The following is an 86,311-nucleotide window of genomic DNA, read 5'->3' as shown; positions in this document are numbered from 1 at the left end:
AGACCCTCCGGAGCGACGGAAAGAATCGCTGAAGCGACGGAAGAAACCTTCGAAGTGACGGAAAGAATCACTGAAGCGACGGATAGTACCTTCAAAATGATGGATAGCCCCTCCGAATTAAAGGAATAGAACGCCAAAGTGTGTCAACAACTAAAACGCCGTAGAGCTAGATATTTACGGCGTTTTTTATGTAATCATAAGCATTCTTAGTTAACAAAGTAATCGTTACGATAATAAACAATACGCGGACAAAACCGCTACCTTTTTTAATCGCAACACGCGAGCCTACCATTGCACCGGCAATTTGAGCTATACCCATTAGTAAACCGTAGACATAATGAATTTGACCTAAGTAGGCGAACATTAAAAGACCAGCAAAATTACTTGCGAAGTTTAGAAATTTAGCATTTCCTGCAGCCTTTAAGAAATCGAAGCCGACTAATAAAAAGCTAAAAATTAAAAATGAGCCAGTTCCTGGACCAAGAAACCCATCATAAAACCCAATGCTAAATAACAACAGCATGAATAAAACTAAGTGTGTAAATTTTAAATTTTTGACCGCAGCTACTGAACCCCAATCTTTTTTAAAGATTGTATAGATTGCAACAGCAGCAAGCATTATGAGCATGAGTGGTTTTAGTAATTCAGGATTGATTAGATGTACTGTCCATGCCCCGAAAAGGGATCCTATAAACGCTAGCGGAAAGTATTTGAGTACCGAACGAATTTCTAGCTGACCGGAACGATAAAAGGAAATTGTTGATGTCAAAGATCCCATGGTGCCAGCAAGTTTATTGGTTGCTACGGCTGCTGCTGGATTTAACCCGGCAAACATAAGGGCAGGTAATGCAATTAAGCCACCACCACCAACGACCGCATCCACAAAGGCGGCTAAAAATCCAAAAGATATTAATAATATGACTACATTTAAATCTACTTCAAATAGCATGTTTACACCTCTTTAGATAGTTACTACTGAAATAGTAACTAAATTTTGCGTAGCTGTAAAGACTAATTTTTTTCGTTGGCTAATCTTCATGGCCTTCAACTATAATAGAGGAAATGGAGGGATTCGATGGAATTATTAATCGCCCAATTAAAAGAGCTAGGATTCACAGAATATGAAGCAAAGGCCTATACGGCACTCGTACAAAATAGTCATGTTAGTGCCTATCAAGTAAGTAAAAACTCCGGTATCCCACGTGCAAGAATATATGACATACTTAATGTACTTGTTGAAAAAGGGTTAGTACTGAAAGAAGAAACGGCAGATCAAACGACATACTCTTCCATTCCTGTCGCTGTATTTTTACAACAAATTCAGCAACGTTGGCAATCGAATTTCACGTCGATAAGTGATCAATTAGAAAAATTAGAGGTAAAAGAGCAGGAAACGGAGCATAAGGTTGTCACGTTAAAAGGAAAAGAGGCAATCGTCAATTATTGTCAGTCGTTATTAAAAAAAGCGGAGAAAAAAGTACTATTATCAATGTGGGTAGATATGTATGAAGAATTGCGAGAAGATATACATGCGGTCGCTCAGCACATTCCGGTTCATGGTATTACATTGTATGTGGATGAAAATGTTGCAACCATTGACCAGCATCGCGTTACTCAATATACGAGGACAGCTTCCACGCCCCATTGGTTTATTCTGTCTGTAGATGGTCAAGAGATGATTTATGGTCACTCACCGTCAAATCAAGAAACGGCTTTTATTACAAATGATCCTGTTCATATCTATTTATTAGAGGATTATATATGGCATGACGTGCTTGTTAATCGACTGTTAAAGCGCGATGAGATGGAGCTTGAGGAATGGATTACGAAAGAACGTAAAGCATTTTTTGTAGAGTAAAATATTAAAAAGAATCTGCTCGCCATCATGTACATTACAGGATGGCGAGCAGACTCTTATTTTTTGTTAAATAGTATTTTTTATCTTAATAAAAAACTTTATCAACATTGTATTTAGCGCGGAATGAATTGATCGCGTATGTTTCGTAAATTTCACGTTCCATTGGATCTTCCACTTCATACACTTCAATTTTGAAAATTTCATTACGATGATTTTTCATCGGTGACACATTGTCCTCAAAATGCTTCTTAATACGTTGACGAATTTTACGAGCTTTACCGACAAATAATAGTTCGTTCTCTTCATTGTAAAATAAGAAAATACCACCGTTTTCACGTGTGATTTTATGGAAATCAATAAAACCATGGTACGGTGTGATTGGTACATCACCTGGCTTTAAATCTTGTTCGCGTTGGCGAATTACTAAATCTGGTTTTGGAAATTCAATTTTAATCAAACTATTCACGTTCCTCTCTGTTACTAAAGGTATATGTTAACATAATTACAGCTTGTTTACCATAAAATATGTAGACATAGTTTCAAGATTAGTGTTAAACAAATTACATCATGACATGCATGGTTAATAACAAAATATTCTATGTATTATTGATATTCTTAATTGTTCGTGTTACAATTCTTTTTAATTAAATAATCTTATCATGAGAAGTTGAGGGATTTGGCCCGATGACGCTTCAGCAACCTCTAACAAAAGTTAGAAAGGTGCTAATTCCAGCAAAGGATTTGTCCTTTGAGAGATAAGAGTGAACGTGGAAAAATCCTTCTCATTCTATCTCAAATGGAATGAGGGGGATTTTTTAATTTCATCGAAAAAGAAGACTTAATGAGCTTTGAACAGGGCCTGTGCATGGAGACTAAGGCCCAATTGATTTTAACTAGAGAGGGGAATGCAAGATGCCAATTAATATTCCAAAAAACTTACCAGCTGGAGAACATTTACGTGAGGAAAAAATATTCGTTATGGAAGAGGACAGAGCGAAAACTCAACAAATTCGTCCATTAAATATCTTAATTTTTAATTTAATGCCGGAAAAAGAAAAAACAGAGCTGCAATTACTACGTTTATTAGGTAATACACCGTTACAGGTGAATATTACATTTTTAAATACGGCTACACATGAATCGAAAAATGTTAGTAAATCACATTTGCAATTATTTTATACGACGTTTAATCAAATTCGTCATCGTCGCTATGATGGCATGATTATTACGGGTGCACCAGTAGAAAAAATGGCATTTGAAGAAGTGAACTACTGGCAGGAAATTTCAGAAATTATGGATTGGTCCAAAACAAACGTAACATCAGTCTTACATATATGTTGGGGTGCTCAGGCAGCGTTATACCATCATTACGATATCGGTAAAATTGAGCTTCCTGCTAAATGCTCAGGTGTATACTCTCATGTCATTACGGATTTAACGGTGGATTTAGTACGTGGCTTTAGTGATTCATTTACGGCACCACATTCACGTTATACATCCGTATCAATTGATGAAGTACTTAACCATCCTGATTTACGATTACTATCTTATTCAGAAGATGCGGGTGTTTTCATTGTGCAATCTAAGGATAATAAAAACATTATGATTACTGGCCATCTTGAATATGATGCGACAACTTTAGCGGATGAATATAGTCGTGATGTTGCGAAAGGATTAGATATTGAGGTACCCGTGAATTACTTCCCAAATGATGATCCAGGAAATGAACCGATTAATACGTGGCGTGCCCATACACATTTATTATTCTCAAATTGGCTGAACTACTATGTTTACCAAGAAACACCATACGAATGGGATTTCGTTGATCAAATTGAATATCATATTTAACTTCTTTCAGCGGGTGTCCAAATATCCGTTGCTGCCGCTGTCGCTACGTTTCACTACGCTTTCGCACAGTCAACACACGTTGCTGACGCTGCGTTAGCACTCCGTACGCAATTATGCCGAGGCATAATTGATTAATGTTCAATAGCAATTAAAAATGATGACCTTGATATTTTAGGGTCATCATTTTTTACTTTACTATGTTCCCGACTGGGCGCTTTCCTGAGGCGTCCGATGAGCCGCTCCGCTTCGCTGCAGGGTCTTATCTGTGACGCGTGACGCTGGTCCCTGAAGAGTCGCCCAGTCTCCACTCTAATCAACAAATGTCACGCACAACTTTTGGTGATGAACCACATTGCTGTTAATTGTCTGGCGATTTTCCATTCTTATCACTATTTGGAGTATTGCCGGTATCGCTATCATTCTGTGTAGTATTACCGGTATCGTTGTCACTCATACTTTTAGGAGCATTTCCGCCATTGTTGCTATTTTCACTTTGTGTAGGCTTTTCGGCATTACTGCTACTTTCATTTTGAACAGCGTTTTCGTTATTGTTACTTTCACTTTGAGAAGCATTTCCGCTATTACTGCTATTTTGACTCTGAGAAGAATTTTGGCCATTGTTATTACTTTCATTTTGAGAAGCATTACCACCATTGCTGCTATGTTGACTCTGAGAAGAATTTTGGCCATTGTTACTACTTTCATTTTGAGAAGCATTACCACCATTGTTGCTATTTTGACTCTGAGAAGAATTTTGGTCATTGTTACTACTTTCATTTTGAGAAGCATTACCACCATTGCTGCTATTATGTTGACTCTGAGAAGAATTTTGGTCATTGTTACTACTTTCATTTTGAGAAGCATTACCACCATTACTGCAATTTTGACTCTGAGAAGAATTTTGGCTATTGCTACTACTGTCACTTTGTGTAGCATTTCCGTTATTACTACCATTTTCATTTTGTGTATTACTACTACATTGCGTAGTATTTCCTTGATTCCCATTAATTTTACGAATCATCGCGACAAGTAATAAAACTAATGGTAATAAAATCATGAAAACGAAGGAAAATATTGGCCATGTATCTCTATTGTAAATATCTGAATGAATGATATTAGGATGAACAATTTGTGAAATTCCAAGGATAATCATACCGAGTGGAAAAATGAGCGGTCGATGATTTTTAATTTTAAATATTTGTGCGATACCGATAACCGAAGCATAAAAATACATAAAAGTTCTAATATAAATTGAGATTATCCACATGGCGGCCATAATTACTTCAATACGCTGCAAAAAATTACCGATTGAAATTCTTTGAGCTAATGAATAGCTAGGAAATGTCCTAGCAGCTGTATTTTCGGGACCTAGGACAAGGATAGACAGTGCGATGATCAAAATTAAGGCAATTCCTCCAATAATTGTGCCAATGTAAAAACCTTTTTGTGCAGATTTTTGGACGTTAACTGCGGAAGGGAAAATCGTTAATAATACAACAAGCGGGAATGAAAAAAGACTTATAAATCGAATCATACTAAAGAATACTGATTTTTTTGGTGTTTCCATTATTGGCTGTAAATTTTCAATCTGGATGGATGGTGAAATGAAAATTACAAAGAAAATGAAAATTAGGGCAAATATTGGAAACAGTATTTCTGCAGAACGAGCAAAAACTTCAATTCCTAGAAATGCAGCATAAATAATGATAATACTGAACATAAATGCAAAGGCCATTGTAGGTGTTTCTGGCATTATTTCCGTTTTCATGAAAATTCCAATGAAATATAATAATTCACCGGCAGAAAGTAAGGATATAATTATAAAGCAAATTGCAGTAATTTTTCCGAAAAAACGACCTAATATCTTTTCATTAGCCTCTACAAATGTAAGGGTAGGTGTTCTATTTCCTAAAGCAACGAAAAGCTTTATTATGGGCAAACTTAAAACGACACCAATGATCGCTGCAATCCATGCATCTTGCTTTGCTTCGCTTGTTACACTTGCAGGGATAATTAAAATGGCTGTGCCAATTGAAAAGAGAAGGGTAATGATCATAAATTGTCTTGAACTAATTATTTCTTTTTCCATCATGAACGATACCCCTTTTCTTAACATAAAGTTGCCTTATTATTTTGTCAGGGAGACGATTAAATCTTTAATTGGTGAAAAAATAAAGGTAATTAAGTCTAGTGGGCTCGGAATTTTGAGCCTTAATGAGACCGCAATATTTAATGCAGCACCTAGCAATAAAAAAATCGAAAAAATAACGATCGTTTTCGTTTCTTTATTTTTTTTTAATGTTGGAATGAAGGCAAAGGCAATACTAGCAGAAATGATTAGAATGAATATCGTCATAATCATGGCTTATTCTCCCTTCGTCTTATTCACTAATGAGTTTTCCATCGTCCCTAATCCTTGTGTGTTCACATGTACTTCAACTTTAACTGGTAGCTCTTGAAATATAGTTAGCCAGTCTTTTTTTATTTTTTTCCACTCTTTAGGATTTGTGCGATGAAGTGCTGCACCAAATCCAAAAATATCGACCCGATAATTTTGCTGAACTGTACTGATTGTTTTTTCGATTCGTTTTTTAATAAGTTCTTCCGTTTTTTTATTGATGTTTAGAATCGATTTTTCTTTAGTAAGATCTATATTACATTCAACTTCTCCGACATTTTGGCTAACATCTATAGAAACATTGATTTTAGGAGCTCCTTTTTCAAATTTACCTTTTATTTTCGTCTTTGAGTGCGTAATTTCAGTTGATAACGTACCTCCCTTAGGGCAAGCAAGAATTTCAATGGTACTTTCTATTTTGTCCATTAAAAAACCGAGGCTTCTACTCTCATCTTCCGTTAAAAGCCCAATGAATTTATCTTCTTTAAATACAGCTAAGCCCGTATACCTCAATAGCACAGGAGATTTCGATCTTTTAACATTCGTTTGTTCCATTCCAACATTTTTATCCCCATGGATTTCAATGGCAGACATGACTACACTTTTTTCTTTGTTATTTAAAGTATTGATTAATTCATCAATTTTAATGGATTGAGTTGTACCCCAAGATTTCTCTGATGTTTTAAGAGATTTTAGCATTTTATTTGCTGGTACTTTTTCGATAGGTGTTAATACATTTAAAACTTCATCGGCAGTCGCGTCATGAGCAACGATGACATCGAAATCATTTCTGAATTCATGATCTCTTGAAATTAAATCTAATGGCTCGCTAATTCCTTCTTTTGCTAATTCATCACCGAGCACAACTATTTGTAGATGAGAAAAATAAAGTTTTCTAGCAGTTACTGTTGTCATTTTTCTAATGGCCTCAAATACCGTTTTACCTTTTGCCTGGTAAGTGATCACTGGTGATCGTCCTGAAGTAGGCTGTTTGGTGGAGATTTCACCAGTATCTACAACTTGAACAGTTATCTCAAATTCATGATCTACTTTATCTATTCCTAATGCAGCGACAATCGCTAATTCATTGAGTTCACGCTTACTCCAGCAACCACTTAAAAGTAAAGTAAGAATCATTAGTAAACATATTGCCTTACATTTTGCCATGGTGCATTCCTCGTTTACACATTTGATTGATTCCTTTTTTTCGTATTAAAATATTTATGACCTCTGACAGTATTTTTTTGACTAATTAAGCGTGGTCGAGTCAATAAAGCTCTACGCGGGAACAACACTAGTGCATCTTTTTGATCCTGTAAAACTAATGGACCGAACGGACTTAAATATGGAACACCGAAAGTTCGTAGGCTACATAAGTGCAGGATGATGATCATAAGTCCAAACATAAGACCAAACAATCCAACTATTGCTGATACAATCATTAATGGGAAACGAAGCGCACGAACTGTATTGGATAAGCCATAGGCAGGGAACAAGAAGCTACTAATGGCTGTTAGTGCCACAATAATGACCATTACGGCTGAAACAATTCCTGCTTCTACGGCTGCTTGACCGATCACTAATGTTCCAACAATGGATACTGCTGGTCCAATTGTTCTTGGCATTCGAAGACCTGCTTCTCTTAACACCTCAAAGGCAAGCTCCATAATGAGTGCCTCTACAACGGCAGGGAAGGGGACTCCTTCTCGTTGAGATGCAATACTTATTAGCATAGGAGTTGGTAGCATTTCTTGATGGAAGGTGGTGATCGCTATGTAAAGCGATGGTGCCACCAAGGCTAAGCTAATTCCAAAAAATCTCAAAATGCGGATAAGAGTACTAATCATCCAATGTTGATAATAATCTTCAGCAGACTGTAAAAAGGATGTAAATAGGGCCGGTACAATTAGGACAAACGGTGAACCATCCACTAAAATAGCAATTTTACCGTCTAATAGTTCACCAGCAATAACGTCAGGTCGTTCAGAATTATAAACTGTAGGGAATATAGTGGATTTAGAGTCTTGAATAAAATCTTCGATGTAGCCGCCTTCCAAAATACCATCAATATTAATACGATCTAATCGGGCAAGAACCTCTGCTACTATTTTGTCATTCGCAATGCCATTTATATACATAACGGCAACTTCCGTTTTTGTTACTTCACCGATAATACGGGACTTGATCCAAAGATTCGGACTTTTAATTTTTCGACGGATAAGGGCCGTGTTAGTTCGTAACGTTTCCGTAAAGGATTCCCTTGGACCTCTAATGACCGATTCTGTCGATGGCTCCATAATGGCTCTATCTTTTGCACCTTTTGTACTTGTTACGATACCCGTTGAAGATTCATCTAATAAGATGACCGTATCACCATTTAAAATAGAGTTGTACAGTGCTGAAAAATGGAAAATATCATTCACATCGCCGACTGTTAAACAAGAATCTTTTAAATATCGAATAATCTTTTCTATTTCTGAATCTTGATTATCTTCAATAGCAAGCATTAATTTATCAATCACAGCATTAGAAATGCTTATTTTATCGGATAAGCCATCTACATAGATGATCGCCATCGTATATTGTTCTGCTTTTCCAATGATCACTTCTCGTATGACAAGGTCATTACTATTCCCGAGTGTGTTTTTAATCATCTTCAAATTTTGAGAAAGAGAACTATACAGTTGGTCATTGTTTTGGGAGGTATCGGCAATTTTAGAAATAGACATGTTTTTTCCTCCTCAAGTTTTTACATAAATATAGAATGTGCAACTTTGAGAGAAGATAAACCAAAATTAGAAGTGAACTCATATAAAAAAGCAGTGTTCCCTTCGTCTAACGAAAGGAAACACTGCTTTATTTTTTATACTCATATTTTAATTCGTCATTTGTAGCATCCACATCTACATATAAATCGTGATCATTGAAAAACCATAAATCTTTTTCATCTATATAGTAGATAACATCGTCAATCACTGTCTTTACACCAATTTCGATTGGTTCTTCACGTGTCATACCAAGAGAAAAGCCTTCATGAAAAGGACTGGAACCACCATATCTAGCATAAAAACGAATAGTATCTCCGGATTCTACTTCCATCTCTTGTTTGAACCATTGTAGTGCTTCATCTGTTAGTACGATATTCATTAGAATGTTCCTCTCCTCGTTACAGCCATTTCACCTTTGGCTCGGTACCATTTTTAATGCGGGCAATATTTGCTCGGTGACGGTACATGATAAAAGTAAATAAACATGCTACTAAAATACCTAACGCAAAATCGCCTGTAACAAAATAATATACGATTGAATAAATAAGTGCTACTAAAGCGGCAATCATCGAAGTTAAACTTACAATTTTCGTTATTTTTAATGTTACAATAAAAGCAATAAATAATAAGACAAATAGAGGCCATGAATATCCTAAGAGAACGCCTGCTGATGTTGCCACCGCTTTCCCTCCGCGGAAACCTGCAAAGATAGGGAACATATGCCCAATAACGGCTACTAGTCCAAGAATTAGCGAGTGAATGGAGACTTCAGAGAATACAGGAAGAGCTACAAGTAATACGGCTGCTGTACCTTTTAAGACATCCATAATCGTTACGACGATTCCTGCTTTTTTTCCTAAAATACGAAATGTATTTGTCGCACCTAAATTACCGCTTCCGTGTTCACGAATATCCGTTTTATAAAAAATTTTGCCTACCCATAATCCAGAAGGTATAGAGCCGATTAGATAAGCACATAAAATAATAAGTCCATTTAGCATAGCTGGACTCCTTTCATCCATAGATTATTACTTGGTACTAATAATATGTAATAAATATTTTACACTTTTTCTCTACAATCTACAATGTCATGAAGGAGATTTCTTCGTGTATCTTGAATTCATTATAAAAGATAACTATTTTTCAAGGATTTTTATATGTAGTTTAATATATGTTAGGCTTTTTGACATGATTCATGTTGGTTGCAGGTTGCATGAAAGCCCTTTCTAAAAATATAGGTATAAAGGCAATTTTGTCAATCATCCATTCCTTTGGTAGAATAGAAGTCTATCTTTAATTTCTAGAGTAAGTTAGTATGAATTTTCTAATAGACAGAAGGAACCTATTAAGTACTGAATTGTATATTTTTCAGGGGATATTCAAATGCTTCTGTATGGAAGACCAAAACCTATAGCGATCGGTATCGTTTTGAAATGAGAGTAATGACCAGAAGATAGCCCTATGTTGTTTTATTTATGCAACTAATGTTTACGATCCTGCGTCAAGGGAATAGGATAGTTAGTAATACATATTAAAGCAACTATTGCAACTTTTTCTTTCAGTAAAAAGCTCAAAACGACAAAGCTGTGAGGAAATTTTAAAAATTTATTGGGTCTGTCACTAGCTATTGACAGGAAATGCTATTATTATTAGGAAGAGAACATAAATAGAACATGCGTTTTGTTTTTTGGAGGGGAATTTTTTGGCGAATAAACAGTCACCAAGCGTCTATAATGATGACGCCATTCAAGTATTAGAAGGATTAGAAGCGGTACGAAAACGACCCGGCATGTATATCGGTTCTACAGATGGCCGTGGACTTCATCACCTAGTATATGAAATCGTAGATAATGCGGTGGATGAAGCACTGGCTGGCTTTGGTTCTCATATCATTGTCCATATTCATAAAGATCAAAGTATCAGCGTTCGAGACTTCGGCCGTGGAATGCCAACAGGTATGCATAAGATGGGGAAACCCACTCCCGAAATTATCTTTACTGTCTTACATGCTGGTGGTAAATTCGGGCAAGGTGGCTATAAAACAAGCGGTGGCTTACATGGTGTAGGTTCTTCTGTTGTTAATGCTTTATCCACTTTTTTAGAAGTAACGATTCATCGGGACGGTAAAAAGTATCGTCAACGCTTTGAAAACGGTGGCCATCCTGTAACAACATTAGAAGAAATAGGACAAACAAAACAAACAGGAACACTTGTTCATTTTCTACCGGATGACACGATTTTCTCTGTAACAAAATACAATTATGATACGCTTGCAGAACGTTTACGAGAGTCAGCATTTTTATTAAAAGGCTTAAAAATTGAGTTAATCGATGAACGCGAGGAAGGCAAAGGTGATGTTTTCTTTTATGAGAACGGCATTGAAGCTTTCGTTGCTTATTTGAATGAGGAAAAGGATGTTCTTCATCCCGTTAAGTATGTGGAAGGGATTCAAGACGATATTGAAGTAGAATTCGCCTTCCAATTCAATGATGGCTACTCTGAAACAATCCTTTCATTTGTTAACAATGTACGTACACGGGACGGTGGAACACATGAAACAGGTGCCAAGTCAGCGTTAACGCGTGTTTTCAATGAATATGCACGAAAAATTGGTCTGTTAAAAGATAAAGATAAAAATCTTGAAGGGACAGACATTCGAGAGGGCTTAGCAGCGATTATTTCTGTTCGTATACCAGAGCATTTATTGCAATTCGAAGGTCAAACGAAGGGGAAACTCGGGACAAGTGAGGCACGCTCGGCAGTAGATAGTGTTGTTTCGGAGCAAATTTTATATGTGCTTGAGGAAAACGCTGAATTGTCTGCCTCTCTTGTGCGTAAAGCTATTCGTGCGCAGCAAGTACGTGAAGCGGCTCGTAAAGCACGTGAAGATGCACGAAACGGCAAGAAAAGCAAAAAAGGCAGTACGATTCTTTCCGGAAAATTAACACCTGCACAATCTCGAAATACGGCGAAAAACGAGCTGTATCTAGTCGAAGGTGACTCTGCTGGAGGATCTGCAAAACAAGGACGAGATCGTACGTTCCAAGCAATTTTACCATTGCGTGGTAAAGTTATTAATACAGAAAAAGCAAAGCTTCAGGATATTATGAAAAACGAGGAAATTTCAACGATTATCCATGCCATTGGTGCTGGCGTCGGAACAGATTTCTCTGTCGAGGATTCATCGTATGACAAAGTCGTGATTATGACCGATGCTGATACGGACGGAGCGCATATTCAAGTGCTGCTATTAACGTTCTTCTATCGCTATATGCGACCATTGATTGAAGCTGGAAAGGTATTTATCGCATTACCACCACTTTATAAAGTATCACGGGGTACTGGTAAAAAAGAAGTGATTGAATATGCTTGGACCGAAAAAGATTTACAAATGGCCATTAAAAAAGTTGGTAAGGGTTACATATTACAGCGCTATAAAGGTCTTGGTGAGATGAATGCTGACCAGCTGTGGGATACGACAATGAACCCTGAAACGCGTACATTAATTCGTGTAACGATTGAGGATGGCGCACGTGCTGAGAGACGTGTGACAACATTAATGGGCGATAAGGTAGAGCCGCGCCGTAAATGGATCGAAGCTAATGTAGACTTCGGTATGGAGGATGATTCAAATATTTTAGAAAATGAATTCATCCAACAAGAGGAGGACCAAGCATGAGTAGTACGGAAAAATTCCAAGATTTGCCTTTAGAAGAAGTGATGGGTGACCGCTTTGGTCGCTATAGTAAATATATTATACAAGACCGCGCGTTGCCTGATGCACGTGACGGTCTTAAGCCTGTGCAACGACGTATTTTATATGCGATGTTTACAGAGGGCAATACGAACGAAAAACCATTCCGTAAATCAGCCAAAACTGTCGGTAATGTTATCGGTAATTATCACCCACATGGTGACAGCTCCGTATATGAAGCGATGGTGCGCATGAGTCAGGATTGGAAGGCGCGCCATATGCTTATTGAAATGCATGGGAATAACGGCTCTGTTGATGGTGACCCACCGGCAGCGATGCGTTATACAGAGGCAAGGCTTTCTGCAATTGCAGCGGAAATGCTCCGTGATATTGGCAAGAAAACCGTTGAATTTGTACCGAACTTTGATGATCAGGATATGGAGCCGACTGTTTTACCAGCTCGTTTCCCGAACTTACTAGTCAATGGCTCAACGGGTATTTCGGCCGGTTATGCCACAGACATTCCTCCTCACGCACTTGATGAGGTGCTAGACGGTGTTCTCATGCGCTTAGATAAGCCGAACACTACTGTTGATGAATTAATGACTGTTATTAAAGGGCCTGATTTCCCAACAGGTGGGATCATTCAAGGTGTCGATGGTATTAAAAAGGCGTATGAGACTGGTCGCGGTAAAATTATCGTGCGCGCTCAAGCAGCCGTGGAGCCAATTAAAGGTGGCAAAGAACAAATCGTTATTACGGAATTACCGTATGATGTCAATAAAGCAAATCTTGTGAAGAAAATCGATGAGCAACGCGTAGATAAACGACTTGAAGGAATTGCAGAAATTCGCGATGAATCGGATCGTACCGGCCTACGTGTTGTCATTGAACTGAAAAAAGATGTTCCTGGACAAGGGATTTTACAATACTTGTTCAAAACAACTGATTTACAAGTAGCCTATAATTTTAATATGATCGCTATCCATAATCGTCGTCCGACAATGATGACATTGCCATTGTTACTGGATTCTTATATTGTCCATCAAAAGGAAGTTGTGACGAACCGCTCCATTTATGATTTACAAAGAGCTAAAGATCGTTCGCATATCGTTGATGGCTTGATAAAGGCGCTTTCTATTTTAGATGAAGTTATTGCAACGATTCGTTCGTCTAATGATAAACGAGATGCGAAAACGAATTTACAGGTGAAATTTGACTTTACAGAAGTGCAATCAGAGGCAATCGTTAGCTTGCAATTATACCGATTAACGAATACAGATATTACAGAGCTTCGCCATGAACAGGATGAACTAAATAAACTGATCGCCAAGCTTGAAGGTATTCTTAATAGTGAAGCAAAGCTTGTACGTGTTATTAAACAGGAACTACTTGACATTAAAAAGCGCTTTGCAGAGCCACGTCGTTCAAAAATCGAACAAGAAATTGAAGAAATCAAAATTACGTTAGATGTCCTTGTCCCAAGTGAAGAGGTCGTAGTGACTGTCACAAAGGATGGCTATATTAAGCGTACATCTACACGTTCACATGCAGCTTCGAATGGTCAGGATTTTGCGATGAAGGATTCCGATTATTTGTTATATGAAGAAAATTTAAATACGCAGCATCATCTATTGCTATTCACAAACCGAGGCAATTATATTTATCAGCCTGTCCATGAGCTACCAGATATTCGTTGGAAGGATCTTGGTCAGCATATTTCAAGTATTGTGCCGACCGGAGAAGATGAATCTATTATTGCTGTATACGGTTTTGAGACATTCGAACAGGCTAATACGTATATTTTAACGGCTACGAAAGATGGACAAATTAAACGCTCATCTGTAGCAGATTATGCTGTAACACGCTATTCGAAACCGATAAAAACGATGAATGTCAAGTCGGGAGATGAAATGATTTTTGCAGGTATCGTGACGGACGAGGTAGAACTAATGTTAACGACAGATACTGCCTATGCTATTCGTTTCCCAATGGAGGAATTACCAGTAACGGGTGTGAAAACGGGCGGCGTCAAAGGGATTACGCTGAAAGACGGAGAAGCATTAGTCGGTATCAATGTTTTACCGCCAAATGACACGGCCTATGTGGCGATTGTCACGCAGCGCGGTGCGGTGAAGAAAATGAATGTAGCCGAGGTAGAGCTGGCTAGTCGTGCAAAACGCGGCTTAAAAGTATTAACAGAGTTAAAAGCGAACCCACATCGTATCGTGGCTGTAGTTAAGGTAACTGGTGGGGAACAGCTAACGATCGAGACGGAAAAAGGCGTGCAAGAGATTCTTGACGTACAAGCATTAACGCGAGCAGATCGACACTCCAACGGCTCCTTTAAAGTAGATATAGCTGCTGACGGTGCCATTTCACATGTGTTCACGGTCAAAAAAGAAGAAAAGTAAAATTAGTTTTCTAGCCCAGCTCCTTTTGAGAGCTGGGCTTTTTTTAGTAAATTGAAACCAATCAGCTTTGTGCTTTGGTGTGGCTGTTTAATAATAATTCAGCGCTATCGGTAAACAGCCACTTGTCATTTCGTGATAGATATGGGTATAATAATCACGAAAAGTTCATATGGAAAGAATGTAGGGGGGCTGGTAGTTGCCAGCTGAGATTGTGTCCGATAGACGCTGACCCTTTGAACCTGATTTGGCTCGTACCAGCGTAGGGAACATCTATTCAAAAAAAGAAAGTTTTTGATACTGATTGTAAAACGTCTGGGAGGAATCCTGGGCGTTTTTTTATGTTTTCAGACTTTTGTTGCATGCACATACCTTACGTGTAAACAGACCGTGAACGGTTTCTGCTGGTAAAGACATTCATTCATGAACACTTTCACACTACTTACTTGGAGGATTCAACATGAAAAAATGGTTATTGATCCTGATGGCTGCACTTTTAACATTAGTGGGTTGTAGCGAAAAAGAGGCTAAAAAGGATGCTAAAGGGTTAACAAAAGTATCAGTCGTTCTTGATTGGACACCGAATACAAATCATACCGGTTTATATGTAGCGGAAAAGCTTGGCTACTTTAAGGATCAGGGCTTAGATGTTGATATTTTATTACCTGGCGAAACCGGTGCAGATCAGCTTGTGGCATCTGGGAAGGCTCAGTTTGGCGTAAGCTATCAGGAAGGAATTACACAGGCTCGTGTGCAGGATGTACCTTTAGTATCGATTGCAGCGATTATTCAACATAATACTTCTGGCTTCGCATCTATTGCATCGAAAGGGATTTCGTCACCAAAGGATTTTGAAGGTAAAACATACGGTGGCTGGGGTGCACCACTTGAAAAGGCTGTACTACAATCACTTATGCAAACAAAAAATGCGGATATTAATAAGTTAGATATCGTCAATGCTGGTGATTTAGATTTCTTCACAATGATGAAAAAAGATATTGATTTTGCGTGGATTTATTATGCATGGACAGGTATTGAAGCAGAACTTCGTGGCGAAAAGCTAAACATGCTTTATTTAACAGATTATAGCGAGCAGTTAGATTATTACACACCTGTACTTGCTACAAATGAAAAAATGATTAAGGATGATCCTGAGACGGTCAAAGCATTTGTCGCTGCTGCAGCAAAGGGCTATGAATATGCGATAAATCATCCAAATGAAGCAGCTGATATTTTACTAGAAGCGGTACCTGATTTAGATAAGAACCTTGTGCATAAAAGTCAGGAATGGCTAGCAGATAAGTATCAAGACGACGCTGCACAATGGGGCGAGCAAAAGCTAGCTGTCTGGGAAAATTACGCGAAATGGATGGCCGACAACAAAGTTTTAGAGGGCGAATTTAACGCAGAACAAGCATTTACAAACGACTTTTTACCGAAAAAGGAGACAAAGTAATATGGCAAACTCATTAATAAGTGTACAAATTATACCGAAAACTGAAAAATATGAGGATGTGATCCCATATGTCGATGCAGCGATTGCGGTTATCGACGCTTCAGGAGTTAAATATGAAGTTCACCCACTAGAAACGACAATGGAGGGTGAACTATCGATTTTGCTACAAATCATTGAAAAAATGAATGACAAGATGATTGAGCTGGGCGCGATCAATGTCATCACGCAAGTGAAAATTTTATATCAGCCATCTGGTATTACAATGGGTACATTGACGGAGAAATACCAGTGATGAAGCAAGCTTTCAAACAAGGAAGGACGATAATTTTTATCGCCTTCCTCTTATTCATATGGGAACTAATTGTCCGTTTTGCTGATACTCCACATTGGCTTTTGCCTGCACCGAGTGCCATTTTGAAAGAAGGTTTTCAATCGTATGAGACGTTTGTGCCACATGCTTTAGCGACTGTTCAATTAGCACTTCTAGGTCTTGCCATCGGGATATCATTTGGGCTAACGGTTGCTGTGCTATTACATCGTTTTACGTTTGTCAGGGAGCTATTTTATCCTATTCTCATTATGTCGCAGAATATCCCTATACTTGTCCTAGCACCGTTATTAATCATTTGGTTTGGCTTCGGTTTATTGCCAAAGCTCATTATTATTTGTCTTGTGTGCTTTTTCCCTATTGTTATTTCGGCAATGGATGGCTTTCGTCAAACTTCGCCTGAGCTGAAGCATTATTTTGAGATGATTGGTGCAACGAAAGCACAAACCTTTTGGAAGCTTGAATGGCCTTATGCGTATCCAGCGATTTTTTCAGGCATAAAGATTGCGGCAACCTATAGCGTCATGGGGGCTGTCATTGCGGAATGGCTAGGTGCGAAAATGGGGATTGGTGTTTATATGACATTAGCACAATCTTCATTTCGAACGGATCGAGTATTTGTAGCGATTTTTGCCATCGTATGTTTAAGTTTACTATTATTTAGTGCTATTCGACTTTTAGAAAAATTTGTTGTGAAGGGGAGAGGACGCCATGCTAAGTATTCAAAACATTGATAAATCCTTTGATGCTCTTCCTGTCATTTGTAATTTATCTTTTGAGGTGAAGGACGGGGAATTTGTGGCGATTATTGGTCCGTCAGGCAGTGGAAAAAGTACACTCTTTCAATTAATTGGCGGTGTTTCTTCTATTGATAAGGGTGCCATTTTATTGAACGATACAGATATCCAGCAAAAAAGAGGGACGATTGGCTATATGCCTCAGCAGCCGTGTTTATTACCATGGCGTACGATAGTAGAAAATGTCACGATGGTCGAGGAGCTTCATGGAAAACCAAACGTGAACTTGGCCAAGGAATGGTTAGACAAAGTAGGGCTTGCAGCGTTTGAAAATGCGTATCCCAATGAGCTGTCAGGGGGTATGCAACAGCGTGTATCTTTTATTCGTGCCATTGTTAGTGATAAGCCCATCTTATGCTTAGATGAGCCGTTTTCTGCACTTGATGAGTTTACAAGGCTTGAAATGCAGGCGTGGCTTTTATCGATATGGGAGGAATATCGAAAGTCAATATTATTCGTTACACATAGTATCGAGGAAGCTCTGTTTTTAGCTGATCGTATCATTGTACTCACGAAACGACCAGCGACAATGAAAAAGGAAATAATCGTACCTTTTGCAAGGCCACGCCAAGAAGAAATTCGTCATTCCGCTTCGTTTACGGCTTTGAAGCAACAGTTATTCACGTATTTAAAAGAAGAAAAGGATGGAGCGAATGTTGATTGATGCACATATTCATTTAGATCAGTATGAGGAAAATGACGTACCTACTTTGCTAGAGGAGGCTGAACATGTTATTGCCGTTAGCATGAATCTTCCATCGTGTGAGCAGACGTTGAAGCTGTCTAAAGCCTACGGAAAGGTAAAGGCAGCGTTTGGCTTTCATCCCGAACAACCGTTACTTAGTGATGTGGAGGAAGACGTTTTATTCGATTGGATACGCCAACACGCTCATGAAATGGTGGCAATTGGCGAGGTAGGCTTGCCTTATTATTTGAGGCAGGAGAAGGCGATTGATGATCGTCCGTATGTGGCATTGTTAGAACGGTTTATTGTATTGGCAAAGGAGTTAAATAAACCGATAGTGTTACATGCTGTTTATGAGGATGCGGCGATTGTTTGTGATTTGCTAGAAAAACATCATGTAACGAAAGCGCATTTTCATTGGTTTAAAGGCGATGAGGAAATAGTTGAACGGATGATTCATAATGGGTATTTCATTTCTGTGACGCCGGATTGTACGTATGAGGCTGATATTCAAGAACTGATCGAAAAATACCCCATCGAGCTGATAATGGTAGAAACAGATGGTCCATGGCCGTTCGAAGGTCCTTTTGACAATAAACGAACATCGCCTTGGATGATGAATCATTCCATAGAGGTTATTGCTTCGATAAAAGGGCTTACAACACAGGAAGCGGTGCACACCATTACAAGAAATACGACAACATTTTATAATTTATAACAAAAAACACAGCTGTTTCTTTTAAAAAGCAGCTGTGTTTTTTTATTTGACAGTATTTTCATTCTGCACTAATGTAAAATATGGAAAATAAAAAACTTTTTTTGTTTTCCTAGAAGTAGGTGAAAGTGTTGAAAGAAAGAATTTTAAAGGTATCCATAAGTGAAGCTGAACGAAAAGGATTCCGGTTTACGATGGGGGATTTAGCAAAGCAACTAGGTATGAGTACTAAAACATTGTATGGATACTATCCCTCAAAGGAAGAACTACTGAATGAAATGATTGATCTAGCAATTGAAGAGCTGAAAATGAAAGAGGAAGAAATTCTGCATGATTCAACGTTAAATCTTGTAGAAAAACTACAAAAAAGTCTTGTACTAATTCCGGCTGATTTTAAGTTTGCTCAGCTCAAATATTTAGAGGAACTTCAACGATATTATCCAAAGCAATGGGAAACTCTTGATGATTTTATTCATGAACAATGGGCAGGTATCTTTTCATTAATAGATGAAGGGATTGTCGCAAATCAAATACGTCCCTTTAATAAAGAGATCTTTATAGAAGTCTATATTGGCGGGCTTTATCGATTGATGGAACATGCATCCCAAAACAGAAATATGATTTCACTTCAGGATACAATGCAGGAAATGGTGGACATTCTTATGCTTGGTATTCTCAATGGTAACGTTAACGAAGAAAACTAAATGGGGGCTGTAAATGAGTAAAGCTTTAAGAATGCTATTTTTAGGTACAGATTTCTTTTTTATACTCTATTGGCTTGTCATTTTTTTCATTTGATTCCAGAAGAGTATTTATATCAGGATTATCAAAATGAATTATTAGTTATATGGAATTGGTCGTTTTTCCCGCTAGATATTTTAACTTCTTTCAGCGGGTGTTTGGACACCCGCTGAAAGAAGTTAAAGCCTCCGGCGGATGTCACGGAATCGGAAAGGAGTTCTTTGTGCAAGCACAAAGCCGATTCCAGACGCAATTATGCGAGGCATAATTGATTTTCAGTTACTGGTTTTATTAGTCTCTATCTATTTAAAATAAAAAATGAAAAGTGGAGAGCATTTGCCTTACTATCTCTGACACTAACATCTTGTTCTGGATTGCAGGCGATTGCTTTTTGGACAATAAAGCTTGATTTTGATCTTATGTGGTGGATACCTAACCTTTTTCTTTTACTGTATCCGTTGCACTTTATACCAAAACTGATTACTTCTAAACATCAAAATGTCTCATTACAAGCAAAACACAACCACTAATCATCTTCAGCGTGGTTGTGTTTTCTGTGCTTTGTAAAATTTTGTTCAATATTTTCTTTTTTCGTTTTCGTTACACGCTCATGTGTACTGAAAGGGGAAGATTGACGATTTTTTTCAACGTCCTTCCCTTTTGTGCGTTTTATATGCATGCGTTTCTTTTTTGCTTTTGAGTTTGTCATGTTACCTTACCTCCAACTATCATTTGTAAATATCGTACCGAATACGGAAGAAAAAGTAAAACCTCGTAAGTGTTAACTTACGAGGCGATTGTTCTATTATTAGTGTGATACGTCTTGTACAGAAATACCTGTGTTTGCTTTAACATCCACTTCACGATATTTCTTATCATCTGTTTCCTTAGAAAGCATTGTTCCGATGAAGCCTCCTAGGAAGCCAAGTGGAACAGAGATGATAGCTGGGTTCGTTAACATAATTAACGGATCACCAACGAAAATTGCTTTTCCTTCAACTGGATTCCAGATGTTTGGTGAAACTGCAACAAGAGCTAAAGCAGAGATTAAGCCTGTTAACATTGCCGTTATAGCACCAGCTGTATTAAAGCGTTTCCAGTAGATTGTATAGATGATTACAGGTAGGTTAGCTGAACCTGCAATACAGAATGCAAGGGATACTAAGAACGCTACGTTTAATGTTTGTGCACCAAGTGCTAAAAGGATTGAAATAACAGCGATTGTAATGGAACCGATACGAGCTGCAAGTACTTGCTCTTTCTCTGTAATTTTTCCCTTTTTAATAATTTGACCGTAAATATCATGTGATAGGGCAGATGCGCCAGAAAGTACAAGGCCAGCTACTACCGCTAAGATTGTTGCGAAAGCTACCGCACATACGAATGAGAATAAGATGTCCCCACCAAGTGCTTCCGCAAGAAGTGGAGCAGCCATATTACCAGCAGCGTTTGCAGCAATAATATCTTCTTTACCAACGAATTTAGCTGCACCGAAGCCTAAGAAGATTGTAAGAATGTAGAAGATACCTACAATCCAAGTAGCCCAGATAACTGAAGAACGAGCAGTTTTCGCATCTTTTACTGTAAAGAAGCGCATTAGGATATGTGGAAGACCAGCTGTACCTAATACTAAAGCGATTAACATTGAAATAGTATCAATACCATTTGTATATTTAAGACCTGGATTCAAATAAGCTGCACCGCTATCAGTTGCAGTTTCCATTTCTTTGAACATCGTTGCAATGCTAAAGCCGAACTCTTTTAATACTAAGAATGAAATAATAACTGTACCTAACATTAAAAGACAGGCTTTAATAATTTGTACCCAAGATGTTGCAGTCATACCACCGAATAGTACGTAAGTCGTCATCATAAAGCCTACGATTAAAACGGCAACCCAATAGTCGATTCCTAAAAGTAATTGAATAAGTGCTCCTGCACCAACTAGTTGTGCAATCATGTAGAATAAGACAATTGTAATAGTGCTTAAAGCTGCTGTACCACGAACTTTAGAGCTATCAAAACGCGCTGTGATCATGTCAGCTAATGTAAATTTACCAAGATTACGTAATGGCTCAGCGACGATGTATAGAACCACTAAGTAAGCTACTAAATAACCGATAGAGAAGAAGAATCCATCAAATCCAAATAATGCAACTGCTCCAGCGATCCCTAAGAAAGATGCTGCTGATAAGTAGTCACCAGCAATGGCTAGTCCATTTTGCCAGCCTGTTAATCCACCGCCTGCAGTGTAGAAATCACTTGCAGAAGAAGTTCTTTTAGATGCCCACCATGTAATAACTAATGTTAAACCAACAATGGATACGAAGAAGAATATGGCTGTAAAACTCATCCCGTTATTCATCGGCGGCCACCTCCGTTCTCGTATTCTGCGATAATCGCCTTTGCCTCTTTATCAAATCTATTCGCTTTCGCTACATATAAGTGACAAAAGCACCAAGTCATGATGAATAGCCCTGCTGCATATATCCACACCCAAGTAATTTCCCCGATTGCCTTTTGGTGTAGAACTTTCGTGAACGAAGTAAGAATTGGTAGCAACATATATGCTGCTAAGAAGATCGCAGTCATTGACCAAAGAAAAGAATTCTTTCTTCGCACAAGCGCTTTAAACGATTCTTGATTAGCAATCGCGTCATAGTCAATCACAACGCCCTTATTTGCTTGATTGTTCCCCATTAACATTCCCCATTTTGTGTTTATTTTTACTGCTTAAAGACTTGATTTTGCTAGTTTAGTGAATTCACATCTTCATTTTATGAGAGAGTTCACAAAATTGCAATACTTTTCAGAAAAAAATTATAAAAAAATAGTTTTTGGAAAAATAGTCTTAAAAGAGAATATACAAGACAAATGTAAGAAATAAAATGGTTTTGGGAAATTCTGATAAATAAATGAAGTTAGGTCAATTCTAGATTTCCGAGCGGAAAATATGGTTAAAATTTCAAAAGGGAAATGATTTTTTATAAAAAATAAACACTATTTAATCAGTGAAAATCGTTTTTTTTTGAAAGAGAATAGTATTGTTCGATAAATAAATTGGAAAATTTTTTATAATAAAAAGTTAAAAAACCCGATGAAAAATCGAGTTCTTTAACTTGATATTTTTATTAATATAGATAGGATGATTGATAGATATTTTTTCAATAATTTGGATGGTTAAAAGCGATCAATGAGAGATATCAGAAACGGATACACCAGTGTTTGCTTTAACGCGAATTTCCTTGTAAATACGTTCTGCTTCTTCCTGAGGTACTTTACTAGAAGATAGAACAGAGCCTAAATAACCTGCGATAAAGCCAAGTGGAATCGTAATAACCGCGGGAACTGCTAACGGTACGATAGGATTACCAACAAAAATAGCTGCACCTTCAACAGGACTCCATACATTCGGCCCCATAGCACCTAACACTAAACATGATACTAAACCAGTTACCATCGCAGTTATAGCACCTGTTGAATTGAATTTTTTCCAGTAAATTGTGTAGAGAATAACTGGTAAGTTTGCTGAAGCACCGATACAAAATGCAAAGGATACTAAGAATGATACATTCAAGTTTTGCGCAAATAACGCAAGGATAATGGATACGATGGCAATAGAAATCGAGCCAGTACGAGCTGCTACTACTTGTTGCTTTTCTGTTAATTTACCACCTTTAATGATTTCCCCATAAATATCATGGGAAATGGCAGAAGCTCCTGTTAAAACTAAGCCCGAAACAACGGCTAAAATGGTTGCGAATGCTACTGCACCGATAAATGCCATTAACACATCACCACCTAAGTAATTAGCAAGAAGTGGGGCTGCAGTGTTACCAGCTTTACTTTCAGCAAGAATTTTATCGATCCCTACAAAGTTTAATGCGCCAAAGCCTAAGAAAATAGTTAATGAGAAGAAAATAGCTGTAATCCAAGTTGTCCATGAAATAGAAGAACGAGCGGTTTTAGCATCTTTCACTGTGAAGAAACGCATTAAAATATGTGGTAACCCAGATGTACCTAATACAAGCGCCATCATCATTGAAACAGAATCAATTGTACTTGTATATTTCATCCCTGGTACAAGGAATTTCTCACCATGATCCACAGCGATCGTATCAAACATTTTCATAAGAGAGAAATCGAATTTCATTAATACTAATGTAGCTAATACGCCTGTCCCGAATAATAGAAGGCTAGCTTTAATAATTTGCACCCAAGAAGTAGCTGTCATTCCACCGAATAAAACATAAGTAGTCATCATGACACCTACGATTAAAACCGCAATCCAGTACTCAATACCAAATAATAGTTTAATAAGAGCACCTGCACCTACTAATTGTGCAATCATATAAAGGATGACGATGATAATTGTTCCTGACGCAGCAACGCCACGAATGCGTTTTTCATTAAAACGGGAAGTAAGCATATCTGCTAAAGTATATCGACCTAAGTTACGCATAGGTTCTGCAATTACATAAAGAAGAACTAAGTTAGCTACTACATAGCCTACAGAGAAGAAGAAGCCGTCGAAACCAGTTAATGCAATCGCACCTGACACCCCTAGAAATGCAGCTGCAGATAAATAGTCACCAGCGATCGCGAAGCCATTTTGCCAACCTTTAAGACCACCGCCCGCTGTATAGAAATCAGCCGCAGAAGACGTACGTTTCGCTGCGATATATGTTACTACAAGCGTTAAACCAACGATTGCTAAAAAGAAACCAACAGATACGAAGTTCATTTATTTTCCACCTTTCGCCTGATACTCAGCTAGTACTGCTGCGGCCGCTTTATCGAATGAAGCCGCTTTTTTCACATATACTGTACAAAGTACGATAGTCATAATGAATAATCCAGCTGAATAAACCCAAACACCCGTAATATTTCCGAAGATTTTTTGTTGTAGTACAGGTTGGAAAGCAAGGATTGGTAACAAAATATAAAGTGTTAAAAAGACTGCTGTGATCGAGAAAAGAAAGGTATTTTTCTTTTTTACGAACATGTTGAACGATTCCATAGCTTCAATTGCATTATAATCAATTGATTCTATATTGTTGTGGTCAGAAATGTTTGCCATTATTATTCCCCCTAAAGTGATATATTTCTGTTTTAGACGACATATTTCTTTTCTTTTCGTCGTTATATTCATTTATTTTATGGGGAAGATTCTTATAATGCAATACTAAATTTTGAGTTTTTATAATTTTTAATCATTTTCAGATTGCGAAAATAACATAGAAATAATAAGGATTTAGTAGAAATAAACCGTATAGAAGAGAACGGAATTGTCTATAAGAATAATATTCCTATAATAGTTTAATGATAATAATTTTGAATGTGATAGAAGATTTGGGTATGAAAGAGAATTTTTGAGAGGTTTATTATTGTGTCATCCGATGAGGGGGAACCTGAAAAGCAACGAAACTTTGTTATATAACAAATAGTTGATCTCTTGGGAAATAACCGAAATAGTAAAAAACTAGCTTTAAAAAAATATTAAAAAAGTTTGAATTATCTGGAATATAGAAGGTATTCATTATACTAAAATTTTACAACATACATTTAATGGACATAAAAAAATGAAAGGATAAGCTCATATCTTGTATTAAATAACTATAATTTATACAATAAACAAGGATGGTAAATTGAAGGGAAGTGAGCAATTAAATGAAAAAGAAAAGTGTCATACTCGTTTTGATACTAACATTAAGTACCATACTTACCGCTTGCGGAAGCTATAAATTTGAACCAGAAATGAACATAGAAGTACAGGATTTTTCGGTTACAAACCAAAAAAATAAACCAGTTAGCCTGAATGATTTAAAAGGCAAGCCATGGTTAGCGATGTTCATCTTTACTAATTGTAATTCCATTTGTCCGCCAATGACATATAACATGACAGAGGTGCAAAAGGCACTTCAGGATAAAGGCGTGGAAGATTATCAAATTGTAGCTTTTAGTGTTGATCCTGAAGTGGATAAGCCAGAAGTTTTAACGAATTATTTAAAAACGTATTCAGTGCCCGATGCAAGCAAATGGCAGCTATTAACTGGCTATGATCAAAAGTATATTGAACAGTTTGCAAAGAAATCGTTTAATTCATTAGTAATGAATGATCCGAATTCTGACCAAGTCACACATATGGCAAGTTATTACTTAGTGGATGCTGATGGTGTGGTTGTGAAGGATTATAACGGTACCACAGACGTACCAGTTGAGACGATTGTGGCAGATATGAAGGTCTTAACTAAATAAAAAACAATAACTCAGAGGTTTGAAGGAACTTTTGAGTTATTTTTTAGCCACCTCATTTCAACTGAACTGCTCCCTGTCAAGTAGACAGTGGAAATAATAAAAATGCTTTAAGCGGCTTGAGTCCTGAATTCTAAAGGACTCAAGCCGTTTAATGTTTCTTGATAACGTTCGTTGTTATAGAATTCGATGTACGTATCAATGGCGTGTTTTAATGCCTCAAACGTCTCAAACTTATGTAAATAATACTTTTCTACTTTCAGTGTCCCCCAAAACGCTTCAATTGGCCCATTATCGATGCAACGGCCGACTCTCGACATACTATGTGTTAGTTTTGCCTTCTTCATAATTCGCTTAAATTCTTTAGATGTATATTGATACCCACGATCACTATGTAAAAGCGGAAACTCATCTTTTGACAGTTGACGAATAGCTGGTCTTACCGTCTCAAAAACAAGGTCATTATTGTTTGAATGACCTAATACGTAACTCACAATGGACTTATCATAAAGATCGATAATCGCACTTAAATAAGCCTTCTTACCGTTACCATACTTGAACTCCGTCACATCTGTACACCATTTCTGATTCGGCTTTTCGGCTGTAAACATACGTGCTAACACGTTTTCTGCTACGTAATCCGGTTTCACCTTTCGGTACTTTTTCGGACGACGGCGAATCACCGCCTCTAAACCACAAATTTGCATTAGACGATAAATACGCTTCTTATTCACTTTCGCTAAGTTTTCTTTTTCACGTTGGCGGTTAATAGTCATTGCGATACGGCGGTAGCCATAAATGCCATCTATTTGTGTATATAAGTGTTGGATAGACGCCATTAGCTGTTGGTTCTCCAATTCCCGTGCTGAGGGTTGACGATTGAGCCATTTGTAATAAGCTGCACGGGATACCTTGGCGATTTTACATAATAAAATAATCGATAAGTTTTCATGCTTCGCTAGCTCTTGGATCGCGAAATAAAGGCTTTGAATGCGAACTTTACTTAACGATACCTCCTTTCGATTTCCTCTAACTTTTTTAGTAGTAAATTTTCTGCACGTAATCGTTCATTTTCGCGCTCCATCTGTTGAATTTTTAAACGTAATTCATCTTCTGGTGTGCGTTCTTCTGCTGGTTTTGTACGACCTCGTTGATCTTGAAGGGCCTTTTCCCCATCTTGTTCAAACTTACGTACCCATTGATACACCTGTTGATAAGATACCTCATATTGTGCTGCTGTCTCTTGATAATTCTTCGCGTTTGCTAGGCAGGCTTTGACGATTTCAATGCGTTCTACTACGGTTGTTTTTCTTCCTTTAGTCATAGTTTGGCTCAATCCTTTACCCGAATCTTTTAATTCACTATGACTAGTATAGGTTTTTAACCATGATTTGAACAACGACCAACTGCTAATTTCATATGTTGAGAGGATTTCGTACATTGAATACTTTTTTGTTAAGTAGTCTGCTACTGCTCGTTCTTTTAGTTCTTTGGAGTAAAACTTATTTTTCTTAGCTGGCGTTAATGCTTCAATTCCCCTGGTTTTAAATTTAGTACGCCAGCTTTTAAATGTGTAAGTTGAAATAGCGTACTTTTCACAAATTTCTCGAATAGAATAAAGCTCTTCCTCTACATATTGAAGAGCTAACAATTTCATTTCAGGTGTTATTAGTTGTTTCGTCATAAAAAAACTCCCCATTTAATAAACAGATTTTATTTTTTAATCTGTCTACCTAATGGGGAGCATATCAAACTAAATGAGGTGGCTACTAATTTATAGAATTACTATGATTGAACTATACGGTCATTAACAAATGCCTGTATGAAAAATAATTCATTATCATTAGGGTCCCTTTTATTTTCTACCTTGAAACACTCAATAGCATTTTCTAGTGAGGTAGATTTTACAACTCGACTTGCTGTTGTTAACTCTTCCCAATAGATATTCATTTCATCAGAATCACATATCGATTCATGACCAAGTAGGAACATTTCAGCATCATATTTTTGAATGTCTTTAATCATAGGCAATAACAATGATTGCTTGAAATGATAAAGAGAATTTGTGGTTGTACAATATGCAGCATCACCTAAAAAAACAACTTTTTCATCAGGAATATAAATAATTGTAGAGTCGTCTGTATGAGTACTTTTGATTCTTTCAATTAGGCAAACTTTATTACCTAAATCAATGGTTAATGCATTTTCAAAGATTACGTCTGGAGAGTTCAATTTAAAACTATTTCTATTTGGTATTTCAGTTTGTATAATCTCCATACACTTAGCACTCATCTGATTAGTATTCACATACTTTTGGAGGGAATTATCATCAAATCTATAATTTTGCCATTCTTTTAATAGTTCGTTTGTTTGACTATTAACGATAACAGTTACATCAAATTCATTCATACCAAGGAAGTGATCCCAATGTGCATGGGTAATGACCAAATATTTGATAGGTGGTACATCGAGTTTCTCAATTTCTAGTAAAAAATCGTTAGCATGTTGAGCTGAATTACCAGAATCTATAATTAGACTAAATTGGTCACCACATACCAATCCTAATGTTGGTCGTTCTCTATCCTCTTGATTGGATAAATAATAAATAGTATCACTTAATTTATTTAACATGTTCTTTCTCCTCTTCTTTAGATATTCATTCTATGAAAGAGAAAATCTACATGTGTATTTTAAAAAATATAAAATAATTTGAGATTTTCTCATTTTTATTTTTTCACCATTGGACTTGCACCTCCTTTTTTGGGGTAAGGAAAAGTATACCATATTTACGATTAAATAAACTGTATTTTGCGAAAAAATAAAATAGTCTTCTTCGAGTAGGATGATTATACGGATTGAAGAAAAGACAAGCGCTTCGTGTGACGTAACTAACCGCAATTGGAGTGGCTTTATGGACGATTTATAGAAAGAACAGTTAGAACACGTAAAATGCTTTTGGGGATAGGTATGGGTGGTGGTGAAATAGCCATCATCATCTCGTGACTCATCAATTTTTATTTTTTATTTAATAATTTTATTATGTCTACTAAAATACCTTGTAATTCGCGGGATTTTGAATGTATATTTTATTCTATCGGCTTTTATATTATTAGAAAGATTTAACTGCTTTCGGTCAATTCTGGACAAAATGATGCCGAGACATAACGACATCAAACGCGATGGAAACATCTTGAAGCCGTGAGGAAGGGAAGGTCCTTCATGTTCAGTACGGGTGAAACTGCTACAGAAAACGGTCGTTTGAAACGCTTTTAAATATCGATTTAAAGCGCAGCTATTTTGCATGATCAATGGCTTCATGATAAAGATTTTCGACAAGAATGAAGCGAAAAAAATGTAACTCTAAAATATACGACAACAGTTGTTTATTTTTAGAGTTACTTGACGTTGACTAAAACTTTATGAAGGGGAATTTGTCATGATCTTGGGTGCGAGTGGAGCGGGTAAAAGTACGATTTTGAATATTCTTGGTGGTATGGATATGGCTACCTAAGGTCAAGTGTTTGTTGGAAATCAAGAACTAACAAGATTGAATGAAAAAAAGTTAACAGACTATCGTGGTGAGAAAGTTGGATTTGTCTTTCAATTCTATAATTTAATTCCGAATTTAAACGCTCTTGAAAATGTTGAATTTGCTACTGAAGTATGTAAACACCCTCTGGATGCTAAATAGATTTTACATAAAGTCGGGTTAGCAAATCGTATGAAAAATTTCCCTTCACAGCTTTCTGGAGGAGAACAACAAAGAGTTGCTATAGCTAGAGCGGTTGCAAAAATTCCTTACTTTTACTTTGTGATGATCCAACCGGTGATCTATCAGGTGAAAGTATGTTAGATATATAAATCACCATTTCTCATCAATCGCATACACCTCAACACTTGCCGCATTATTTGTGCAAAAAACCTTGAGTGTTGTCTAACAAATGCGCTTAATTGTCATGAAAATTCACATTTTAAAAAATCAGAAGAAGGTTTTCTGAGTTTTATCAATAACATACCCAGGTAAAAGTAGAGAGAAGAAATAATTTAATTTTCAATACTATAACTTATAGTCAATATTTGACCAATATCATGGATTATAGTATGTAATTTTTGGTATAATTACATATAACTATATATATGAAGGAGTGATTATATGAAAAAACTACTTATAGTAACAAGTTATTTAGGCTTTTTTATATTAGGAGGTTTAACCTTTACTTACCTCTCAACAACGGAAGCAGCAAGCAATCTGAAAAAGATTAGCGTATTTCAAGATGCAATCAATTACTATGTAGATAAGGTTGAAAAAAAACCACAAGAGGGTCAATCTGGCTTTATTTATGAAGGTACTACTTATGTTCCAATGCGTTTCATTGCTGAATCTTTAGGGAAAAAAGTGACATGGGATGGAAAATCAAAATCCATATATATAGGTGATGTTCCAAAGTTCGTCTCTTTAAAAGATGTAAAACCTATTGGGAGTGATGAAGACCACTTCTTCCATAACCCAAGCTCTATTGTTATTAGTACTGGTGAAAAGTTTGAACAATCCTATCAACTTGGTGGATATCATGGTGGAGGGGCAGTACAAGATCATACAGTTGAATACTTAGCGAATGGAAATTACAAAGGATTCGAAACGTATTTAGCACCAGTTAAAAAGTTAGCGGCGGGCTCTTTCGGTGTAGGTTATATGAAAATTTACGCAGATAATAAATTGATTTATGATAGTGGATCGATAAAAGGCAAGGTAAAGGTTAATGTTAATTTAGACGGTGCTACAAAAGTGAAGATTGAAATGGAAGGCAGTGGTTTAGGAATATTAGATCCTAAATTTATTCAATAATTTAACAAAGTAAATATAGAAAAATCTGAAACCTAAAAGAATTTTTTAGAAAGCAACTATAAATGGTTGCTCCAGACCAAACAAACGCCATTTACCTCATAATTAAATTAAAAAAGGTGAATTCCACTTATGTTTCTTTTATTTTGAAGAGAACCATATAGATATTATCGAAACTTTAGCACGCCTTTATAGCTCGAATCAGTCCGTTAACCTTAGAGGTAGACGGGCTTTTTTATTGTATGTAGATACAAAAATACAGCGCAAAGAGCGGAAAGAGAAAGTACTCATTAAGATAGATAAAGCATAATTTCCTAGTTATTTTAAATATTAGCTTTTGTCAAAAACATGTAATATTGTTTCTGTTTTTGTTTAAAGTGAACAATGTTATTTAAATACTCCTATCATACAATTGCATTAAGCAATTAACATAAGAAAAAATAAAAAGAGGGAGTGACTAAAAATGAAAATACCACATTTTTTGTGCAAAGTATACAAAATGATAAACTGAAATTTTATCTGCCTTTTGCTGTGTGGAATAACAGTTTTGCAGAAATGTGAATCTCTCTTTTAAAACTATGGTCACTAGTTAATCAACAGACGTATTTGAAAAAAAGGAAGGAATGAATTGAATGTTAGTTAAATTATTAGAACCATTAAATGTTTCAGATTCGATTATTCAAAAATTAGCGGAGCCAATCAGACAGGCCGGTCATGAATTTGTTTACTACAACGAGAAAACAACTGATTCCGCAGAATTAGCAAAACGTAGTAAAGGTGCAGATGTTGTTATGATTGCTAATAATCCTTATTCTACAGAAGTGATTGATCAAAATGACAATTTAAAATTAATCAATGTAGCCTTTACAGGTGTTGATCACGTAGGTATGACTCAAGCTAGAAACCAAAATATTATGATATGTAATGCAGCTGGATATGCGAATCAAGCAGTTGCGGAATTAACAATTGGTTTAGTATTAGATGTGTATCGTCACATTACTCAGGGAGATAGAGAAATTCGTGCTGATCATTTCCCAGGAGCATTCCAAGGTAGTGAAATTAAAGGGAAAACAGTTGGTTTGATTGGTACAGGGAAGATTGGTATGATGACCGCTCGTTTGTTTAAAGCATTTGGTGCAAAATTAGTAGCTTCAGACCAATCCAGAAGAAATCCAGAAGCTGAAGATTTAGGTATCGAGTATATGGAATTAGATGAGTTATTAGCACAATCTGATATTGTGTCATTACATATACCGTTGCTACCAAGTACTAAAGGATTAATTTCTAAAGAAAAATTAGATTTAATGAAGGAATCAGCTATTCTAATCAACTGCGCGCGAGGACCGATTGTTGATAATGATGCATTGGCGGACGCATTAAATGAAGGGCAAATTGCAGGAGCGGGTATCGACGTATTTGATATGGAACCGCCTATTCCTGGAGACTATAAACTATTACACGCCAAAAATGTAATTTTAACACCACACGTAGGGTTCCTTACTAATGAAGCTATGGAATTGCGAGCTAGAATTGCATTCGATAACACGATGGCATTTTTAGAAGGTAAACCTCAAAATATTATTAAAAGATAATTCTTTGCTATTTTTCTAGCAAATCCGAGAAGTTTTTATTCGTTGTCTAATACACACTAAATCATTTGAGTATGGTGAAGTTTGAAATTTGAAACAAGGAGAAAATACAATGCCATTAAAAAAAATAGCAAGAAATGATTTGAAAAACCGTATTTTCCATTGGCCAGATATTCAAGAGTTTAGAGAAGAAGAAGCGACAAAACATATTTTCTATGAAACACCTAATACTGTAGGAGCTGTTTGGTGTATGCGGCCAGGACAAAATTTGCCCATTCACTCGCACAAGCAAGCGGATGATATTTGGATTGTTATTGAAGGAACAGCAGATTTTTATCCAGAATGTGGTGAAATGGTCCAAATTAAAGCCGGTGATGTTGTTGTTGCGCGTCCGGGTGAAAAGCACGGTATGACTAATACTTCTGATAAAGATTTTGTAATGTTAGGAATTGCGGGTCCAACACCAATTGGTTTTATTCCGCATCAATAGTATAGAGTTAACTATCGCGTCTGTTGATTAACTAGTTTTCATCGTAAAAAAGAGAGGTTAACACGATTTCACGGGAATAAGTGGATCTTACAATGAGGTTGTCCAAAAAGTCAGATTTACATCTGATTTTTTGGCAGCCTTTTATTATATGTCCAACAAAATTTACTAGGGAAGCGGATTGAGGAAATAAAAAAATTCCTCAATCCGTTTTTTTTATTAGTCTTTTTAGACAGTCCCTCGAAGTTCAACAGTAAAACAAAGATAGGATTCGTACGTTTGGACAAAATTGAAACTATTTTAAAAATTCCCTTTTGTCTAAAATGTGCAAAGTTATTTTTATTTTTGTTCAAAGTGAACAATGTTATTTAGTTGCTCGTAACCTACAATCAAGTTAGTAATAACATAAGTAACAACATAAGTAAATACAAAAAAATGGGAGTGTCAAGCATGGAACAAAAAGTTAAACATGACCCGAATTATTACAAAAAAATCATTTTTGCACTGTGTTTAGGTTGGGTAGCTATTTGGATTTATCGTACAATACTTACACCAATATATCCACAAATTCAAGAATCGCTTGGTAATATTAGCGATACTCAAGTAGGACTTATTGCCTCTATTTATTTCTTTGCCTATACTGGTATGCAAATTCCATCAGGAATACTCGTTGATAAATTTGGACAAAAACGAGTATTAATCCCTGCGTTTATCATTTTTGCATTAGCAGCAATCGTCATTGGATCAAGCACGACAATCACTCAAGTTTATGTAGGCGCCTTAATGGCAGGTCTTTCGACTGGCTCATACTATGGTGCGGCTTTCTCTCTATCAGCTAAATATATGCCAAAAGATAAGAAAAGCTTTTCTAATGCAATCATCAATAGTGGTTCGGCATTAGGGATGGTTATTGGTCTAGTAGGCTCATCAGTATTAGTAGGTGGCCTTGAAATCCAATGGAATTACATGCTTTATATTATAGCAGTCTTAATAGTAGCAGTAACATTTGTGTTTGCGTTATTTGTTAAACTAGACAAAAGAACAGCTACAAATGAAACTTCTGAAGATAAGGAAACAACACAAGCCACAGTATCTCAAGGCGTAGAATTATTCTCGCTAAAAAAATTAGTTATTTATTTCGTCTATTTTGCAACATGTTATGGTTATTACATGATTGTGACATGGTTACCATCATTCCTTGTCGCAGAAAAAGGATTCGAACAAGGTTCAGTAGGATATGTAGCTGCTTTAGTTGCAGTCACAGCAGTACCTGGTGCATTGATATTTTCTAAGTATATTGACAAAAATGCACATATGCGTCAGAAATTAATTATCTTCTTGTTAATTGGTGCAGCCGTAACAATTAGTTTAACCGTATTTGCACCTAACCCTTCTGTCCTTTATGCAGCATTAGTTTTATACGGTTTATTAGGTAAACTTGCCATTGATCCAGTTTTAATCACATATGTAACGGATTCAGTACCTTCCAACAGCATGGCCAAAGCACTAGGTATCTTTAACTTCTTTGGAATGACTTCATCAGTTATTGCGCCAACTCTTACAGGTTATATTGGAGATATCACTGGTTCGAAAGTATTAGCATTCTATATTGCAGCAATACTTCTTGCAGCAGCAGCGATTTTATTCTTCCTTGCCGTGATGGTGAAAGAGAAGAAAACAATCAATCCCCTAACTAATGAATAAAGTAAAACTACCTATCAGTGGAGGTTTAATACATCTCCTGCTGATAGGTAGTTTTGTTATTGCTGTCCAAAGGCAGCGTGGTCTTCCCATGAAGAAGCTAATTCTCTAGATGAATTATACAACTCCATGCAATCCGAGTTCGATATAACGACTGAATTAGGCAGTAGTAACAAGGAACAAATCCTTGTCACTTCTGCCTTTTCGATTGAATCACTAGTTAGTGTGTATTTAGTTTAACAGTGTTTTTCGACTGAATCACCAACCCCAGCATGGATAAATTCATACTTCTCTAGGTGTAAGTTTGAAACAAAGATGCTCCGTTTATAAGAAAGTAGTACCGTTTTGAAAAAGGTTAGCCGGAATTACTTTCACTTCATTTTTCTTATTGAACGAACAGGACAGAGTAGTTAAATGAAGGTTTGTAACTTTATTCCACTTTTTTCGTCTGGCTCCTATGAAGTCAATATTATTAAATTCATAGGAGGATAATAGTATGAAAACTTTTTATCATTGTTTAATAATGTGGATACCTTTTGGATTGTTGTTTTCCTTTGCAGCATTTGGATTAGATGTAGTAGAAGGAAATAAAATCATAACGTCGGGATATGCACTTATTTATTTGTTTGTTGCGGCATCTTTTACGTTTATTTTATATCCTATTTCATTTTTACCACTAACATTTGTCGTAAGTAAGTTTGTAGAATCCTTACTGTTTAGAGTGGTAATATTCACCTGTCTTAGTGGAGTAATAGGGGTGTTTGCTTTTGAAAAAATATATGATTTTCTTTTTATGGAGAAATATAATTTTAGCATTATTACTTCAATTATCATTTTTGGTATTACAGGTACACTTTATGCTTTGGTGGAAAATTCCTTCAAGAGAAATATAAAATTTGTTTAAACTAACAGGAGTATTAATTGAACGGAGAAAAATTTATTATGGTGTTTCTCTGTCTTAATGCATTGGGGTGTATATCTTTATTAATTCCAGCACGTCTGGATATTCGTTTAATGAGATACCTTATTTGCAAGACTAATATAATGTGGATTTCTTTCAGTAACAAAATTGCTGGATCTATTTCAGATTCATATGTTTCCATGCTTTTGGCATTAACAAAATATATTCCTCCAAAAATATGATTTTTATTTTATAGAGGAATTATTTCCAATTTACTAGAAAGAGTATACATAGAAAAATAAATACTTCACAAACGGAGCAGTTAAGTGAAGAAGGGATTATGATTATAGATTAAGAATTAAATAGTAAAAATGCTTATTAAACGAGGTGTACTCAATGCAACCAATACATATCGATGAAATTCCAAGTGAAATAAAAGAATATCTTAACAAAATTAATTCTATAAGATTTCCACGGCAAGGTTACACCTCTGATGTTGGGCTAATTGTATGTATTGAAAAGGACAAAGGGAGAATTATTTTGTTCTTGGCTTAATAGAGAAATATCTGTACTAAACTGTTTGACTAATCAAACAAAACTACCTGTTCCAAAAGTAAAGAAATTTGTTGAACAACAAAACAAAAGGGATTCCTGGGCTCTATTTGAATTTTTAGAGGGGGAGACATTAAGGACTGCTTTATTCACCGAGAAAAATAAAGAGAAACGGCAAGAAATGATATTTAATTTTGGTGCACTCCTATTTCAAATCCATACAACCCCTTGTCCAAAAGAGCTAATTTTTGAACGAAAATGGATTGATCAAATGTTAAATCAAGCTGAATATAATTTGAAAAATTATAAAGTGGATGGAAATGAGAAATTATTAGAAAAAATTAAAACAAATAAACCAAACTTCTTTAAACAAACTTTAATTCACGGAGATTTTACAATTGATAATGTTTTAGTTTCCAACGGAGTAATTACAGGAGTAATTGATTGGGGAAGTGGAGCTTATGGAGACCCAAGATATGACGTATCATTGGCTATACGCCCAAAACCCAATGCCTTTGAAAATGAAATAGATAAAGAGATTTTTTTGGAAGGATACGGGGAAAAGATTATTAATGATAACGTATATGATTATTTTGTAAATGGGTTATATGAATTCTTTTAATTTTTTGTTCTTCAACTAAAGAGTGCGTTCGTATTACATAGTTCAGCCAGGACTTTCTGGTTGAACTTTTTTTATTTAGATTTAATCTATCAGTAGCCAGAGTAGAACATACGGGGAGTGGGACATTGATCCCGTCAACTAAACTGTTCACCCCCTACTTGTAAAAATATGTCTGAGGTTGGTTAGGACTTAGGTCTGGTATAACAAGAGAAGCTATAATACTTCTTGGAGGTAATAGGTGTTACTGATGTATTCATATACATTGTAGCTAGATTTATTAATTTTATTTTCTCATTCTTAAGAGATTGAATTTGTTTCAATTGCTTATTTTTATTCATCACTATGTTGCTTTCGGAAAAAATAAACGTAAATTGAAAACGTTTGATTATTAACAAACATAATAATATAATGTTTGTTGTAGGTTGGTAGTTTTTAAAATGAATACTATCCGTATATAATGACAGCTATGGCAGGGGACTACCACCAATATTGCGTCTTCGTGAAATTGTTGATTACATAGCACATCCTGAGCTAACACCGGAGATTCCAATTAGAAATGGGAGGGTGTGCTCGATATAGTGGTTAAAAGCTCCGGCACCACTTGAAAGCGAGGTGAAGTGATGTTTCTTGGCGATGGTGGTGAGTTTCTTATTGGATTCGAAGACGAAATATAGGATCTTGTCATGATGATTCGCCAGAGCTGCGCGTAGTCGTTTCTTGCTTTTTTAAGTAATCAGAACTACATGGCGGGTATCGGTCATCGGACCGCAGCGATTGAAGATTCACGCCTTCTGCCTATGACAGAACTTACGATATCAAAATAAAAAGAGGAGAACATAAATATGAAAATCCTAAAAGTCAACGATGTCAATTTGGCCTATGACAGTTTCGGTAACGAAAATGACGAGGCTATTATTCTAATCGCCGGGCTGGGAACCCAGATGATCCGATGGACGGATTCGTTTTGTCGGATATTAGCGGCGCGGGGCTTTCGCGTAATCCGCTTTGACAATCGCGACGTAGGTTGCTCAACGCACTTTAGCGATTATCCGACGTTGGATTTTGACGCACTAGCCACTGCTCTCATGTCGGGCCAGCAACCGGATATCCCTTACACTCTCGATGACATGTCCAACGACGCTATCGGACTACTTGACGCCCTGTCAATTGACCAGGCACACTTCGTTGGCAGGTCTATGGGCGGAATGATCGCCCAGGTTGCAGCTAGTGAGTATCCTGAACGGGTATTATCGCTCACATCCATTATGTCCAGTTCCGGTAATCCAGCACTTCCGCAAACTTCCCCAGATGTCATAGCGATGATGACTAAACCGGCGCCGAACCCATTTGAGGATGAAGCAGGATTTTTGGCGCACAGTCTATTTTTTGCCAAACACATCGCCGGCACCGGCTATCCGTTTGAAGAGGATGCTTATCGGGCGCTCATTCTGGAGGAAGTCCAGCGAGCCTACGATCCAGGCAGTGTCGGACGACAAATTGCTGCAATGGCTGTCTCCGGTGACCGTCGTCCGCGGCTGGCAACTATAAAAGTACCAGTACTTGTCATTCATGGGGTAGAGGATCCTTTGTTCGTCCAGGCATGTGGCGAGGACACAGCTTTTGCCATCCCGGGCGCCGAGCTAATGTTGGTTGACGGCATGGGTCACGACCTGCCGCACCAACTGTACAAAGTAATCGCTGATGGCATAGAGCGTACGGCTCGTCGCAATTGACACGCGTCTACTGAGTGGCAACTAGCAGGAGTCCTGCGGTGCCCAATGGGGCTGAGGGCTCAGGGGGAGTAATGCTAATCAATTTGCACCCTAGGATCATACGATGCGGGTGGAAGCGGCGATGTTCTTTGAAGGGGTGTTAAAGCAGCTTCATGTCATTAATTAATGGGTCTCCTAACAGAGAATTCATTTAAACGTATATGTGGATTCAATCGAATAAGCGCCGGTTTCATGATAACATCGTAAGTAGGAGCTACACTATTTGCTTGCTCATAATTGAGGTGGGGAAGCAAGTGTTTCGGTAAAATAGGCAAAAAGAATCCCGCTAAAAAGCATTCATAACAGCTTTTTAGCGGGATTTTTTAGTTTAAAAATTTACTTTCTCTGACGCAAATAATGCTAATCGTAGATCCAATGAAATATCAGGCGATTCGATAGACTGACCTAAAATCTCTTCACATTTTTTAATACGATATTTTACCGTGTTCCGATGAATAAATATATCTTCAGAAGTCTTTGTCAGATCACAATGATTCGCCAAATAGATTTTCAATGTATGTTTTAGTTCTTTTTCTTTTGTCGTTTTCGGATAGGCTAATGAACCTAGTGTATACGTGATAAACGGTTTTAATTTATTGGCTGGAATGAGTTGTAACAATTCTTCTACACTTTTAGATTTATAGAGTTCTATAAATTCAACTTTACTACTTTCAGACTTATGATCAAAAGCTTCATTCGCTTCAAAATAAGAGAGTGGTAAATGTGAGAATTCAGTAACTTCATTCCCAATACCGAATGACAGTGTGCTATTAAAAAGTTTTTGATACTCTTTTTGGATATATTTGCAGTAATCTAAATAATATTGATGTTTAGTTTGTAATAGTATCGTAAACCGATGATTACCTGGAGACCTATAAACACTTATAGAAGGATCAATGTCAGTCAACTTATGTGTTAGCCATTCAAAAGTCATTTGATAGCGCTCATTCAAATAGATATTATTTTCCACATCCCTTTCTTGATCAATCGCACAAACGATCACTTGATAGAAATTGGATGGTTGAATAAGGTGTTTTTTTAAAAACTCAGGGTGCTGTTTGACTGAAATAAGATTATCAGGATGTTCAGACATCAATGTTTCGAAAAAGCGGTTTACATCTTGTTGTTCCGCTTCTTTGATCTTACTATTTTTATAAATGGCGAGACTAAGTGTATTTACGGCTTGTTCTATGGCAAGCAGACTAAATGGATAAGTGAGCGTATTAACATTTGAAACCATCAAATAATACGGAAAATATTTAAATGCTGGAACTTCAAATATAATATGTTCTTCTTGGAAAGATGCTTTATTATTAGGTGAAATTTGCTTGGAATTAACACATCTTTTGAAGTAACTAAGATTTTTCTGAATTTGCTCTGAATGTTCTTGGAAGTGATGGCTCATCGATTTAATTTGATGAAAAGGATTTAAGAGCATCACAGGGACTCTAAGGAGTCTGCTCATTCGTTCAATCATCATTTCCAAGCTCAAACCTCTCATAAGCATTGTATTTAATTCTTGTTGGATATCTAATGCAAAATATAACTTTTCAGTTTCTTCATCCAAGATATAGGATGACATATGATGCGTAATGGATCCAAGGTTCCAACTATCAGGGATTCTAATTATGGGGAATTTTAACTCGTTTGCATATTCTATTACTTCATCATCAATTTTTTCTAAAAAGCGCGATAATTTAACGCCTATGCCAGCAACTTGTATATCATTTAATTCTCGAATGAGATCCTTTAATCCGGATTGGTCGTGTTGATAACACATACCCGTAGTGACGATAAATGAATGAGGTGCTGTGAAATTTTGAATATCAGGCGTTTCCGTAATATCGACCATTTCTACTTCTCTTTCTAAATCTCCCTCATCATTTAATAATGTTAAATCAGAAAATTGTTGGACAGACATGATTTCTTTTAATGTTGTCATAAGAATCATCTCCTTTATATTTGTTAGAAAAAGCCAAAATATGAATTAAATATGTGAGATGCTACAAGGATAACCTATCACTCTGATTGTATACTATTTTTGAAAGTTATTATACGTATAATTCTTTATTTCGAAATAGTAAAGGAGAATCATATGCTTGAACTAGGTCAGAATATTCTACGTGATGCTTTGTTTTTTTGAAAAGCGGGTTACAACAAGGATAGCATGCTAAAGTAGCTTGAACAAAGAAATTCACCTTTGCACAACTAAACCATGCTAAGAATAACTACGTTAGAAAGAAGTGATAACGATGTGGGATCAACAATACAATCCACTTGGAAATGAAATAGTGAGTGGCATCATAGCCTTTCTTCCTATACTCCTATTTCTTCTTAGTTTAACAATCTTTAAATTAAAAGGGATTTATGCAGCAGCATTAACTTTAGGTGTTACCATTATCATTACAGTCGGAGTCTTCGATATGCCGATAACTAAAGCGTTTGGAGCAATTATTCTCGGAACAGGTAAAGCATTGTGGCCCATCGGTTATATCGTCATTATGGCTGTTTGGTTGTACAAAATTTCTGTGAAAACTGGAAAATTCGAGATCGTCCGAGGGAGTATAGCGAATATTACCGAGGATCAACGACTTCAATTATTGCTTATTGGTTTTTGTTTTAATGCCTTCTTGGAAGGAGCGGCCGGATTAGGTGTTCCAATCGCTATTTGTGCAGCTTTACTAGTGACGCTTGGTTTCAATCCCATTAAAGCTGCTGGACTTTGCCTAATCGCCAATGCCTCTACAGGCGCATTTGGAACAGTTGGAATTCCAGTCATTACTGGTGCTGAAGTCGGTGGGATGGAAACGTTAGAACTGTCAAGAATGACAGGCTATCTTTTACCTTTGATTTCATTTCTCGTTCCTTTTCTCCTCATCTTTATTTTAGATGGTATCAAAGGAATAAAAGAGATATTCCCAGCCATTTTGGTCGTCAGTAGTGTCTATTCAGGGCTTCATTTACTTACGATTACTACGATCGGGCCAGAGCTTGCGAATATTATTCCTTCTTTAATTAGTATGGTGGTTTTAGCCTTATTCTTAAGGAAATGGCAACCAAAAACGATTTACCATGAACCTGGGGTAGAACTATCAGGAAATTTAAAAAACTATTCTATGAAAGAGATTTTGGTAGCTTGGTCACCATTTTATATCCTCACTGGCGTTATAGCCGTTTGGAGCTTGCCTGCATTTAAACAATTATTTGTAGATGGTGGTGCACTTGATTTTACGACTGTCGCATTGAAAATTCCCGGATTACATGATCAAATCATGCGTATACCACCGATCGTAACAGAAGCCAATTCTATACCAGCTATCTTAAATATTAACTTTGTTTCGGCAACGGGAACGGCGATTTTATTGGCTATCATTTTAACGAGTGTCCTGTTTCCTGCGTTAAACATCAAACAAACCGTTCATTTGCTCGGTGACACGATTAAAGAACTATGGTTACCGATTTTTACAATCGTACTTGTAATGGCTTTTGCAAATCTTTCTGACTTCTCTGGGCTTAGCACCTCTCTAGGACTTGCACTTGCCAAAACGGGTGAATTCTTCCCATTTGTTAGTCCAGTATTAGGATGGATTGGTGTCTTTCTAACGGGATCGGTTGTAAATAATAACGCACTATTCGGTAGCTTACAGGTAGTTACCGGGACGCAGATCAGCATCTCACCATCATTGCTAATGGCAGCTAATACTGCTGGGGGAAGCGTAGCAAAATTGATTTCACCACAATCTATCGCTATTGCAGCAGCCGCCGTTAATCAAACCGGGAATGAGTCAAAAATCTTTCAATATACAATACGATATAGCTTAGGCTTGCTCTTACTTGTATGTATCATGACACTCGGGCTATCTTTTATCCTCTAATCATTTTAATAATGACTATACCACATAGTAAATCTAAGTTTTCACATAGATTTACCATGTGGTTTTTGTTTTTTAGTAAGGATAAAATTGATTATTTACTCCACTCACACGCCTTCTTAGACCCTTTCCATAATCAATAGCTAACAGCGTTCTTATTTACTCCGAGCTACTTGCTCCTTATGAAAAATTATTTGTCTAAAGTGCATAAAAAGACCATCCATTATTGTTCATTGTGTCAATGAATGGTTATGAGTATGGACCTATAATAAAAGTGTACTAGAAGGAAGGAGTGAAAGAGTAATGGATATTCAATCAACTTTTCAATCTTTAGATAAGAAATTCACAAGTTTTGGTGGTTTAGAACAAGGTGGGATTACACGCCTATTATATTCTCAAGAATGGAATGAAGCCGTTCGTGAGCTGGAAGCAACATTCAAAGAAGAAGGCTTAGAAGCAAGTTTCGACGATATAGGTAACTTAACTGGGCGTCTTGTTGGAAGTAAATATCCGGAAGAAACCATTTTAACAGGATCACATATCGACACAGTAGTTGAAGGTGGTCATCTAGATGGACAATTCGGTATCTTAGCTGCACTGGTGGCTGTGAAATATTTAAAAGCTAAACATGGCCAACCACTACGCTCATTAGAAGTATTATCGCTTGCAGAAGAAGAAGGTAGTCGATTCCCTTACACATTCTGGGGTAGCAAAAACTTCTTTAACTTAGCTAAAAAATCGGATGTTGACACAATCGCAGATGCTGAGGGCATTAAGTTCGAAGACGCGATGCGTAAATCAGGCTTCGATTATCGAAAAACGACTGACGTTCGTAATGACATTAAAGCATTTGTTGAAATTCATATTGAACAAGGTAAAGTGTTAGAGACAGAAAACAAAACAATCGGTGTTGTTAATGGCATCGTTGGTCAAAAACGCTTCACGATCAACTTAAAAGGTGAAGCAAACCACGCTGGCACTACGCCAATGTCGTTACGTCGTGATACAGTTGTTGCCTATAGTGAAATTGTCTCTGACTTAACAAAACGTGCTAGAGAAATTGGGGAACCACTTGTTTTAACGTTCGGTCATGTCACACTTGTACCAAACACAGTAAATGTAGTTCCTGGTGAAATTACGTTCTCAGTAGACTGTCGTCATATTGATCAGCAACTATTAAATGATTTTGCAGCAGAAATCGAAGACAAAATTAAATTAGTCGCTGAAGCAAATAGCATGACTTACGACATTAATTTATGGATGGATGAGGCACCAACATTGATGGACAAAAAAATCGTTCAAATCATTGAACAAGCAGCAAAGAACAATGTAGGGGATCAATATAAAGTGATGCCATCTGGTGCAGGACATGACTCACAAATCTTTGCTCAATTTGTTCCAACGGCGATGTTGTTTGTACCTTCTATTGATGGAATTAGTCACAACATTAGTGAAGAGACGAAGATAGAAGACCTTGTTAAAGGTATTGAAGTATTAAGCGATGTACTTTATGAACTAGCATATAAAGAATAAAAATAATGAAAAAGGAGCCAGATACTTATGGGTTACTTAAATCAAGTTCAAGGATACAGAGAAGGTTTATTAGAAACACGTTCTGTCATTAAAAAAGACAATTATGCGGTAATCACACCAGATGGCTTAGTTAATAATGTTGTACCTGGTTTCAAAGATTGTGACGTAACAATCTTAGGATCCCCACGTTTAGGTGCAAGATTTGTAGATTACTTAGTAACAGTAAAAAATCAAGGCGGAAACAAAACTGGTTTCGCTGGTGATGGTATTCAATCTTTTGTATACGTTGTTTATGGCAAAATCAATGCTTTTGCAGATGGTAAAAAATACGAATTAACGGAAGGTGGGTACTTATATGTACCGCCCCACTTACAGTTGACTTTTGAAAATAATAATAACGGTGAAGATAGCCGCTTATTCTTATACAAAAAACGTTATCAACCTCTTAAAGGGTATACACCAGAAGTCGTTACAGGTAATGTGAACGACATCGAACAAGAGGCATATGAAGGTATGAAAGAAGTATTAATCCAAGACTTATTACCAAAAGAAATTGGATATGACATGAACATTCATATTCTTTCATTCAAACCAGGTGCTTCACATGGTTACATTGAAACACACGTTCAAGAACACGGCGCTTATGTTTTAAGTGGGCGAGGCATGTACAACTTAGACAACGAATGGATGCCGGTTGATAAAGGTGATTATATCTTTATGGGCGCTTATGTACCGCAAGCAACCTATGCGATTGGTTTAGATGAACCATTCTCATACATTTATTCTAAAGATGCAAACAGAGATATTGATTTATAAAAAGTGAGTATAGTATCTCCGATAGTTATCCAAAGATAAATTAGGCATCTTAGTTACAAAAGAATAAATTCTAGATTATTTAGAATCTGACACAAAATATTAATTAAATAAGGAGTAAACAAGATGCGTGTATCTAAAGAAGAACTATTTAATTTAATGAAGCAAAAGTTTATGAAAGCGGGATTAAATGAAGGAGCAGCACATGATGTTGCAGACGTATTAACATACGCTGATCATAGAGGTATTCACTCACATGGTGCTGTACGTGTTGAATACTATTCTGAACGAATTGCAAAAGGCGGTATTACAACCAATCCAAACTATACATTTGAACAAACAGGACCAGCATCTGCGGTCTTTAATGGGGATAATGGTCCAGGTCACCAAATAGCAAAACAAGCGATGGAAAAAGCGATTGAAATGGCTAAAAAATCAGGTGTTGCCGTTGTTGGTATGAAAAACATCTCCCATAGTGGTGCTTTAGGTTACTTTGTTGAAATGGCAGCAGAACAAGATATGGTTGCTCTAAGTATGTGTCAATCAGATCCAATGGTCGTGCCGTTTGGCGGAACTGAACCATATTTTGGGACAAACCCAATTGCTTATAGTGCACCGTCTGCTGATGACCGTATCATTACATTTGATATGGCGACTACTGTTCAAGCATGGGGCAAAATCTTAGATGCAAGAAGTAAAAATGCATCGATTCCAGATACATGGGCTGTTGATGCTACTGGTGCACCTACGACGAATGCAAGAGATGTTCATGCACTTCTGCCAATTGCAGGTCCAAAAGGATACGGCTTGATGATGATGGTAGATATTTTATCAGGTAGTCTTCTAGGAGTCCCACATGGTATACATGTGTCTTCTATGTATCAAGACTTAACTAAAGGACGCGATTTAGGTCAAATTCATATCGTCATTAACCCTGCCTATTTCACAGATTTGAATGCTTTCAAGCTACAAATTACAACAATGCTCAATGAATTAAAAACACAGCCAGCGGCAGAGGGCTATGGAGAAATTTATTATCCAGGTGAACGCGGTATATTAAGAAGTAAGGAATATGATAAGGAAGGTATTGAAATCGTAGACGACATTTACAACTATCTTGTGTCAGACGACGTTCATTACGATCGTTATCATGGAAAAAATAGATTTGCAGAATAATAAATTGGAGGATCATCATGTTATACACAATTATAAAAGAAAACACTTATAAAGATTCCATCGTGTTAATGCTTTTATCCAACAAGTTGTCTGCAATTGATGGTGTAAACAAAGTATCGATCATGATGGGAACACCAGCGAACAAAGACATTTTTAAATCTTCTGGCTTAGGCACGGATGAATTAGAAAAAGCAAAGCCAAATGATATTGTCATCGTTGTAGATACAGATCAAGAAGAAAAAGTAGACGAAGTGAAAGAAGAAGTAGAGATCGCTTTAAAAGGTGAATCAGATTCACAAAATACGTCTAAAGGTCAAGAAGCTCACAACTGGCAACGTGCAATGGAGCTTGCGAACAATCCAAATTTAGCGTTAATTTCAATTCCTGGTCAATATGCTGCAATGGAAGCGGAAAACGCATTGAACGAAGGTTTACATGTGTTTATGTTCAGTGACAATGTTTCGAAAGAAGACGAAGTGAAACTGAAACAAAAAGCGCATGAAAAAGGGTTATTAGTGATGGGTCCAGACTGTGGTACTGCACTTATTCACGGCGTACCCCTTGCTTTTACAAATAACGTAAACGAAGGCGATATCGGTATTGTTGGGGCATCAGGTACAGGGATTCAAGAAGTAACAACAATTATTGACCGTTATGGTAAAGGTGTTACAAACGCTCTTGGTACAGGGGGACGTGATTTATCGACGGAAGTTGGTGCGATTACGATGTTAGATAGCATCAAAGCGTTAAACCAAGATCCGAAAGTAAAAGTCATTACAGTGATCTCTAAACCACCTGCAGAGGAAGTACAGCGCAAAGTATTAAACGTACTAAGAAATATTGATAAACCAGTTGTAACACTATTTTTAGGTGACAAACCTTCATACCAAGAAGAGAACATCTATCATGCTTATACACTTGAAGAAGCAGCGGTTGTAGCTGTCCAATTATCAAATGGTGACAAACCAAATTTTGAACCGACAACAGCTGATGTAAACGTTGTTTTAAAAGAATCACAAGTTGGTATTAAAGGTTATTATTCAGGCGGTACATTAGCATCTGAAGCGGCTATGCTAGTGAGAGATGCTTTCAAAGATACAATGACTGAAGAGAAAAGCGATAGCTATGTTTTAAAAACAGACATTCATGAAATCATTGATTTAGGTGATGATGTTTATACAAAAGGTAAACCACATCCGATGATTGATCCTGAAAAACGTATCGAAATGCTTGAAAAATCTATGAACGACCCTGAAACTGCAGTCATTATGATTGATAACGTGATCGGTAACGGCGGTCATGAAGATATGGCCAGTGAACTAGCACCAACAATCAGACGTATTTTGGATAGTGCACGTCAAGATGGTCGTCAACTGGCAGTACTTGCAACGGTTGTAGGTACAGCACAAGACATCCAAGGTTATGATAAACAAATTGAGATTTTAAAAGAGAGTGGCGCAATTATTTGTAAGACAAACGATCAAATGGTTCGCACTGCTATACAACTTGTAGGCGGAAAAGTGGAACAACCAATCGTTGATGTACAAAAATTTGATTATACAGAAGAAAATTTGGCAGTCGATGAGAAAATTATGTCCTTCATTAATATGAAACCAAGTGTAATCAATATTGGGCTAAAAAGCTTTACGGAAGCTATTCAAAACAGTGGCTCTGAGTGTGTTCAATTTAACTGGCGTCCAATTGCTGGTGGCGATGAGAAGTTAATGAAAGTACTTCAATTCTTAAACTATTATGAAGGAGGTACAATCTAATGGGTTACAAAACAATCAATGAAGCAAACGAAGCCGTTATCCAGAAGATCATAGCAGCAGCACCATTTTTAACTGATGTTGTACCTGCTAAATCTGTGATTCCTGAATTAGAAGAGTACGTGTTATTACATGCTGGACCTCCAATTAAATATGAAAACATGACAGATCCTATGCAAGGTTCTTGTGTTGGCGCAATCCTTTTTGAAGGATGGGCAGAAGACGAAAAGAATGCACGTGAATTACTTGAAAACGATAAGATCAAATTCATTCCATGTCACCATGTGAATGCAGTTGGACCAATGGGTGGTATCACGTCACCTAACATGCCAGTCCTTGTGGTTATTAACAAGGAGAGTGGTAACGAAGCGTATTGTCAAATGAACGAAGGGATTGGTGCAGTATTACGCTTCGGCGCTTATAATGAGCAAGTCATCAATCGTTTACACTGGATGAAAGATGTATTAGGTCCAGTATTAAGTAAAGCCTTAAAAACATTTGATGGAGGCTTAAACGTCAACGTATTGATTGCTAAAGCTATTGCAATGGGTGATGAGTTCCATCAGCGTAATATTGCAGCTTCACTAGCATTTTTAAAAGAACTATCTCCAGTAATTGCTTCATTAGATGACGTTGAAAAAGATCAACGTACAGAAGTAATCCAATTCTTAGCTGACACAGACCAATTTTTCTTAAATATTGCTATGGCGACTGGTAAAGCGATGATGGATGCAGCACGTACAATCGAACACGGTACAGTTGTTACCGCAATGTGCCGAAACGGTGAAAACTTTGGTATCCGTATTGCGGGTATGGGAGACGAATGGTTTACTGGTCCTGTTAATACCCCGCAAGGATTATATTTCACTGGTTACTCAGCAGAAGATGCAAACACAGATATCGGTGATTCAGCGATTACAGAAACAATCGGTGTCGGAGGTATGGCGATGATTGCAGCACCTGCAGTAACACGCTTTGTTGGTTCGGGTGGATTTAATGATGCGCTTGAAACAAGTAATCAAATGACTGAAATCTGTATTAGCGAAAATCCGAACTTTGTTATCCCAACTTGGGACTTTAAAGGCGCATGTTTAGGTATCGATGCACGGAAAGTTGTTGAAACAGGGATCACACCAGTTATCAACACTGGTATTGCCCATAAAATTGCGGGGTACGGACAAATTGGTGCCGGTACAGTACATCCGCCAATCGAATGTTTTGAGAAAGCTATCACAGCATATGCTGAAAAGCTAGGCTTTAAGGGATGATTTTACAAGCAAGTGCGGTTGGTTCAATCGCACTTCAATTATTAAATGAAGGAAAAACCTTTACCGTGCACAGTATGTTTGAAAAAGGTTTAAATATGGTTGATCAAGATGGAGAATTGATATTTGTTGGTACCGATGAAAATGGTACATTTCCATTCGGGATCTTGCTTGATCCTCAAACGAGACAAACAGTAAAGACCAATATTAAGGTAGGCGATACATTAATATTTCGTAATAATCGTCTTTTTCATAACCGCTTCGAAATGGTGTTTAATGTAAAAATACTACCGTTATATATGGATTTTGAACATGCAAATATAAATAAATTAAAAGAAAATTTTCAATACATTTCATTTACATCATATGAATCATCAGATTTTGAACGAGCACGTGTATTATCCTTGATTAATCGATTACAAGATCCAACCCAAAATCTTGACGAGACATTCCGTTATTTTATTGGACGTGGACAAGGTTTAACACCAACAGGTGATGATATACTAGTCGGCATATTGTACGGACATTTTATTAAAAATTTTATCGAACATAAACATCTAGAAACACTAAAAGCTCTTATCAAGGAACCTTTAACAACCATTGTCAGTAAGCGTTTCTTAACCTGTGCTATAGAAGGTGTATTTAGTTCGAAGATTACAGCATTGCAACATGATCCATCTTTAGAAAGCATGAACAGGCTTATAGAAGTAGGCTCTTCATCTGGGATGGATACGTTATATGGCATTTACATGTCGTTAACTAAGGAGTGAAAGAAATGGGGAAAAGTGTAGTTATTGCTTTGGGTGGTAATGCCATTTTACAGCCAAAACAAGAAGCAACTTATGATAATCAATTCAAAAACGTAGTGTCGGCAACACGCCATATGGTAGAAATTCGAGAAGCGGGGCATAAAATTGTCATTACACACGGCAATGGTCCGCAAGTGGGGAATATTATTGCCCAAAATGAAGCAGCTAAAAATGTTATTGAACCACTACCAATCCATGTTTGTAACGCAGAATCACAGGGTTTCATTGGTTATATGATGGAAACAGCGTTAAAAAACCACATTAAAGAACGAGGCATTGCTACAAATGTGGTGACATTGCTAACAATGGTTGAAGTGGACAAGGACGATCAAGCTTTTAAAAATCCGACTAAACCAATCGGTGTATTTTTCTCAGAAGAAGAAGCGCAGCGTTTAGAAGAACAAGGCTTTACGATGGCAGAAGATGCAGGACGGGGATATAGACGCGTTGTCCCTTCACCAGAACCAAAAGTGATTCATGGTATAGATGAAATTAAACGGTTAATTGATGAAACGATTGTGATTTCATCTGGTGGTGGCGGTATACCTGTATATCGTGAAGACAGTGGTCAATTACATGGTATTGAAGCAGTCATTGATAAAGATCGTTCAGGATTAAAGCTTGCACAACAAGTGAATGCGGAAGTTTTCATGATGTTAACAGATGTACCAAATGTCTATATCAATTTTGGTAAAGAAAATGAGCAAAAATTAAGCCGTATTACAGTAGCAGAAGCTGAACAGTATGTTGCAGAAGGACAATTCCCAGCAGGTAGTATGTTACCAAAAATGCAAGCAGCTATCGAATTTGCAAAATTAGGTAAAGAGTCCATTATTTGTTCAATAGATCAAGCAGTAGCTGCATTAGACGGAAATGCAGGTACACGCATAACACAATAAGTTTAAAATATGGTTCAAGGACCGTCATCGGTTAAGTTTGCAACGTCATGAAGTGAGGAATCACGGACTATAGACGTTGCAAACTTTTTTATATTTTGTAATAGTACATAAATGGAAGGCCGATTGAATGCTTATCAAAGAGCCACGGACAGTATAGATTAAACCTTAAAAGCACAAGAACTCAATTTTTTAGAAACATTTAAATAAAAGGCTGTTTTCGAAAAGATTGTTGCTATTCAACTCCCATGAAAGAACTTAATCATCTTTCATTTTCTGTGGTGAAGTGTTGATTTTTGGCGCTTCATGGATGGCTAACGGAGCAGGTTAGTTCAATGAAATTTTGTTATAGTTTGGAACATTTGCCAATAGATATCGTCAAACTTACGTATGAATAATAGTGCGAATATTAAAAAACATTAGGAGGGATTGTGTTGAAACAGATTTTACTATTGGTTACTTTAGTGTTATTAATGAGTGGCTGTGTGGATGGGGACAGATATAGTTTTTCAGGAAGTGGAGATAACTGGGACATTCTTTATGAAGTAGTAGTTACAAACGATGTTGAGCAACAAACTGCTGGGAGTATTAAATATATAGGAGATAACAAAGCACCAGAAACGATAGACTATAAAATCCAATATAACAGTTTGGGACAAGGAAGTAGCGATGAGGAAAGCCCATTGAAATTTGGAGCCGTTAAATTTAAAAATATAACTTGTGGAAACTGCGAAATTATCCAAAAGGATGATGAAATTGAAGTGGAAATAATGTGGGAGGGACAAACTGAAAAATTATTATTAACAACTGACAAATGACACCGCTTTAAGATATGTCATTTTTTGCATAAAAAATCATTCCTTAGCGTTCCTAATGGATACGTATTTTTACTAACGGGGCAGGTTAGTTGAAGAAGGATGGATAACACTTTTCTAATTCGGGAAGATTAGAAAAGAGGTGAATTTATCTTGAAAAAACTTTATGCACTGATTTAAGATCGTCTTTTTGAATAAACACAAAAAGTCGATTTCTTTTTTAGCAAATCGACTTCTTTAGTGAAAAATGATTGTTAAGCTTTAATTTTACTTTCTATGGATCTGCTTTCACTTGCTTTAATGTTAATAGGGTTTCTTATTTCACTAACGTCGCAGGATAGTCGAAAAAGGAATTAATGTAAACTGAACAGGACACACTAACTCTAAATATAATTTAGGGGTGATGAAATTGAATAAAATTATTCCTCTTCTATTGGTTGTATTTAGTATATTTATTTGTGAATTGTATTACGGAACAGTAAATGCAAATCCGAACGATACTCCACCTTCTTTTGAGGAGGGGTACACAGAAGCTGGATATAAATCTGTAAAAGTAGCAGTAAAGGAATTTGAAAATCATTTTAAAAGTGATATAAAGTTACCTAAAATATTACCTTCAATTTCTTTCACACATAAATTTGGAAGGTTTGTTGAAGATAAGAACTATAATGTGAATGATTCCTTAGAAATCAGGTTTGTTAACAAAGATATAAGAGAAAATATCTTTAAAATTGACATTCGTCCTTCAAAAAATAAACTGAACTTTAATGGTAAGGAGTATACACTTCAGGATGGTACCAAAGGTATTTATTTCGAAGACCGATTATTTAATTTTTTTGTCTTTGAAAAAAATAATTTGCAGTATTTGTTGGGGATATATAATAAAGTAGCAGATACAGAAACACCTGACATATTAGTCAGAATAGCTATTTCAATTGACTAACTTCTTCAATTAAAATCCATTAGTGGCCTTATAAAACGGGCGTTAATATCATTGAGTTACTTTATTAAACTTACGGGTGCTTCGTCAACAAAGATTTATAAAGTATACAAAATAAATCTTATAAGCATTGTTGGGGATAGATATCACGTTTTTCGGCAATTTCAGATATCGTTTTTCCGTTATTCCATTCAGACCTGTATTCTTTTTCACTTATATTAAGGAACTGGTAAAGTTCATCGTAATCATACTTATAATGGAATGTTTGGGGAACCTTTCTCTCATAAATATCTTTAAATTTTTCGTTGTCTTTATTAGCAAAGACTCCAACAACATTTCCAGTTAAATTCAAGGTAGCAAAAGCTATTAATACTAATACAAAAATTCTTTTCATCTTTCGAACCCTCCATTTTACCAATATTATTCCCGTTGGACTGTTATTAATACGTTTTGAATTAATTGATGGTTATTACTAACGGCCACTGAATTGGATACAAGATGGTACTAACTTGACAGAATAGTAAAGAACATTTAGGATACGCTACTTCTAAAAAGGAGTAACCTAAATGAAAAATCCAATCTTAATCAGTTTATCTATGGTTATTTTTTCGTTCAGTCTTTCTATGTTATTAGGAAATCCTGTTTATGCACAAACTACACCATCAGATAAGAATGAATATTTATATCCTGCAAATAAGGAAAAAGTTTTTGATGAAACTGTAGATGAATTTTATCAGGCATTAAGGGACCTTAAGTATCCTGTACATCAAAGATATAAGCAGAAATTAAAGCAAGAGTTGGATACTGCTATTTTTAAAGAAATCTCCGACTCATCTGTAAATATTAAGAAAAAGTTATTGTTTAAAGAGGTGGAAGGATTAAATTATATAACTATTGATGGCAATATTCTTCGTACCTACCCCGATATAGATATCAACTACCATCAGACCGTTAGTCCTGATAGGCAAGTTTATTTCTTTTATTCCTTTAAAGACACAGAAAAAGAATTTAGAGGTAGATATGCAATTTATGATGTTGAAACAAAAAAAATGGTAGCAGGAGGGGGTACTTATATGCCAAAGCTTAATCTTACAAGGAACACTTACGATAAAGAAGGAAACAATTGATAATATAGTAAAAAGGTTGTGTTCGTCTTGTTCAACTCCCATGAAAGAACGAAATAATCTTTCATTCTCTGTGGTGTATCACTGGTTTTAGCGCTACATGGATGGCTAACGGGGTGCTTTACTTGAAGATTTTTGAGTAGTATAGGCAGATCTTTCTCAATGAACTTACGGTGCGGAATTGTTGAAAACTAAAACCACGAAAGGAGACCTAAATAGTGGATATAAGATTAGCCAAAATCGATGACTTCTCGCAATTGTTGTATATATTGAATGAGGTTACTTTAAATTTACAACAAAAAGGAATACACCAATGGGAATACCCTTGGGATAACAATAAAATTATAAACCAATTAAAGAATAACTTTTTGTACGTTTTATTAGTAGAGGAAGAAATAATAGGAACATTTTGTATATATGATATAGAAAATATAAATGAATTTTCCCTTGATGAAAAAGGTAAGTATCTATCTCAAATTGCCATTTTACCCAAGTTTCAAGGAAAAAACATTGGTTCCGCTATAACAAAATTTGCTTGTTTTTTTGCAAAAGAATTAAATAAAACCCTATATTTAGACTGTTGGGCTGGAAATGAAAAGTTAAAACAGTTTTATTCAAGGAATGGTTTAGAATATATAGGTGACTTTCCTGAAGGAAACTATTTCGTTAGTATTTATAAATACAACTAAATATAGTTGCTTACCTACTGATGGGTTCCTCAAAAAAGAAGTAGTCCCTCTATTGTTTTGTTGGGATTTCAGGGTGGGTTAGTGAAAAAGATAGAATAAGATTGTGAAACATTGTACTTAAACTATTGGGTCTTTAGTAGAAGAAGATAGCCAAACCAGCAGCAACTATCTTTGAGAAAATAGCCAAATAAAAAAGTCTTCTTGCTTGTTTATAGCAAAAGAAAAGACGTTAGGGCATAAATGAAAAAACAAATTGAGGGCTACCTTTATATAAAAGGATAGTCGCTTTTGGGAAGATGGTTAGAGACGAAGAAATTCGTCTTTTTTTTATTGTACGATTGGCATACGTAGGAACTATAGGGTAGAAGCTTCAGGAGCGGAGAGACAGAAGCATTGGTTGGGTGTCTGTGGTACGTGGAATCAGAAGGAAGCTGAAGGCAAAGCACAGGCCTGAGGATCACGAATCTCATAGAAGGCTTAGTATGATTGGGGAGTGCGCACTACACTTTCTAACGAAAATTATGTTAGCGTGAATGCTTAGCTCGTTGACTTGTTAAAAAGTTTTCAAGAAAAATGCTAATTTTACGGGTGGGGAACATTTGTTCTGTATCTAGGTTTATAAAAATTCGAGTTAAGAGGGAAGTAAGTCGATTACATACAGAAACGTAAAGAGTTTGAGCAACTACAATTAAAAGAAACATGGCTATCAGGTGTAGAATAGGAAAGTTTTGGGAATATATCTGTTATAATAGTTGAAATGGAGGCCCATTTTCACTTTTTTTATGAGATGAAAAAGTTTTTTTATTTTGACTTCGAAGCATAGTTCAACCTTTATTCTGTAAATAAAGTAACCAGATGCAGTATAGATCTTAAACGCCTTCGTTCAATGAAGACATTCTATCCAACTTGTTAAATACTTTTGATAAAGCGATACAAGGCTATTTCAAATCATACCATGTTATGAAACAACAAGATGAACAATAAAAATGTTTAAAGGAGAGAAAATCAAAAATGAGTCTAGAAATTTATAACGGAGAACGTTCAGAAGAAAGTGTTCAATTTGAAAAATGGTTAACTTCCGAAAGTAATAAAAAGAGTTTTTCTAGTATTGAAAACACTAAACAGTTTGTAGAGCAAATGGGAACTGAAAATAGTAAGCCATATGTTATAGGGGATGATGTTCAATTTTTAAGTGATGTTAAGGAGCAGGCATTTGAGGGCATACAGGTTTTCACATTAAATGACCAAGAGTCCCTGAAACAAAAAGTGATTCTATATATTCATGGGGGTGCTTGGACGAATCAACCTTTAAATTTCCATTGGTGGTTCTTAGATAAAATGGCGCAATCTTTGAATGCGAAAATAATTGCTCCCATTTATCCTAAAGTACCTCATTTTAACTATAAAGATACGTATCCAAAAATTTTAAACCTATATAAAGAAATGCTTGCAACTGTTGAAAATTCGAATCAATTAACGATTATGGGAGATTCGGCAGGCGGTAATATAGCACTTGGCCTGGCTCATCTTTTAAAAATGAACAATTTGTCTCAACCGAAAGATATTATTTTATTATCAGCATGTGTAGATATGAGTTTTAAAAATCCTCTTATATCTGAATATGAAGAAAAGGATCCGATGTTAGCTAGTGAAGGAATGGAAGTCATTACAAAGATTTGGGCAGCTGATAAAGATTTAAAAGACTCATTGATTAGTCCAATATACGGTGACTTTAAAGGACTTGGGAAGATTACTCATTTTATTGGAACGCATGAATGTTTATATCCAGATGCAATAAGACTGGATGAAAAACTAACAGCACAGGGAATTGAAATCAATACCTTTGTTTATCCTGAAATGAATCATGTGTTTGTTGTTATGCCAATCCCTGAAGCCCAAGATGCTCAACAGAAAATTATAAATATACTAAGTTAATATAAAGAAATGAGGGGGAAACTGCAGCAGAAGCGGCCACCAGGAGGGAAAACAAGTGGCAGAGAATCTAGAAAAGGCTATGACCATATTCGCGCAAAAATGACAGCTTTATAACGTAAAAAGGAGGGTCTCAAAGTTCAAATTTAGACTTTGAGACCCTCCTTTTCTTCCATATTATCCAATAGTGTATAGTTGTAAAGATAATTACTACACCTTTGATTTTTTGTCATTTAGCACGCTTTGTGTCCTTTGATTGATTAAGTTTAAGACTGTTATATACTTTTGAAAATCTTCAGTTGTAAATTGCTCAAGGTTCTTCAAATGACTCCGATATTCCTCTAAATCTAGATTTTTATGATATGCATAAACGATTTTGCCTTTTGGTGTTAATTCAATATTCAATTCTCGATAATTGTCCACATTTCTATATTTAATTATTAAACCTTTTTTAATTAGTTTATCAACCATTTGAGAGACAGCACTTTTTGTGCAATTTTTAATTTCTGCAATTTCAGAAGTAGTCGTTTTTACTTGATCTCCAATTAAGTTGAGTGTATGAACTTCTATCATATACAATTCATCTTCTGTGCCATATTTTCTTGGAATATTTTCATATGAACTAATAAGCCTAGATGTCTCGTAAATCGTTTCCATTAGCTCATAAAAAACCTTCTCTTTATCCACAATGCATCACCATCCCCATAATTGGTAGCGAATTTAACTTCATTTTAACATATAGGAAATCTATATTTAACTTTTGTTTTGAATCTAATTAATTTTTGAAATATTCTGAAATTAATATTGACGATTTTACAGTTAAGGTGTTAAACTGAGAAAAATTTAATCTAAACGTGTCGAAAATTGCGATTAAGTAGAAAGATGACATAACAAGAGGGGGGAGAAACATTGAAATATAATTTTGATGAAGTGGTTAATCGGAGAAATACTTATTCCTTAAAATGGGATGGCGAAGATTTAATCAAAACAATGGGTTATACAGAAAGGTATGACTATGAGACCATTCCACTATTTACAGCAGATATGGATTTACCCGTACCGCAACCATTGATAGATGCACTACATAAAACAGTTGATCATCGAATTTTTGGATATTCTGTTTTTCCAGATGCGTACTTTGAATCAATTCAGCATTGGTTTAAAAAAAGACATGATTGGACAATCAAAAGAGAAGAGATTGTATACAGCCCTGGAACAGTACATGCCTTGAATATAGCCGTAAGAGTATTAACTAAACCTGGTGAGGGCATCATCATTCAACGTCCTGTTTATCCGCCGTTCACAGCTGTGATAGAAGGACATGGAAGAGTTGTTCGAAATAATGCGTTGAAATATGACGCAGAAGGGTATTACACAATTGATTTTGAGGATTTTGAAGCCAAGGCAAAAGAAGAAAATACAACAATGTTCATTCTCTGCAACCCACACAATCCGACGGGAAGGATTTTAGCATACGAGGAATTAAAAAGGCTTTCAGATATATGCGAGGAAAATAATGTGATTATTGTAGCTGATGAAATTCATGGGGATCTCATTAGAAAAAAACAAAAATTTATACCCATTGCAAAAGTTGCAAAAAGTACCGACCATATCATCACGTGCACAGCGATCAACAAAACATTTAATGTTGCAGGTCTGCACTGTACAAATGTTATTATTTCTAACCCAGAAATTAGAAAAAACTTTAGTGACACAATGGGGATGCAGTTACCATCACCGTTTACAATTGCAGCCCTGATAGCTGTTTACAACGAAGGAGAAGAGTGGTTAGAGCAAATAACAGACTATATGGACGACACAATGGCGTATGTGAAAAATTACTTAGCTGAAAAAATGCCTACAGTCAAAGTTAGGATTCCTGAAGGAACATACGTGATGTGGATGGACTTTAGTGGATATGATCTTCCGGCTCAAGAGGTTCATGATCGTATCTATAACAAAGCCAATGTGTTACTTGAGGATGGTCACTTGTTTGGAATTGAAGGTGAAGACTTCCAAAGAATCTGTATCCCATCACCAAGACCACTTATAAAAGAAGCGCTTGAAAGAATCGCATTAGAATTTCAAGAAATCGAATCTAAAAATCAATTGGAAGAGGTGTATAGAGAATGAAAACAATTGAATTTGAGCTTAGTGCATTAAAAGCTGCAAAAGCAATAGAAGATTATGTAATTGAGATAAGAAGAGATCTCCATAGACATCCTGAAATCGGATTACAAGAAGTGCGAACAATGAGAGTGGTTACAGAGGAGTTAACTAAATTAGGCATTCATTATGAAATGGTCCCTAATGGCGGAATTATTGGTTATATTCAAGGGGGAAAACCGGGAAAAACTTTAATTCTTAGGGCAGATTTAGATGCACTTCCGATGAAGGAAGAGAAAAATAATTTAAAAAAGAAGAAAGTAGTAATTTCTGAGTCTGACCAAGCAGCTCATACATGTGGGCATGATGGACATACAGCGATGCTCTTAGGTGTAGCGAAAATCTTAACTCAACACCTAGACAATATTAAAGGGAGAGTGCTTCTCGCTTTTGAACAAGGGGAAGAAATGGGCGGAGGAATTTATAATCTCTGTAAACGATTACACGAAATTGGAGGAGACGGAATTTGGGGTATCCATTTAAAATCTGATCTTCCGACTGGGAAAATATCTGTTGAACCAGGCCCAAGAATGGCAGCTTCTTTTGTTTTTGATGTCTTAATAAAAGGAAAAAGTGGACATGGTTCAAGACCAGATTTATCAGTTGCTCCATTAGACTGTTTTACCGATTTTTATAACAATTTAAAAGCGATGAGGTTAAATACTCTAGACCCTTTTAAAACAATTACCTATTCAATTGGAACGATTAATTCGGGTTCCGCAGCAAATATTATTCCTGAAAGTTTACAGTTCTCAGGAACAGTCAGATATTTAGATGATCACCAAGGTGCCCATGTTGCAAAAGAATTTAAGAGAATCCTAGAAAAAGTCTGTGACCTGCATAATTGCACCTATGAATTTATGATAGAACCTAAAGAATCGGATTTAATTGTCTACAATCAAAAAGATTGTGCACAAATTGCGATGGATGCCGTGAAAAATGCAATTGGTATAGATGCATTACATTCAATCCCAGCATGGATGGCATCAGAATCATTTGCGTTTTATGAAAAATACTTCCCAGGTGTGTTTGCATTCGTTGGCATACAAAACCTCGAAGCAGGGATTGGGGCCGAACACCATAATGTTTACTTCGACCTAGATGAAGATGCTTTAAAACTAGGTGTGGCGGCTACTGTACAATACACAATTGATTTTCTAGATAATGAAAAACAAGTTCATTTTACTCCTGATAAAAGAGATATAACTAGTCTATTTATTGATAACGGATTCCAGCAATTAATAAATGAATAAAATATATTTAACTTCTTTCAGCAAATGTCTTTTGTACCGAAAGTGAAGCGTCAGCTACAGAAGTCTCCAACCTCTATAGGTGGTGAGATAAATGCTGATTTAAGCTTCTATTCAGCGGATGTCCAAACACCAGCTGAAATAGAGGAACTCAGTCTAAGAACGCCACGTCCTGTGGCAACGACTGAGTGACCAACTTCGGTGCTGCTGACGCTGCGTTAGCACTACGCTTTCGCGCAAAAAACATCTGTTGGCCTAAAGCCTCCGGCGGATGTCACAGAATCGGAAAGGAGTTCTTAGGGGATGTTAGCCTAAAATCATCGCATCCATGCGATAACGGCTAACTGACCTGCATCGTGCAGGCCTAAGCACAAAGCCGATTCTAGACACAATTATGCCGAGGCATAATTGATTAAAAAGGAGATAGGGAAAATGACAAAAAAAAGGCTCTGCTATTTACTCTCGTGCATTGCATATTTTGGAATGCCTTTAGGAATTCCTTTTATTAAAAGTGTCGAACCTTATATTTTGGGTCTTCCGTTTCTATTATTTTGGATGGTTTTATGGATCTTTTTAGGAACTAGTTTAATGATTATAGTTCACCGTATAAATCCTAGTGCAAAAGAGGAGACGGAATAATATGATAATTTCAGTTGGAATCATTGCAATTTTCTTAGTGATTGCTTTATTTTTAGGCATTATGGCAAGTAGAGGTAAAGATATGAGCCTTGAACAATGGAGTGTTGGAGGCCGTGGATTCGGATCTATTTTTATTTTCTTATTAATGGCTGGTGAAATTTATACAACTAATGCATTTTTAGGGGTAAGTGGTTGGATGTACGGAAAAGGTGGCGTAGCATTTTACAATATCGCGATGCTGAACTATGTAATTGCTTACTGGTTAACACCCAAAATATGGGCTTATGGAAAGAAACATAGTTTATTATCACAATCTGACTTTATTGAAAAGGCATATAATAGTAAAATTCTCGGCACACTCGTAGCCATTGTAGGGTTAGTAGCGCTAATTCCTTATTTAATCATTCAATTAAAAGGTCTTGGCATTATCGTTTCCGAAGCTTCCTATGGAGCGATTGATCCGAAAATAACAATTTGGATTGGCACAATTGCAATGATTGCTTATGTTATGGTTTCAGGAATTCATGGCTCAGCTTGGACAGCTGTAATGAAAGATTTTCTTATTCTTGGAGTCGTGTTATTCCTAGGTATCTACTTACCTATACATTATTATGGTGGGATTCAACCAATGTGGGAAGCAATTGAAGCTGTTAAACCAGGGTTTTTAACACTTCCAGACTCAGGTTTTAGCGCCTCATGGTATATTTCAACGATGATGTTAACATCGTTAGGATTTTATATGTGGCCGCATACATTTGTTGCTACTTTTTCAGCGAAAAGTGGAAATGCACTAAGAAATAATGCGATTATGCTTCCTATCTATGCATTATTTTTATTATTTATTTTATTTGTTGGAGCAGCAGCAATTTTGCAAGTTCCAGAGTTAGAAGGAGGCGCTGTGGATTTAGCTTTATTTAAAATCTCCACGCAAACATTTAATCCAGTCATCGTTGGCTTTATTGGAGCAGCAGGGTTATTAACTGCAATTGTACCAGGTTCATTGATTTTGATGTCTGCAGCTACATTACTTGCGAAAAATGTTGTAAAACCTATTCGACCTCAAACTACCGATCAACAAATTGGTATCATTGCTCGCTATTCAGTTCCAGTGATTGCATTAGTTGCACTTTACTTTACTTTTAGTGGTGGTGGAGCAATTACGTTATTATTCTTAATGGGTTATGGTCTAGTTACTCAATTTGTACCAGCAGTTGTATGTAGCCTTTTGAAGAAAAATCCTTTAACTGTACAAGGTGTTTTTGCTGGGATTATTGTGGGTGTCTCGATTGTAGGTTGGCAAGCAGCTACAGGTGCTCATCTAAGTAAGCTGTTTCCAAACTGGCCATCTTACATACAAGATATCAACATTGGTTTCCTTGCATTGACTGTAAATATTTTAGTAAGTTTGATAGTTAGTGCGTTAACTAGGAAAGTAAATATTAAAAATGATGGAATTACTAATGAGAAAAAAGTAGAAAACATTTTATAGCATAGTTTGTATTTTTTGAATATTTTTTATATGAAAAATACCAAAAGTAAACGGACTATAATCTCTAAAGTTCAAGTAGGAGATTTATTATTTTTATCTGGTCAAATTTCTGTTAATCCGTTATCAAATGAAGTCGTTGTGAATGATATTGTGATTCAATCAATTAAGTTATGAAGAACATATGGGCTATTTTAGAATCCCGACAGATTTAATTAAAAAGATCGTAAAAACAAAGATTTTTCTAAAAGACATGAACCAATTTACTCTTGAAGAATATAGCATATATCTGGGTGATCGTAGCCAGATCAACGGTAAAGAATCGTATAGCAAAATTAGATGTAAAATTGCTTAGAAGAATCCATTTTTTTATCAAGTATGTAAAAATGGATTCTTTTTTATTCAACTATAAGGGTCCCAAAATCATATGTTTCGCAAGATGCAAATAACTACTATCAAAATTAGAAAACATTTTACTAGAGATTCTATATAATATAATTGTTGGAAAAATTGTAGCAAGACGCCTTGTTGACATCCTTTCGACTTATTTAGTGCATACTATATAATAGTAAAGAAATTTCAACAGGAGGGGTGGCCATGACCCGTTCAAAAGCGGTCTTACTTATAGGACTCATTGGCTCTTTGCTCGTTAATATTTTGCTGTTTGATCAAATAATGAAGAAACAGTCTTCACCGTTCGCCTTCAATCAGGGAGAAGTTAGTTTTGCTTTTAGCCAAATGGCAAACGATCCACAAGCTTTGCTACTTCAAGCAATCAATCGAGCGAATAAGACGTTAGACATCGCCATTTATAATATAGAAGATCCAAAGATTGCCCAAGCTATCCTTGATGCGAAGGAGCGCGGGGTACGAGTGAGAGTGATCACTGATGCCAGTAAAGCGACAAAAAAAAGCCAAGTAAAAATTTTGGAGCAATTTCAGCAGTATCAAATTGAAGTAAAGGTTCCTTCATCTAGGAAAATGCATTTAAAAATGGCAATCATTGATGAACAAATGATTGTGCTAGGTTCCTATAATTACACTGAAGCCTCCGCCTATGAAAATATCGAACAATTACTCACTTTATCGAATGAGGAACTGGCGAAGGAATGGACGATACTTTTTTCTAAATTATGGACTCAAAATGAGTTGGTGAAGTGGGATAAGTAAAAAGAGCAGGAGGTTTATTTATTGGATGCTAGAAAGCGAAAGAATAGTTATTGTTAATTACACAGAAGATGATAATAGTTTTTAGAACAAAAGTAGAAATTAGATAAGAATCCAAGTTGGAATTATTAATTGGATTCTTTTTTATATTTATTAAAGATAATTTGTTCATTTATGGCTGTTTCGTCTCACTATTATTAGTATACTTTTCACTGATATATAACTTCCTATAATTTATATTATGTAAACTAAAATTATTTGGCGTGGAGGAGGGCTTGGATTCGTCTACTACTGTACATGGACATCTGTATATGGACAAGAACTTGCAGACACTTTGGACAAGAACTTCCGGACACCCACTGACATATCTTAATTTATTTTCAATTCGGACAAGAACATGCAGACACTCATATAAAATTAAGTGTAGTCTTTTAATAAAAATTCATTAAAATGTTGCTTTAAAATAAAGTTTGTTCAAAAATTCTTCACAAGCCAGCATTTTACGATAAATAAAAAGAATCCATTTTGTAAAAAGATTGATCAAAATGGATTCTTATCCCTTAAATTTAAGATTGGTTTTTATAAACAAGATCGATTATTTTCTACCAACAGGCTTTGAATCTACAGGTTTTTCTGGTTGCTCTGGCCCTTCAGGTGTTGGCTCTATTGCTACCGGTAATAATTTCCATCTTTTAGAACAAAAGCAGTTTTACTTTCCACACCTGTAGCAGATATAGACTTTATACCATATGTGTATACTTTACTATTATTTGCAATAGTATCTACATAAACAGTATTACCTTGTGTGTTATAAACCACGTCTACTATATTTTTAACGTCTTCATATGATCCTTCTTTTGTTCCATCAAATCGGTATATTACATATTTCCTTGGTTGAGTACTATTTTCATCTGTAATAGTAAGCTTCATGCCGAAAGACTCTTTACTCAATTTAACATCAGTTGGACATAAAGGTATTGCAGAGCCTTTCCAATAAATTGTAGGTGTTAAAGCTTTATAATTGTATAGTTGCTGATTTAGATAAGAAGCATATCCAAGAGCGTTATTGTTAATACTTCTTAGAGAAAAATGCATTTGCCCTTGAGCATTTTTATTTGCTCTGTTGGCGATTACTTGGCTGATAAGTTCCGTCTTATTATTCCATGCAGTATCAGAATCATTTCCAACTTTATGATTGGCCATGCCAATATATAAATTAACAGGATGGACTTTTGCGTATGTTTGAACTTCTCTTCCCCACCAATCTAATAAAACAGAGTAATTTGCTGCTTTATGATTTCTGGACCAATAGATTTGAGGCGCAATATAATCGATACTTCCATCTTTAATCCACTGTCTTGTATCAGCATAAAGATCATCGTAGTTACTCATTCCATTCGTGTTACTACCAACAATGAACCCTTTTTCACCAAACTGTGAAATGTGACGCACGACATGTTCTGTTTCCTCTCTTATGTAACCTTTTACTTGAGCCTCTTGTCGAAGTTCTTTGTGGAATAGTGAGATTAATTCATTTTTATCCATGGGCGACCCTCCTATATTTTAAAAATTCTTTTTCTAACGAATCTTATTCCATTAATTAACATATTGATTAGTACCAATTATTTCAAAAGAAGACGTTCGACTCAATCTTTTTTTTCGTAAAAAAGACGCTTTTCCTTGTTCCATAATCGCGCCCGATTGTTGAAGATCGTTATTCCCCGATACCAGCCGTAAGAGAATCGCCTATCCCCAGATAACATAAAGGATTGAAATCCATATTTCACCTCAAATGATTAATTGTATTTTTATAGTATTCAGTTCAGTTACGATTAGAAACTATTTGGTTGTCATACAGCCAGGCATGAGGGACAAATCCCGCTTTGTTGGAAGTAACATATACATATATAAAGTACTTACTATTGAGATGGAAAGGGGGAAAATCAATGCCAAGCGGAACGCATCAGGTTGAGGTGGAGTTACCGATAAATAAGATTTGGGATTTTGTTAAGGATATGGATAACTGGGCTCCACTTATTCCTGGATATATTCAACACCGAAAAATTACTAACCGCCAGTCCACTTGGGAATTTTATAGTAACATCGGATTCATAAAGAAAAAGATTAATCTAATGGCCACTATAGAAGAATGGATTGAACCGACAAGGGTTACTTTTAATTTAAAGGGTTTAAATGAGGAACTTTCAGGCGGTGGCTATTTCCTGGCAGAAGTAATAGCTAAAAATAAAACGAGGATAACAGGCTTTCTTGAGATCAATGCTGGTGGTGCATTGGGACCGCTGGTTAATGAGGTATTAAAGTCTTATCTTCCTAAAGTAACAGAAGAAATGACGATTGGGATCTCTACAAAATTGGAGGAGCTTAATTAAAAAATGTTGCATAAAGTCATTGCTACACCACAGAAAATGAAAGATTATTACGTTCTTTCATGGGAGTTCAATAAGTAAAAAAGAGCTGCATATGCAACTCAATGTTATACAAGTAAAGCCCCGAATAATCTCACCTGCTCCTCAAATTAGCCCTCATCTATTTATGATGGGGGCTATTTGACGCTTACGAATTATTTGCGACAATGTTGCTATTCCGAGTCGTTATGCAAAAGAAGATAATAATTGGTTGAATCTATCGCGCTCCTCTAAAAAAGCGCAATGGCCGCTGTATTGGAACGGAACTAGCGTTGAATTTTTGATCAGCTTATTTGTTTCCTCAGCTTGAGTAAACGGAACGACTTTATCGTGAATTCCGTGAATAATTAATGTGGGTACATCGATCTGACCAAGATCGTTGTAAACATTTTCATCCCTAAGCGTGACCATAATGGCGGAAGTCGCCCAATTCGCCGCTTGTAATCCCATTAAAACGAACCAATCGGATTTCAGTTCGGAAATATACTGAAAGAAAAAAATTCGCGTTTGGTCTTGCAGCATTTGCGGTCGGTCATGATTTGTATCTACGATGATTTTATTTGTAAATTCTTTTGGAACGCTAGATGGAGAGGCAGCGTCGACCAGGACGAGTTTAGATACCCCATACCCTTTGTAACGAGCCATGTAACGGATCGAGATTGCACCTCCTGTAGAGTGTCCTACCAGTGTTATGTTGCTTAGCTGTAACGTCTCGATGACTATGCGGACATCATCTGCTAATCTATCGAAAGAATACCCGCTAAAAGGTTTATCCGATTTGCCATATCCCCTCCAGTCCATTCCAATACAACGATATCCAAGCGTTGGAAGGAAATTGAACTGATATTCGAACTGGTTATGGTTTAGCGGCCACCCATGAATAAACAGAATCGTTTTGTTTCCCTTTGGATTGATGTCCTCGATAAATACGTTGACGCCTGGTTCGACAGTTACAAAGTATCCCAAGTGTATCACCCCATTTATTAAAAAGTAATTTCCCATTAAGATATTCACCTAAGGCAGAGTGTATGCCTAATATCGGCGTTAAACTTTGTTGAGCTAGTGCGAAGTTCTGATGAATACAAACTTAAGAAACGCCCAAGGATGGTAGGGGGATTTTTCGATTTTTAATGCAATGGCGGAAAGCCCCTTTCCTCGTTGAAGCAGCATATTAGTATTGATATTTTCGCTCTATAATAACGCGAATTCAACAGTTGAATTCGCTTCAAAAGGTTAAACAACAAACCAGAAAACGAGCGCTGATTCTTGTTACATAATCGCGCCCGATTGTTGAAGATTGTTATTCAACTAAAGCCTCTGTAGTTAAAATCAAGAACTTTATAAGAAGATTAACTAAATTCAAGAAACTACAAAACTGCTAAGTTGATTTTTCAGCTCAGCTACTTATTGAATTCATTAACTGGAAGAAGTATTCAGGTTTATGAGTCTTATTTAGGTTATACCATGAATGTAATGTGTCAGGTGCAAATACATCTAATTCTTTCAGTTCTTCCATCGTAAATTCTAGAGGTGCTACTCCCGATGCAGTAATCAAATTCTCACCAGATACCGCAGGTCTCATCTCATAAAATTTTTCTACTTTATAATTAGGACAGACCATTTTAATATACTTTAAGTCATTGCTTGTGTGTTTTCTAGAATCTAAGTATCCCATATTCGCTAGGGCCTCCGTTGCACCACAAATTGCAGCAACAATAGTACCAAGCTTTAAAGCTTCGCCAATTTTTTTAAGATAGGCTAATGAATATCTTCTCTCCAAGTGGTCCCTCCAGGTAAAATTAAAAGATCCTTACTTTCAAGTGTACATACATCAGTTAGAAAGCAAAGCAGGTACAACCAATTCCCCATTTAGTTCCATCTTTTCCTATTACGGTATGAGTGTGTTGATGGAGAGGGTTACTGCAACGATGTGACTTGTGATTAAGGGCATCGTGAGAAAGAATATTGTGGGCTAGGTTAGCTCCACCATAACCATATACTCCCGTTGGAGACCAATCAGGTGATGCTGGCGGCAATTCAGGTGATAAATTTTTAAATTCAGCATTTCCATAAACAACCTGACCACCCATAATTGTGAGTAATGATTCTAGGTTTTTGATTTCTTCTTCTGGCACAGTAAAGTAGTCTGCAGACAATACAGCAATATCAGCAAACTGACCTACTGCAAGGGTTCCCTTTTTACCTTCATCACCAGAGAACCATGCACTTCCTTGGGAATATAGCTCCAGGGCTATTTTTCTGTCAATTTTATTCTTTTCATCGTATAATGAAAGACCACCAATGGTTTTTCCGGCAACCATCCAGTAAAGAGCAACCCAAGGGTTATAGCTGGAAACCCTAGTTGCATCACTACCGGCGCCAACAGGTATACCCAAGTCTAGCATTCGATAAATCGGAGGGGTACGCTTGGCAGCTTCCTTTCCGTATAAATTAACAAAGTATTCACCTTGGAAAGCCATGCGGTCTTGGATGGCAATACCGCCATTTAAAGCCTTAACACGTTCCATACTGCGATCTGAGATTGTTTCTGCATGGTCAAACCACCAACGTAGACCATTAAATGGAATTTCTCTGTTGACTTCCTCAAAAACATTCAGGAATCGTGTTATTGACTCGTCATAAGTTGCATGTAAACGGAATGGCCAACGGTTCTCCACCAATAGAGAAATTACTTTCTTTAAGTCAGCTTCCATTACCGTAGTTAGTTCGGGTCGCGGCATTTGAAATTTTTCAAAATCGGCTGCCGAGAATACTAACATTTCTCCAGCACCATTCATTTTATATTTATCATTTCCTTGACCCGGAGAGACAATTTTTGCCCATGAAGCAAAGTCTTCATATTCATGATTTGGATTTTGCGTAAATAGATTATACGCCAAACGCACAGTTAATTGATCCTTCTCGGCTAAATGTTCAACAACTTTGTAATCATCAGGATAATTTTGGAATCCACCGCCTGCGTCGATGGCGCTTGTGATACCTAATCTATTTAATTCGCACATAAAATGGCGAGTTGAGTTTATTTGGTCGTCAATATTAAGTTTTGGTGCTTTACCCAAACTTGAATAAAGAAGCATAGCGTTAGGATAGGCAAGTAAAAGGCCCGTTGGATTACCTCGTTTATCCCGCTCAATTAAACAGCCCGGAGGATCTGGGGTATCTTTTGTGTATCCCAGTGCTCGCAGCCCTGCACGATTTACAAGTGCTCTATCGTAAAGATGGAGCACAAAGACAGGCGTGTCTTCAGAGACAGCATTAATCTCTTCCAAAGTTGGCATCCGTCTTTCTTTAAATTGAAATTCAGACCAACCTCCAACTACTCTTACCCACTGAGGGGCAGGTGTACGTCTTGCCTGCTCTCTAAGCATTTCCAGAGCAATAGCAAGTGATGGTACACCTTCCCAGCGCAATTCCATATTATAATGAAGACCGCCACGAATCACGTGTATATGAGAGTCGTTCAAGCCTGGAATAGCTCTCTTTCTTTTAAGGTCTATTTTTTTGGTTTTTTCTGTGGCACTATCAAGAAGCTCATCTCCACCTACTGCAGTGATTAAACCATCAGTTATGGCGATAGCTGATACCTCAGGTTGAGATGGGTCAAGAGTAGTGATTTTTCCGTTATATAAAATCATATCAGGTAAATTCATATTCACACCTCGTTTACTTCCTATTATTCTGTAACCATGGATGAAATATTTTTCCGAAAATCGGCATTACTACCCATGATAGTAAAGAGACTATACATACAGAAACCAAAAAGGACGATATAATAGGATTCATATTTTTTATTATAGGTCCTATCACTATAGGAACTAACTTGCTAAGAGGCCATACACCAAGAACGGTAACAACAGACATTTTCCATTTTGGCGGTGGAACTGCCGTTTTTGAAGTAACAAACCAATACGCTAAACTGCTTTCAGTTTTGTAAGTTGGATTAGAAGCTTGTAATCGTTCTACCTTTTTTAACAAATCTCGACGAATATCTGATTCTTGCCAGGCACGTAGATGTTCAATCGTATCAAAGCGAAAAACAACAGTATACTCTCTGGTTCCATTATTAGGAACTATTAGATTTACCCCCATATGGCCAGGAAATTTGGTTGCGGCAGCTTCAATTTCATGTCTCCATGCTTCAAACTGTTGTTCTCTACCTTCTTGTATTTTCCATGTAACAATCGTTGTTACTGGACCGCCAGCATCCATTGTGTTCCCTCCTGTAGGAGTTATTCCTTCTTGTTTCATAATTTTCTGCTTGCAGGCGCTCCATGCACCATAGTATATGCGTATTCCACGCCTTGTCCATAAGCGCCGGTGTGATCTTTTACAATTTCCATAACGGCATCATAAGTGTCTTTGCGTGCCCAGTCACGTTGGTATTCAAGTAAAACTTGAATTGCTGTCACTGGAATTGCTCCAGCTTGTTCTACACGACGCATAGCAGCGTTATGTGCTGTCAAACTAGTACCACCTGAAGCATCTTCAACTGCATATACTTCATAGCCAGCTTTAATTGCTTCAAGTACAGGGAATGCTAGGCAAACTTCAGTCCAAAGTGCTGCAAATATCAATTTCTTTCTACCTGTTGCTTTCACTGCCTCAACAAATTTTGAATCTTCCCAAGAGTTCATTGAACTACGTTCTATAAGTTCATGTTCGGGGAAAACGTCAAGAATTTGTGGCCAAAAATAACCAGAAAAGCTGCGTGTTTCAACAGTAGTAAGAATAGTAGGTACGTTAAAAACTTTTGCTGATTTAGCGAGCAATATAACGTTATTAAACAAAGATTGTCTATCAATGCTTGCAACTCCAAAAGTCATTTGAGGCTGAAAATCGATCAAAATTACTGCACTGTTCTCCGGTGTTAACAATTCTAAATTACTCATAAAAAACACCCCTTTTTTTAATTTCATAACAAATTAGTATATTCTTAAAAGAAATTATTGATACATTGGAAATCCAATAAATTGAAGAACATTGGTTGAATAAAATAAATCAATCCAGAGATATTTCGGCACGTGGAAATTAAATGGCGTACTTTGTTGGAGAATTGGGTTTGTGTAGGGTATTTTATCTAAATCTACAACCCTATTATACGTGCGAAAGGCGATGGATTTAGAGAGTACTTTATGTCAACAACTATTACCTTTCGAACATGATGCCAAAAAAGAAAAAGAGCCGAAGAACGATTGTTTAGACCGATGGAAAAGAATGGAAATGCTGATCAAAATCCACTGATCAGCTCGAAGTCAAAGTCAAAACAATAAACATTTGAGTAATCGAGCTCACTTTAAAAATCACATAGCAAATCATTGCTATGTGATTTTTTACATTATATTCTAAATTTTCATCACTTCCGTTAGTTCAATAAAGAAAAAAAGAGCCTATGCAACTCAATGATCTTTAATTAACGCCCCGTTAGCCATCCATGAAGCGCAAAAATCTGCTCTTCACCACAGAAAATGAAAGATGATTAAGTTCTTTCATGGGAGTTTAAGTGTGACTCTTTACAAATTCTTAGATATTCGCAATGAAAAGTAGATCACACCATATTTATTAATTTCCTCATATTGTGCCGTAACTACCTTGTAAATTTATTTAAAGCTGTACTTCTATTTTTTAAATCTATTTCACAGGCAATTCACTATACAAACATAGCTATCACATCAGAATAAGGTAAAGCTAATTTAGCCTTACACCTCCTATTCTTTTTACTAAGGGTCACTCCATCCCAAGTGGCCCTTTTTTAATGGTTTTATCGCACAAAAATATATTTTTTAATGCCTATAGCTCAATGGTTTAACAACCATACTCCTGCTCCGCAACCAACATATTATATATTGTAGAAAGGAGGTGTTTTTTATGGGATACTATGGCGGGAATGTTGGTGGCATTGGTAACTGCGGCTATTCCGGCGGCGGTTATGGTAATGGTTCTGCATTTGCCTTAATTGTTGTTCTATTTATACTTCTAATTATTGTCGGCGCTACTTTCTTAAATACAGGGTATTAACATTTCCGATGTAAGGGTCGCCCTCCCAGCCTGGTGACCCTTTATTAATTTCTTACATCAGAGTGACCCACCCCCACCTTACTGAACATTTTCTTTCAGATATTCATTCAATATGTTGATGGAATTTAGAATTCTGCTTTGGGATGAGTATATGTGGCAACACATTGGCGCTGATGTGTTTAATTATATTGGCAAAGCTCCTATTTAGTTAAAGCAGAAGGTGTTATGACGTAATCAAAAGCGTTCCATCGTTAGATCAGTATTTACTGAAACCGCAGCTTTATTACCTTTAGCAGCTGAAATCATTAAAGAGGATGGTTTAGATCTTTCTGTTTCCCCTGCGATATATATGTTTTTTTGGGTTGTTCTACCAACACCATCTGTTATAACTTTTCCATTTTCATGAATTTCACAGCCAAGCTTCTCGGCAAACTGATTTGGGCGATAATAAGATGGGGCAACAAATCCACCCGATCTTATAATTGTTGCTCCTGTTTCAAACTCTATTTTTTGTAAGTAACCGTCATTACCTATTAAGTCTTTTATCTTTTCCGATATAACTTTGATATTGTGTTTTTGTAACTCTATTTTACCTTCTTTAGATAATTGAACTCCATTCGTTAAGACAACCAAATCCTGCGACCAATTATAAATTAACTTAGTCAAATGCAGTACATGCTCTTCTTTTTCTGCAATAACCACTAATGGCTTATCTTTTTGCTCCCAGCCGTCACAATATGGACAACTAAATAGACTTTTCCCATAAAACTTTCTTATACTTGCTATAGTAAATATTTCTTGAATACCGGTGGCGAGTATTATTTTTTCTGAAACAAATTCCTCACTAGTAGATGTTTTGACAGTAAATCGCTCATTACCTATATCCTTTATGATTTCAGTAACTGTTGCAGTAAAATATGAAACGGACGGGTAATTCTCCAACTCTTTTAACGCTATTTCTTTAAACGCTTGTGGTTTTATCCCATCTCGAGTAATAAATCCATGTGACGCTTGTGTCACTCTATTCCTATTCATTCCATCGTCAAATAATGCAATGTTTCTCCTAGCCCTTCCTAAAGTTAAGCTAGCACTTAACCCAGAAGGACCTCCACCTATAATGATACAATCAAGGACATTCATTTTTTTACCTCCGTATTGATTTTGTTTTATTTTGAATTGTTATTTGCAATAGAGAACTACATTATTTCCCCCATCATGGATTTCCATTCTTTACACACTAATATTAAATATGAAAAGAACTGACGGTGTGTTTAGCGACAACAGGAGATATTGCTTTTATTTTTATTCCTAAATCTGAACATCAATAGTATACTGAGACTACAAAAATCATTCATGAATAATAAGTTGTCAAATCAAAAAGGATCAAATTATCGTTATTGATAAAATGACCCTATTTTATATCGAATTATTCAGTTTAATTCCAATTAAGCAACCTCTTCACAATGTGCGGATTGTATGTGGCAACACATAGGTGCTAGTGGGTTATATAGGCTTAGTTCCTATTTTAGTGGAATCGAGTCTATTTTTCTTATACATATTCAACTTTAGCTTTCTCAACTGAAATACTCTATAGTTAAAGAAGGAATCAGACGCTTATTCCACAAACCTGGCCCGATTGTTGAACACATGTAAAACACCACTCTTCAACTAAACTACCCCGTTCTTTGAGAAAACAACCTATATCTTTTATTACCTAGAAGTTTAAGAAATAGGCTTTAATGTACAATTAATAATTGATACAAGCTCCTTAATGCAACATTGGATTGATTTAATTGTTGTAGTAAATAGGGGCATCTTTGGTAAAAAAGAGGATAGATAGAGCGAATTTGTTTAAGCTCTTCTATCCTTTTAATTTTTATACATAAAATGTGTGACATTAAATAAGAACTCACTATTTATAATAGTTTCAGCTTATAATTTGACTTTAAATAAAAGCAACAATCACGCGTGTTTGTTTAATTGTTAAAAACCTCCTACCAATACATTCATTTATCATAGAATGTAAACGAACCAAATGCTTACGACAATAAACCAAATGTTTATTGACAACAGGAACACTCGCTCACAAATCCCAAAGATAAATCGCAAAGGCTTGAACATAGTTACAATAACAGCCCCAAGCGAGATAGAAGAAACTATGGTTACGATGTTAAAAAATTGATTTAGATTTTTAAAGCCTTCCAGTAATTTTAAATGACTTCCTCCACGATCAATGACCATATAGGAAAAAGCGAACGCAAGAATAGCAAATAAGTAATGGAGTTTTCCTTGAACCGTAAGTTTTTCTCCTTCTAGGTCAGTTGGAAAGAATAACATGAGGATACGGGAGATGACCATTAGAATGATTAAAATCGGAATGGACGCGGATATGGAGAAGCGATCTTTTACATTCAACAACACGATAGAAAGTGACAATGCCCCTAAATTGCTGAACCAAGCGTAAATTAAAAATAAATTTTTTGTAGCACCTACACCGTAGTCACTTACAGCATGTCGAATAGGATGATAGCCTGTTTTCTTAAAGTGAAGTATGAGAAAAAAAATGAAATAACTCAAAAAGAACAATACGGCCACAATCGATAGGATTTTCTCGATGGACAAATTCAGACCTCCAAAAGTTCATCAGATTCAGTTCCGCAACAGTTCCTTCCCCGTTTGTTGAAGAGCATAATCGACAATTTAATTTTAAATGACTTTATTATTTTTTAAATTATGATTTAAACGACTTTATTATCATCATCCAAAAAAATTTTTCAAAGGTTCTTTCTTTTTATACAACTTGTTTCATTAACATGGTAACAAGTTGATTTGGTAAATGAAACGATTCAAATTGATGGAAAAGGGAAAAAAGAACGTATATTGCCCCTTCATCCCCACTTAATGCCGCTTCTGGCATCCTATAAAGCTTCTTTAAGAACATACCAAATTTATCCACCAAAACCTGTTTTCCTAAATAAAAATCGTAAAGCATTAGATCCGCGGGGTTTGCATGTCATTTTTAAAGATGTATTGAAAAAGCAGGCCTCCCACCTACCCGCTTCACGCTACATCACTTACGGCATACTTTTGCAACATTGATGTTACAGCAAAATAAAGAAAACGTTGATTTACGTACACTTCAAGAACTACTCGGTCATGAGAATATTACATCAACTCAAGTCTATACCCATGTTGAGTTTGAGCAGAAAAAGAAAGCAATCGATTATTTTTGAATATTTTGATTTCTTTGCCTTTATAAGGAAGCAACTACCCGTAATTGGGTAGTTATTTTTTATTAGAAATATCGTAACCATTCAAATGATTTGGATAGATAGACTGATAATGATTAGTTGTTAACTGTGTTTGATATGGATAATTCATATTTGTTGACGGCATTGTAAATCCTTCAGGTTGAAATTCTACTTGTTGACGATAAGAATAAGGGTTAAGTCCCTCCGCAATAGCTTCCTGTAATTGTCGTTCTATTTATCCTTTTGATTATTGTCTGCGCTGCTTTCATGTATTAATCTAAAAAGTCTTTGTTAATACCAAATCACAAATAGCGAGAATGATGTGTAAAGCTTATTTAGGTTTACACCACCTCATTTAAGGGTCCTTTTATTAGAGTGACCTTTTTCAATAAGACTTTTGATATATTTGGAAAATTATTTTTTAAAATGAAATTTATTAAGTAGATAATTATCGCAATCCCTATTGAAAACTTTACATATTATAAATTATGGAAGGAGGGGAATTACTATGTCTGAGTACTACGGTAGTGGAACTGGATCAGCATTTGCGCTAATTGTTGTTCTATTCATTCTTTTAATTATTGTCGGCGCTACTTTCATGACTAAAGGTTATTAATACCTAACACCGCCTCTAATGCTCATAACTATTAGGATAAAACAAACTTATCCTTTCACTTCTATTTCATTACTAAGGGTCACTATCCTCCGGTGACCTTTTTTTATATTCCACCTTTCAACCTTTAAAAGCATAATAAAAAGCCACGCTAGTGACTTTATTTTATCTAAACTTTAGATTTTTCAGCTTCAAGAAATTTACTTGTGATTACTTTTTCAATGGATTCGTATTTAGTAATTATGGTTGTTATTATTGTTAATTTAGGAACTGTAAAGAAAATTATTACTACAGAAGTAATACCTATAAAAGCAAATAATTATTGTTTAATCTGTAACTTCGATTTATTTATGTATTGATCATTTCCTGGCATCGTTATCTGAACAATGGCTATATAATTACTACTTCAACAACTTGTATCTAAATTGCTTATTCAACTATCCAGCGCCGTCAGTACAATAAGTTCGATATAAAGGCACTAAGTCTTTCTTTGGTCAAGAGAGCAACAATTTTTGGGAAAACAGCCGTTATTATTTAAGTTTAGATACCTCTAATATAATATTCGTGTTTTGCTTGAATGATGAAGTATCCATGCGATGGACGAATAGCACTTTTGTAGCTTAAATACGAACATTTGGTTTTACCCTTAGAAATATAGTTCGTTAATTATCTTTTGTTAGGAAATTTGTAAACAATCGTCTCTAACTATATATCACTTCAATCCCCCGCTTATTTTCAATGATTTATTGTGAACCGTTTATCGATTTTTTGAACGATAATTACCTCGGTTTAAACAAGTTGTCAATTTTTGTGATTTATCGTCGGAGGTGTTATTTATGTTACTCAATGCTACTATCGATGAATTTCTTATGTATTTAGAAGTTGAAAAAAATCGCTCGGACATTTCACTTATTGACTACGAATATGATCTGAACAGCTTTGTGCCTTTCTAGAGTCACATAATCGAATATTAGACCAAATGATAATACTAAAGCACTTGTTCGTTGGTATATCCATGAACGTGTTAAAAATGATCATTTGGCCCCATATTCAATTGATTTGTAAAATTTCATCCTTACGTTCTTTCGTTAAAAATGGTGTGAATGAAAATATTGATTGGTATTGAAAAGCCGAAATTGATAAGAAATTACCTACTTATTAGACATTGCAAGTGCTACTTCGCTTTTTAGCTTATTTAGAGCGAGCTGAAGGCCGTTTAGCACCTAGGAATATGGCAATGTTGTATTGCTAGCAACTACAAGTATGCGGCGTTCTGATCTTGTTGAATTAACTTAGGGTCAATTAAATACTGATAATGTAGGTGTACATACACTTGTAGAGCATTCGTTCCATCATATTGGTAGATTAGTCCAACTTGTATTTCTCCCGAGATTTGATGTAATGTCAATAATTCAAAAAGTTTAGGATAGAACGATGTTATTGACAACATTCTATTTTTTATTACGAATTGCTACTTTTTCTTCTTTTCCTTCCCATTTAATTTGAATAGGTACACTATTAGGAAGGGCATCACACGGCCCACCACAGTTTACATAAATTTCAAATTCCTCTTGATTTTTAAATTCGCCTTCGCCAAATGTTGGGTTGTATGAAGATTCATATATTTCATATTTAAAATTTAATGGTTTAATTCCTTCTCCAATATAAGCGATGATATAGCTCCTGTTGCTATCCATCTCACTTACCATTTTTATATACCAATTATCACTTATACCTTCAAAATATTGTTTTTTAAATTCGGATTGACTTGTTTTTTTTTCATTTGTACAAGCACCAAGTATCATCATTAATACAAGACATCCAACCAGCAATAATAAAATTTTCTTATGGTCTAGTCCAAAAGAATGTCTATTCATAATTGGCCATCACCCTTCCTGATGAGAGAAATAAGTACTATTAATGGCTCTATGCTGTATGAAAGGCAGCTTTGCAATAAGGTCAACTAAATGCTCTCTTTCGTTCTACTTACTGTAAAAATTTATATTTCAGATAGATATAAATTGTACTGAATAACTACATTTCTTTATTTATATGTCATGCATACCTCATTTAATATCCCAAAACAGAAAGTTAACACAATGTTTGCAACTTATGTATGTATTACTTATGTAATAATTTTTGCAAGTATCGTTTAAATATACTTTAAACGATACTTAGAAGTTTATGACGAAGATATTTATATTATGTAAACTAAAATTATTTTGTGTGAAAGAGTGCTTCGTCAACTACCCATAATATCTATACTTTTCGACTTACAATCTATATGACCTTGACGGATCTACAACAGCTATTTAACTATTTAGAACGCGCCAAATCACGTTTTTCGATGCGGAATGAGCTTAATGTTTAAATTATTAGCGACAACAGGCCTGAGACGTTCTGAACTTGTTTCATTAACATGGGAACAAGTTGATTTGGTAAATGAAACGATTCGAATTGATGGAAAAGGGAAAAAAGAACGGATATTGCCCCTACATCCACACTTAATTCCGCTTCTGGCATCCTATAAAGCTTCTTTTAGATCATATCAAATTTATCCAACAGAGCCTGTTTTTCTAAATAAAAATCGTAAAGCATTAGATCCGCGGGGTTTACATGTCATCTTTAAAGATGTGTTGAAAAAGGCAGGCCTCCCACCTACCCGCTTCACACTACATCACTTACGGTATACTTTTGCAACATTGATGTAACAGCAAAATAAAGAAAACGATGACTTACAAACACTTCAAGAACTACTTGGCCATGAAAGTATTACATCAACCCAAGTCTATACCCATGTTGAGTTTGAGCAGAAAAAGAAAGTAATTGATTCTTTTTGAATATTTTGATTCCTTTCTAGGAAAGAAACTACCCGTAATTGGGTAGTTATCTTTTATTAAATATTTCGTAACCGTTTAAATGTGTTGGATAATTAGGTTGATAATGATTAGTCATTGACTGCGGTTGAATGGATAATTCAAATTTGTTGACGGCATTGTAAATACTTCAGGTTGAAATCCGACTTGGTGATGATAAGTATTCTGATAGCTCAAATAATACGGTTCCTAGACCGTAGTGGTTTGGTTTATCTTCTCTTATGAAGTAGCCTTTTATACCATAAGATCCTGTTGCGTAGCACGGGAAGATAACCTTTGTCTCGAAAGTTAATTCGTTTATATGAGATGCCTCATAGATATGTTGGTATCTCATTTTTGGAGAAATGAAAGACCTCTAAAAAGAAGCTCTCTATATAGTGTATTTGCAAAACATATTACACGTCATTTAACACGAAAAAACGCTTGGACATAACTTATCCAAGCGTTTATATATGTAATTACTTATCTCTTTTTATCTGAGTATAGTTTCATATATTTAAATTGTTCTTCTTTGGAATTTAACTTTAAGTAATCTACTTCTGTTGTATTCTCATTTGAATATTTTAAAGTGAATGAGCCTGCTTTATCTAAGTAAGTATTAACATACAATCCCTGATAATCCGTACTGTCTCTAAAATCAAAATAAGTACCCTTTTTATAGTCTAATAGGGTGATAAATATATCTTGATTGAAATATGTTAAGTATTCAAATTTGGATTCTGTATCATAACTAAACTCTATGTAATCTCCTTCCTTTGCGTGTGTCATTGGTGCAACCTCATTATCTAAGGCGACTTTCGCACTTTTTCCGTATGCATTGGAATTCTCAGTAAAATAAAAACCTTGTTCTTTAACTTTTCCAATAGCTGTATCGTAATTCCAAGAATCTTCAAAGTCTATATAAAACTTTTGAAGTTTATCATATTCGTCAAGTTCCACATCATCTAATTGCTCGGCCAATGTTTTCTCTTTTTGGTTCTGTGTTTTCGAACTATTTTGTACAACATTATCCTCTTTACTTGTGCAAGCATACATAACCATCAAAATAAATACAAAAAGGATACTAAAGCTAAACCATTTTTTCATACAATCCCACCTATTTTTTATTACTAATTATTTAATCATTTTCACCTACAACTTTCAATATGTACTTACTAAATTGTGGAATTAACACTAGAAAGATATACCATTATTATTGTAGAATTTATTTTAGCATTGGAGCAGTTTCGTTAAATCAAGCTGCTACCGATATTCAAACAGCGCACGATACTAATTCATCAGTGGATCCCCGAAGCTATAATATTGGTGAATCTGAAGTAAAGTGCAAATACATATGAAGGGAACTTATTATGCCACTGTTATTAAACACCTTAATCGAATCCGGTAACGGTAATTCCAAAGAACAAATTGAAGCCGAACTAAATGAATGGCTTTTAGCAAAGGGATATACCGTATCGCAAAATCATTCTTTTGCTCTCGGAGCAGCTACCCTCCCAAATTCAAGTAGGAAGAAATATAACCGTTTTTCATAGCAAATACAAAATTAACAACCATAGCCATTCAACTCACAGACGTTATTTTTTATCCCGTTGTTGGGATAGTAGTCTACCGACTATGACCTTCTTCGGTATGAATCCGAGTATTGCCTCATCTTGTTCTAACGATCCTACAGTAGAATTTATGATGGAGGTTGCAAAGCACAACAAATGTGGATCTTTGTACGTTGTTAACACCGGCCCTTTTATTAGGACCAAGGAAGCTGATGAACCGGATTTTGTAGTCGACGATGAAGCGTGGAAGTAAATTAAATTTGCAGTTAGTCAATCCGAGATTGCAGTTTTAGCGTGGGGAAAGAGTGGCCAAAAATGGGGTATTCCTACATTATCTAGTCACTACCCATTAAGAACATTCTTAGCCACCAACTTGAGAAAACTTAGAGCTTTTGAATTTGGTAGATTAAACAAACGGATTAAGTTTCCGAAACATCCACTTCAAAGAAAAAATGGGTTCAAGGAAGACCATAAATTATTAACTTTAGATTTAGATGATATTAACGCATTAATCCCCCATTCCTAATGCTTTAGGAAGTTCATATAACTCAGGCTATTAATTTTTATACTTTATTTTTTAGCTCTAGAATTATATGCGTTCGGTCCACCTTCCATAATTGAACACATAGAATTAATAGTAATTGAACTATCCATTTAAATTCCCCCGCAGTCTGCTACTTTAGTTAAGTCTCGTTGGTTTGATTGACAAGACTAAAAATCCCTACTACTTCCGCAATTACTATTAACTCTAATTTTACGACGACGTTAATAATAACCTTTGTTTAACAAAAGAACTAAACTAATGTTTATAAGCCGTTTTGATTTGCCGGACTTATTACTGTTTCTCAGTCAAATTCAGTAAAATTTAAAAGAAAATTATCCAATCAATTAAAAAGAGTCGAACATACAAATTTGTATGTTCGACTCTTCAGACATTCCCGTTGCTAAGTTCATCACTCTTGTGAATAATTTTCATCAATATTGGACAATAGTCTAAATATTCCTCTAAAACAAAATTCTTTTCTTTCATAATCGCGCTATGTACTGACTTTAAATAATTATCGCTGATAATACTAATTACAAAATCATGTCTACAAATCGAATGCATAAAGCTTTTTACACTATCTTTAAATTTAAGCCCACGAATATCTCTATTTACATATTCCAATTTGATAGGATTGTATAAACCATAAATCCACCTACTACTAAGTTCCCAATAATTATAAATAGTAAGTTTCCTTGTAATTTAATATTTTTCTTTTTCCCTAATCCACCTAACTCAGTAATCCCTATAAAAAATGACAATACAGGATAAATAAAGATAAAATACTTACTGCCGTTCAAATTTGGACCGGCCATGTTGAAGGTAATAGGAATCTCATCCGATATATTTTGTACACCAATAATTGAAAACACAAAAAACAAGGCACAAAATATCCAAGGAATTATACGTACTGACTTTTTAGATTTATTCATAATAATCTCCATTCTCTCCCGTGTCCGCTTCACGACACAAACAGTAATGAAAACGAGTGAGCGGAACACTTTATTTTTTTAATAGATTTTTCAATTAATTGTGATCTTTATTTAGCTTACTTTTTTCAGTATTATTTATTAATTTCGTTTTCACACTACTTTTCCCAAATTAAATAGGTTCACCATTTATTGTTTTAGAATATAACATGCTAGTTACGATGCCCAAGCATAAAATAATACCAACATCATATATGCCTAATATCGAACCTGACCATAGTACTCTTGGAACTGCTGCAATGAGTACCAGAATCGCTGCACCGAAAAACCCCAATATACTTGATACACTCCGCTTTACTACTTGGAGTTCTGATTGCCAACTATAATTTACAAATCTTAAATTAATAGCAACACCGTATATTGCTGAAAATACTGCAAATACACATGGAAGAAGTACTAATATGATGGAATCAAATAATGTTGCTCCAAACACTCTTCCGATTATTATTCCGTTTATAATCGTAAGAGGTATTGTAACCGTAAGATTAACAAGTATCTTACTCTTTACAACCAATTCTTTCGACAATGGAAAAGTTTTGATTATCCAAATATTTTTACCTTCAAGTGAAAAAGACACGCTACTTGTATTTGATAGACATACCAACAATGACATTATATATGGTGTTACTCCATACAGAGTCGCTACTGTATTAATATTATCCATAGGCATTTTTTCCATCACTTTTGTGATTGAGCTCATTAAAGAAATCGTAAAAATAACCATCATGATCATTCCGAATCCTGTGTTTATTAAGTACGTTGTGGACGAAAATAGTCGCTTGATTTCTTTCACATATAATGCTTTTAATTTACTTGATCTTTTTAATGTTTTTACTTCATATTTTTTGTTACTACTCATTGATCGAATTTTAGTATTTAGTCCTTTGTATACAAACGAAAGACTAATAATGAAAATCACTGTTAACAATAATGAAACTGCTATATATATAAGAAAATCTCCCACTTTTCCTGTTACCAGTATTTTATTATACAAATAAAACATTGGATACACTTGGTTAGCCTGATTCAATATATTTGTTAATATCAATTTTATATCGCTTTGATCTAATTTATAACCACCACTCAATGTTAGTGCTAATACTAAAAATAAAATAATATAGCTAATTGAAGAGACCGCACGAGAATATTTTGCTCTCGATGAAACTTCTAAAACTAATATACTAACAATTGACGCTACAATTGATGGTACTAATGCAACTGTAAGTATTCCAATCATCATCTTTATCCAAAAAACTCCGCTTACTGTTCCTGTAAAGAAATATACTGCTCCCATTAGAAGCATGATTATTAAAGATACTACCGTATTCAAGAAATATATATATAGAAATCTACTTACAACTATTATTGATGTTTTAATAGGAAGTGACATTAATGTCTCATAATCTCTTTTTCCAAAAAACTCATCACTAGCACTAAAAAATGCTATAAACAATGATAAAAGAGTACTCAATAAAAATGAAAATGCAAGTATGTGTTCTCTCATATTATTTTCATTCAGCATATATCCAAGATTTGTAATATACGCTAGCCCGAAAACAGCCGCAATAAATATACCAACAATAGCCATTTTATCACCAATGCCGGCTTTACCTTTTAGGGTATTAAGTCTCACCAGTGAAACAATCCTAATTTTTAGAAGAATCGATAAATGCCTCATCTTTTAACTCCTTCATAAAGAACTCTTCCAATGTTTGATTTTGTATTATTTCATCCATCGTACCACTATAAACTAGCTTTCCACGATTAATCATAGCCACCTTATTACAAAGCTTTTCTGCAACATCTAAGACATGTGTTGAAAAAAATATTGCATTCCCTTTAGCAGTCATTTTCTTCATTATCTCTTTTAAAACAACTACTGCTTTTGGATCAAGACCTACAAATGGCTCGTCCAGAATCAAAAGCTTTGGTTCATGAATAATAGCCCCAGTTATTGCTAACTTTTGCTTCATTCCGTGAGAATAAGAGGATATTAGATTTCCAAGACTTTCTGTTATTCCAAACATTCCAGAATGTTCTTTTATTCTCTTTACTCGAACATCTTCCGGAACTCCGAAAATATCTGCTACAAAATTTAAATACTGGATTCCTGTCAAATGTTCATATAATTCGGGACTATCAGGGATATAAGCAAATTTCGATTTGCATTCAAGAGGCTCTTTCTTAATAGAATGCCCATCAATGTAGATGTCGCCTTCCTCAAAATCTAGTATTCCTACTACTGATTTGATCGTTGTACTTTTCCCTGCTCCATTATGACCTATAAATCCAAAAACATCGCCATTTTCAACACATAAACTTATGTTATCGACTGCTTTTTTTCCACCCTTATACACTTTTGAAAAATTTTTAATATCTAGGATTCCCATTCTTTCATCTCCTTAACTTATGATGTTTTATTAGTTTCTTCTAATCCAATTTATTGGTAAAAGGACGTAACTTTTTTGCTGATAATGTTACGTCCTTTTTTGATATTTTCACATAAAAAAGGAGAGAATCAACATTAGTAAATTCATGGCAATATGCGCAAACATATGTGCAAGCATGGCAAGTTCTAGATTGTGCTTCCAATAAATCCAACCAAAGAACAAGCCGCCTAAACTATTCATGAAGATCATTCGGAACCAAATGAATGCGGTCATTTCTGTCATAAGTGCGGTTGACCCGTAGTGACCTAATGCAAATAATAATGCGCTAATGAATATGGCAAGGATAAAGACCCAGTTAGAAGGTTTTGCCGATTTTCGATCAAATAGTTTCCATAAAACAAAAACTAACAAGCTCATAACACCAAAGATGAATGAACCTAAATTTCTATAAAAAGAACCGATAAAATGAGATATATTAACCTCAAAATTATCGGCTCTGCGTCTTAGCGTCTGGCTCTTTAATTATGGTAATTTTATATTTTTTTATGTTAACTAAACTTTCTTGTTTACATTTAGGACAGTAAAGAGGAAAGCTAATTAATATTGTATCGGCACATACCTTAGTACGTGTCTTTGAATTACAAATTGGGCAGTATATCCAATTGCTTTTTTCAATCATATAACCTCATCCTTTCTTGTCTACATCCTCATATAGATACATTTTCTACAAGCAAATTTTCAAAGTGTATTTTCACCGCATTTATTTAAAAGGAGAGAATCAACATTAGTAAATTCATGACAATATGCGTAAACATATGTGCAAGCATGGCAAGTTCTAGATTATGCTTCCAATAAATCCAACCAAAGAACAAGCCAGGTAAACCATTTAGGAGAATCATTCGGAACCAAATGAATGCGGTCATTTCTATATTACTTGCGGTTATGTTATAGTGACCTAATGCAAATAATAAGGCACTAATGAATATGGCAAGGATAAAGACCCAGTTTGAAGGTTTTGCCGATTTTCGATCAAATAGTTTCCAAAAAGCAAAAACTAACAAGCTCATTAAACCAAAACGCACTAGTAGTTCTTCTAGAATTCCTCCGTAGAGTAAAGCTGTTATAAATTCTAATGCATTATAAGGTCGTAATAGTTCTATTAAACCATCTGGTAAGAACGGTTGGAAAAGATAATCGAATCCTCTCAAAACGACTCCTGCAATCGAACCGAATATGATAGCTAGTTTAATCCCTTTTATCCATTCTGATTTTGACTTATCTCTAGCATGAGGGTGAATAATAGCCGATTTTAAACCTACTTTATGAGCAATGAAAAATCCAATGACAAGAGTAATGATGAATATAATAAAATTTGGAATAACGGCGAGTAAGCCTAACATTTCAGGTGGTCCTGATATCCCCGTCATTTCACTCAATTGCTCTAATTGAGTCGAATTTGTCGATAGTCCAAAAAGATACGAGAAAAATAATGCAATGATTCCAATCAAAAAATAAATTAATAATCCTTTAATACTTTTTTGCTTTATCATAAGTAACCTCCTAGCTTGAAAGTTATTGAATAATGTATCTTTGTTTCTTTTGTTATATTACAAAAGAACATATATTAGTCGAGGTCAATTTATCCCTGCAATAAAACATCCATTTTCCCCTCTCCTATCTACTTAGTAATATTGGTAAGCCAGCAGCTATGCCAATAATTCCGATTAAAATTAACCAAGCAAGCGGATTTGCTAAATTCATTGTCCAGCCAACTCCAAAACGTTTTTCTAAGAACCATGAGGGATCTTTTCGATTAAAATAAAATTGACCAAGTTTCCAATAATGATCGTCATCACGATTTATCACTGTACCATCTGTCGTTCTTACATTTTTCACACGACTTCCACCCTGCCCAGTTGTAATGGCAAGTACAATCACACCAATAATCATGATTGCTGTAATCATTAACGAAATTACAGTCATATAAGTTGTTAAAATCGAATAAATAAATGATAGCTGGATTACACTAAAAAGAACTGTAAGCAAGATTCCACTAGCAATTAGGAAAACCGACCATCTTCTACGAAAAATAATGTTTTGTTCTATTGATTCATCTGGATTTTGAGCATTCAGCTGTTGTTTTGATCTTCCAATCATCCAATTAATAAACATGAATAAAGCAATCATATAGATTTGTGTTATTGGCATGATTAAGACAGATCGATATGATTTTTCTGCCCAATTGGTAACCTCACCAAAGAAATCATATTTCATTGGAATCCGTTCAGGAATTCTTCCATACTGCGTAAAGGTAATAAATAGCGTGACAGCTACTAAAGCAAAAGCAATTAAAAACCAATAATTAGAATGAATTAATTTTTGCTGATAAAAATTTGTTTGTAGTACAATCTGCTGTTGTCTTTGTTCATTCCATTTCTCCTTTTCTTTGAGTTGTTTCATTTGCTTATGAAACACTAAATAGATTAAAAATGAAATAATCATAAAACCAAGTATAGTTATCGATAAAACAATCCCCATTGTCTCTCCATCGTTTGGAGAATACTTTCCTACGATAAAATAAAAAATAAATAGTATAACAATACTAAAAGCTGTCATAGCCGAAGCATATTGTTTTCGCATTTTTTTTAGTTTTTCATCCATATAGACATCAGACGGAATAGAAACTCCAAAACTCTCTGTACGTCGTGTCCAATACGGCATACCAATCAAACTAATAAAAATAGGTATGAATAAAATAATTGAAATCCAAATGATATGATCCATTGGTTAGCTTCCCCCCTGGTGAACATATGAAGTAAAAATCTCTTCACAAAGCTTCATAAAATCTTCTTTATTTACATCTCGGCAAATGGC

Annotated in this window: 81 protein-coding genes, 4 pseudogenes and 2 riboswitches (1 of these 87 running past the window's edge); of the genes and pseudogenes, 48 read left to right on the top strand and 37 right to left on the bottom strand. The window is 35.8% G+C overall.

The features are described 5' to 3' along the window. Nucleotides 1–166: 166 nt before the first annotated feature. Nucleotides 167–949 carry a TSUP family transporter gene (locus ACFXN8_RS04015; protein ID WP_386842945.1) on the bottom strand — a complete coding sequence of 261 codons (783 nt, stop codon included), beginning with the start codon at nt 947–949 and terminating at the stop codon, nt 167–169. Between the two features lie 126 nt (nt 950–1,075). Between ACFXN8_RS04015 and ACFXN8_RS04010 the strand changes: the two genes are divergently transcribed. Continuing rightward, nucleotides 1,076–1,858, top strand: coding sequence for a TrmB family transcriptional regulator (locus tag ACFXN8_RS04010; protein ID WP_386842943.1), 783 nt, complete (start codon nt 1,076–1,078; stop codon nt 1,856–1,858). Nucleotides 1,859–1,943: 85 nt separating this feature from the next. Here ACFXN8_RS04010 and ACFXN8_RS04005 read toward each other — a convergent pair whose 3' ends face one another. Beyond that, complete coding sequence (locus ACFXN8_RS04005) at nt 1,944–2,315, bottom strand: nucleotide excision repair endonuclease (RefSeq protein ID WP_370044156.1); 372 nt, start codon at nt 2,313–2,315, stop codon at nt 1,944–1,946. A gap of 194 nt (nt 2,316–2,509) precedes the next feature. Next, nucleotides 2,510–2,620: riboswitch (SAM riboswitch) on the top strand. Between the two features lie 150 nt (nt 2,621–2,770). Here ACFXN8_RS04005 and metA point away from each other — a divergent pair. Then, nucleotides 2,771–3,706 (top strand): homoserine O-acetyltransferase MetA, encoded by a 936-nt coding sequence (metA, locus tag ACFXN8_RS04000; protein WP_376070445.1) that lies wholly within the window; start codon nt 2,771–2,773, stop codon nt 3,704–3,706. 358 nt (nt 3,707–4,064) lie between these two features. Here metA and ACFXN8_RS03995 read toward each other — a convergent pair whose 3' ends face one another. The 6 genes from ACFXN8_RS03995 to plsY form a co-directional block, all read right to left on the bottom strand. Next, the gene (locus ACFXN8_RS03995) at nt 4,065–5,798 is read right to left on the bottom strand and encodes a GerAB/ArcD/ProY family transporter (protein WP_386842940.1); all 1,734 of its coding nucleotides are present in this window, start codon (nt 5,796–5,798) and stop codon (nt 4,065–4,067) included. 36 nt (nt 5,799–5,834) lie between these two features. After that, entirely contained in the window at nt 5,835–6,068 is a 234-nt protein-coding gene (locus tag ACFXN8_RS03990; protein WP_376070437.1) for a hypothetical protein, read from the bottom strand. Nucleotides 6,069–6,071: 3 nt separating this feature from the next. Beyond that, complete coding sequence (locus ACFXN8_RS03985; protein WP_386842938.1) at nt 6,072–7,271, bottom strand: Ger(x)C family spore germination protein; 1,200 nt, start codon at nt 7,269–7,271, stop codon at nt 6,072–6,074. A 14-nt stretch (nt 7,272–7,285) separates the two neighbouring features. Further along, the gene (locus tag ACFXN8_RS03980) at nt 7,286–8,833 is read right to left on the bottom strand and encodes a spore germination protein (RefSeq protein WP_386842936.1); all 1,548 of its coding nucleotides are present in this window, start codon (nt 8,831–8,833) and stop codon (nt 7,286–7,288) included. Between the two features lie 127 nt (nt 8,834–8,960). Next, entirely contained in the window at nt 8,961–9,251 is a 291-nt protein-coding gene (locus ACFXN8_RS03975; RefSeq protein WP_376070429.1) for a HesB/YadR/YfhF family protein, read from the bottom strand. Nucleotides 9,252–9,270: 19 nt separating this feature from the next. Further along, nucleotides 9,271–9,873 (bottom strand): glycerol-3-phosphate 1-O-acyltransferase PlsY, encoded by a 603-nt coding sequence (gene plsY / locus ACFXN8_RS03970; protein WP_376070427.1) that lies wholly within the window; start codon nt 9,871–9,873, stop codon nt 9,271–9,273. Between the two features lie 701 nt (nt 9,874–10,574). On the opposite strand from plsY, the gene parE reads away from it, so the two are divergent. From parE to ACFXN8_RS03925, 9 genes and pseudogenes are all read left to right on the top strand, one after another. Further along, nucleotides 10,575–12,551: a DNA topoisomerase IV subunit B gene (gene parE, locus ACFXN8_RS03965; RefSeq protein ID WP_386842933.1), complete on the top strand. Its 1,977-nt coding sequence runs from the start codon at nt 10,575–10,577 to the stop codon at nt 12,549–12,551. Beyond that, entirely contained in the window at nt 12,548–14,980 is a 2,433-nt protein-coding gene (parC, locus tag ACFXN8_RS03960; protein WP_386842931.1) for a DNA topoisomerase IV subunit A, read from the top strand. The genes parE and parC overlap by 4 nt, the downstream gene beginning before the upstream one ends. 172 nt (nt 14,981–15,152) lie before the next feature. Then, nucleotides 15,153–15,263, top strand: a riboswitch (TPP riboswitch). A 174-nt stretch (nt 15,264–15,437) separates the two neighbouring features. Beyond that, on the top strand, nt 15,438–16,433 hold the full coding sequence (locus tag ACFXN8_RS03955) for an ABC transporter substrate-binding protein (RefSeq protein ID WP_376070418.1): 996 nt from the start codon (nt 15,438–15,440) through the stop codon (nt 16,431–16,433). A gap of 1 nt (nt 16,434) precedes the next feature. Beyond that, nucleotides 16,435–16,725 carry a thiamine-binding protein gene (locus ACFXN8_RS03950; protein WP_376070416.1) on the top strand — a complete coding sequence of 97 codons (291 nt, stop codon included), beginning with the start codon at nt 16,435–16,437 and terminating at the stop codon, nt 16,723–16,725. Beyond that, nucleotides 16,725–17,495, top strand: a complete 771-nt coding sequence (locus ACFXN8_RS03945; RefSeq protein WP_386842956.1) for an ABC transporter permease — start codon at nt 16,725–16,727, stop codon at nt 17,493–17,495. The genes ACFXN8_RS03950 and ACFXN8_RS03945 overlap by 1 nt, the downstream gene beginning before the upstream one ends. Next, entirely contained in the window at nt 17,473–18,222 is a 750-nt protein-coding gene (locus ACFXN8_RS03940; protein ID WP_386842928.1) for an ABC transporter ATP-binding protein, read from the top strand. Before ACFXN8_RS03945 ends, ACFXN8_RS03940 begins: the two co-directional genes overlap by 23 nt. Then, complete coding sequence (locus ACFXN8_RS03935) at nt 18,212–18,961, top strand: TatD family hydrolase (protein ID WP_386842926.1); 750 nt, start codon at nt 18,212–18,214, stop codon at nt 18,959–18,961. The genes ACFXN8_RS03940 and ACFXN8_RS03935 overlap by 11 nt, the downstream gene beginning before the upstream one ends. A 128-nt stretch (nt 18,962–19,089) precedes the next feature. Beyond that, on the top strand, nt 19,090–19,662 hold the full coding sequence (locus tag ACFXN8_RS03930) for a TetR/AcrR family transcriptional regulator (protein ID WP_386842924.1): 573 nt from the start codon (nt 19,090–19,092) through the stop codon (nt 19,660–19,662). 69 nt (nt 19,663–19,731) lie between these two features. Then, a pseudogene (locus ACFXN8_RS03925) lies at nt 19,732–20,229 on the top strand (DUF5360 family protein). Here ACFXN8_RS03925 and ACFXN8_RS03920 read toward each other — a convergent pair. The 5 genes from ACFXN8_RS03920 to ACFXN8_RS03900 all read right to left on the bottom strand — a co-directional run bounded on the left by ACFXN8_RS03920 (nt 20,226) and on the right by ACFXN8_RS03900 (nt 24,779). Then, entirely contained in the window at nt 20,226–20,408 is a 183-nt protein-coding gene (locus tag ACFXN8_RS03920) for a hypothetical protein (RefSeq protein ID WP_376070406.1), read from the bottom strand. The pseudogene ACFXN8_RS03925 and the gene ACFXN8_RS03920 overlap by 4 nt on opposite strands. A gap of 99 nt (nt 20,409–20,507) precedes the next feature. After that, the gene (locus tag ACFXN8_RS03915) at nt 20,508–22,052 is read right to left on the bottom strand and encodes a solute symporter family protein (protein WP_376070618.1); all 1,545 of its coding nucleotides are present in this window, start codon (nt 22,050–22,052) and stop codon (nt 20,508–20,510) included. A gap of 8 nt (nt 22,053–22,060) precedes the next feature. Continuing rightward, complete coding sequence (locus tag ACFXN8_RS03910) at nt 22,061–22,399, bottom strand: DUF485 domain-containing protein (protein ID WP_376070404.1); 339 nt, start codon at nt 22,397–22,399, stop codon at nt 22,061–22,063. A gap of 490 nt (nt 22,400–22,889) precedes the next feature. Continuing rightward, nucleotides 22,890–24,443 carry a solute symporter family protein gene (locus ACFXN8_RS03905; RefSeq protein WP_376070401.1) on the bottom strand — a complete coding sequence of 518 codons (1,554 nt, stop codon included), beginning with the start codon at nt 24,441–24,443 and terminating at the stop codon, nt 22,890–22,892. Next, nucleotides 24,444–24,779, bottom strand: coding sequence for a DUF485 domain-containing protein (locus ACFXN8_RS03900; protein WP_386842921.1), 336 nt, complete (start codon nt 24,777–24,779; stop codon nt 24,444–24,446). A 590-nt stretch (nt 24,780–25,369) separates the two neighbouring features. Here ACFXN8_RS03900 and ACFXN8_RS03895 point away from each other — a divergent pair. Further along, complete coding sequence (locus ACFXN8_RS03895; protein ID WP_386842919.1) at nt 25,370–25,957, top strand: SCO family protein; 588 nt, start codon at nt 25,370–25,372, stop codon at nt 25,955–25,957. A 107-nt stretch (nt 25,958–26,064) separates the two neighbouring features. Here the strand turns inward: ACFXN8_RS03895 and ACFXN8_RS03890 are convergent. Together ACFXN8_RS03890 and ACFXN8_RS03885 are read right to left on the bottom strand one after the other, a co-directional pair. After that, nucleotides 26,065–27,638, bottom strand: a protein-coding gene (locus ACFXN8_RS03890) for an IS3 family transposase (protein ID WP_386842917.1) whose coding sequence is annotated in 2 segments (ribosomal slippage) — nt 26,065–26,996 and nt 26,996–27,638 — 1,575 coding nt in all. Because the reading frame shifts where the segments join, the coding sequence is not laid out codon by codon here. A 101-nt stretch (nt 27,639–27,739) separates the two neighbouring features. Further along, nucleotides 27,740–28,585 carry an MBL fold metallo-hydrolase gene (locus tag ACFXN8_RS03885; protein ID WP_386842915.1) on the bottom strand — a complete coding sequence of 282 codons (846 nt, stop codon included), beginning with the start codon at nt 28,583–28,585 and terminating at the stop codon, nt 27,740–27,742. Between the two features lie 790 nt (nt 28,586–29,375). On the opposite strand from ACFXN8_RS03885, the pseudogene ACFXN8_RS03880 reads away from it, so the two are divergent. From ACFXN8_RS03880 to ACFXN8_RS03840, 9 genes and pseudogenes are all read left to right on the top strand, one after another. Then, nucleotides 29,376–29,812, top strand: a pseudogene (locus ACFXN8_RS03880) (ABC transporter ATP-binding protein); the annotation flags it as partial. Nucleotides 29,813–30,107: 295 nt separating this feature from the next. Next, nucleotides 30,108–30,800, top strand: coding sequence for a stalk domain-containing protein (locus ACFXN8_RS03875; RefSeq protein ID WP_376070391.1), 693 nt, complete (start codon nt 30,108–30,110; stop codon nt 30,798–30,800). Nucleotides 30,801–31,429: 629 nt separating this feature from the next. Continuing rightward, complete coding sequence (locus ACFXN8_RS03870; RefSeq protein WP_386842913.1) at nt 31,430–32,389, top strand: 2-hydroxyacid dehydrogenase; 960 nt, start codon at nt 31,430–31,432, stop codon at nt 32,387–32,389. Between the two features lie 109 nt (nt 32,390–32,498). Next, nucleotides 32,499–32,876: a cupin domain-containing protein gene (locus tag ACFXN8_RS03865; protein WP_386842911.1), complete on the top strand. Its 378-nt coding sequence runs from the start codon at nt 32,499–32,501 to the stop codon at nt 32,874–32,876. A 447-nt stretch (nt 32,877–33,323) separates the two neighbouring features. Beyond that, a complete protein-coding gene (locus ACFXN8_RS03860) occupies nt 33,324–34,577 on the top strand; it encodes an MFS transporter (RefSeq protein ID WP_386842909.1) in 1,254 nt (417 codons plus the stop codon). Between the two features lie 493 nt (nt 34,578–35,070). Then, nucleotides 35,071–35,478: a hypothetical protein gene (locus ACFXN8_RS03855; protein WP_386842907.1), complete on the top strand. Its 408-nt coding sequence runs from the start codon at nt 35,071–35,073 to the stop codon at nt 35,476–35,478. A 393-nt stretch (nt 35,479–35,871) separates the two neighbouring features. Then, nucleotides 35,872–36,030: a hypothetical protein gene (locus tag ACFXN8_RS03850; protein WP_386842905.1), complete on the top strand. Its 159-nt coding sequence runs from the start codon at nt 35,872–35,874 to the stop codon at nt 36,028–36,030. Between the two features lie 25 nt (nt 36,031–36,055). Beyond that, nucleotides 36,056–36,649, top strand: a complete 594-nt coding sequence (locus ACFXN8_RS03845) for a phosphotransferase family protein (protein WP_386842903.1) — start codon at nt 36,056–36,058, stop codon at nt 36,647–36,649. Nucleotides 36,650–37,491: 842 nt separating this feature from the next. Next, entirely contained in the window at nt 37,492–38,382 is an 891-nt protein-coding gene (locus ACFXN8_RS03840) for an alpha/beta fold hydrolase (protein WP_386842901.1), read from the top strand. Nucleotides 38,383–38,749: 367 nt separating this feature from the next. On the opposite strand, the gene ACFXN8_RS03835 is transcribed toward ACFXN8_RS03840, so the two are convergent. Then, on the bottom strand, nt 38,750–40,363 hold the full coding sequence (locus ACFXN8_RS03835; RefSeq protein WP_376070372.1) for a PucR family transcriptional regulator: 1,614 nt from the start codon (nt 40,361–40,363) through the stop codon (nt 38,750–38,752). Nucleotides 40,364–40,673: 310 nt separating this feature from the next. Between ACFXN8_RS03835 and ACFXN8_RS03830 the strand changes: the two genes are divergently transcribed. The 10 genes from ACFXN8_RS03830 to ACFXN8_RS03785 all read left to right on the top strand — a co-directional run bounded on the left by ACFXN8_RS03830 (nt 40,674) and on the right by ACFXN8_RS03785 (nt 52,312). Then, the gene (locus ACFXN8_RS03830; protein ID WP_376070369.1) at nt 40,674–42,296 is read left to right on the top strand and encodes a lactate permease LctP family transporter; all 1,623 of its coding nucleotides are present in this window, start codon (nt 40,674–40,676) and stop codon (nt 42,294–42,296) included. Nucleotides 42,297–42,596: 300 nt separating this feature from the next. After that, the gene (gene allC, locus ACFXN8_RS03825) at nt 42,597–43,826 is read left to right on the top strand and encodes an allantoate deiminase (RefSeq protein ID WP_376070366.1); all 1,230 of its coding nucleotides are present in this window, start codon (nt 42,597–42,599) and stop codon (nt 43,824–43,826) included. 27 nt (nt 43,827–43,853) lie between these two features. Continuing rightward, on the top strand, nt 43,854–44,642 hold the full coding sequence (allE, locus tag ACFXN8_RS03820) for a (S)-ureidoglycine aminohydrolase (protein WP_386842898.1): 789 nt from the start codon (nt 43,854–43,856) through the stop codon (nt 44,640–44,642). 123 nt (nt 44,643–44,765) lie between these two features. Then, nucleotides 44,766–45,815 (top strand): ureidoglycolate dehydrogenase, encoded by a 1,050-nt coding sequence (gene allD, locus ACFXN8_RS03815; RefSeq protein ID WP_376070360.1) that lies wholly within the window; start codon nt 44,766–44,768, stop codon nt 45,813–45,815. A 17-nt stretch (nt 45,816–45,832) separates the two neighbouring features. After that, on the top strand, nt 45,833–47,587 hold the full coding sequence (locus ACFXN8_RS03810) for an acyl-CoA synthetase FdrA (RefSeq protein ID WP_376070357.1): 1,755 nt from the start codon (nt 45,833–45,835) through the stop codon (nt 47,585–47,587). Continuing rightward, a complete protein-coding gene (locus ACFXN8_RS03805; RefSeq protein WP_258270142.1) occupies nt 47,587–48,852 on the top strand; it encodes a YlbE family protein in 1,266 nt (421 codons plus the stop codon). Before ACFXN8_RS03810 ends, ACFXN8_RS03805 begins: the two co-directional genes overlap by 1 nt. Beyond that, nucleotides 48,849–49,619 carry an oxamate carbamoyltransferase subunit AllH family protein gene (locus tag ACFXN8_RS03800; protein WP_376070352.1) on the top strand — a complete coding sequence of 257 codons (771 nt, stop codon included), beginning with the start codon at nt 48,849–48,851 and terminating at the stop codon, nt 49,617–49,619. The genes ACFXN8_RS03805 and ACFXN8_RS03800 overlap by 4 nt, the downstream gene beginning before the upstream one ends. A 5-nt stretch (nt 49,620–49,624) precedes the next feature. Then, the gene (arcC, locus tag ACFXN8_RS03795; RefSeq protein ID WP_376070349.1) at nt 49,625–50,557 is read left to right on the top strand and encodes a carbamate kinase; all 933 of its coding nucleotides are present in this window, start codon (nt 49,625–49,627) and stop codon (nt 50,555–50,557) included. 431 nt (nt 50,558–50,988) lie between these two features. Beyond that, a complete protein-coding gene (locus ACFXN8_RS03790) occupies nt 50,989–51,372 on the top strand; it encodes a hypothetical protein (RefSeq protein WP_376070347.1) in 384 nt (127 codons plus the stop codon). Between the two features lie 400 nt (nt 51,373–51,772). Beyond that, nucleotides 51,773–52,312: a carbon monoxide dehydrogenase gene (locus tag ACFXN8_RS03785; protein WP_386842894.1), complete on the top strand. Its 540-nt coding sequence runs from the start codon at nt 51,773–51,775 to the stop codon at nt 52,310–52,312. Nucleotides 52,313–52,430: 118 nt separating this feature from the next. Here the strand turns inward: ACFXN8_RS03785 and ACFXN8_RS03780 are convergent, their stop codons facing one another. Next, complete coding sequence (locus ACFXN8_RS03780) at nt 52,431–52,703, bottom strand: hypothetical protein (RefSeq protein ID WP_386842892.1); 273 nt, start codon at nt 52,701–52,703, stop codon at nt 52,431–52,433. A gap of 172 nt (nt 52,704–52,875) precedes the next feature. On the opposite strand from ACFXN8_RS03780, the gene ACFXN8_RS03775 reads away from it, so the two are divergent. The 3 genes from ACFXN8_RS03775 (at nt 52,876) to ACFXN8_RS03765 (ending at nt 56,057) form a co-directional block, all read left to right on the top strand. Further along, on the top strand, nt 52,876–53,436 hold the full coding sequence (locus tag ACFXN8_RS03775) for a hypothetical protein (RefSeq protein ID WP_386842890.1): 561 nt from the start codon (nt 52,876–52,878) through the stop codon (nt 53,434–53,436). Nucleotides 53,437–53,651: 215 nt separating this feature from the next. After that, the gene (locus ACFXN8_RS03770; RefSeq protein WP_386842888.1) at nt 53,652–54,122 is read left to right on the top strand and encodes a GNAT family N-acetyltransferase; all 471 of its coding nucleotides are present in this window, start codon (nt 53,652–53,654) and stop codon (nt 54,120–54,122) included. A 1,011-nt stretch (nt 54,123–55,133) separates the two neighbouring features. Next, the gene (locus ACFXN8_RS03765) at nt 55,134–56,057 is read left to right on the top strand and encodes an alpha/beta hydrolase fold domain-containing protein (protein WP_386842886.1); all 924 of its coding nucleotides are present in this window, start codon (nt 55,134–55,136) and stop codon (nt 56,055–56,057) included. Nucleotides 56,058–56,264: 207 nt separating this feature from the next. On the opposite strand, the gene ACFXN8_RS03760 is transcribed toward ACFXN8_RS03765, so the two are convergent. After that, the gene (locus tag ACFXN8_RS03760; RefSeq protein WP_386842884.1) at nt 56,265–56,741 is read right to left on the bottom strand and encodes a MarR family winged helix-turn-helix transcriptional regulator; all 477 of its coding nucleotides are present in this window, start codon (nt 56,739–56,741) and stop codon (nt 56,265–56,267) included. A 222-nt stretch (nt 56,742–56,963) separates the two neighbouring features. On the opposite strand from ACFXN8_RS03760, the gene ACFXN8_RS03755 reads away from it, so the two are divergent. From ACFXN8_RS03755 to ACFXN8_RS03735, 5 genes are all read left to right on the top strand, one after another. Beyond that, nucleotides 56,964–58,187, top strand: a complete 1,224-nt coding sequence (locus ACFXN8_RS03755; protein ID WP_386842882.1) for a MalY/PatB family protein — start codon at nt 56,964–56,966, stop codon at nt 58,185–58,187. Continuing rightward, nucleotides 58,184–59,473: an amidohydrolase gene (locus ACFXN8_RS03750; RefSeq protein ID WP_386842880.1), complete on the top strand. Its 1,290-nt coding sequence runs from the start codon at nt 58,184–58,186 to the stop codon at nt 59,471–59,473. The genes ACFXN8_RS03755 and ACFXN8_RS03750 overlap by 4 nt, the downstream gene beginning before the upstream one ends. Nucleotides 59,474–59,902: 429 nt before the next feature. Beyond that, the gene (locus ACFXN8_RS03745) at nt 59,903–60,109 is read left to right on the top strand and encodes a DUF3311 domain-containing protein (RefSeq protein WP_376070318.1); all 207 of its coding nucleotides are present in this window, start codon (nt 59,903–59,905) and stop codon (nt 60,107–60,109) included. 7 nt (nt 60,110–60,116) lie between these two features. Continuing rightward, nucleotides 60,117–61,598, top strand: a complete 1,482-nt coding sequence (locus ACFXN8_RS03740) for a sodium:solute symporter family protein (protein ID WP_386842954.1) — start codon at nt 60,117–60,119, stop codon at nt 61,596–61,598. Nucleotides 61,599–62,192: 594 nt separating this feature from the next. Then, nucleotides 62,193–62,765 (top strand): phospholipase D-like domain-containing protein, encoded by a 573-nt coding sequence (locus ACFXN8_RS03735; protein ID WP_376070315.1) that lies wholly within the window; start codon nt 62,193–62,195, stop codon nt 62,763–62,765. A gap of 666 nt (nt 62,766–63,431) precedes the next feature. Here the strand turns inward: ACFXN8_RS03735 and ACFXN8_RS03730 are convergent. Beyond that, nucleotides 63,432–64,307 (bottom strand): family 10 glycosylhydrolase, encoded by an 876-nt coding sequence (locus ACFXN8_RS03730; RefSeq protein ID WP_386842877.1) that lies wholly within the window; start codon nt 64,305–64,307, stop codon nt 63,432–63,434. A gap of 401 nt (nt 64,308–64,708) precedes the next feature. Here ACFXN8_RS03730 and ACFXN8_RS03725 point away from each other — a divergent pair, with 401 nt between their 5' ends. Continuing rightward, entirely contained in the window at nt 64,709–65,152 is a 444-nt protein-coding gene (locus ACFXN8_RS03725; protein WP_049665349.1) for an SRPBCC family protein, read from the top strand. A gap of 222 nt (nt 65,153–65,374) precedes the next feature. Here ACFXN8_RS03725 and ACFXN8_RS03720 read toward each other — a convergent pair whose 3' ends face one another. From ACFXN8_RS03720 to ACFXN8_RS03700, 5 genes and pseudogenes are all read right to left on the bottom strand, one after another. Then, a complete protein-coding gene (locus tag ACFXN8_RS03720) occupies nt 65,375–66,154 on the bottom strand; it encodes an alpha/beta fold hydrolase (protein WP_386842952.1) in 780 nt (259 codons plus the stop codon). 430 nt (nt 66,155–66,584) lie between these two features. Next, nucleotides 66,585–67,021 (bottom strand): annotated as a pseudogene (locus tag ACFXN8_RS03715) (DJ-1/PfpI family protein); the annotation flags it as partial. A gap of 2 nt (nt 67,022–67,023) precedes the next feature. Next, nucleotides 67,024–68,859: an amidohydrolase gene (locus ACFXN8_RS03710; RefSeq protein WP_386842875.1), complete on the bottom strand. Its 1,836-nt coding sequence runs from the start codon at nt 68,857–68,859 to the stop codon at nt 67,024–67,026. Between the two features lie 13 nt (nt 68,860–68,872). Further along, a complete protein-coding gene (locus ACFXN8_RS03705; RefSeq protein ID WP_386842873.1) occupies nt 68,873–69,457 on the bottom strand; it encodes an antibiotic biosynthesis monooxygenase in 585 nt (194 codons plus the stop codon). Then, nucleotides 69,454–70,098 carry a hydrolase gene (locus tag ACFXN8_RS03700; protein WP_386842871.1) on the bottom strand — a complete coding sequence of 215 codons (645 nt, stop codon included), beginning with the start codon at nt 70,096–70,098 and terminating at the stop codon, nt 69,454–69,456. The genes ACFXN8_RS03705 and ACFXN8_RS03700 overlap by 4 nt, the downstream gene beginning before the upstream one ends. Nucleotides 70,099–71,074: 976 nt before the next feature. On the opposite strand from ACFXN8_RS03700, the gene ACFXN8_RS03695 reads away from it, so the two are divergent. Then, entirely contained in the window at nt 71,075–71,224 is a 150-nt protein-coding gene (locus ACFXN8_RS03695; protein WP_370082344.1) for a YjcZ family sporulation protein, read from the top strand. A gap of 234 nt (nt 71,225–71,458) precedes the next feature. On the opposite strand, the gene ACFXN8_RS03690 is transcribed toward ACFXN8_RS03695, so the two are convergent. From ACFXN8_RS03690 to ACFXN8_RS03680, 3 genes are all read right to left on the bottom strand, one after another. Continuing rightward, on the bottom strand, nt 71,459–72,364 hold the full coding sequence (locus ACFXN8_RS03690; RefSeq protein WP_386842868.1) for an NAD(P)/FAD-dependent oxidoreductase: 906 nt from the start codon (nt 72,362–72,364) through the stop codon (nt 71,459–71,461). 873 nt (nt 72,365–73,237) lie between these two features. Continuing rightward, nucleotides 73,238–73,846, bottom strand: coding sequence for a DUF998 domain-containing protein (locus tag ACFXN8_RS03685; RefSeq protein WP_386842866.1), 609 nt, complete (start codon nt 73,844–73,846; stop codon nt 73,238–73,240). 169 nt (nt 73,847–74,015) lie between these two features. Then, nucleotides 74,016–74,183 (bottom strand): hypothetical protein, encoded by a 168-nt coding sequence (locus tag ACFXN8_RS03680; protein ID WP_386842864.1) that lies wholly within the window; start codon nt 74,181–74,183, stop codon nt 74,016–74,018. Nucleotides 74,184–74,253: 70 nt separating this feature from the next. On the opposite strand from ACFXN8_RS03680, the gene ACFXN8_RS03675 reads away from it, so the two are divergent. The 4 genes from ACFXN8_RS03675 (at nt 74,254) to ACFXN8_RS03660 (ending at nt 76,041) form a co-directional block, all read left to right on the top strand. Then, on the top strand, nt 74,254–74,457 hold the full coding sequence (locus ACFXN8_RS03675; protein ID WP_386842950.1) for a tyrosine-type recombinase/integrase: 204 nt from the start codon (nt 74,254–74,256) through the stop codon (nt 74,455–74,457). A gap of 240 nt (nt 74,458–74,697) precedes the next feature. Further along, nucleotides 74,698–74,751, top strand: coding sequence for a YjcZ family sporulation protein (locus ACFXN8_RS03670; protein ID WP_376070609.1), 54 nt, complete (start codon nt 74,698–74,700; stop codon nt 74,749–74,751). A gap of 232 nt (nt 74,752–74,983) precedes the next feature. Beyond that, a complete protein-coding gene (locus ACFXN8_RS03665) occupies nt 74,984–75,091 on the top strand; it encodes a YjcZ family sporulation protein (RefSeq protein ID WP_376070299.1) in 108 nt (35 codons plus the stop codon). An 833-nt stretch (nt 75,092–75,924) separates the two neighbouring features. Beyond that, nucleotides 75,925–76,041: a site-specific integrase gene (locus tag ACFXN8_RS03660; RefSeq protein ID WP_386842862.1), complete on the top strand. Its 117-nt coding sequence runs from the start codon at nt 75,925–75,927 to the stop codon at nt 76,039–76,041. A 498-nt stretch (nt 76,042–76,539) separates the two neighbouring features. On the opposite strand, the gene ACFXN8_RS03655 is transcribed toward ACFXN8_RS03660, so the two are convergent. Next, the gene (locus ACFXN8_RS03655) at nt 76,540–76,965 is read right to left on the bottom strand and encodes a hypothetical protein (RefSeq protein WP_386842860.1); all 426 of its coding nucleotides are present in this window, start codon (nt 76,963–76,965) and stop codon (nt 76,540–76,542) included. 477 nt (nt 76,966–77,442) lie between these two features. Here ACFXN8_RS03655 and ACFXN8_RS03650 point away from each other — a divergent pair. Beyond that, nucleotides 77,443–77,928 (top strand): annotated as a pseudogene (locus ACFXN8_RS03650) (tyrosine-type recombinase/integrase). 498 nt (nt 77,929–78,426) lie between these two features. Here ACFXN8_RS03650 and ACFXN8_RS03645 read toward each other — a convergent pair. Beyond that, entirely contained in the window at nt 78,427–79,050 is a 624-nt protein-coding gene (locus ACFXN8_RS03645) for a hypothetical protein (RefSeq protein ID WP_376070290.1), read from the bottom strand. A gap of 263 nt (nt 79,051–79,313) precedes the next feature. On the opposite strand from ACFXN8_RS03645, the gene ACFXN8_RS03640 reads away from it, so the two are divergent. Both ACFXN8_RS03640 and ACFXN8_RS03635 read left to right on the top strand, forming a co-directional pair. Further along, the gene (locus ACFXN8_RS03640) at nt 79,314–79,496 is read left to right on the top strand and encodes a hypothetical protein (RefSeq protein WP_376070636.1); all 183 of its coding nucleotides are present in this window, start codon (nt 79,314–79,316) and stop codon (nt 79,494–79,496) included. Further along, entirely contained in the window at nt 79,435–79,767 is a 333-nt protein-coding gene (locus ACFXN8_RS03635; RefSeq protein WP_386842858.1) for a DUF1643 domain-containing protein, read from the top strand. The genes ACFXN8_RS03640 and ACFXN8_RS03635 overlap by 62 nt, the downstream gene beginning before the upstream one ends. A 902-nt stretch (nt 79,768–80,669) precedes the next feature. Here the strand turns inward: ACFXN8_RS03635 and ACFXN8_RS03630 are convergent. The 8 genes from ACFXN8_RS03630 to ACFXN8_RS03595 form a co-directional block, all read right to left on the bottom strand. Next, nucleotides 80,670–80,990 (bottom strand): hypothetical protein, encoded by a 321-nt coding sequence (locus tag ACFXN8_RS03630; protein WP_386842856.1) that lies wholly within the window; start codon nt 80,988–80,990, stop codon nt 80,670–80,672. 169 nt (nt 80,991–81,159) lie between these two features. Further along, entirely contained in the window at nt 81,160–82,725 is a 1,566-nt protein-coding gene (locus ACFXN8_RS03625; protein WP_386842854.1) for a putative ABC transporter permease subunit, read from the bottom strand. Continuing rightward, complete coding sequence (locus tag ACFXN8_RS03620) at nt 82,694–83,431, bottom strand: ABC transporter ATP-binding protein (RefSeq protein WP_376070607.1); 738 nt, start codon at nt 83,429–83,431, stop codon at nt 82,694–82,696. Before ACFXN8_RS03620 ends, ACFXN8_RS03625 begins: the two co-directional genes overlap by 32 nt. 114 nt (nt 83,432–83,545) lie before the next feature. Continuing rightward, a complete protein-coding gene (locus tag ACFXN8_RS03615; protein WP_376070278.1) occupies nt 83,546–83,848 on the bottom strand; it encodes a CPBP family glutamic-type intramembrane protease in 303 nt (100 codons plus the stop codon). 76 nt (nt 83,849–83,924) lie between these two features. Then, nucleotides 83,925–84,116, bottom strand: a complete 192-nt coding sequence (locus ACFXN8_RS03610; RefSeq protein ID WP_386842852.1) for a cysteine-rich KTR domain-containing protein — start codon at nt 84,114–84,116, stop codon at nt 83,925–83,927. Nucleotides 84,117–84,201: 85 nt separating this feature from the next. After that, nucleotides 84,202–84,987, bottom strand: a complete 786-nt coding sequence (locus tag ACFXN8_RS03605; RefSeq protein WP_386842850.1) for a CPBP family intramembrane glutamic endopeptidase — start codon at nt 84,985–84,987, stop codon at nt 84,202–84,204. Between the two features lie 124 nt (nt 84,988–85,111). Further along, nucleotides 85,112–86,221 carry a DUF1648 domain-containing protein gene (locus ACFXN8_RS03600; RefSeq protein ID WP_386842848.1) on the bottom strand — a complete coding sequence of 370 codons (1,110 nt, stop codon included), beginning with the start codon at nt 86,219–86,221 and terminating at the stop codon, nt 85,112–85,114. A gap of 3 nt (nt 86,222–86,224) precedes the next feature. Next, nucleotides 86,225–86,311 carry the final stretch of a GntR family transcriptional regulator gene (locus ACFXN8_RS03595; RefSeq protein ID WP_376070266.1) on the bottom strand. Its footprint extends 306 nt past the window's final position, so the window shows 87 of its 393 coding nt (coding positions 307–393); its start codon lies off the right edge, out of view — the gene reads right to left on this strand; it ends in the stop codon at nt 86,225–86,227.

The organism is Lysinibacillus sp. NPDC059133, from assembly GCF_042755925.1.
Classification (GTDB): Bacteria; Bacillota; Bacilli; order Bacillales_A; family Planococcaceae; genus Lysinibacillus.
The sequence above is the reverse complement of the archived record's forward strand: the minus strand, read 5'-3'. Positions and strand labels throughout refer to the sequence as shown.

What these genes read in the sequence shown, in the direction of transcription:
- ACFXN8_RS04015 (WP_386842945.1), bottom strand. Translation starts at nt 949, where the DNA reads ATGCTATTTGAAGTAGATTTAAATGTAGTCATATTATTAATATCTTTT.
- ACFXN8_RS04010 (WP_386842943.1), top strand. Translation starts at nt 1,076, where the DNA reads ATGGAATTATTAATCGCCCAATTAAAAGAGCTAGGATTCACAGAATAT.
- metA (WP_376070445.1), top strand. Translation starts at nt 2,771, where the DNA reads ATGCCAATTAATATTCCAAAAAACTTACCAGCTGGAGAACATTTACGT.
- ACFXN8_RS03995 (WP_386842940.1), bottom strand. Translation starts at nt 5,798, where the DNA reads ATGATGGAAAAAGAAATAATTAGTTCAAGACAATTTATGATCATTACC.
- ACFXN8_RS03990 (WP_376070437.1), bottom strand. Translation starts at nt 6,068, where the DNA reads ATGATTATGACGATATTCATTCTAATCATTTCTGCTAGTATTGCCTTT.
- ACFXN8_RS03985 (WP_386842938.1), bottom strand. Translation starts at nt 7,271, where the DNA reads ATGGCAAAATGTAAGGCAATATGTTTACTAATGATTCTTACTTTACTT.
- ACFXN8_RS03980 (WP_386842936.1), bottom strand. Translation starts at nt 8,833, where the DNA reads ATGTCTATTTCTAAAATTGCCGATACCTCCCAAAACAATGACCAACTG.
- ACFXN8_RS03975 (WP_376070429.1), bottom strand. Translation starts at nt 9,251, where the DNA reads ATGAATATCGTACTAACAGATGAAGCACTACAATGGTTCAAACAAGAG.
- plsY (WP_376070427.1), bottom strand. Translation starts at nt 9,873, where the DNA reads ATGCTAAATGGACTTATTATTTTATGTGCTTATCTAATCGGCTCTATA.
- parC (WP_386842931.1), top strand. Translation starts at nt 12,548, where the DNA reads ATGAGTAGTACGGAAAAATTCCAAGATTTGCCTTTAGAAGAAGTGATG.
- ACFXN8_RS03955 (WP_376070418.1), top strand. Translation starts at nt 15,438, where the DNA reads ATGAAAAAATGGTTATTGATCCTGATGGCTGCACTTTTAACATTAGTG.
- ACFXN8_RS03950 (WP_376070416.1), top strand. Translation starts at nt 16,435, where the DNA reads ATGGCAAACTCATTAATAAGTGTACAAATTATACCGAAAACTGAAAAA.
- ACFXN8_RS03945 (WP_386842956.1), top strand. Translation starts at nt 16,725, where the DNA reads ATGAAGCAAGCTTTCAAACAAGGAAGGACGATAATTTTTATCGCCTTC.
- ACFXN8_RS03940 (WP_386842928.1), top strand. Translation starts at nt 17,473, where the DNA reads ATGCTAAGTATTCAAAACATTGATAAATCCTTTGATGCTCTTCCTGTC.
- ACFXN8_RS03935 (WP_386842926.1), top strand. Translation starts at nt 18,212, where the DNA reads ATGTTGATTGATGCACATATTCATTTAGATCAGTATGAGGAAAATGAC.
- ACFXN8_RS03920 (WP_376070406.1), bottom strand. Translation starts at nt 20,408, where the DNA reads ATGACAAACTCAAAAGCAAAAAAGAAACGCATGCATATAAAACGCACA.
- ACFXN8_RS03915 (WP_376070618.1), bottom strand. Translation starts at nt 22,052, where the DNA reads ATGAGTTTTACAGCCATATTCTTCTTCGTATCCATTGTTGGTTTAACA.
- ACFXN8_RS03910 (WP_376070404.1), bottom strand. Translation starts at nt 22,399, where the DNA reads ATGGGGAACAATCAAGCAAATAAGGGCGTTGTGATTGACTATGACGCG.
- ACFXN8_RS03905 (WP_376070401.1), bottom strand. Translation starts at nt 24,443, where the DNA reads ATGAACTTCGTATCTGTTGGTTTCTTTTTAGCAATCGTTGGTTTAACG.
- ACFXN8_RS03900 (WP_386842921.1), bottom strand. Translation starts at nt 24,779, where the DNA reads ATGGCAAACATTTCTGACCACAACAATATAGAATCAATTGATTATAAT.
- ACFXN8_RS03895 (WP_386842919.1), top strand. Translation starts at nt 25,370, where the DNA reads ATGAAAAAGAAAAGTGTCATACTCGTTTTGATACTAACATTAAGTACC.
- ACFXN8_RS03885 (WP_386842915.1), bottom strand. Translation starts at nt 28,585, where the DNA reads ATGTTAAATAAATTAAGTGATACTATTTATTATTTATCCAATCAAGAG.
- ACFXN8_RS03875 (WP_376070391.1), top strand. Translation starts at nt 30,108, where the DNA reads ATGAAAAAACTACTTATAGTAACAAGTTATTTAGGCTTTTTTATATTA.
- ACFXN8_RS03870 (WP_386842913.1), top strand. Translation starts at nt 31,430, where the DNA reads ATGTTAGTTAAATTATTAGAACCATTAAATGTTTCAGATTCGATTATT.
- ACFXN8_RS03865 (WP_386842911.1), top strand. Translation starts at nt 32,499, where the DNA reads ATGCCATTAAAAAAAATAGCAAGAAATGATTTGAAAAACCGTATTTTC.
- ACFXN8_RS03860 (WP_386842909.1), top strand. Translation starts at nt 33,324, where the DNA reads ATGGAACAAAAAGTTAAACATGACCCGAATTATTACAAAAAAATCATT.
- ACFXN8_RS03855 (WP_386842907.1), top strand. Translation starts at nt 35,071, where the DNA reads ATGAAAACTTTTTATCATTGTTTAATAATGTGGATACCTTTTGGATTG.
- ACFXN8_RS03850 (WP_386842905.1), top strand. Translation starts at nt 35,872, where the DNA reads ATGCAACCAATACATATCGATGAAATTCCAAGTGAAATAAAAGAATAT.
- ACFXN8_RS03840 (WP_386842901.1), top strand. Translation starts at nt 37,492, where the DNA reads ATGAAAATCCTAAAAGTCAACGATGTCAATTTGGCCTATGACAGTTTC.
- ACFXN8_RS03835 (WP_376070372.1), bottom strand. Translation starts at nt 40,363, where the DNA reads ATGACAACATTAAAAGAAATCATGTCTGTCCAACAATTTTCTGATTTA.
- ACFXN8_RS03830 (WP_376070369.1), top strand. Translation starts at nt 40,674, where the DNA reads ATGTGGGATCAACAATACAATCCACTTGGAAATGAAATAGTGAGTGGC.
- allC (WP_376070366.1), top strand. Translation starts at nt 42,597, where the DNA reads ATGGATATTCAATCAACTTTTCAATCTTTAGATAAGAAATTCACAAGT.
- allE (WP_386842898.1), top strand. Translation starts at nt 43,854, where the DNA reads ATGGGTTACTTAAATCAAGTTCAAGGATACAGAGAAGGTTTATTAGAA.
- allD (WP_376070360.1), top strand. Translation starts at nt 44,766, where the DNA reads ATGCGTGTATCTAAAGAAGAACTATTTAATTTAATGAAGCAAAAGTTT.
- ACFXN8_RS03810 (WP_376070357.1), top strand. Translation starts at nt 45,833, where the DNA reads ATGTTATACACAATTATAAAAGAAAACACTTATAAAGATTCCATCGTG.
- ACFXN8_RS03805 (WP_258270142.1), top strand. Translation starts at nt 47,587, where the DNA reads ATGGGTTACAAAACAATCAATGAAGCAAACGAAGCCGTTATCCAGAAG.
- ACFXN8_RS03800 (WP_376070352.1), top strand. Translation starts at nt 48,849, where the DNA reads ATGATTTTACAAGCAAGTGCGGTTGGTTCAATCGCACTTCAATTATTA.
- arcC (WP_376070349.1), top strand. Translation starts at nt 49,625, where the DNA reads ATGGGGAAAAGTGTAGTTATTGCTTTGGGTGGTAATGCCATTTTACAG.
- ACFXN8_RS03785 (WP_386842894.1), top strand. Translation starts at nt 51,773, where the DNA reads ATGAAATTGAATAAAATTATTCCTCTTCTATTGGTTGTATTTAGTATA.
- ACFXN8_RS03780 (WP_386842892.1), bottom strand. Translation starts at nt 52,703, where the DNA reads ATGAAAAGAATTTTTGTATTAGTATTAATAGCTTTTGCTACCTTGAAT.
- ACFXN8_RS03775 (WP_386842890.1), top strand. Translation starts at nt 52,876, where the DNA reads ATGAAAAATCCAATCTTAATCAGTTTATCTATGGTTATTTTTTCGTTC.
- ACFXN8_RS03765 (WP_386842886.1), top strand. Translation starts at nt 55,134, where the DNA reads ATGAGTCTAGAAATTTATAACGGAGAACGTTCAGAAGAAAGTGTTCAA.
- ACFXN8_RS03750 (WP_386842880.1), top strand. Translation starts at nt 58,184, where the DNA reads ATGAAAACAATTGAATTTGAGCTTAGTGCATTAAAAGCTGCAAAAGCA.
- ACFXN8_RS03745 (WP_376070318.1), top strand. Translation starts at nt 59,903, where the DNA reads ATGACAAAAAAAAGGCTCTGCTATTTACTCTCGTGCATTGCATATTTT.
- ACFXN8_RS03735 (WP_376070315.1), top strand. Translation starts at nt 62,193, where the DNA reads ATGACCCGTTCAAAAGCGGTCTTACTTATAGGACTCATTGGCTCTTTG.
- ACFXN8_RS03730 (WP_386842877.1), bottom strand. Translation starts at nt 64,307, where the DNA reads ATGGATAAAAATGAATTAATCTCACTATTCCACAAAGAACTTCGACAA.
- ACFXN8_RS03725 (WP_049665349.1), top strand. Translation starts at nt 64,709, where the DNA reads ATGCCAAGCGGAACGCATCAGGTTGAGGTGGAGTTACCGATAAATAAG.
- ACFXN8_RS03710 (WP_386842875.1), bottom strand. Translation starts at nt 68,859, where the DNA reads ATGAATTTACCTGATATGATTTTATATAACGGAAAAATCACTACTCTT.
- ACFXN8_RS03705 (WP_386842873.1), bottom strand. Translation starts at nt 69,457, where the DNA reads ATGAAACAAGAAGGAATAACTCCTACAGGAGGGAACACAATGGATGCT.
- ACFXN8_RS03700 (WP_386842871.1), bottom strand. Translation starts at nt 70,098, where the DNA reads ATGAGTAATTTAGAATTGTTAACACCGGAGAACAGTGCAGTAATTTTG.
- ACFXN8_RS03695 (WP_370082344.1), top strand. Translation starts at nt 71,075, where the DNA reads ATGGGATACTATGGCGGGAATGTTGGTGGCATTGGTAACTGCGGCTAT.
- ACFXN8_RS03690 (WP_386842868.1), bottom strand. Translation starts at nt 72,364, where the DNA reads ATGAATGTCCTTGATTGTATCATTATAGGTGGAGGTCCTTCTGGGTTA.
- ACFXN8_RS03665 (WP_376070299.1), top strand. Translation starts at nt 74,984, where the DNA reads ATGTCTGAGTACTACGGTAGTGGAACTGGATCAGCATTTGCGCTAATT.
- ACFXN8_RS03660 (WP_386842862.1), top strand. Translation starts at nt 75,925, where the DNA reads ATGTTACTCAATGCTACTATCGATGAATTTCTTATGTATTTAGAAGTT.
- ACFXN8_RS03655 (WP_386842860.1), bottom strand. Translation starts at nt 76,965, where the DNA reads ATGAATAGACATTCTTTTGGACTAGACCATAAGAAAATTTTATTATTG.
- ACFXN8_RS03645 (WP_376070290.1), bottom strand. Translation starts at nt 79,050, where the DNA reads ATGAAAAAATGGTTTAGCTTTAGTATCCTTTTTGTATTTATTTTGATG.
- ACFXN8_RS03640 (WP_376070636.1), top strand. Translation starts at nt 79,314, where the DNA reads ATGCCACTGTTATTAAACACCTTAATCGAATCCGGTAACGGTAATTCC.
- ACFXN8_RS03630 (WP_386842856.1), bottom strand. Translation starts at nt 80,990, where the DNA reads ATGAATAAATCTAAAAAGTCAGTACGTATAATTCCTTGGATATTTTGT.
- ACFXN8_RS03625 (WP_386842854.1), bottom strand. Translation starts at nt 82,725, where the DNA reads ATGAGGCATTTATCGATTCTTCTAAAAATTAGGATTGTTTCACTGGTG.
- ACFXN8_RS03610 (WP_386842852.1), bottom strand. Translation starts at nt 84,116, where the DNA reads ATGATTGAAAAAAGCAATTGGATATACTGCCCAATTTGTAATTCAAAG.
- ACFXN8_RS03605 (WP_386842850.1), bottom strand. Translation starts at nt 84,987, where the DNA reads ATGATAAAGCAAAAAAGTATTAAAGGATTATTAATTTATTTTTTGATT.
- ACFXN8_RS03600 (WP_386842848.1), bottom strand. Translation starts at nt 86,221, where the DNA reads ATGGATCATATCATTTGGATTTCAATTATTTTATTCATACCTATTTTT.